Annotated in this window: 101 protein-coding genes, 1 tRNA gene and 4 pseudogenes (2 of these 106 cut by a window edge); 34 read left to right on the forward strand and 72 right to left on the reverse strand. The window is 70.0% G+C overall.

From position 1 onward, the window contains the following. Positions 1-725, reverse strand: partial view of a non-homologous end-joining DNA ligase gene (gene ligD, locus SALPAC6_RS0105910; RefSeq protein ID WP_018252504.1) — the 5' portion only. The gene continues 214 nt to the left of window position 1, outside the view; the window shows 725 of its 939 coding nt (coding positions 1-725); the start codon lies at positions 723-725; the stop codon falls past the left edge of the window. Positions 726-810: 85 nt separating this feature from the next. Between ligD and ku the strand changes: the two genes are divergently transcribed. From ku to SALPAC6_RS0105930, 4 genes are all read left to right on the forward strand, one after another. After that, complete coding sequence (ku, locus tag SALPAC6_RS0105915) at positions 811-1,875, forward strand: non-homologous end joining protein Ku (protein WP_026189353.1); 1,065 nt, start codon at positions 811-813, stop codon at positions 1,873-1,875. A gap of 116 nt (positions 1,876-1,991) precedes the next feature. Continuing rightward, positions 1,992-2,672: an FKBP-type peptidyl-prolyl cis-trans isomerase gene (locus SALPAC6_RS0105920; protein ID WP_018252506.1), complete on the forward strand. Its 681-nt coding sequence runs from the start codon at positions 1,992-1,994 to the stop codon at positions 2,670-2,672. A gap of 131 nt (positions 2,673-2,803) precedes the next feature. Beyond that, entirely contained in the window at positions 2,804-3,658 is an 855-nt protein-coding gene (locus tag SALPAC6_RS0105925; protein WP_018252507.1) for an SCO6745 family protein, read from the forward strand. Between the two features lie 35 nt (positions 3,659-3,693). Continuing rightward, complete coding sequence (locus SALPAC6_RS0105930) at positions 3,694-4,383, forward strand: HAD family hydrolase (protein ID WP_018252508.1); 690 nt, start codon at positions 3,694-3,696, stop codon at positions 4,381-4,383. A 97-nt stretch (positions 4,384-4,480) separates the two neighbouring features. On the opposite strand, the gene SALPAC6_RS0105935 is transcribed toward SALPAC6_RS0105930, so the two are convergent. Further along, entirely contained in the window at positions 4,481-6,130 is a 1,650-nt protein-coding gene (locus SALPAC6_RS0105935) for a fatty acid--CoA ligase (protein ID WP_033667082.1), read from the reverse strand. Positions 6,131-6,213: 83 nt separating this feature from the next. Here SALPAC6_RS0105935 and SALPAC6_RS0105940 point away from each other — a divergent pair, with 83 nt between their 5' ends. The 3 genes from SALPAC6_RS0105940 to SALPAC6_RS0105950 are packed head-to-tail and all read left to right on the forward strand — an operon-like array spanning position 6,214 to position 9,296. Continuing rightward, positions 6,214-6,705 carry an NUDIX domain-containing protein gene (locus SALPAC6_RS0105940; RefSeq protein ID WP_018252510.1) on the forward strand — a complete coding sequence of 164 codons (492 nt, stop codon included), beginning with the start codon at positions 6,214-6,216 and terminating at the stop codon, positions 6,703-6,705. A gap of 60 nt (positions 6,706-6,765) precedes the next feature. After that, positions 6,766-8,439, forward strand: a complete 1,674-nt coding sequence (gene rfaE2, locus SALPAC6_RS0105945) for a D-glycero-beta-D-manno-heptose 1-phosphate adenylyltransferase (protein WP_026189355.1) — start codon at positions 6,766-6,768, stop codon at positions 8,437-8,439. Then, complete coding sequence (locus SALPAC6_RS0105950) at positions 8,436-9,296, forward strand: glycosyltransferase family A protein (protein ID WP_018252512.1); 861 nt, start codon at positions 8,436-8,438, stop codon at positions 9,294-9,296. The genes rfaE2 and SALPAC6_RS0105950 overlap by 4 nt, the downstream gene beginning before the upstream one ends. A gap of 13 nt (positions 9,297-9,309) precedes the next feature. Here SALPAC6_RS0105950 and SALPAC6_RS0105955 read toward each other — a convergent pair whose 3' ends face one another. From SALPAC6_RS0105955 to SALPAC6_RS0105965, 3 genes are read right to left on the reverse strand one after another with little or no spacing between them, the layout of a single operon-like run. Further along, positions 9,310-10,440 carry a glycosyltransferase family 9 protein gene (locus SALPAC6_RS0105955; protein ID WP_018252513.1) on the reverse strand — a complete coding sequence of 377 codons (1,131 nt, stop codon included), beginning with the start codon at positions 10,438-10,440 and terminating at the stop codon, positions 9,310-9,312. Positions 10,441-10,445: 5 nt separating this feature from the next. Continuing rightward, positions 10,446-10,979 (reverse strand): Hsp20/alpha crystallin family protein, encoded by a 534-nt coding sequence (locus tag SALPAC6_RS0105960; RefSeq protein WP_018252514.1) that lies wholly within the window; start codon positions 10,977-10,979, stop codon positions 10,446-10,448. A gap of 14 nt (positions 10,980-10,993) precedes the next feature. Beyond that, on the reverse strand, positions 10,994-11,482 hold the full coding sequence (locus tag SALPAC6_RS0105965; protein WP_018252515.1) for a DUF2231 domain-containing protein: 489 nt from the start codon (positions 11,480-11,482) through the stop codon (positions 10,994-10,996). Between the two features lie 201 nt (positions 11,483-11,683). Here SALPAC6_RS0105965 and SALPAC6_RS0105970 point away from each other — a divergent pair, with 201 nt between their 5' ends. Then, the gene (locus tag SALPAC6_RS0105970) at positions 11,684-12,301 is read left to right on the forward strand and encodes a pyridoxamine 5'-phosphate oxidase family protein (protein ID WP_018252516.1); all 618 of its coding nucleotides are present in this window, start codon (positions 11,684-11,686) and stop codon (positions 12,299-12,301) included. Between the two features lie 12 nt (positions 12,302-12,313). Here SALPAC6_RS0105970 and SALPAC6_RS0105975 read toward each other — a convergent pair whose 3' ends face one another. After that, complete coding sequence (locus tag SALPAC6_RS0105975; protein WP_018252517.1) at positions 12,314-13,942, reverse strand: isovaleryl-CoA dehydrogenase; 1,629 nt, start codon at positions 13,940-13,942, stop codon at positions 12,314-12,316. A gap of 353 nt (positions 13,943-14,295) precedes the next feature. Here SALPAC6_RS0105975 and SALPAC6_RS0105980 point away from each other — a divergent pair, with 353 nt between their 5' ends. The 3 genes from SALPAC6_RS0105980 to SALPAC6_RS0105990 all read left to right on the forward strand — a co-directional run bounded on the left by SALPAC6_RS0105980 (position 14,296) and on the right by SALPAC6_RS0105990 (position 17,490). Then, a complete protein-coding gene (locus SALPAC6_RS0105980) occupies positions 14,296-15,618 on the forward strand; it encodes a hypothetical protein (protein ID WP_018252518.1) in 1,323 nt (440 codons plus the stop codon). A 117-nt stretch (positions 15,619-15,735) separates the two neighbouring features. Then, positions 15,736-16,230, forward strand: coding sequence for an OsmC family protein (locus SALPAC6_RS0105985; protein WP_018252519.1), 495 nt, complete (start codon positions 15,736-15,738; stop codon positions 16,228-16,230). A gap of 87 nt (positions 16,231-16,317) precedes the next feature. Beyond that, a complete protein-coding gene (locus SALPAC6_RS0105990) occupies positions 16,318-17,490 on the forward strand; it encodes a serine hydrolase domain-containing protein (protein WP_018252520.1) in 1,173 nt (390 codons plus the stop codon). Between the two features lie 134 nt (positions 17,491-17,624). Here SALPAC6_RS0105990 and SALPAC6_RS0105995 read toward each other — a convergent pair whose 3' ends face one another. Further along, positions 17,625-18,722, reverse strand: coding sequence for a sulfite exporter TauE/SafE family protein (locus SALPAC6_RS0105995; RefSeq protein WP_026189356.1), 1,098 nt, complete (start codon positions 18,720-18,722; stop codon positions 17,625-17,627). 344 nt (positions 18,723-19,066) lie between these two features. Here SALPAC6_RS0105995 and SALPAC6_RS0106000 point away from each other — a divergent pair, with 344 nt between their 5' ends. After that, the gene (locus tag SALPAC6_RS0106000) at positions 19,067-19,447 is read left to right on the forward strand and encodes a hypothetical protein (RefSeq protein WP_018252522.1); all 381 of its coding nucleotides are present in this window, start codon (positions 19,067-19,069) and stop codon (positions 19,445-19,447) included. A gap of 214 nt (positions 19,448-19,661) precedes the next feature. Further along, positions 19,662-20,216, forward strand: coding sequence for a GNAT family N-acetyltransferase (locus SALPAC6_RS0106005; protein ID WP_018252523.1), 555 nt, complete (start codon positions 19,662-19,664; stop codon positions 20,214-20,216). Between the two features lie 4 nt (positions 20,217-20,220). Here the strand turns inward: SALPAC6_RS0106005 and SALPAC6_RS0106010 are convergent, their stop codons facing one another. The 4 genes and pseudogenes from SALPAC6_RS0106010 to SALPAC6_RS31375 form a co-directional block, all read right to left on the reverse strand. Continuing rightward, complete coding sequence (locus tag SALPAC6_RS0106010; RefSeq protein ID WP_018252524.1) at positions 20,221-20,721, reverse strand: hypothetical protein; 501 nt, start codon at positions 20,719-20,721, stop codon at positions 20,221-20,223. A gap of 129 nt (positions 20,722-20,850) precedes the next feature. Continuing rightward, on the reverse strand, positions 20,851-22,164 hold the full coding sequence (locus SALPAC6_RS0106015; RefSeq protein WP_080636000.1) for a right-handed parallel beta-helix repeat-containing protein: 1,314 nt from the start codon (positions 22,162-22,164) through the stop codon (positions 20,851-20,853). Between the two features lie 133 nt (positions 22,165-22,297). Beyond that, positions 22,298-23,416 carry a glycosyltransferase 87 family protein gene (locus tag SALPAC6_RS0106020; RefSeq protein WP_026189358.1) on the reverse strand — a complete coding sequence of 373 codons (1,119 nt, stop codon included), beginning with the start codon at positions 23,414-23,416 and terminating at the stop codon, positions 22,298-22,300. Between the two features lie 654 nt (positions 23,417-24,070). After that, a pseudogene (locus SALPAC6_RS31375) lies at positions 24,071-24,168 on the reverse strand (phosphatase PAP2 family protein); the annotation flags it as partial. 336 nt (positions 24,169-24,504) lie between these two features. Between SALPAC6_RS31375 and SALPAC6_RS0106030 the strand changes: the two are divergent. The 4 genes and pseudogenes from SALPAC6_RS0106030 to SALPAC6_RS27235 form a co-directional block, all read left to right on the forward strand. Continuing rightward, positions 24,505-25,788 carry a right-handed parallel beta-helix repeat-containing protein gene (locus SALPAC6_RS0106030; RefSeq protein WP_018252528.1) on the forward strand — a complete coding sequence of 428 codons (1,284 nt, stop codon included), beginning with the start codon at positions 24,505-24,507 and terminating at the stop codon, positions 25,786-25,788. Positions 25,789-26,175: 387 nt separating this feature from the next. Continuing rightward, positions 26,176-27,417, forward strand: a complete 1,242-nt coding sequence (locus SALPAC6_RS0106035; RefSeq protein ID WP_018252529.1) for a right-handed parallel beta-helix repeat-containing protein — start codon at positions 26,176-26,178, stop codon at positions 27,415-27,417. A 141-nt stretch (positions 27,418-27,558) separates the two neighbouring features. Next, a pseudogene (locus tag SALPAC6_RS27230) lies at positions 27,559-27,693 on the forward strand (DUF397 domain-containing protein); the annotation flags it as partial. 385 nt (positions 27,694-28,078) lie between these two features. Beyond that, a pseudogene (locus SALPAC6_RS27235) lies at positions 28,079-28,297 on the forward strand (hypothetical protein); the annotation flags it as partial. Between the two features lie 52 nt (positions 28,298-28,349). On the opposite strand, the gene SALPAC6_RS0106045 reads toward SALPAC6_RS27235, so the two are convergent. Beyond that, positions 28,350-28,604: a hypothetical protein gene (locus SALPAC6_RS0106045; protein ID WP_018252531.1), complete on the reverse strand. Its 255-nt coding sequence runs from the start codon at positions 28,602-28,604 to the stop codon at positions 28,350-28,352. 220 nt (positions 28,605-28,824) lie between these two features. Here SALPAC6_RS0106045 and SALPAC6_RS0106050 point away from each other — a divergent pair, with 220 nt between their 5' ends. Together SALPAC6_RS0106050 and SALPAC6_RS29320 are read left to right on the forward strand one after the other, a co-directional pair. Beyond that, positions 28,825-30,207, forward strand: a complete 1,383-nt coding sequence (locus SALPAC6_RS0106050) for an autotransporter outer membrane beta-barrel domain-containing protein (protein ID WP_050563482.1) — start codon at positions 28,825-28,827, stop codon at positions 30,205-30,207. A gap of 94 nt (positions 30,208-30,301) precedes the next feature. Continuing rightward, positions 30,302-30,544 (forward strand): hypothetical protein, encoded by a 243-nt coding sequence (locus SALPAC6_RS29320; protein ID WP_018252533.1) that lies wholly within the window; start codon positions 30,302-30,304, stop codon positions 30,542-30,544. Between the two features lie 70 nt (positions 30,545-30,614). Here SALPAC6_RS29320 and SALPAC6_RS0106060 read toward each other — a convergent pair. Further along, positions 30,615-30,688 (reverse strand) — tRNA-Thr (locus SALPAC6_RS0106060). A gap of 150 nt (positions 30,689-30,838) precedes the next feature. Between SALPAC6_RS0106060 and SALPAC6_RS0106065 the strand changes: the two genes are divergently transcribed. Further along, a complete protein-coding gene (locus SALPAC6_RS0106065) occupies positions 30,839-32,692 on the forward strand; it encodes a metallophosphoesterase family protein (protein WP_026189360.1) in 1,854 nt (617 codons plus the stop codon). 79 nt (positions 32,693-32,771) lie between these two features. On the opposite strand, the gene SALPAC6_RS0106070 is transcribed toward SALPAC6_RS0106065, so the two are convergent. The 6 genes from SALPAC6_RS0106070 to tmk form a co-directional block, all read right to left on the reverse strand. Continuing rightward, positions 32,772-33,605: a PSP1 domain-containing protein gene (locus SALPAC6_RS0106070; protein WP_018252534.1), complete on the reverse strand. Its 834-nt coding sequence runs from the start codon at positions 33,603-33,605 to the stop codon at positions 32,772-32,774. Positions 33,606-33,668: 63 nt separating this feature from the next. Continuing rightward, complete coding sequence (locus SALPAC6_RS0106075) at positions 33,669-34,364, reverse strand: hypothetical protein (RefSeq protein ID WP_018252535.1); 696 nt, start codon at positions 34,362-34,364, stop codon at positions 33,669-33,671. Beyond that, positions 34,364-34,669: a hypothetical protein gene (locus SALPAC6_RS0106080; protein WP_020493547.1), complete on the reverse strand. Its 306-nt coding sequence runs from the start codon at positions 34,667-34,669 to the stop codon at positions 34,364-34,366. The genes SALPAC6_RS0106075 and SALPAC6_RS0106080 overlap by 1 nt, the downstream gene beginning before the upstream one ends. Continuing rightward, positions 34,670-34,999 carry a YbaB/EbfC family nucleoid-associated protein gene (locus SALPAC6_RS0106085; protein WP_018252537.1) on the reverse strand — a complete coding sequence of 110 codons (330 nt, stop codon included), beginning with the start codon at positions 34,997-34,999 and terminating at the stop codon, positions 34,670-34,672. It abuts the gene before it with no gap. 165 nt (positions 35,000-35,164) lie between these two features. Next, positions 35,165-36,496 carry a DNA polymerase III subunit delta' gene (locus tag SALPAC6_RS0106090; protein WP_018252538.1) on the reverse strand — a complete coding sequence of 444 codons (1,332 nt, stop codon included), beginning with the start codon at positions 36,494-36,496 and terminating at the stop codon, positions 35,165-35,167. Further along, positions 36,496-38,658, reverse strand: a complete 2,163-nt coding sequence (tmk, locus tag SALPAC6_RS0106095) for a dTMP kinase (RefSeq protein WP_018252539.1) — start codon at positions 38,656-38,658, stop codon at positions 36,496-36,498. The genes SALPAC6_RS0106090 and tmk overlap by 1 nt, the downstream gene beginning before the upstream one ends. A gap of 332 nt (positions 38,659-38,990) precedes the next feature. Here tmk and SALPAC6_RS0106100 point away from each other — a divergent pair, with 332 nt between their 5' ends. Continuing rightward, positions 38,991-40,208, forward strand: coding sequence for an amino acid deaminase/aldolase (locus SALPAC6_RS0106100; protein WP_018252540.1), 1,218 nt, complete (start codon positions 38,991-38,993; stop codon positions 40,206-40,208). A gap of 75 nt (positions 40,209-40,283) precedes the next feature. Here SALPAC6_RS0106100 and SALPAC6_RS0106105 read toward each other — a convergent pair whose 3' ends face one another. Next, on the reverse strand, positions 40,284-40,877 hold the full coding sequence (locus SALPAC6_RS0106105; protein WP_018252541.1) for a TetR family transcriptional regulator: 594 nt from the start codon (positions 40,875-40,877) through the stop codon (positions 40,284-40,286). Between the two features lie 222 nt (positions 40,878-41,099). Between SALPAC6_RS0106105 and SALPAC6_RS0106110 the strand changes: the two genes are divergently transcribed. After that, the gene (locus tag SALPAC6_RS0106110; protein WP_018252542.1) at positions 41,100-42,413 is read left to right on the forward strand and encodes a D-arabinono-1,4-lactone oxidase; all 1,314 of its coding nucleotides are present in this window, start codon (positions 41,100-41,102) and stop codon (positions 42,411-42,413) included. 85 nt (positions 42,414-42,498) lie between these two features. Here the strand turns inward: SALPAC6_RS0106110 and topA are convergent, their stop codons facing one another. The 6 genes from topA to SALPAC6_RS0106140 all read right to left on the reverse strand — a co-directional run bounded on the left by topA (position 42,499) and on the right by SALPAC6_RS0106140 (position 50,494). After that, a complete protein-coding gene (gene topA, locus SALPAC6_RS0106115) occupies positions 42,499-45,324 on the reverse strand; it encodes a type I DNA topoisomerase (protein ID WP_018252543.1) in 2,826 nt (941 codons plus the stop codon). Between the two features lie 283 nt (positions 45,325-45,607). After that, positions 45,608-46,312, reverse strand: coding sequence for a hypothetical protein (locus SALPAC6_RS0106120; protein ID WP_018252544.1), 705 nt, complete (start codon positions 46,310-46,312; stop codon positions 45,608-45,610). Beyond that, positions 46,303-46,839, reverse strand: coding sequence for a hypothetical protein (locus SALPAC6_RS0106125; RefSeq protein ID WP_026189361.1), 537 nt, complete (start codon positions 46,837-46,839; stop codon positions 46,303-46,305). The genes SALPAC6_RS0106120 and SALPAC6_RS0106125 overlap by 10 nt, the downstream gene beginning before the upstream one ends. Positions 46,840-46,959: 120 nt before the next feature. Next, positions 46,960-49,308: a sodium-translocating pyrophosphatase gene (locus SALPAC6_RS0106130; protein WP_018252546.1), complete on the reverse strand. Its 2,349-nt coding sequence runs from the start codon at positions 49,306-49,308 to the stop codon at positions 46,960-46,962. Between the two features lie 416 nt (positions 49,309-49,724). Continuing rightward, a complete protein-coding gene (locus SALPAC6_RS0106135) occupies positions 49,725-50,159 on the reverse strand; it encodes an ATP-binding protein (RefSeq protein ID WP_018252547.1) in 435 nt (144 codons plus the stop codon). After that, the gene (locus SALPAC6_RS0106140) at positions 50,159-50,494 is read right to left on the reverse strand and encodes an STAS domain-containing protein (RefSeq protein ID WP_018252548.1); all 336 of its coding nucleotides are present in this window, start codon (positions 50,492-50,494) and stop codon (positions 50,159-50,161) included. The genes SALPAC6_RS0106135 and SALPAC6_RS0106140 overlap by 1 nt, the downstream gene beginning before the upstream one ends. 151 nt (positions 50,495-50,645) lie before the next feature. On the opposite strand from SALPAC6_RS0106140, the gene SALPAC6_RS0106145 reads away from it, so the two are divergent. Together SALPAC6_RS0106145 and SALPAC6_RS0106150 are read left to right on the forward strand one after the other, a co-directional pair. Then, a complete protein-coding gene (locus SALPAC6_RS0106145) occupies positions 50,646-53,054 on the forward strand; it encodes a DEAD/DEAH box helicase (RefSeq protein WP_018252549.1) in 2,409 nt (802 codons plus the stop codon). A gap of 125 nt (positions 53,055-53,179) precedes the next feature. After that, positions 53,180-53,758, forward strand: a complete 579-nt coding sequence (locus SALPAC6_RS0106150; protein ID WP_018252550.1) for an LURP-one-related/scramblase family protein — start codon at positions 53,180-53,182, stop codon at positions 53,756-53,758. Positions 53,759-53,898: 140 nt separating this feature from the next. On the opposite strand, the gene SALPAC6_RS0106155 is transcribed toward SALPAC6_RS0106150, so the two are convergent. The 7 genes from SALPAC6_RS0106155 to ssd form a co-directional block, all read right to left on the reverse strand. Beyond that, the gene (locus SALPAC6_RS0106155) at positions 53,899-54,252 is read right to left on the reverse strand and encodes an Rv3654c family TadE-like protein (protein ID WP_018252551.1); all 354 of its coding nucleotides are present in this window, start codon (positions 54,250-54,252) and stop codon (positions 53,899-53,901) included. 89 nt (positions 54,253-54,341) lie between these two features. After that, positions 54,342-54,746 (reverse strand): TadE family type IV pilus minor pilin, encoded by a 405-nt coding sequence (locus SALPAC6_RS0106160; protein ID WP_018252552.1) that lies wholly within the window; start codon positions 54,744-54,746, stop codon positions 54,342-54,344. Next, positions 54,743-54,916, reverse strand: a complete 174-nt coding sequence (locus SALPAC6_RS27240) for a DUF4244 domain-containing protein (protein ID WP_018252553.1) — start codon at positions 54,914-54,916, stop codon at positions 54,743-54,745. Before SALPAC6_RS27240 ends, SALPAC6_RS0106160 begins: the two co-directional genes overlap by 4 nt. 19 nt (positions 54,917-54,935) lie before the next feature. Then, the gene (locus SALPAC6_RS0106170; protein ID WP_018252554.1) at positions 54,936-55,697 is read right to left on the reverse strand and encodes a type II secretion system F family protein; all 762 of its coding nucleotides are present in this window, start codon (positions 55,695-55,697) and stop codon (positions 54,936-54,938) included. Next, positions 55,694-56,683 carry a hypothetical protein gene (locus SALPAC6_RS0106175; RefSeq protein WP_018252555.1) on the reverse strand — a complete coding sequence of 330 codons (990 nt, stop codon included), beginning with the start codon at positions 56,681-56,683 and terminating at the stop codon, positions 55,694-55,696. Before SALPAC6_RS0106175 ends, SALPAC6_RS0106170 begins: the two co-directional genes overlap by 4 nt. Beyond that, complete coding sequence (locus SALPAC6_RS0106180) at positions 56,680-57,885, reverse strand: TadA family conjugal transfer-associated ATPase (RefSeq protein WP_018252556.1); 1,206 nt, start codon at positions 57,883-57,885, stop codon at positions 56,680-56,682. Before SALPAC6_RS0106180 ends, SALPAC6_RS0106175 begins: the two co-directional genes overlap by 4 nt. Continuing rightward, the gene (gene ssd / locus SALPAC6_RS0106185; protein ID WP_018252557.1) at positions 57,882-58,934 is read right to left on the reverse strand and encodes a septum site-determining protein Ssd; all 1,053 of its coding nucleotides are present in this window, start codon (positions 58,932-58,934) and stop codon (positions 57,882-57,884) included. Before ssd ends, SALPAC6_RS0106180 begins: the two co-directional genes overlap by 4 nt. Before the next feature lie 288 nt (positions 58,935-59,222). Between ssd and SALPAC6_RS27245 the strand changes: the two genes are divergently transcribed. Next, positions 59,223-59,486 carry a hypothetical protein gene (locus tag SALPAC6_RS27245; protein ID WP_223874402.1) on the forward strand — a complete coding sequence of 88 codons (264 nt, stop codon included), beginning with the start codon at positions 59,223-59,225 and terminating at the stop codon, positions 59,484-59,486. Positions 59,487-59,843: 357 nt separating this feature from the next. After that, positions 59,844-60,647 carry an HAD family hydrolase gene (locus SALPAC6_RS0106195; protein ID WP_018252558.1) on the forward strand — a complete coding sequence of 268 codons (804 nt, stop codon included), beginning with the start codon at positions 59,844-59,846 and terminating at the stop codon, positions 60,645-60,647. A 59-nt stretch (positions 60,648-60,706) separates the two neighbouring features. Here SALPAC6_RS0106195 and SALPAC6_RS0106200 read toward each other — a convergent pair whose 3' ends face one another. Next, a complete protein-coding gene (locus SALPAC6_RS0106200) occupies positions 60,707-61,456 on the reverse strand; it encodes a Fic family protein (protein WP_018252559.1) in 750 nt (249 codons plus the stop codon). 208 nt (positions 61,457-61,664) lie between these two features. Between SALPAC6_RS0106200 and acs the strand changes: the two genes are divergently transcribed. From acs to SALPAC6_RS0106215, 3 genes are all read left to right on the forward strand, one after another. Then, on the forward strand, positions 61,665-63,650 hold the full coding sequence (gene acs, locus SALPAC6_RS0106205) for an acetate--CoA ligase (RefSeq protein ID WP_018252560.1): 1,986 nt from the start codon (positions 61,665-61,667) through the stop codon (positions 63,648-63,650). A 203-nt stretch (positions 63,651-63,853) separates the two neighbouring features. Next, on the forward strand, positions 63,854-66,262 hold the full coding sequence (locus SALPAC6_RS0106210) for an immune inhibitor A domain-containing protein (RefSeq protein WP_018252561.1): 2,409 nt from the start codon (positions 63,854-63,856) through the stop codon (positions 66,260-66,262). A 144-nt stretch (positions 66,263-66,406) separates the two neighbouring features. Further along, positions 66,407-67,339, forward strand: a complete 933-nt coding sequence (locus SALPAC6_RS0106215) for an alpha/beta fold hydrolase (RefSeq protein ID WP_018252562.1) — start codon at positions 66,407-66,409, stop codon at positions 67,337-67,339. A 10-nt stretch (positions 67,340-67,349) separates the two neighbouring features. Here the strand turns inward: SALPAC6_RS0106215 and SALPAC6_RS0106220 are convergent, their stop codons facing one another. Next, positions 67,350-67,715 (reverse strand): hypothetical protein, encoded by a 366-nt coding sequence (locus SALPAC6_RS0106220; RefSeq protein WP_018252563.1) that lies wholly within the window; start codon positions 67,713-67,715, stop codon positions 67,350-67,352. Further along, a complete protein-coding gene (locus SALPAC6_RS0106225) occupies positions 67,712-70,120 on the reverse strand; it encodes an SseB family protein (protein ID WP_018252564.1) in 2,409 nt (802 codons plus the stop codon). The genes SALPAC6_RS0106220 and SALPAC6_RS0106225 overlap by 4 nt, the downstream gene beginning before the upstream one ends. Before the next feature lie 310 nt (positions 70,121-70,430). On the opposite strand from SALPAC6_RS0106225, the gene SALPAC6_RS0106230 reads away from it, so the two are divergent. Then, positions 70,431-70,817 carry a phage holin family protein gene (locus SALPAC6_RS0106230; protein ID WP_018252565.1) on the forward strand — a complete coding sequence of 129 codons (387 nt, stop codon included), beginning with the start codon at positions 70,431-70,433 and terminating at the stop codon, positions 70,815-70,817. Positions 70,818-71,095: 278 nt separating this feature from the next. Here SALPAC6_RS0106230 and SALPAC6_RS0106235 read toward each other — a convergent pair whose 3' ends face one another. Next, positions 71,096-71,734, reverse strand: coding sequence for a flavin reductase family protein (locus SALPAC6_RS0106235; RefSeq protein WP_018252566.1), 639 nt, complete (start codon positions 71,732-71,734; stop codon positions 71,096-71,098). Between the two features lie 492 nt (positions 71,735-72,226). On the opposite strand from SALPAC6_RS0106235, the gene SALPAC6_RS0106240 reads away from it, so the two are divergent. Next, a complete protein-coding gene (locus SALPAC6_RS0106240) occupies positions 72,227-74,341 on the forward strand; it encodes a PhoX family protein (RefSeq protein WP_018252567.1) in 2,115 nt (704 codons plus the stop codon). A gap of 101 nt (positions 74,342-74,442) precedes the next feature. On the opposite strand, the gene SALPAC6_RS0106245 is transcribed toward SALPAC6_RS0106240, so the two are convergent. The 24 genes from SALPAC6_RS0106245 to paaA all read right to left on the reverse strand — a co-directional run bounded on the left by SALPAC6_RS0106245 (position 74,443) and on the right by paaA (position 100,494). Then, positions 74,443-75,225, reverse strand: coding sequence for an IclR family transcriptional regulator (locus SALPAC6_RS0106245; RefSeq protein WP_018252568.1), 783 nt, complete (start codon positions 75,223-75,225; stop codon positions 74,443-74,445). A gap of 218 nt (positions 75,226-75,443) precedes the next feature. After that, positions 75,444-76,529: a polyprenyl synthetase family protein gene (locus tag SALPAC6_RS0106250; RefSeq protein ID WP_018252569.1), complete on the reverse strand. Its 1,086-nt coding sequence runs from the start codon at positions 76,527-76,529 to the stop codon at positions 75,444-75,446. Between the two features lie 123 nt (positions 76,530-76,652). Beyond that, complete coding sequence (gene nuoN / locus SALPAC6_RS0106255) at positions 76,653-78,206, reverse strand: NADH-quinone oxidoreductase subunit NuoN (protein WP_018252570.1); 1,554 nt, start codon at positions 78,204-78,206, stop codon at positions 76,653-76,655. Beyond that, on the reverse strand, positions 78,203-79,735 hold the full coding sequence (locus SALPAC6_RS0106260; protein WP_018252571.1) for an NADH-quinone oxidoreductase subunit M: 1,533 nt from the start codon (positions 79,733-79,735) through the stop codon (positions 78,203-78,205). The genes nuoN and SALPAC6_RS0106260 overlap by 4 nt, the downstream gene beginning before the upstream one ends. An 82-nt stretch (positions 79,736-79,817) precedes the next feature. After that, positions 79,818-81,776 carry an NADH-quinone oxidoreductase subunit L gene (gene nuoL / locus SALPAC6_RS0106265; protein WP_018252572.1) on the reverse strand — a complete coding sequence of 653 codons (1,959 nt, stop codon included), beginning with the start codon at positions 81,774-81,776 and terminating at the stop codon, positions 79,818-79,820. A gap of 13 nt (positions 81,777-81,789) precedes the next feature. Beyond that, positions 81,790-82,107 carry an NADH-quinone oxidoreductase subunit NuoK gene (nuoK, locus tag SALPAC6_RS0106270; RefSeq protein ID WP_018252573.1) on the reverse strand — a complete coding sequence of 106 codons (318 nt, stop codon included), beginning with the start codon at positions 82,105-82,107 and terminating at the stop codon, positions 81,790-81,792. Continuing rightward, a complete protein-coding gene (locus SALPAC6_RS0106275; protein ID WP_018252574.1) occupies positions 82,104-82,874 on the reverse strand; it encodes an NADH-quinone oxidoreductase subunit J in 771 nt (256 codons plus the stop codon). Before SALPAC6_RS0106275 ends, nuoK begins: the two co-directional genes overlap by 4 nt. After that, complete coding sequence (gene nuoI, locus SALPAC6_RS0106280; RefSeq protein ID WP_012015255.1) at positions 82,871-83,506, reverse strand: NADH-quinone oxidoreductase subunit NuoI; 636 nt, start codon at positions 83,504-83,506, stop codon at positions 82,871-82,873. The genes SALPAC6_RS0106275 and nuoI overlap by 4 nt, the downstream gene beginning before the upstream one ends. Before the next feature lies 1 nt (position 83,507). Next, a complete protein-coding gene (gene nuoH / locus SALPAC6_RS0106285) occupies positions 83,508-84,854 on the reverse strand; it encodes an NADH-quinone oxidoreductase subunit NuoH (RefSeq protein WP_018252575.1) in 1,347 nt (448 codons plus the stop codon). A gap of 61 nt (positions 84,855-84,915) precedes the next feature. Further along, positions 84,916-87,435 carry an NADH-quinone oxidoreductase subunit G gene (locus SALPAC6_RS0106290; protein ID WP_018252576.1) on the reverse strand — a complete coding sequence of 840 codons (2,520 nt, stop codon included), beginning with the start codon at positions 87,433-87,435 and terminating at the stop codon, positions 84,916-84,918. Next, the gene (nuoF, locus tag SALPAC6_RS0106295) at positions 87,435-88,766 is read right to left on the reverse strand and encodes an NADH-quinone oxidoreductase subunit NuoF (RefSeq protein ID WP_018252577.1); all 1,332 of its coding nucleotides are present in this window, start codon (positions 88,764-88,766) and stop codon (positions 87,435-87,437) included. Before nuoF ends, SALPAC6_RS0106290 begins: the two co-directional genes overlap by 1 nt. After that, a complete protein-coding gene (gene nuoE / locus SALPAC6_RS0106300) occupies positions 88,763-89,671 on the reverse strand; it encodes an NADH-quinone oxidoreductase subunit NuoE (RefSeq protein ID WP_026189363.1) in 909 nt (302 codons plus the stop codon). Before nuoE ends, nuoF begins: the two co-directional genes overlap by 4 nt. A gap of 32 nt (positions 89,672-89,703) precedes the next feature. Beyond that, a complete protein-coding gene (locus SALPAC6_RS0106305; protein ID WP_018252579.1) occupies positions 89,704-91,029 on the reverse strand; it encodes an NADH-quinone oxidoreductase subunit D in 1,326 nt (441 codons plus the stop codon). Positions 91,030-91,072: 43 nt separating this feature from the next. Further along, positions 91,073-91,810 (reverse strand): NADH-quinone oxidoreductase subunit C, encoded by a 738-nt coding sequence (locus tag SALPAC6_RS0106310; RefSeq protein ID WP_018252580.1) that lies wholly within the window; start codon positions 91,808-91,810, stop codon positions 91,073-91,075. 43 nt (positions 91,811-91,853) lie between these two features. Next, on the reverse strand, positions 91,854-92,534 hold the full coding sequence (locus SALPAC6_RS0106315) for a NuoB/complex I 20 kDa subunit family protein (protein ID WP_018252581.1): 681 nt from the start codon (positions 92,532-92,534) through the stop codon (positions 91,854-91,856). A 14-nt stretch (positions 92,535-92,548) separates the two neighbouring features. Next, the gene (locus SALPAC6_RS0106320) at positions 92,549-92,914 is read right to left on the reverse strand and encodes an NADH-quinone oxidoreductase subunit A (RefSeq protein ID WP_018252582.1); all 366 of its coding nucleotides are present in this window, start codon (positions 92,912-92,914) and stop codon (positions 92,549-92,551) included. A gap of 110 nt (positions 92,915-93,024) precedes the next feature. Then, positions 93,025-94,296: a geranylgeranyl reductase family protein gene (locus tag SALPAC6_RS0106325; RefSeq protein ID WP_018252583.1), complete on the reverse strand. Its 1,272-nt coding sequence runs from the start codon at positions 94,294-94,296 to the stop codon at positions 93,025-93,027. 201 nt (positions 94,297-94,497) lie between these two features. Continuing rightward, the gene (locus SALPAC6_RS0106330; RefSeq protein WP_018252584.1) at positions 94,498-95,205 is read right to left on the reverse strand and encodes a demethylmenaquinone methyltransferase; all 708 of its coding nucleotides are present in this window, start codon (positions 95,203-95,205) and stop codon (positions 94,498-94,500) included. Positions 95,206-95,410: 205 nt separating this feature from the next. Then, complete coding sequence (gene mqnC / locus SALPAC6_RS0106335; protein ID WP_018252585.1) at positions 95,411-96,601, reverse strand: cyclic dehypoxanthinyl futalosine synthase; 1,191 nt, start codon at positions 96,599-96,601, stop codon at positions 95,411-95,413. Between the two features lie 126 nt (positions 96,602-96,727). Next, positions 96,728-97,837: a 1,2-phenylacetyl-CoA epoxidase subunit PaaE gene (gene paaE / locus SALPAC6_RS0106340; RefSeq protein ID WP_018252586.1), complete on the reverse strand. Its 1,110-nt coding sequence runs from the start codon at positions 97,835-97,837 to the stop codon at positions 96,728-96,730. Continuing rightward, positions 97,834-98,310, reverse strand: coding sequence for a 1,2-phenylacetyl-CoA epoxidase subunit PaaD (gene paaD / locus SALPAC6_RS0106345; RefSeq protein ID WP_018252587.1), 477 nt, complete (start codon positions 98,308-98,310; stop codon positions 97,834-97,836). The genes paaE and paaD overlap by 4 nt, the downstream gene beginning before the upstream one ends. Further along, complete coding sequence (gene paaC / locus SALPAC6_RS0106350; RefSeq protein ID WP_018252588.1) at positions 98,307-99,110, reverse strand: 1,2-phenylacetyl-CoA epoxidase subunit PaaC; 804 nt, start codon at positions 99,108-99,110, stop codon at positions 98,307-98,309. Before paaC ends, paaD begins: the two co-directional genes overlap by 4 nt. Then, complete coding sequence (paaB, locus tag SALPAC6_RS0106355) at positions 99,107-99,427, reverse strand: 1,2-phenylacetyl-CoA epoxidase subunit PaaB (protein ID WP_018252589.1); 321 nt, start codon at positions 99,425-99,427, stop codon at positions 99,107-99,109. Before paaB ends, paaC begins: the two co-directional genes overlap by 4 nt. After that, positions 99,424-100,494 (reverse strand): 1,2-phenylacetyl-CoA epoxidase subunit PaaA, encoded by a 1,071-nt coding sequence (gene paaA / locus SALPAC6_RS0106360; RefSeq protein WP_018252590.1) that lies wholly within the window; start codon positions 100,492-100,494, stop codon positions 99,424-99,426. Before paaA ends, paaB begins: the two co-directional genes overlap by 4 nt. 347 nt (positions 100,495-100,841) lie before the next feature. Between paaA and SALPAC6_RS0106365 the strand changes: the two genes are divergently transcribed. Together SALPAC6_RS0106365 and SALPAC6_RS0106370 are read left to right on the forward strand one after the other, a co-directional pair. Continuing rightward, positions 100,842-101,780, forward strand: a complete 939-nt coding sequence (locus SALPAC6_RS0106365) for a serine hydrolase (protein WP_026189364.1) — start codon at positions 100,842-100,844, stop codon at positions 101,778-101,780. Continuing rightward, a complete protein-coding gene (locus SALPAC6_RS0106370; protein WP_018252592.1) occupies positions 101,780-102,712 on the forward strand; it encodes a serine hydrolase in 933 nt (310 codons plus the stop codon). The genes SALPAC6_RS0106365 and SALPAC6_RS0106370 overlap by 1 nt, the downstream gene beginning before the upstream one ends. Positions 102,713-102,818: 106 nt before the next feature. On the opposite strand, the gene SALPAC6_RS0106375 is transcribed toward SALPAC6_RS0106370, so the two are convergent. The 10 genes and pseudogenes from SALPAC6_RS0106375 to SALPAC6_RS0106420 form a co-directional block, all read right to left on the reverse strand. After that, entirely contained in the window at positions 102,819-103,670 is an 852-nt protein-coding gene (locus SALPAC6_RS0106375; protein ID WP_018252593.1) for a menaquinone biosynthetic enzyme MqnA/MqnD family protein, read from the reverse strand. Positions 103,671-103,770: 100 nt separating this feature from the next. Beyond that, on the reverse strand, positions 103,771-105,894 hold the full coding sequence (locus SALPAC6_RS0106380; protein WP_018252594.1) for a HelD family protein: 2,124 nt from the start codon (positions 105,892-105,894) through the stop codon (positions 103,771-103,773). Positions 105,895-106,404: 510 nt separating this feature from the next. Next, on the reverse strand, positions 106,405-106,686 hold the full coding sequence (locus tag SALPAC6_RS30925) for an ATP-binding protein (RefSeq protein ID WP_317889032.1): 282 nt from the start codon (positions 106,684-106,686) through the stop codon (positions 106,405-106,407). A 55-nt stretch (positions 106,687-106,741) separates the two neighbouring features. Next, positions 106,742-107,251, reverse strand: a pseudogene (locus SALPAC6_RS30930) (ATP-binding protein); the annotation flags it as partial. After that, a complete protein-coding gene (istA, locus tag SALPAC6_RS0106390) occupies positions 107,248-108,924 on the reverse strand; it encodes an IS21 family transposase (protein WP_018252595.1) in 1,677 nt (558 codons plus the stop codon). The pseudogene SALPAC6_RS30930 and the gene istA, both read right to left, overlap by 4 nt. Before the next feature lie 152 nt (positions 108,925-109,076). Beyond that, on the reverse strand, positions 109,077-109,697 hold the full coding sequence (locus tag SALPAC6_RS0106395; protein WP_018252596.1) for a hypothetical protein: 621 nt from the start codon (positions 109,695-109,697) through the stop codon (positions 109,077-109,079). After that, positions 109,694-110,956, reverse strand: a complete 1,263-nt coding sequence (locus SALPAC6_RS0106400; RefSeq protein ID WP_162561560.1) for a hypothetical protein — start codon at positions 110,954-110,956, stop codon at positions 109,694-109,696. The genes SALPAC6_RS0106395 and SALPAC6_RS0106400 overlap by 4 nt, the downstream gene beginning before the upstream one ends. Next, on the reverse strand, positions 110,953-111,708 hold the full coding sequence (locus SALPAC6_RS0106405; protein WP_018252598.1) for an ATP-binding cassette domain-containing protein: 756 nt from the start codon (positions 111,706-111,708) through the stop codon (positions 110,953-110,955). The genes SALPAC6_RS0106400 and SALPAC6_RS0106405 overlap by 4 nt, the downstream gene beginning before the upstream one ends. A 24-nt stretch (positions 111,709-111,732) precedes the next feature. Then, on the reverse strand, positions 111,733-111,984 hold the full coding sequence (locus SALPAC6_RS25375; protein ID WP_018252599.1) for a hypothetical protein: 252 nt from the start codon (positions 111,982-111,984) through the stop codon (positions 111,733-111,735). Between the two features lie 665 nt (positions 111,985-112,649). After that, on the reverse strand, positions 112,650-113,762 hold the full coding sequence (locus SALPAC6_RS0106420; protein ID WP_018252601.1) for a tachylectin-related carbohydrate-binding protein: 1,113 nt from the start codon (positions 113,760-113,762) through the stop codon (positions 112,650-112,652). Positions 113,763-114,218: 456 nt separating this feature from the next. Here SALPAC6_RS0106420 and SALPAC6_RS0106425 point away from each other — a divergent pair, with 456 nt between their 5' ends. After that, on the forward strand, positions 114,219-114,977 hold the full coding sequence (locus SALPAC6_RS0106425) for a VOC family protein (RefSeq protein WP_018252602.1): 759 nt from the start codon (positions 114,219-114,221) through the stop codon (positions 114,975-114,977). 27 nt (positions 114,978-115,004) lie between these two features. On the opposite strand, the gene SALPAC6_RS0106430 is transcribed toward SALPAC6_RS0106425, so the two are convergent. Further along, positions 115,005-115,343, reverse strand: partial view of an ABC transporter ATP-binding protein gene (locus SALPAC6_RS0106430; protein WP_026189365.1) — the final stretch only. The gene runs 471 nt beyond the window's last position; only the last 339 of its 810 coding nucleotides appear in the window; its start codon lies beyond the right edge, outside the window; it ends in the stop codon at positions 115,005-115,007.

Here is a 115,343-nt window from a genome sequence, read left to right on the forward strand (position 1 = left end):
CGCTCCAGCGCCGCGCCGATGCCACCGCCGACCCGCCCCCGGAAGGTGAGACGGCCGTCCGGCCGGGGCAGGCCGACCAGCAGCCCGCCCAGCCGGCGGGCTCCCGGCCGCCAGCCCCCCACCACGAAGTCGCCGGTCACCTCCAACTTGACCTTGACCCAGTCCGGTGAACGCGTACCCGGCCGGTAGACCGAACCGACCCGTTTGGCCATGACCCCCTCCAGGCCGTGCTCCCCCGCCGCCTGCAAGGTCGCCGGGCCGTCCGAGAAGGCTGGCGGGACCGCCCACCGGGGGCCGGCCAGCCCCACCTCGTCGAGCACAGCTCGCCGCCGCTGCCACGGGTAGCCGGTCAGGTCGACGCCGTCGAGTCGCAACACGTCGAAGACCAGGTAGGTGATGGGCAGGGTCGCCGCGAGCCGCGCGGCCCGGGCCCGTTCCCGGACGTGCATTCGCTCGGCGAGCGCCGTGAACGATGGCTGCCCGGTCACGCCGAAGAGCACCACCTCGCCGTCGAGGAGGGCGTCATCCACCTGCGCGGAGAGGCCGGCCAGTTCCGGGTAGGCGACGGTGACCTCGACACCGGAGCGGGCGTACACCCGCTGTTGACCGTCGCCAATGTTGACCAGCGCTCGGATTCCGTCCCATTTGAACTCATAGGCCCAGCCCGGGCCCACCGGCAGCTCCCCGGTGGTCGCCAGCATCGGCTTGGACGGCACGCCGGGCACGAACCGACCTTAGTCGAATGCGGAACTGCTCGCGCCCGGTTCCATCGGATGAGAACATGGTCGATACCGGCGAAAGGAGCACAGGGTGCGGGCCATTTGGAAAGGAGCCGTGTCGTTCGGGCTCGTCTCGATCGGGGTGAAGCTGTATTCAGCAACCGAGGAGAAGGATATTCGATTCCATCAGGTGCACCGGGATGACGGGGGTCGAATCCGCTACAAGCGCACCTGCCAGGTCTGCGGCGAAGAGGTCAGCTACGACGACATCGCCAAGGGGTACGACCTCGGCGGCGGCGAGTTGGTCATCCTCACCGACGACGACTTCGCCGACCTGCCACTGAGCACCTCACGGGCGATCGACGTGCTGGAGTTCGTCCCCGCCGAACAGGTCGACCCGATCCTCTACAACAAGGCGTACTTCCTCGAGCCGGAGGGGACCGCCACCAAGCCGTACGTGCTGCTGCGCAACGCGCTCACCGACTCCGAGCGGGTGGCCGTCGTGAAGGTGGCGATCCGCCAACGTGAGCAGCTCGCGACGCTGCGGGTGCACCAGGGCGTCCTGCTGCTCAACACGATGCTCTGGCCCGACGAGATCCGGACGCCGGAGTTCGGTTTTCTCGACGAGGACCTGCAGGTCCGCCCCCCGGAGCTCGCGATGGCCAGCTCCCTGATCGACTCGATGGCGGGTGACTTCCAGCCCGATGTCTTCACCGACGACTACCGGACCGCTCTGCAGGAGGTCATCGACGCGAAGGTGGAGGGCCGCGAGGTCGTCCAGCCGGAGGAGGTCGAAGAGGCTCCGGCGGCGGCGGTGGACCTGATGGCGGCGCTGAAGGCATCGGTGGAACGGGCCCAGGCGGCGCGCGGCGAGAAGCCCGCCGGCTCCGGCGCGGGCGAACCGACCCCCATCTCGGCGGCGCGTTCCGCCCAGCGGAAGGCCGCCGAGCAGCCGGGCCCACCGAAGAAGGCCGCCGGCAAGAAGAGCGAAAAGACAACTCCGGCGGAGAAGGAGAAGGCCGAGGAGAAGAAGGCCGACAAGAAGACAGCCGGGAAGAAGACAGCGACCAAGACGACCGCCAAGAAGGATGAGGGGCAGCGGACGGAGCCGGCCAAGAAGACCCCGGCCCGCAAGGGGGCCCGCAAGACCGCCTGAGCGGCGAGACGGCCACCACCGGCGATACCGGCCGCCAGCGGACAACGGGGCGTCCGGCACCTGCACCCCGGGGACCCCGGCGGGTACCGTGTTCGTCGGCCTTCCCCCGGCACGCGGTGCCGGCCACCATCTTCGAACAGGGAGTCGACGCCGTGAGCGAGCGGACGCAGAACCGGGCACAGAAGTCGGAGCGGCGGTTGGCCGCGCAGCTCGCCGAGCAGAAGGCGGCCGAGGCGAAGCGCCGCCGGCAGGCCTGGGCCGGCGGTCTCGCCGGGGTTGCCGTAGCCGCCCTCCTGGTCACCGTGTTCGTGCTGGTCGGCCCGACAGGTGCGGACGAGAGCAACCCGACCGCGGCGGATTCCCCGGCGGCGGGCGCCCCGTCGGCGGACGCCCCCGACCCGGCTGCCGGCGGCACCGAGCTGCCGGACGGGGCCGACCCCGCGCTGAACACTCCGCCAACCGTGGAGGCGGCCGAGGGCGAGCTGACCGAGCTCGTCGTCACCCCGCTGATCGAGGGCACCGGACCCGCGGTGGAGAGCGGTCAGACGATCACCGTCAACTACGTCGGCATCCTCTACAACGAGGGCGAGGAGTTCGACTCCTCCTGGTCGCGCGGGCAGCCGGCGAGCTTCCCGATCGGAGTCGGCGGGGTAATCCCCGGCTGGGACCAGGGTCTGGTCGGCGTGACCATCGGCAGCCGGGTGCAGCTCGACATCCCCACCGAACTGGCGTACCCGGACGGTGGCGGGCCGGCCGGCCCGCTGCGCTTCGTCGTGGACGTGCTCGGCGCGCAGTGACCGGCCGGGCCGCCCCGACGCCGGTGCGGTTGGCCACAGCGGGCTTCCACACCGTTACCGAACGGCAGTAGGTTCGTCGAACCGGGGGGCAGACAGGCCACCCAGGTGCCGGAACGGACGCGGAGGTGCGCATGACAGACGACGCGGGGCGGACAGCCCGGTTGATGTGGACCTACTTCGAGCCGGTCCACGCGGTGACGTACTTCCATCCCCGGGCCCGCGCGGCGTATGAGGCAACCGGGCTACGCGGCTACTGGCGGGGCTACTTCGCCGGCCGGTCCGCGCCGCTCGGCGCCACCACCGCGGCACCGGTGGCCGCGGCCTTCTACCACTTCGCCCCGCACATGGTGCAGCGCGCGCTGCCCGCGGTCTGGAAGCTGGCGTCCCCGGAGGAGGCCCTGCGCGCCCGCCTCACCGGCGCCGTCCAGGCTCTCGCCGAGCTCACCTACGAGTTGCCCGAGTCCCACCTCAGGGAGAGCGCCGACCTGATGGAGGCCGCGGCGGCCGAGACCAGGACGGCGGGCCGGGTGCTGGGGGCCGCGAACGCGGCGCTGCCGCGCGGTGAGTACCCGCTCGCCCGGCTCTGGCAGGCGGCGACGGTCCTGCGGGAGCACCGTGGGGACGGGCACATCGCCGCGCTCGTCGCGGCCGACCTCGACCCGGTGGAGACGCTGGCCTGGCGGATCGCGGTGGGACTGCCCGCGGCCGCCCTGCTCGGCCGGGGCTGGACCGAGCAGGAGTGGGCGGCGGCCAAGAGCCGGCTCCACGACCGGGGGTGGCTGACCGCCGACGGCGAACCGACCGAGCGGGGCCGGGCCGGATTCCACGCCGTCGAGGCGGCCACCGACACGGCGGCGATCCACCCGTGGCGGGAACTCGGCCCGGAGCGCAGCGCCCGGCTCCGGGAGCTACTCGACCCGGTGGTCCGGGCCGGGCACACCATCATCCCGCCGGACAACCCGATCGGCCTGCCGTCCCTGGGTTGACCGGCACCACTGGCCCCGTCCGGCAGGATGAGGGCATGGTGGCTGCGGTGATCTTCGACCTGGACGGCGTGATCGTGGACTCCGAACCGGTCTGGGAGGAGGTCCGGCGGGCGTACGTGGCGGCGCACGGCGGCACCTGGCAGGCCGATTCGCAGGCCCGGCTGATGGGCATGAGCACCGGCGAGTGGTCCCGCCACCTCAGCGGTGAGCTCGGCGTCGACCGGTCGGCCGAGCAGGTCGCCACCGAGGTGGTTGCCGAGATGTCCCGCCGGTACGCGCACCGCGTACCGCTGATCGCCGGGGCCGTCGATGCCGTGCGCCGGACCGGGGGGCGGTGGCCGCTGGGCCTGGCCAGTTCCTCCCCCACCCGGCTGATCCGGGCGGCGCTCGAGGCGACCGGGCTGGGTGACATCTTCGGCGCGGCGCTGTCGACCGAGGAGACCGCGCACGGCAAGCCGGCTCCGGATGTCTACCTGGCGGTCGCCGCGCGGCTCGGTGTCGAGCCGGCCCGCTGCGTCGCGGTCGAGGACTCCGCCAACGGCGTCCGGTCCGCGGCTGCCGCGGGGATGGCCGTGGTGGCGGTACCGCACGGGGCGTACCCGCTGGAGCCGGAGGCGGAGCGACTCGCCACGGTGGTGCTCTCCTCGATCGGCGAGCTGACACCGGAGGCCGTGGCGACGGCCCACCGGCACAAGTTCCCCGGTTACGAGGACAAAGACGAATGACTCTCGCGACAATGACAGTGCGGGTCGCCCCGCTTAGCGGGCGGCCCCGGCGCGGTGCGAACGCCGGGGCCGCCCCTGACCGCGACAGCGGTGGGGGCTAGGAGGAGGCCAACTCCTGGACGGCAAGGCCCCCCTCGGCGTACCGGGACCGGACCGCCTTCTTGTCAAACTTGCCCACGCTGGTCCTCGGCACGGCGTCGATGACCGCCCAGCGCTCGGGGAGTTGCCAACGGGCCACCGACTCGGCGAGGAAGCTCCGCAGTTCCTCAACCCCGACCTTCGCCCCCTCGCGGAGCACCACGGTCGCCAACGGCCGCTCACCCCAACGCTGGTCTGGGACCCCCACCACGCAGGCCTCAACCACATCCGGATGGGCCATCAACGCGTTCTCCAGCTCCACCGAGGAGATCCACTCACCGCCGGACTTGATGACGTCCTTCGCCCGGTCGGTCAACGTCAGGTAGCCATCCGGGGAGAGGGTGCCGACGTCCCCCGTACGCAGCCAGCCGTCCCGGAACGTCTCCTCGTCCGGGGTCTCGTCGCCGACGTACCGTCCGGTCACCCACGGCCCGCGGACCTCCAGCTCCCCCACGGACGTGCCGTCGGCGGGCAGTGGCGTGCCCTGCGGGCCGACGATCCGGGCCTCGACCCCGGCCGGGACCCGGCCCTGGGTGTAGCGGTACTGCCACGCCTGGGCCGCGTCAGCACCGGCCGGCGGGCGGGCCACCGAACCGAGCGGAGAGGTTTCGGTCATGCCCCAGGCGTGAATGATCCGGATATCGTGCCGCTCCTCGAAGGCGTGCATCAGCGCCGGTGGGCACGCCGACCCACCCACGATCACCTCTCCCAGAGAGCTGGTGTCGACCTCGTGGCTGTCCAGGTGGACGAGCAGATCGGTCCAGATGGTGGGGACGGCACCGGCGACGGTCGGCCGCTCGGCGGCGATCATCTCGGCGATCGGGGCGGCCTGGAGAAACCCGTCCGGCAGGAGCAGCGACGCGCCGCAGAGGAACGCCGCGTAGGGCAGCCCCCAGGACATCGCGTGAAACATCGGCACGATGCCCAAGACCCGGTCCTTCGGCCCGATGTCGAACGACTCCGGCAGGCAGACCTGAAGCGAGTGCAGGTAGAGCGAGCGGTGCGAGTAGGCCACCCCCTTGGGGTTGCCGGTGGTCCCGGAGGTGTAGCAGAGCGCGGCGGCAGAGCGCTCGTCCACATCCGGCCAGTCGTAGCTGTCGGGCATCCCGGCCAGCAGGGCATCCCAGTGGTGTACGGAGACCCGGTCGCCGGCCGCCGCGACCAGCGGGGCGGGGTCACCCCCGCCGATTACCACCACGTGCCGGACGGTGGTCATGTCGCCGATAGCCTTCGCCAGCAGCGGGATCAGGGTCGTGTCGACCAGCACCACCCGGTCCTGCGCGTGGTTGGCGATGTAGGCGACCTGGTCCGGGAGAAGTCGGATGTTGAGCGTGTGCAGCACCGCGCCCATGCTCGGCACCGCGAAGTAGGCCACCAGGTGCTCGGTGTTGTTCCACAGGAAGGTGGCGATGCGCTCGTCCCCGGTCACGCCGCACTCGTCCCGCAGGGCGTGCGCCAGCTGGGCGGCCGTGCGCGCCACGTCGGCGTAGCTCATCCGACGCGGCTCGGCACCGGTCCAGGTGACCACCTCCGCCGCGCTGTGCACGGTGGCGCCATGGTCAAGAATCCGGGAGACCTGGAGAGGGGCATCCATCATCGTGCTCCGCATGAGCAACAAACTAGTGTCGCCGATCACATCTGGGAACCCCGGATCTCCATCTCGCCCCGGCGGCGATGCGTAGATTAGCCGGGGTGAGCATTTCCTGGGCAGATTCCTACGTCGGACAGCTCCGCGCCCTCGCCGGCGACCGGACGCTGATGTTCGTCGGTGCCCGCGCGGTGGTGCGGGACAACGCGAGCCGGATCCTGCTGATCCAGCGCGCCGACAACGGGCACTGGGCGATGCCGGCGGGGGCGATGGAGTTGGGTGAGTCGATCGCCGACTGCGCGGTGCGGGAAGTGCGGGAGGAGACCGGGCTGCGTGCCCTGCGGGTCAGCGCCTTCGCCCTCTACACCGGGCCGGACCGCACCCACACCAACATGTACGGGCACACGTACCAGATCCTCACCACCGCGTTCCGGGTGGAGGAGTGGGACGGGGACCTCGCCCAGATCACCGATGAGACCACCGATGCCGCCTTCTTCGACCGGGGCCACCTGCCCAGCCCGCTGTCGGCCAGCGTCCCGGAGACCCTCGCCGACCTGGATGTCTTCGAGCAGACCAACCGCCTGATCCTCAAATAGCCCACCGCGGTCCCACCCCGCCAGGTTTGGCCGGGCGGACCGGCGGGGACCCGGACGGACATGGCAGGAGCAGCAGCGGAACAACACCGACTCGCCGCCGTGGTGGAGAGCTGGCTGGGACGCCCCGTCCTGGTCGTCGGGGACGCGATGCTCGACGAGTGGCGGTTCGCCGACTCGGATCGGCTCTGCCGGGAGGCACCTGCCCCGATCCTCACCCTGCGCCGACGGATCTCCGCCGCGGGCGGTGCGGCGAACACCGCCGTCAACATCGCCGCGCTCGGCGGGCGGGCCGCGCTGGTCGCGCCGATCGGCGCGGACGTGGCCGGCGACGAGGTGCACGACTGCCTGGACCGGGCCGGCGTGTGGGACCGCACGGTCAGCCGACCGAGCCGCCCGACCCCGGTCAAGCGGCGGATGCTCGCCGGCAGCCAGATCCTGCTGCGGGAGGACTCCGGTGGTCCGGTGGAGTCCCTGGACGACGTCGGGGTGGCTCGGCTGCTCGACGCGCTGGCCTGCGCAACGACGGAGCTACACGCGGCGGGCGGTGCGGCGCCGACGCTGGTGGTCTGCGACTACGCGCTGGGGGCCCTGCCCGCACCGGTGCGCGCGTGGCTGGTGGCCAACCGGGAGCGGTACGCGACGGTCGCGTTGGACGCACATGACCTCGCCGACTGGCGTGGGCTCGCCCCCACCGTGGTCACGCCGAGCTTCGCTGAGGCGAGCCGACTGCTCGCCCACACCACGGCCCGGCCCGGGGGCGGGGACCTGCACCTGGACCACCCGGACCACGCCCGCTCCGACGGCCCCTCCGAACTGACCGTGGGAGTCGCACCCGGCGACGGTCGAGTCGACGAGGAGATCGCACCCGGGGTGCGCGGGGACACGGTGGGACCGGACCGGGCGGTACTCGCCGAGTCCCGCCTGGCGGAGCTACGGCGACACACCGGCGCGGATGTCGTGGCGGTGACGCTGGACACCGAGGGCGCGGTCGTCGCCGGTCCGGACGGCGAGCCCAGCCGCAGCCACAGCAACCCGATGCCGGCCAGCCACACGGTCGGGGCCGGAGATGCGTACCTGGCGGCGATGACCCTCGCCCTGGCCGCCGACGCCCCCCTACCGACCGCCGCGCAGCTCGCCCAGCTCGCGGCCACCATCACCGTCTCCGACACCGGCACCTGCGTCTGCCGGCGGGAGGACCTGCTCACCGCGCTCGACTGTTCCGACGACGGCGACCGGCCAACCCTCGTCGGCGCCGACGAGCTGGCGACGATCGCCGGGGCGCACCGCCGCGCGGGCCGCTCGGTCGTCTTCACCAACGGCTGCTTCGACGTGCTGCATCCCGGGCACGTCCGCTACCTGGAGCAGGCCCGCGCCCTCGGCGACCTGCTCGTGGTGGCGGTCAACGCCGACGGCAGCGTCCGCCGGCTCAAGGGCGCCGACCGGCCGGTCAACCCGGTCGAGGACCGGGTGGCCCTGCTGGCGGCGCTGACCCACGTTGACCATGTGGTGGTCTTTGAGGAGGACTCGCCCGCCCGACTCATCGAGACCGTCCGGCCGGACATCTACGTCAAGGGCGGGGACTACCCGCCGGAGCTGGTGCCGGAGGCACCCCTGGTCCGGCGGCTCGGCGGTCAGGTCCGCACTCTCGGCTACGTACCGGACCGCTCCACCTCGGCGATCATCGACCGGATCCGCGCGTACGGCGGTGGCGCGCCGGTGGCGGGGCAGGCGTGAGCCGCCCCCTCGAACCCGGCACCTCCGACGAGTTCCGCGCCGAGCGACACCTCGACGTGCTGGTCCCCACCCGACACCGCCCCGCCGAACTGGCGGTCACCCTCTCCGGGCTCGCCGCCCAGGAAGGCGTACCCGACTTCGGGGTGGTGGTCAGCGACCAGTCCGACGACGCCCCCGCGTACGCGCACCCGGCCGTGGCCGCGATGGTCCGGGTCCTGCGCCACCAGGGGCGCCCGGTCCTGCTGACCCGCCGGCTCCCCCGGCGCGGGATGGCCGAGCACCGGGCAGCGCTGCTGGCCGCCTCGACCGCCCGCTACGTGCTCTGCCTCGACGACGACGTGTGGTTGGCGCCGGGAGCGCTGCGCCGGCTGGTCACCGCGATCGCGGAGCTGGGCTGCGGGTTCGTCGGCAACGCCGTACACGGTCTGTCGTACCGGCACGACATCCGCCCGGAGACGCACCGGCACTACGAGGAGTGGGATGGACCGCCGGTGCCGGAGCGGATCCGCCCGGGCACCGCGCAGTGGGAGCGCGCACTGCTCCACCCAGCCGCGAACCTGCTCCACGTCACCGAGCGGCTGCGCCTGCCACCGGGCTCCTGGCGGGCGTACAAGGTGTCCTGGATCGGTGGCTGCGTGCTGTACGACCGGGAGAAGCTGGTCGACACGGGCGGTTTCGACTTCTGGCGACGGGTGCCGGAGCGGCACCAGGGGGAGGATGTCGCCGCCCAGCTCGCCGTGTTGGAGCGGTACGGCGGCGCCGGCGTCCTGCCCAGCGGGGCGTTCCACCTGGAGTCACCGACCACCGTCACCGAACGTGAGGTTGAGGCGTGGGAGGTGCTCCTCGAGCAGGCGTAGCACCAGCCCCGGCTCAGGGCGTCGGAACCGGCTGTTCTCCGTCGGCGAGCAGGTCGCGGGCGGCTTCGAGGACCTCGATCACCGGCACCTCGGCCACGAACGAGTCGCGGTGCGGACACTCGCCTCCGCCCGGCCGGTGTGGATAGCTGCCCGGGGTGCAGTCGACCCCACAGACCGGGCAGTGCACCGTCCAGGACGTGATCGGGCGGTGCCGGCCCCGCAGCGGGTTGGCCGTGGTGATCAGGTTGCCGACCCAGAAGATCCCGACCGTGGGAGTACCGACCGCCGCGGCCAGGTGCAGCGGCCCGGTGTCGTTGGCGACCACCAGCGCGCAGCCGGCATAGCAGCCGGCCAGCCCGCCGAGGCTGAGCGTGCCGACCTGCGGCCGGAGGGGTACCCCGGCCGCCGCCACCACCCGGTCCACCACCTCCTGCTCCGCCGGTGTGCCGGTGACCAGCACCTCGTACCCGTCCCCGTGTAGCTGCCGGGCGACGGCCGCGAAGTGGTCGACCGGCCAGCGTCGACGGGTGTCGGTGGCGCCCGGGTGCAGCGCCACCCGGGGCCGGCCCGCCGGGCCGAGTACCCTGACTGCCTCGGCCCGGTCGGCGTCGGTGACCGCCAGGGTGGGGACAACCGTGGTCGCCGGGGCCCCCACCAGGGCCGCCACCTCCAGGTAGCGGATCACCTCGTGCTGGTAGTAGACGTACCGCAGCCAGCGGTCCAGCGGCGGCGCGTCCTCGGCCCGCAGACCGGCCGTCACCCGGGCGCCGAGGCCGGCCACGACCGGGTTGGAGTTGCCCCCGCCGCCGTGCACCTGCAGCGCCAGGTCAAAGCGCTCCGTGCGGGCCCGGGCGAGGAAGTCCGCCAGCCTGGACTCCGGCTCGTCCGGCTCCGGGCGGCGGATTCCGGGAGCCGGCGGAACCACCAGGACCCGGTCCACCGGACCCGGCCGGTCGCGCCAGAGCTTCGCGTGCCACGGCGCGCCGAGCAGGACGATCTCCGCCGCGGGGTACGCGGCCCGCAAGGCGGCCAGCGTGGGCAGGACGAAGATGAAGTCACCGAGCGCGTTGGCCCGCAGCACGGCGATCCGCTCCACCTCGGGTACGGGCTGCGCGGCCGGGCCGAGCAGATGCGGGGCGACCATCGGCGCTACGGCTGGTCGGTCTCGACGTTCGGGTGGTGCAGCTCCCGGTTGGCGGCGGGGTCGACCGGGAACGGGGCACCACCATCGGCGCCGCGAGCACCGCTGCGCCCGACGGTGATGGTGCGGGGCTCGGGTCGGGCGGTCCGGGGCAGCCGAATCCGGAGCAGACCGTGATCCATCACCGCGTCGATGGCCTCCGGGTCCACCCGGGACGGCAGTTCCACCCGGTACGCGAACGCCCGGGCCTCAGAGCCGTCGAGGATCCCGTAGTCGGCGTTGACCTCGGCCTCCGACCGGGCCCGTACACAGAGCTCCCGCTCGTCCAGCTCGACCGCCACCTCGTCGGGCGCCACCCCGGGCAGCCGGACGATCACCTCCCAGCCGTCCTCGGTCTCATCGAGCTGGAGGTCCGTCGAGTCGGGCCGGCCTCCGACCAGCCGGCCCAACTCGGCGCGGAGCGAATGCAACTCGCCCATCGGGTCCCACCCCTGCTGCCGGCCGCGCCTGCCCTGGCCGATCCCGCCGCCGGGTTCACTCATCACACTTCTCCTATTCACTGGGGGGTTGTCGAGGGCCGCAGGGAGCTGGGCGCGTCCAGGTCGGCGTCCCGGTCGACCCCGACGCCGAGCCGGTCAACCAGTTCACCGCCGAGCCACGCGCTGACCCCGAGGATGGCCAAGGCGACGATCTCGATCGCGATGAGCGCGCCGCCGGCGGCTCGGGAGTCGGCGTTGAGCCGGACCGCCCAGACCGCGGCGAAAAGCAGGATCAGCGCCACGTTCGCCGCGGCGTGGGTGAGCGCCACCCGCTTGGCCCGGGTGCCGGTCGGGATGGCGAGCAGGTCGACCGCCCCGGCCGCCGCGGCCAGCAGCGCACCGACCAGGCCGACGGTGAGGTTCCAGTAGGCGACCTCACCGAGGAAGTCGGGCCCACCGACGATGTCGACCACGTCGAAGAGCACGGCAGTTGCGAGCAGCGCGACCGGGAACATCACCAGCATCGGGTGGAGGGGATGACCCAACACTTTGAGTCGGCTCTCCATACCGGGCCTCCACTGTTCGGTCCTGCCAGCTCGGTCCTGCCAGCGCTCGTCGGTCCTACCTACCTGCACTGTGTTGTGGTCCTCCTGGCGGATGGGATGCGGCGGACACCTCCGCCACATCGGCACACCTCACCCCGGCCGATGCCACCTAGGATGTCGATGACGCACCGCCGCCATGGTCAACGGACGAGGGAGGGGCACGTGACGGTAGATATCACCACTCACGAGGAGTTGCGGGAGTTACTGGGCGTACCGACGGCCCAGGTCGCCACGAAGGAGCGAACCCACCTGCACGAGCGGGACCGGCAGTGGTTGGCCGCCTCTCCGTTCTGTCTGGTGGCCACGGCCGGCGCGGACGGCACCTGCGATGTCTCACCGAAGGGGGACCCGCCCGGTTTCGCCCTGCCGATCGACGACACCACCATCGCCATCCCGGAGCGACCCGGCAACAGACGGGCCGACGGCTTCCACAACATCCTGGACAATCCACACGTCGGGCTGATCTTCCTGATTCCCGGGCGCACCGACACGTTACGGATCAACGGTCGGGCCCGACTGGTCCGAGAGGCACCCTTCTTCGACTCGATGACGGTCAAGGGCCACCGGCCGACCCTGGCCCTGCTGGTAGCGATCGAGGAGATCTTCTACCACTGCGCGAAGGCGTTCCTCCGGTCGCAGTTGTGGAGCCCGCAGACCTGGACGCCCGAGGTGCTGCCGTCGCGGGCCCGCCTGGTCAAGGAGGTCGAGGCCCGCACGGAGAGCCTGGCCGATCTGCAGAGTTACTACGGTCCGGGGTACGCCCGCCGCCTCTACACCTGACCGCCCGCCCGGTCAGCCCACCTTCGGCGTGGCGCGGTCGATGATCTCCGTGAGATCGACCCCGGCTGGCAGCGTGCCGTACGCGTAGCCGTGCGCGCCGCCCAGCCGGGACGCGCAGAACGCCTCGGCGACCGCCGGGTGGCCGTGTCGTACCAGCAGTGCCCCCTGTAGGACGAGGGCGAGCCGCTCCACCAGGTGCCGCGCCCGCAGTGGGGCGTCGTCCGGGTCGGCCAGGCTCGCCCGCAGCCGCCGGACCGCGGCGTCGAGCCGGGCGTCCGCACCGGCGGCGGCGTCCACCTCGGCCTCGAACGCGGCCAACACCCGCGGCTGGCGGGTCAGCGCCCGCAGCACGTCCAGGGCGGCCACGTTGCCGGAGCCCTCCCAGATCGAGTTCAGTGGCGACTCCCGGAACAGCCGGGGCATTCCGGATTCCTCCACGTACCCGTTGCCACCCAGGCACTCCAGGGCCTCGGCGGCGTGGCCCGGCCACCGCTTACAGACCCAGTACTTGCCGACCGCGACGCCGAGCCGTCTGAAGGCGGCCTGGTCGGCGTCACCCCGGGCGGAGCGGTCCGTCGCGCCGGCGAGCCGCAGCATGAGGATGGTCGCGGCCTCCGACTCCACCGCCAGGTCGGCGAGGACGTTGCGCATCAACGGCTGGCCAACCAACGGGCGCCCGAACGCCCGCCGGTGCCGGGCGTGGTGGACCGCGGTGACGACCCCCTGGCGCATCCCGGCGGCGGCGCCGATCAGGCAGTCGAGCCGGGTGAGGTTGACCATGTCGATGATGGTGCGGACGCCGCGCCCCTCGTCGCCGACCCGCCAGGCCACCGCGTGTTCGTACTCGATCTCCGCCGAGGCGTTCGACCGGTTGCCCAGCTTCTCCTTGAGCCGCATCAACCGGAGCGGGTTACGCGTGCCGTCGGGCAACACCCGAGGCACCAGGAAGCAGGTCAGCCCACCCGGGGCCTGACCGAGAGTCAGGAAGAGATCGCACATCGGTGCGGAGGTGAACCACTTGTGCCCGACGAGCCGGTAGCTGCCGTCCGCCGCCGGCTGGGCGAGGGTGGTGTTGGCGCGTACGTCTGAACCACCCTGCTTCTCGGTCATCGACATGCCCGCCAGCAGGCCGTGCTTGCCGAGCGCCGGACGCAACCCCGGGTCGTACGTGGTGGCGGTCAGCAGCGGCTCGTACCGGGCGGCCAACTCGGGGGCGTGCCGCAGTGCCGGCACCGCCGCGTAGGTCATCGAGATCGGGCAGCTATGCCCGGCGTCCGGCCGCCAGGTGTAGAACTTCGCGGCGCGGGCGACATGCGCTCCCGGTCGGTCGTCGGCCCACGGCGCGGCGTGCAGACCGTAGGTCACCGCGGTCCGCATCAGCTCGTGCCAGGAGGGGTGGAACTCCACCTCGTCCACCCGGTGCCCGTAGCGGTCGTGGCTACGCAGTACGGGCGGGTACTCGTTGACCAACCGGCCATGCTCGATCGCCGCCGCGGTGCCGCCGAGCCGGCCGAGGTCGTGCAGCTCGGCGGCGGCCCAGCCGGCTCCCTCCCGGGCCAGCCCGGAGCGGAGCGCCGGGTCGTCTGCCACGTCGTAGTCGACCAGGGGTGGCACCTGGTTGAACACCTCGTGCGTCGGCACCGCGGCCCTCCCACCCGAGTCAACCCGACCCGCTCGGCAAAGATCGCACCCGCAGTCAATCTTCGTTGACCCAGAGGCGGCCGCGAAAGGTCTGGTGGCCGCCAACCCTCAACATCCCTTTTCAGCTACTTATTCGCGTTCATGTTGCTGCGTGCTTTTTGCCCGGTTTAGGTTGCGGGTGGCTGCTACCGCCGTTTGGTAGCCGAGGGCGGCCCCCGTGGGTGCGGGTGGCGGGTCCTTGTCGCTCACGGGGGAAGGACATCGAGTTCACGATGAGTAGGTACCAGAACCAGACTCAGGGGCCGGTGCGGCCGGTTGGGGGTCGGGCGAGGTCGCGGTGGCGGTGGTGGGCGGTGGGGTTGGCCGGGGTGACCGGTCTGGCCCTGAGCGCCGTCGGTGTTGCTGCCAGTCCGTCCGCGGAAGCGTTCGGGCGTACCCTGACCGCCGCTGAGGATCACGGCGGTGACCGCGGTAAGCACGGTGACAAGGGCAGGGGCGGCGAGAAGGGCACGCACGACGACAAGGGCAGAGGCGGCGAGAAGGGTAAGGGTTCGGAGAAGAAGCCGGCAGGGATTCCGGTCCCGTGTGACGCGGACGCGTTGATCGCGCAGATCACCCTGGCCAACGCCCGCGGTGGCGCCGTGCTTGACCTGGCCAAGGACTGCACCTACCTACTCACCGCCGACATCGACGGTGCGGGGCTGCCGGCGATCGTCACCCCGATCACCCTCAACGGCGGCAAGAAGACCACCATCGAACGCGCCGCCGCTGTCGACGAGTTCCGGATCTTCACGGTGAACGTTGGCGGTGACCTCACCCTCAACAAGCTGACCGTCACCGGTGGGCAGACCGACGGCGACGGCGGGGGGATCCTGGTCAACCCTGGTGGGGCGTTGACCACCAACCACAGCACCATCACCCGCAACATCTCCGGCGCCTCAGGCGGCGGCATCGCCAACAACGGCACCACCCGGGTCAACTACTCCACAGTCAACCGCAACACCGCCAACGTGGAGGGCGGCGGAATCTCCAACACTGGCCTGCTGAAAGTCGTCAAATCACACATCGACAACAACACGGTCATCGGTGGCAGCGGCGGCGGAATCTACTCGTCCAACAGCACCGTCACCGTCAAGAGCGGCACCATCTCCGGCAACTTCGCGGATGCCAGCGGGGGGTTGGTTGTCTTCGGCGGCGTCGGCACGGTCACCGGCACCACATTCACCAACAACACGGCCCGTAGCAGTGGCGGTGGCGCCGCCCGGGTCGAAAGCGGCGGACAACTCACGATGCGGCAGGTCAAACTGGCCGACAACACCGCATCGGCCCTCGGCGGCGCCCTGTTCGTGGCGTCGGACAGTGTCGCGGTCATCGAGGACAGCACCATCAAGAACAACACCAATACCGGCTCAGTCGCTGGAGGAATCTACAACGCAGGAGAAACGGTCGTACGGCACACCAAGATCATCGGCAACCAGGCCACCGACGGCGGCGGTATCTACAACGAAGGGACGACCAGCCTCTTCGCCACGAAGGTGGTGGAGAACATCGCCATCACCGACGGCGGAGGCATCTTCAACGCCGTCGGCACGGTGAACCTGAACACCGCCACCGGCACCGTGGTGATCAAAAACCGACCCAACAACTGCGTCAACGTCCCCGGCTGCGCCGGATAGCACAGCCGCAGATCCACGAGGGCCCGTTCCACCGCCGACCGGTCGGAGCGGGCCCTCCGTCGTGCGCCGAGATCGAGCCACCTCGAAAGATTCCGAGCCACCTGCCAGAATTCTTGCGTGAACCGGACCCACACCTACGAGATCGCGACCACCTGGACCGGCAACCAGGGTCGCGGCACGGCGGACTACCGCGCGTACGACAGGTCGTACGACACGGTGAGCCCCGGCCGCCCACTCCTCGCCGGCTCCGCCGACCCGGCGTTTCGGGGCGACCCACAACAGTGGAACCCGGAGCTGCTTCTCGTCGCCTCACTGAGCCAGTGCCATCTGCTGTGGTACCTGCACCTGTGCGCTGTCAACGATGTCGTGGTCGTCGACTACCACGACGCCGCCCACGGCACGATGCGCGAGGACCACACCGGTGCCGCCCGCTTCACCGACGTCCTGCTTCGTCCACAGGTCACTGTCACCCAGGCCGACATGGTCGAGCGGGCGACCGCGCTGCATGCCGAGGCGAACACCCGGTGCTTCATCGCCGCCTCGGTGTCCTTCCCGGTACGGCACGAGACGCGCACCGTGGTCCGGCTACCACCACCAGAACATGCCAGGTAGCAGCATCGATCCCGGGGCTCATTCCGTCGACACTGGGTTCCTCCCAACGAGCCCGCCCTCAATTCGAGGGCAAGGAGGAGCTGTTCCATGTCCGACCGGAATCGCCCACACCGCCGCCCGCCGGTGTTCTCGGCCCGGCGACGCGTGCTGACCGCCGTGACGTCGTTCGCCCTCGTCGGCGGTCTTGCTCTCAGTGGGGCCGCCGTCGCGGCGAGCGCCGATGCCGTCCGCCACCGCGACGGCGTGCAGGCCGACCTCGATCGCCTGGTGCGCGAGGAGAAGTTTCCAGCCGCCCTCGCCGCCGTCCGCACCGCCAACGGCCATACCCGTAACCACACCGCCGGGGTGGCCGAACGCGGCACCAAGCGCACACCACTGGTCAACGGACGGGTGCGCATCGGCAGCAACACCAAGACCTTCGTCGCCACCGTGGTCCTGCAACTCGTCGGCGAGGGCAAGGTCGATCTGGACGAGCCGATCGAGACGTACCTGCCCGATCTGATCCGCGGCGACGGCATCGACGGCCGGCAGATCACCGTACGGCAGGTACTGCAGCAGACCAGCGGCCTCCCCGGCTATGTCGACGAACTCGCCCCGGACTTCTTCCGCCTTCAGCACACCTATTTCGAGCCGCGCGACCTGCTCGACCTGGCCCTCACCGACAAGGCGCGCTTCGCACCCGGCACGAAGTGGGAGTACAGCAACACCAACTACGTCGTCGCCGGTCTGCTCGTCCAGAAAGTCACCGGCCGTCCGGTGGCCGAGGAGATCACCAACCGGATCATCGTCCCCCTCAAGCTGCGCGACACCTACTTCCCGAACGTCGGCGAACAGGGCATCCGGGGCCGGCACCCACACGGCTACTACACCGACGACCCGGACAAGCCGCTGCAGGACGTCACGAAGATGGACCCGTCCTGGATCTGGGCGGCCGGCGCGATGATCTCCAGCCCCAGCGACACCAACCGCTTCTTTGCGGCTCTCCTCGCCGGTGACCTGCTCCGGCCCGCCGAACTCGACCAGATGCGTACCACCGTCCCCGCCTTTCCCGGCCGCGGTTATGGCCTCGGCCTGATGAGCTGGGATCTGCCCTGCGGCGACCGTGCCTGGGGCCACGGTGGTGACATCCCCGGCTTCACGACCCGCGGCGGGGTCACCGCGGACGGCCGCGCCGTCACCCTCACCGTCACCGCGCCGCCCACCACGGAATACGCCGCCGGTCAGGTCGAGGCGGCCGTGGACGGGGCCCTCTGCGAGTAGGCCCCCCGGGGAGGATTCCGCGCCCCGCTCCCCGGGGGGCCCGTGCCCCCCTCTCCGGAAGGTTCCCTGCCCCGCTCCCCGGAAGGTTCCGTGCCTCGCTCCTCGGAGCGGGGCACGGAGCGCCGGCCGGGCGCCTAGCCGACATCCTGCAGGTCCTTCCGGGTACGTGCTTCAACGTCGGGCTTGGCCGGCCGCCGGGCAGCCCCGGCACCCGCGCCCACGTCCGCCCAGGTCACATCCCCGAGCCGGTCCGGCCCTGGCCGGGCATACCTGTCCTGACGGATCAGGACCAGGCAGACGATCGTGAACAACACGAGCACGGCGATGCTGCCCATGGCCAAGGCGGGAGTGAACGGCACCAGGAGGAGGGTGCTGACCAGCTCCGCGAAGATCAGGACGAACAGCACCCCGCGGATCGTCAGGGGCGTCAGTCGGGTGCAGATCCAGGCCCCCAGCGGTGCTCCCACGGCCACCACCGGCGCGGCAGTGATCCAGTAGTCAACCACAAACCCGGTGAAATCGCGGACGACGAACACATGGGTCAGAAACGCGGCTATCGACACCAGCGTCATCATTACCACCGTGGTCGGGGTCGCCACCTTCTCGGAAACCCGAAAGAGCAACACGAGCAGCAAGAACATGACACAGTTCTCACCCACCCCGGCCACACCGCTGAGTAATCCGCCGGCGAAACCGACACCGAGGACCAGATTGCGCTCCCGGGCAGTCCACATCGGCACCACGAAATTTCGCCGATATCCCCGCTGACGCAGTTGCACGAGTAACGCTACCGCGAGCGCCACGAGCAACATCGTAAACAACACCCGCACCAGCTTGAGCGGCACATGTGGGGCGATCATCGTCACGCTGAGCACCACGCCCAACATTCCCGCGGTCGAGCCGTACAGCACCACCCGCCGCTCTATCGGCACCCGGCAGAGCAGGATCGACAGCGAAGCCGCAGTCATGCCGATCGACTGGATGGCGAAAGTAAAAATACGCGCCTGGTCCGGCGGCACGGTCAACACCTTCGTCATCACCGGAAACGCGATCGCACCACCACCCTCACTGGTCCCACCGCCAACCAGTGATCCGAACACCATGGTTAGCGCCACCGGCCAGTTATCTTCCAGTCGAGTAAAGTAGCCCCACCCCCACACCTTTGCCCAGATCAGCCACACGATCGCCGCCAGAACGGCGTTGACCAACAACACTCGGGGAGCTCGCACCATGTCCGTCATCCCGCCTTCCGCAGTATTCCCTGAATCATCGGCCACGGTCTAGTCCTGCACACTCACCGATGTTCGACAAGGACCAAAAAGAGCAAAACAAAAGAATTGAGCGTTGGGCCCGCACGGCAGCCAACTCCGGTTACGCGCAGCGCCCTTCTGCCGGCTGAGCCGGGTGAGGCTGGCTGACCGGGCCGGGAGAGCCACACCCGGCCCCGCAGGCTCGGGGACTCCGACCTGGCGCAGCGGACGGCACTGACCTCCACCACGCGGGGAGTGGGTGGCACAGATGGAAACCGATCAGACGGGTGGGGGTTAGGGGACCCCTACCTGGGTACGGTCACAGGATGGTGTACATGCCGTCGCTGCCGCAGCCACAGCGGTTGCTCCTGGCTGAATTGGCAGGCACAGCCAACCGGTACAGCATCGGCGAAGGTCGTGGCCTGCCGCAGGAGGTGGCGGTTGCTGCGGTACTGGCGGTCACCGACGACCCGGTGTTGCTGGGCATCCAGGCCGGGGTGGCGCTGGCGGACCCGTACGGCGTCAGTCAGCCAACCGTCGAACTGCTTCAGGCCGCCGGCGCCGACATGACCATCGCCCAGCAGCACGCGACCGAGGTGCGGGAACGGCTGGAGCGAATCGGAATCGCCGGTTCATCCAAGGACGGCGCAGCCGACGGCCGGACCGGCCAGCACAGTGACCGGCAGCCCGAGGGCGAGTGCGGGTAGAGCTCGAGCAAAAGGCACACAGCAACATGAACGCGAAGAGAATTCCCTAAACGGGCAAAGCTTATTCGATCATGAATGGATGAGACTCCCGACCGGCGCTACCTCGCCGCAGCCCCACCAGCCGTCTGGACCGGTTCCCGGGAGAGTGCGGGGTGGGTCGGGGAGGTGATTCCGGGTGTCACAGCGACGCTGACATTCGCTATGGTGCTGCCCTGTGGCAAGCGTGAACCTCCGCACCGAACGCCTCACACTTCGGCCGGTGCGCGACGAGGACATCGACCGCATCCTGGAGTACCGCAACCTGCCGGAGGTCGGCCGCTGGCTGCTGCGCACCGAGGTTGACCCGGCCGCTTTCCGGGCGACGTGGCGACGCTGCGCAGAAGACCCCGACGACCACAGTGTGGCGGTGGCCCTCGACCGCGTCGTCATCGGAACCGTCTCCCTCGACGTGCGCAACAGCATGGGGCAGCCCGGCACGCCGCCGGGGACAGAAGCCGAGATCGGCTACATCTTCGACCCGAAGTACGGTGGCCACGGCTACGCGACCGAGGCGGTCAGCGCGATGCTCGCCCACGCGTTCGACCGGTTGGGCCTACGCCGGATCACTGCGGGCTGCTACGCGGACAACCTCCCCTCGGTCCGGCTCCTCGAAAAGCTCGGCATGCGACGGGAGCAGCACGGTGTCGGCGACTCCTGGCACGCCGAGTTGGGCTGGGTGGACGGCTACACGTACGCCCTGCTCGCCGACGAGTGGCACCACCAGCCGTAGCCCCCTACCCCACCGGCCGCTCGGGGCTCCGGCGGAACGTCACCGGCGCCGCACCACGGCGGTAGTGGACGACCGCGAACGGCCACACCGCTCGCAGCCAGGCCCCCACGATCTCGGTCAGCGGACCATCCAGCTCCGCTCGCGCAGCGGACACCCACGACGAGGCCGCCACCTCCTGCTCTCCCGTCGGCGACGGCTCAAAATACACACAGCCGACCACGTCTCCGGTGGCGATCTCGATGACCGTGTAGGCGAAGTCCACCCGCTGGCGCGACCGCCGCGCATGCCCCGCCAGGTCCTCGTGGTTCTCGGCGAGCGTCATCCCGGCGACCGGCGGCCAGCCCTGGTCGAATCCCGGTGTTGCCCGGATGTGCGCGATGCTCGACATCCAGGCAGCGTGATCCGCCTCGTTGTGCTGCGGCCCAAGCAACTCGAGCCGCAGCCCCTGGCAGACAAACACATCCGGTACCGCGAATGACGCCGCGACGAGCGGTAGGTCGGTCATCGCCGTAGCCTAGCGGCCCGCTGTCGGCTGGCAGTGCACCCGGCCGGCCGATCAAGGTCAGCCCGGGCGCGCTGCCCAGCAGATCAGGCGCGCCGCGCCGTAGCCCCGGAGCACCGGCCGGCCGGCCGGTCAGCCCAGGCACATCGGGACGTTCACGCAGTTGTCCGGCCGGTTCTTGGCCACAGTGGTGCCGGTAGCAGTGGAGATATCGACCGTGCCGCCCACCTCGTTGAAGATGCCGCCACCGTCGGTGCCGACGGCGTTTTCGACCACCTTCGTACGCAACAGGGTGAGCGTGCCGGTTGCCGAATTGTAGATTCCGCCGCCCGACGCGGTGGCCTGATTACCGGCGACCTTGGTGCGCAGTAGCGTCAACGTGCCGGAGTTGTAAACGCCGCCACCGTCTACTCCGACATTGTTCTTGATAACGCTGTCCTCGATGAGCGCGGGTCCACCTTGCAGAAAGATCGCGCCCTGGCCACCGCCGGTTGCGGTGTTGTTGGCGATGGTGACTCGGGACACCGTGAGCTGGAGAGGCGCACCGGTGATGGCGGATCCCCCCAAGCCCGTTGTCGTGTTCTTCTCAATGCGCGTGTCGGCGATGACACCGGTCGTCCCACCAAAGAGGAAAATGGCTCCGCCCTCAGCGGCCTGATGACCCACCAGCTCGCTCCGAGTGATGGTCCCGTGACCACTCACGGTCAGAGCTCCGCCAGTCAGCGCGGTATTTGCGTCGAAACGCGACTTGTCGACGGTGAGTGCGCCGATACTGAAGATCCCGCCGCCGATGTTGGCCGCGGTGTTCCTACTAATGACCGAGTGTTCGATGTGGAGAGCACCACCAATATTTCCGATCCCGCCGGCGTCACCCTCACTGGATACATTTTCGACAATCTTACTCTTCTTGATTGTGGCGCCGCCACCTGGGTTGATGAGGATCCCACCGCCGTCAGTGTCGCCGGATATCTTCCCACCGGTGACGGTGAGGTGATTCAGGGTGAGTCGACCGTTGGCGTTGACGGTGAGGATTCTGAACTCTTCGGCGGCGGCAGAGCGTTTGAGGGTGGTGTTCTTACCGCCGTTGAGGGTGATGGGAGTGGTGATCGCGGGCAGACCGGCACCGTCGAGGTCAGCGGTAAGCAGATAGGTACAGCCGGCGGCGAGGTCGAGCACGGCACCACCCTGGGCGTTGGCTCGGGTGATCTCGGCGATCAGCCGAGCCGTGTCACAGGGCACCGCCGTACCCTTCGGCTTTCCGAGCTGGTCATCGGCGACGGCGCGTCCGACAGCGTCAACGCCGGGGAGGGTGATGCCGGCGGTGACGGCGGCGGTCAGCACCAGGCCGGTCGCTCCGGCCAGCCTGGCAGCCCACCACCGTGACCTCGCCCGACCCCTGTTGGGATGCTCCGAGTTGACTTCGGTCGTGCGGCACTGATGGTTCATCGTGGCGTTGACGCCCTTCCCCGTGAACGACGAGGAGCCCGAAGGCCTTGTGCTCCTCGGCTACCTGGCTGGCGGTAGCAGCCACCCGCACGCTAGACCGACGCCACCCCACCTAGCCACAATTCCGAAGAAACTACTCAATTCGTGCAAAAGCGCTGAATCCGGGCATAGAGCTGCCGGGCACCCTCGCAGAGCCGGGATGCAGACGGAACCACGCGGCGATGGTCAACGGCATCAGGAGGTAGCCGAACCGGGTGGCAGGCGCCAGGCAGATGGCCACCGCGAGAGCGACGGCGAGCCGGTCGTCGTCGGCGAGCAGCGTCCGTGGTGGTCGCACCACCAGCAGGACGGCGACCGCCACCGCGGCCGAGGCGAGCAGCACCAGGGCGATCAGGCGCCCGCCCGGCAGCAGCGTGGCGATGAGGTGCCCGGGCAACGGACTCGCGGCGGGCGAGGCGACCTGGCCCGCTCCCAGCGGATAGCGCAGAACCTGCTCGACGAAGGATCCCGGCGAGGCGAGGAAACTCGGAACCGTCAGGACGGCGAGGGCAACGGCGGCCACGGCGCCCGCACCCGACGCGGCCCGTCCGCCTCGACGCACCGTGAGCAGGACCAACACCACCGCCAGCACGGGCCAGGCCGTCCACTTCATCGCTGCCGCCGCGCCAGCGGCCAGCCCGGTCGCCGTAGGACGGCCCACGGCGGCGGTCGCTAGGGCGAGGCACATCAGCGCCGTGACGGGCAGGTCGATGCCCCCGGTGGCCAGTGGCAGGGCCAACAGTGGACATGCGGCCAGGAGGGCGAGAGCCCGGGGAGCACAGTGACCGACGGCGACCCGGGCGGCCACCGTCAGTGCGAGCCCGAAGACCAGCGCGAACCCCCAGCGGGCATCGGCCATGGGGCTGTCGCCGAGCAGGGCGTACGGCAGCCCGAACAGCGCCATCGCCGGCAGGTACGGGTTGTAGTCCGCAAGCTGGGACGGCTCGGGCAGGTACGGGCTGCCGGTGTGTAGCAGCAGCACGCCGGAGTGGTGCACGACATCGACCTCGAGCTGCCCCTGCCGGTGCGCGACCAGCCACACCATGGGTACGACGGCCGCGCCCACCGCCGCGACGAACGGCGCAGCCCGGCGCAGCCGACTCGACGCACCGACGGCCAGGGCCCCGGCCACGGCGTAGCCGATGGTCGCGTAGAGCCCCCAGATCCGGTGCGGCCCCTCGTCGGTGACCGCGGCCATGGACGCCGCCGCCACGGCGCACCCCGCCCACAGCAGCGGCCACAGCCCGGGACCGGCCCGACCGAGTGATCCCCGCCGGGGCACGGGCACGGGATGCGGGTGCGGTAGTAACGGTGTTCTGGTCATTCACTGCGCTTTCCACATCGGAGTACCGCAAGTCTCGGAAGGCCACGAGCCTGGATCGTCACTCCAGAGTGCGATCTTCGGTGTCAACCCCGGGTGTGACGCCGGTGCCACAGATCAAACCCGACGGTGACGGGTCCGGCGCGGCGGCTTCGGGAGAATCGGCGCATGCCCCGACCGCGCCGCCCCGCCGCTCCACGCCTGGCAGACCTACCACGTCAGCCCTGGTATCCGGCTGTCAGCACGAGCGTGATCGCCGTGATGGCGGTTGTGGAGATCACCACGGGCCGCATCACCGCACCCGCCGTCGTGGTCACGGCAGCCGCCGCGGTCGTACCGCTGGCCTGGCGGCACCGTCGCCCCTGGATACCGCTACCGATACGCCACCGGCCGTGCAGGCGACAGCGCTCTCGCCGGCTTCTCCCCACGCAAGCAGCACCTCGTGGTCTACCTCATCGGTGGCTTCGAAGAACGACACGCATCGACGCTGGCACGGCTCGGCCCACACAAGACCGGCAAGAGCTGCCGCTAGCTGAAGCGGGCACGATCGGTGAAGTGCGCCATGACCCCTGGACGGTGCCGGGCGTGGTATCAGCCCACTCAACGATGTCGCGGTACCACTCGCCAGCAACATCCGGCAGGTCGGCGCGGACGCGACTCCTTTCGCGGCGGACGGCGGACGGCAGAAGGCCCATTCACACCTCGAATCCTATTCGAGTACGTTCTTCGTGTTCCTGGCTGGACGTGCCCTTATGTCCGGTTAGCTCGACGTGGTTGCTACCGCCTGCCTGGTAGCCGAGGGCAGCCACCCGCACCGGCCTCGGCTGGCACCTCGCCCACGACGGGGGAAGGACAACGACACCGCGATGACCAATCCACACCACGACCCCGAACCAGACCACCCCGGCACACGACCATGCCCGGTGCGAGACCCAGGCCGCCGAACCAGGTCACGATGGTGGTCCGCGGGACTGGCCGGGATGACCGGCCTCGCCCTCACCACCACCGTCGGTATCGCCGCCACGCCCACGGCCGCAAGCACCGTCGCCGCCCCCGGCACCCAAGCCCCCGCCGACAGCCACCGTGACGAAGGCAAAGGCGGCCACACCCGCAGCGGGAAAGGGAAGGAGCAACCCAAGGGGACTCCCGTGCCCTGCGACGCCGACGCGCTCATCGCCGCGATCACCCTCGCCAACGCCCGCGGCGGCGCCACCCTCAACCTCGCCAAGGGCTGCACCTACCTCCTCACCACCGACATCGACAGCAACGGCCTGCCTATCATCACCACCCCCATCACCCTCAACGGCCACACACACACCACCATCGAACGCGCCGCCGCCGCCGACCCGTTCCGAATCCTCACCGTCAACACCGGCGGCGACCTCACCCTCAACAAAATAAAAATCACCGGCGGACAAACCGCACCTGGCGCCCCGGGGGGTGGCATCCTCGTCAACCTCGGCGGTGAGCTAACCGCCAAACACAGTGAAATCGTCCGTAACATCGCCACCTTCGGTGTCGGCGGCGGCGTCGCCAACCGCGGCACCACCACTGTCAAAGGCTCCACCGTCAGCCGCAACACCTCCCGGCAGGGCGGCGGCATTTTCAACACGGGACGGCTCACCGCCGGGAAAGTGATGTTCGCCGACAACGGCGTGACCGGCTTTGGCGGCGGGATCAGCAGCACCAGCAGCGGCACCGCCGAGGTCTCGGATAGCACCTTCACCCGTAACCGCGCACTCGGCGGCGCGGGAATCGGCGACTCCAGTGGTGCTATCACCACGGTCGTCGGGTCCACCTTCACCGACAACAGCGCCACCGCCCTCGGTGGTGGCATATTCATTGACGGACAGCTAACCCTACGAAAGGTCACCATCGCCAACAACACCGCTCCAACCCAAGGTGCCGGCGTCGTGATCCAGAACAGCATGGGAGGATCTTCTGCCGTCATCGAAGACAGCAAGATCAGCAACAACACCACCGCCGGTGGCGGCGGAGGAATCATCAACGTCTTCGCACCACTGGTCCTACGAGACACCAAGATAGAAGGCAATCAAGCCGATACAGGCGGGGGCCTTCTCAACCTCTTCAACAGCACGTCCACGCTCTTCAACACCGCCGTCGTCAAGAACATCGCCGTCAACGACGGCGGCGGGATCTTCAACGACCCCACCGGCGTGGTCGTCCTGAACAGCTTCACCGGCACGGTCGTCATCAAGAACCGGCCGAACAACTGCGTCAACGTCCCGGACTGCGCGGGCTGACCCACCTCCGAGCATCACGAGGGTTCCGCCCCCGCCATCCGCCTCTGGGTAGCGGGGGCGAAACCCTGCACCACCCCAGGACGCGGTCACTGCGCGGGGAGGGCGAAACAGGAAGCCCATTCGGGGACAGTGTTCATGTCTATGCCCGATCATGCCCTTATGTCCGGTTAGCTCGACGTGGTTGCTGCCGCCTGCCTGGTAGCCGAGGGCAGCCACCCGCACCGGCCTCGGCTGGCACCTCGCCCACGACGGGGGAAGGACAACGACACCGCGATGACCAATCCACACCACGACCCCGAACCAGACCACCCCGGCACACGACCATGCCCGGTGCGAGACCCAGGCCGCCGAACCAGGTCACGATGGTGGTCCGCGGGACTGGCCGGGATGACCGGCCTCGCCCTCACCACCACCGTCGGTATCGCCGCCGCCCCCGCCGCCGAGGCCGTCGGACCCGCCCCCAGCCCCGCCGACCGCCAGCACGACGACGGCAAGAGCAACAGCAAGGGGAAGAAGGAGAAGACGCCCGAGGGCACCCCCGTGCCCTGCGACGCCGACGCACTCATCGCCGCGATCACCCTCGCCAACGCCCGCGGCGGCGCCACCCTCAACCTCGCCACAGACTGCACCTACCTCCTCACCACCGACATCGCCGGCGCCGGACTGCCCGCCATCACCACCCCCATCACCCTCAACGGCCACACACACACCACCATCGAACGCGCCGCCGCCGCCGACCCGTTCCGAATCCTCACCGTCAACACCGGCGGCGACCTCACCCTCAACAAAATAAAAATCACCGGCGGACAACTCGACGGAGACGGGGGTGGCATCCTCGTCAACCCCGGCGGCCAACTAACTGCCAAACACAGCGAAATTGTCCGCAACATCGCCGGCGATAACCTCGGCGGCGGCATCTCCAACCGCGGCACCACCACCATCAAAGACTCCACGGTCAGCCACAACACCGCCGCACTGGAGGGGGGCGGCATCAACAACGCCGGGCTGCTGACAATAAAGGGGTCCACGATCACCCACAACACCGCTGCCGTACTCGGCGGCGGCCTAGTAAGCAGGAATGGCACCGTCGACATCTCCGAAAGCACGATCGCCGCCAACCAGGCCGAAACAGGTGGCCTAATTTTGATCGGCGGCACCAGCACCGTAACCGACACCCACATCACCAAGAACACGGCGAGCCTCGTCGGAGGTGTCGGCGTGTCAGCGGGGCAGCACACGCTCCGGAGAGTCACAGTTGACCACAACACCGCGACCGCCGACGGCGGTGGAGTGTTTGTCGATGTCGGCACACCCCTCGTCGTCGAGGACAGCATCATCGCCAACAACACCTCCGACAGCAATGGCGGCGGAATCGAAAACGTCGGCGAGACCGTGCTACGTCGTACGAAGATCGTCAACAACCGGGCGGGCAATAATGGCGGGGGCATCCTCAACCAAACCTTCGGCACGCTCACTCTCTATGCGACCAAGGTGGTCAAGAACACCGCCGCCAATAACGGTGGGGGCATCTTCAACCAGGGGGTGGTGGAGCTGAACACCGCCACCGGCACAGTCGTGATCAAGAATCGACCCAACAACTGCGTCGACGTTCCCGGGTGCGCCGGGTAACGAACCGATCGCGCCGGTCCCGGCTGGGCCCGTTCCTGCCACCTCGGCAGGAACGGGCCCAGATCTCTCCTGGTCACGCCGGGCGCTGGTCCGGATGATGTCCCCGCCAACCCGGCTGACCGGCAGGAACGTTGACAGGCCGTTGTAGTCGCCGCGGACGAGACCGGCCGCCGGTTCGTGCGCGACAGCAAGAACCCCAACGGCCCCGCCCTCGTCTTCAGCGCGGACGAGTGGGACGCGTTCGAGGGTTCGATCCGCGGCGGGCAGACCTTCTGACCCGCAGGCCCGGGGCCAGCGTGATGCTGGCCCCGGGCCACCCTCGTCATCAGGGAGGCGACGTGAAACCTGCAACCGATCCGGCCGTACAGTGCCTGGGCTGCGCCCCGGAATCGTGGTCAAGACGCATCAGTGCGCCGGAGACAACGAACTACGCCCGTCCGGCGGGTACTGCGGTTGCCGCGAGCCGGGTTGCGGCCCCCGGTCAGGGCATGTCACGGCGTCGGCGCCACGCCTGACCGCGATGCGCTGGAGCCGCGCCCCGCCCACCCGCCGGTACACTGGCCCGGCCCGGGAGCAGCCACGATCCCCGGATAGATCAGAGAGCGCCCGTGCAGGTAACCCAGGCCCTGGACGTGATGACTGTCATCCTCCGGGCAGCCGACTGGACGTCGCCCGGCCCGAAGTGTTCACCTCATGGAAGCTGTGCCGCCAGCCCGGTGTGGAGGTGCCGGTTGCTGCCGCGATCCGCATCACTGCCAGCGACCGTTCGGTGGTCTACCTCCGAGCTACCGCGGCATCCGGGGGCACGTCCGAGCCCGAGACCGACCCGTATCCGGACTACCAGATCCCCCAGGGAGTCAGGCGGGGCGAGCGCTTAAGTCACGTTGGTCGGCGCCGGCCGGGATGTCACCGGCGGCACCGCATCGACGACCCTACCGCCCCGGCGCCTCATGTCGGGGCGCTGCCGGCGTACCCAGCAGGACACCCAGCCATGGCCCCCGCGCCTCGGCCACCCGGACGAGGGCGTAGTAGCCGGTCACCGCCAGCGCCACCACACCGGCCGTGAGCGCGGTGGACGAGTCGGCGTCGAGCACGATGCCCGCCTGCGAGGCGAGCCATGCCAGGAGGGCACCGACGGCGGCAGGGACAGCGGTGCGGATGAGGGAGATCAGGTAGTCGTGCGTCATCGGGGGTTCCTCTCGGGGTATGCGGGGGCGCGCCTGACGCCACGGCGGTTCCGTGTCTCGTTAAGGCATGTTTTTCGGGTTCATGTTGTGGTGGGGTTGATGTCGGTTTAGCTCGGGGTGGTTGCTGCCGCCTGCCTGGTAGCCGAGGAACACCACCCCGGCCCCGCCCTCCGGGGGTGGTGGTTCCTCGTCCGTGACGGGGAAGGACACCAACACCGCGATGAACGATCAGCGCCACGAACACAAACCGGACCGACCAGGTGCACGCCGGGCGAGGTCACGATGGTGGGCCGTCGGACTGGCCGGCATGACCAGCCTGGCTCTCACCACCGTCGGCGTCGCCACCGCCACCCCTGCCGCCGACGCCTCCGAACACCCCACCAACACCACGGACGACCGGACGTCCGCCGACGACCACCGCGGCAAACGCGACGGCGGCAAGCACGACAACTGGGGCAGGGGCAAGGACGACATAAAGGGGATGAAGGAGGTGAGGCCGAAGGGCATCCCGGTCCCCTGTGACGCGGACAAGCTCATCGCCGCGATCACCCTGGCCAACGCCCGTGGCGGTGCCGTGCTCGACCTCGCCAAGAAGTGCACCTACCTGCTCACCGTCGCCATCGACGACGCCGGCCTACCCGCCATCACCGCCCCCATCACCCTCAGCGGCGGCAAGAACACCACTATCGAACGCGCAGCCACCGCACCCCTGTTCAGAATCCTCACCGTCGAGGCCGGCGGCGACCTCACCTTCCACCATCTGAAGATCACCGGCGGCCACACCGACGACAGTGGCGGGGGCATCCTTGTCAATGCCGGCGGAGCACTCACCGCCAACCACAGCACCATCTCCCACAACATCGCCAACGTCGCGGGAGGCGGCATCGATGCCAGCGGCACCGTCCGCGTGCGGCACTCCACCGTCAGCCACAACACCGCCAACAGCGGCGGCGGTGGGATCAACGTCAGCAGCGGCCTGCTCACAGTCAGCAAGTCCCGTGTCGACGCCAACACCGCCCTTCTGTTCGGCGGTGGCATCGCCAGCGCGGGCACCACCCGGGTCGACCACAGCACGATTACCGGCAATCAGGCGCCGTCAGGCGGCGGGCTCGTCATAGGAACGGGTACGGGCACCGTCACCAACACTCACATCATGAGCAACACTGCCACCGCCGGCGGCGGTGTCACCGCGGTCGGAGGAGGGGCGTACACGTTTCGGTCCGTCGTCATCGCCGACAACACCGCGACAACCGGCGCCTCCGGCGGGCTGTTCATGGATTTCGGTATGACCATGGTCATCGAAGACGGCGTGATCGAAAACAACGCCGCCGCGACCGACGGTGGTGGCATCGCCAACAATGGTGACTTGGTGTTGCGAGACACAAAGGTCACCGGCAACACCGCCAACGACCAGGGCGGCGGCATCTACAACACCAGCATCGTCACCGTCTTCGATGGAAAGGTGATCAAGAATATCGCAACCGTTGACGGTGGGGGCATCGTCAACAACGGTGGCGCAGTTGAGCTGAACACCGCCACCGGCACCGTCGTGGCAAAGAACCGGCCGAACAACTGCGTCAATGTCACCGGCTGCCCGGACTGACCCCGTCGTCCGGGTACCACGAGGGGCCCCACCCCTACCGTCTACGGGCCGCAGGGGGCGGGGCCCTTCCTGGTTAGGGTCGGGGGATGCGGTTGTGGAACTGCTCCAGGCGGCCGGTGCCGACATGGTCGTGGCCCGGGAGCACGCGGCCGAGGTGCGCGAGCGGCTGATCCGCACCACCCGCGGCTACCAAGATGTCGGAGACGAGCTGACGCGGCGGGCCGCGGCCGCCATGGAGGCGGGGATCTTCGGATCCGACCAGCCTCGTCCAGCCGCCGGGAATCTGGCGACTGTCACCGATCTTGTCACCGAACGGCGCCGACTGCGATCTTCCTAATCGCCACCCGTCGACCTCGGACATGGCGAAGGGCCTGGTCAGCGGTGTGACCAGGCCCTTCGTTGTCCCGAGCCGCCTGACGGAATCGAACCGTCGACCTACGCATTACGAGTGCGTCGCTCTAGCCGACTGAGCTAAGGCGGCAACGATCAGCAAGTGTACGCCACCCGGCCGGACCCGCCGATCGGGATCCCCCGCGGCGACCGCGCCGAGAGCGACGCCTTCCCGATCCGGACCGCCGAAACCGACGTTCTCCAGACAGCGCCGCCGACCCGACCGCACTACGCTGCGCAGATGACGGACGACCATGCTGCTGGCCTCCCGGGCCAGCAACCCACTCCGCACGGGTCGGACGGCAACGGTGACCAGGGCGAGCCGGGCCCGGGCCACCGGGCCGCTGGTCCGGGGCCGGCAGCTCCGACGCCCGGGCCACCGCCGGGTGGCCCACACGCCAGCGAGGCGGCCGGCGGCGAGCCGGCGCACCGCCCCCGCAGCACCGACCCGCTCGAGCTGGGCTTCACCCCACGTAAGCCGGTGCCGTGGCTGGCGCCGCTCCTGCTGATCAGCACCGGTCTTCGGACGCTGCTCGCACTGCTATTCGGCGCCTACCTGGACAAACGGGAGCTACAGCACACCTTCGACGCGACGGTGACCCGGCAGGTCGGGCCGGACGGTGGGCTCTGGCTGGACTACGTCGCCGACCTTGGTGATGGCTTCGACGCCACGTACTCGGTGGCGTACCTGCTGGCCCAGCGGGAGCTGACGGTGGACGGACACCGGCTGCCCCGGGCTCAGGTGCTGGTGCTGGGGGGTGATCAGGTCTACCCGTCGGCGGCCTTCGACACATATGAGGACCGGTGCAAGGGCCCGTACCAGGCGGCGCTGCCGGTCACCCCACCCGAACAGCCGACGCTCTTCGCGGTGCCGGGCAACCACGACTGGTACGACGGCCTCACCGCGTTCCTGCGCCTCTTCGTCCGGTCCCGGGACCGACACTTCGGCGGCTGGATCACCGCGCAGTCCCGGTCGTACTTCGCGGTGGAGTTGCCGGCGGACTGGTGGTTGTTCGGCCTGGATGACCAGTCCGGCTCATACCTGGACGACCCGCAGCTCAGCTACTTTGACTCGGTGGCGGAGCGGCTGGGGCCGCAGAGCCGGGTGATCCTGGCCGTCCCGATGCCGACCTGGGTCAAGGCCACCATGAAGGACCCCTCGGCGTACGACTCGATCGACTACTTCATTCGCACCATCGTCGCGCCGACCGGAGCCCAGGTACGCCTGCTCATCTCCGGCGACCACCACCACTACGCCCGGTACGTGGGGCCGGACCGCCAGCTGATCACCTGTGGTGGCGGCGGCGCGTACCTCTATCCGACGCACCTGTTGCCCCAGCGCATCCAGGTCCCGCCGAAGGAGACGCTGGCGCGGCGGGCGAGCGCTCCGCACTCCTACGAGCTGGCGGGACGCTATCCGGACGCGGCGCAGTCCCGGCGGTACGCCTGGGGCATCTTCCCGCGGCTGCCGTGGCGCAACCCGGGCTTCGCCACGTTGCTCGGCGCCCTGTACACGCTGCTGATCCTGTCGATGGTCGGCGTCTACACGAACCACAACGGCACCCAGCTTCGGCTGTTCAGCGTTCCGTTGGTGGCGATGCTGCTGGTGACCCTGACCGCGACGGTCCTCTTCGCCGCGGCACCCGGTGCCGCGCAGCGACGGCTCCGGCACTGGCTGCTCGGCCTGGGGCACGGCCTGGCCCACCTGGGACTGGCGGCCGCCGGCACCTGGGTGTGGCTGGCGCTGCCGTTCCACGACTGGCCGTGGCCGTTGTCGGTGGTCGCCGCGGCCGTCTTCTTCGGCTCGGTGGGCGGGCTGGCGGCCAGCCAGCTGGTGGCGGCGTACCTCCTGGTGGCCAGCGCCTTCGGGGTCAACGCCAACGAGCTCTTCGCCGGGCAGGGGATCGAGGACTCGAAGGGTTTCGTCCGCATGCGCATCGCCCCGGACGGGGCGTTGACGATCTACCCGATCGGGGTGGATCGGGTGGGCCGCCACTGGCAGGTCAACCCCGACCGCTCCGCCGAGTCGTCGTGGTTGGTCCCGCGGACCCCGCTGGAGCCCCGCCTGGCCGAGCCCCCGGTGGTCCTGCACTGAGCCACCGGCCGCCGCTCGCGGGGCAGCCGCGGTCGGAGGCGCGATCGCAGTCGCGTCGGAGGCGCGATCGCAGTCGCGCTCAGCCGCGGTCGCGCGCCTCGTACGCCTGGCGCGATCCGCAGACGTCGGAGAGCGCGCACCGTCGGGTGGATCCGTCGGCGATCTGCCGGATGGTGACCGTCTCGCTGGGGGGATGGCGGGACACGACCTTCGCTGTGCCCGCTGGTGTCTCGACTCGCTGGCCCGGGGCGGGGTAGGCACCGCTGTCGGAGTAGAGCGGATGCTCGAACTTGAGGCAGCACATCAGCCGGCCACAGGCGCCGGAGATGCGCAGCGGGTTGAGGGGCAGATCCTGGTCCTTGGCCATCCGGATGGTCACCGGCTCGAAGTCGGTGAGAAAGGTGGCGCAGCACAGGTCCCGCCCGCAGGAGCCGATGCCGCCCTGCACCCGGGCCGAGTCGCGGGCGGAGAGCTGACGCAGCTCGACCCGGCAGCGCAGGGTCGCGCCGAGGTCCCGAACCAGCGACCGGAAGTCCACCCGGTGCGGGGCGGTGAAGTAGATCGTGCTTCGCTCGCCGCCCTCCGTCGCACCGCGCACGTGATCCACGGCGACCACCTTCATCGGCAGATCGTGCTCCCGGATCAGGCGTTTCGCCGCGACCTTCGCCTCGGCTCTGCGCCGGCGCAGCAGCTCGTCGCGGCGCAGATCCTCCGCCTGGGCCAGCCCGGCCAGGCGGGGGAATCCCTCAGTGTCGTCGGAGGTCCACTCGGCGGCCCAGACGCACTCGGCCACCTCGGGTCCCTCGTCGGTGGGGACCAGCACCTTGTCGCCGACCTGGGGCCGAAACTCACCCGGATCGAGGTAGTAGAGGCGCCCGTACCGGTGGAAACTGACCGCGCAGAGCATGCCCATACCCTCACCCTACGTCGCTGTCGGGCCCGTCCAGGGCCGCTGCTCCCGGCCGGCACACGGTGCTCACCAACCGACGTGGGTCGGGCTGTCGTAGCGGGGCGTTCCGATGACCGGTGCCCGCCAGGGGGATTCGGCCAGGCTGGGCCCCCACTGCCGCAGGAGTGTCTCCGCCCCGTCGTAGGCGGCGGAGAGCACCGCCAGCACCCGCGCGGCGATCTCGGCCGCCTCGACCTCCGCCGCGGGGTGTGGCACCGACACCACGAGCTGCGCCGAGGCCGCGGGGGGCGCCGACGTCGCGGCGACCACCGCCACCGCCTCGGCCGAGCCCAACACGCCGGCCAGGGTCCGGGCGAGCGCAAGCCGGCTGCCCTCGATCCAGTCGGCGAGGGCGTCGGCGTAGCCGGCGGTTGACTCCAGCCGCCCCACCAGGCTCTCCGGCCCCTCGTCGAGGTGGCTCAACAGCGCCGCCCGGTGCTCCCCGAAGGCGGTCGCGGCGGTGCCGGACCAGAGCACCGGTTCGGTGAGCGCGGCGGAGACCTCGTCATACCCCCGGACGAGCTGACGCACCGAACGACCGGCGTCGGAGAGGGCCACGGCCGGTAGCTCCAGGAAGCTCCGGACCGCCGCCCCGGGGAGCACCTGCATGCGGCGCAGCAGCGCCCAGACCCGGTGCCCCTCGGGGGCACCGGTGGCGAGCAGGGTGTCGACCCGACGCAGCAGGTCAAGGCCGGGCTCAGCGAGTCGGTCCAGTGGGTCCATCACGTCTCCCCCACGAACTGCCAACGCGCGTCCTGGTCGGTCTCGGCGTAGGTGTCGGCGGCGGACCGGACGGCGGCCGCCACCGCGGCCAACCGCTGGGCGGCCAGGTGAGCCTCGCGGGCACGATCACCGGTGGCGGCTGTCCACTGCCGGTGCAGGGCCCGGCCAACCTCGCCGGGGCGCCCCACGCCGTCGCCACCGAAGGCGACCCCGGGCGGATCAGTGGCCGGCGCAGCGTAAGAGAGCCTGGTCAGGGTCTCGCTCGCCGCCTCCAGCCGGACGGCGAGGGAACGCAACGCCTCCATTCAAGCCCCCGTGAGCGGGCGGTAGGCGGTGAAGGTCTCGTTGTGGAGCTTTTCCCGCGCCCACTGCGCGGCGTCGGCTGCGGCGGCCACCGCCGCCCGCACGGACCCGGCAACGTCGCGGGGTTGGCGGTTCTGCAGCGTGCGGAGGAACCGCACGTCGGTGATCTGCCCCGCCGCGGTGACCACCACCTCAACCAGCCCGTCCGGCGAGCGGACCGTGACCTCGACCGTCGTCACCGCCTGGTCGAACTCGGCCTGCAGGGACTCGATCCGGCGGTAGCGCCGCACCGCCTCCTCGATCCAGGCTTCGTCGATCTCCCCCCGCGGCATCGGCGTCCTCCCGCACTGACATCACTGAGCGTCGCCCCCGCGTCACCATGGCACATCGGACCGTACCGCACACGAGTGGAACGTGTCGATGCCGCGGAACTGCCCGGTGCCCGGCTGCCGCGACCGCTGACCGCCGTCCCCCGGCAGGGGGTGGAGGCGGTCTGGTCAGCCCTTCCAGAGGGCGAGCATCATCGCCTCGACGGCGATCCGGGGCTTGACGTTCGCCTCGATCGCGGCCCGGCAGGCCAGGACCGCCTCCAGGCGACGCAGCGCGCCATCGGCGTCCCACTTGCGCGCCCCCGCCTCGGCGACCGGGGCGGTGTCGGTGTGTACCGGTTCGACCGGGGCACCCAGCGCCATCGTGAGCGCGTCCCGGTAGAAGCCGGCGAGATCCACCAGCGCCCGGTCCAGGGCATCCCGCTGCGCCCGGGTGGCCCGGGACTTCTGCCGCCGCTCCAGCTCCTTGACCTGCCCAGCCGCGCCCCGGAACGCACTGGCCGCTCTCCGACCGGTGCCGCCAGCGCCGAGGGCCGTCTCCAACGCGGCCCGTTCCGCCGCATCGGTGTCCGCCACCAACGCCGTGGCCTCCGCCTCGGCCGCTCCGATCAACGCGGCGGCGGCGTCGATCGCCGCGCCCACCCCGGTGAGCTGACGGGGCACCGCGAGCACCGCGTCCCGCCGGGTACGCGCCTGCGGGTCACGGGCCAGCCGCCGGGCCCGCCCGACGTGCCCCTGGGCCGCGGCGGCCGCCCAGTTCGCCACGTCGGGCTCGACGCCGTCCCGCCGAACGAGCACCTCGGCGACCGCCGCCGGTGCGGGCTGCCGCAGGGGTACGACCCGACAGCGCGACCGGATGGTCACCGAGATGTCGTCGGGGTGGATGGACGGCGCGCAGAGCAGGAAGACCGTACGCGGGGGCGGCTCCTCCACCGCCTTCAACAGGGCGTTGCCGGCGGCCTCGGTGAGACGGTCCGCGTCCTCGATGACCACCACCTGCCACCGCCCGCCGGAGGGGGTACTGGCGGCGCGGAGCACCAGGGCACGCATCTCGTTGACGCCGATGGAGAGCCCCTCCGGTACCACCAGCCGGACATCGGCGTGGGTGCCGGCCATCGTGGTGTGGCAGCCGGGGCAGGTGCCGCATCCACTGCCATCCCCGCACTGGAGTGCGGCGGCGAAGGCTCGCGCGGCGATCGACCGCCCCGACCCGGGCGGCCCGGTGAAGATCCAGGCGTGCGTCATCCCCGCCCCCGGTTCACGCTCCGCCGGCTCGGCCGCACCGGCCTGCGCCGGGTCGCTCCCGGCGGTGGCTGGCGAGCCGCTGCCCAAGGTCGGATCCGGGCTGCTCCCGGAGGTGGGAGGCGGGTCAGCCGAATTGGTCTGAGCCGCCAGGTCCGGTGTCCCGGCACGGAGCACGGCGGCGGCGTCAGCTACGGCCCGCCGCAGCACGTCCACCGCCTCGTCCTGGCCGACCAGGTCGGCGAAGACGTCTGGCATCAGGTCCGACGCTCCATCGTCACCAGCTTCGGGTCGGATAACTCGGAGTGGACCGTGGTGTCCGGCCCGCTCGCCGCCGGCGGGTTCGGCCTACGCGCCGCGGATGTGTTCGCCGCCGGCCCACTCCCCTCGGGTGTGTTCGCCGCCGGCCCACTCCCCTCGGGTGTGTTCGCCGCCGGCGGGTTCGGCCCGCCCGCTTGGGCGCCGAGCAGCTCGGCGACCCGCCGAGCCACCTCGTCGGCGATCTCGTCGGTGGGCCGGGCGGCGTCCAGCATCAGGTAGCGCTTCGGATCGGCGGCGGCGAGGTCGAGGAACGCGTACCGGACTCGTTCGTGGAAGCTGACCGATTCGGCCTCCAGGTGGTCGGGGGCCCCACTCCGGGCAGCCACCCGGGACAGCCCGACACTCGGATCAACGTCCAGGAGCACCACCAGGTCGGGTCGGAGCCCGCCGGTGGCCCAGGAGGAGAGCCAGGAGACCTCGTCAACGGGGAGCGTCCGGCCCGCACCCTGGTAGGCCAGGGACGAGTCGATGTAGCGGTCGCTCGCCACGACGGCGCCCCGGAGCAGCGCCGGCCGCACCACGGTGGCCACATGGTGGGCCCGGTCGGCGGCGTAGAGCAGCGCCTCGGCGCGAGGGGAGGGCACCTCGGAACCCGGCTGGCCGAGCAGCAGGGACCGGATTCGCTCGCCGACTCCGGTGGCACCGGGCTCGCGGGTGACCACCACGTCCCGCCCCTGGTCCCGTAGCCGCGCGGCGAGCAGAGCGAGCTGGGTGGACTTGCCGGCTCCCTCGCCCCCCTCGAAGACCACGAACAGTCCGGCGGAGGCGAACGGCTCGGCTGGCGTCAGCGGCCGCCCGCGCATCGAACCCCACAGGTCGGCCAGGACGGGAACGCCCTTCTTGTCGTCCATCTGCCTGAACGCGCTGACTCCAGCGAAGACGCCCGCCAACCCCGCAGCGAGCAGCAGCAGCCGGGTGGACGAGATCGAGATCCCCAGGTTGGCGACGTCGAATCGGCGGGAGCCACCAACCCCGGCGAGTAGGCTGCTCAACGCGATGGCCAGGATCAGCACCAGCCGGGTGCCGATCTGCACCACCGCGAAGACCCGCCCCCGCACCTCGTCGGCGATCTCGCCACCGAGCAGCGTCGTGCCGGCGAGGAAGGCCATGCCGGCGCCCGCGCCGACCAGGACCGCACCCACCATCGCCATGGAGAGGTGGATGGCGAAGGCCAGGGTCATGACCGCGGCGCTGGCGAGCACGATGCTCATGCCGAACCAACGCCGCCGGGACATCTCCTTGACGATCATCGGGCCGAGCCCGATGCCGATCGACAGGCCGATGAAGATAGCCCCGAACAGCAGGTAGAAAGCGGCGTCACCAGCACCGAGCGAGTTGGCGAAGAAGCGAGCTGTGCCGATCACGATGCCACCGCCGGCGAAAGCGCCGAAGATGCCCAGCACCAGACCTCGGACCAGCGGGGTCTGGCCGATGAACTGCCAGCCCTCCTTGAACTGGCGCAGCATGCTCTGCCCGGTCTGATCCCGATCGGCGGCGGGGCCCTGGCTGATCTCCCGGATACCGAACGCGACCACCACGGCGGTGGCCAGCCGGGAGAGCGCGTTGAACCAGAGCGCGAGCTGGGCGGGCTCGGCCCAGTCCGGGGCGGTACCACCAGTGGCGGCCCGGACCGCGCCGTCCAGCGCGGCGAGGACGATCGCCGCGACGACCGGGGTGAGGCCGTACGTGGTGATCAGCGTGAGCTGGTTGGCTGCTTCGAGCCGGGCCCGAGGGATCAGGTTCGGGACCGCGGCCTCCTTGGCCGGAATCCAGAGCAGGGTGATCGACTCGATCAGGAACGTGGCGATCGTGGCCCACCCGACCACCACCGCACCACTCGCGCCCAGGACCGCGATCAGCGGGATCGAGGCGAAGAGCAGGAACCGCAGCACGTCGCAGATGACCATCGTCCAGCGGCGGTCGAACCGGTCGGCGAAGACGCCGGCGATCGGCCCGAGGACCAGCGCCGGCAGCAGCCGGATCGCGATGACCGTGCCGAACGCCGCGCCCTTGGCGGTGCTCCCCTCCACCTGGGAGGCGGCGAAGACGGAGGTGGCGAGCAGACCGAACCAGTCACCGAACGAGGCGGCGCCAAGCACGATCCAGAGCCGCCGGAACGGGCGGATGCGCAGGACTGAGCGGATCGCGGCGTAACCCGAGTGGTCGGGCTGGCTAGCCGGTGCCGCGGTTCCGGACGGGCCCGCCGATCCGGACGCGGCGGCGGGTGACGAACCGTTGGCCGACTCGCCGTTCTGCTGGCTTACGATGGCCGTACCTCCACGTGGCGACCCACTACTGAGCGGTCTCGGTGCAACACTCTAGCCCCGGCCCGATGGCATACCGCTATGGCATTCCCCTGCTCACCGAGCCTAGGCGGGGGCATCCACCGCCCGCGGCGAGGTGCTTGGGCATCGCCCCCGGTACGGCTAGCGTGCACCACGTGCCCCCCGACACCGCGGAACTGCGCGCCCGACTCGACCGCGCGACCGCCCACCTGGACCCGCCGTACGCGGTGGTTGATCTCCGGGCGTTCGACGCCAACGCCACCGCCCTCGCCGAGCGCGCCCGCGGTAAGCCGGTCCGCCTGGCCAGCAAGTCGGTACGCTGCCGGACGCTGATCTCCCGGGCCCTGGCCACCCCCGGCTGGGCGGGTGTGCTGGCATTCACCCTCGCCGAGGCGCTCTGGCTGGTCCGTTGCGGGGTCACCGACGACGTGGTGGTGGCGTACCCCGCGACCGACCGGGCCGCGCTCGCCGACCTGGCCGGTGATCCGACGCTCGCCGCCGCGGTGACCCTGATGATCGACGATCCCGCTCAGCTCGATCTGGTGGATGCCGTTCGCGCCCCAGGTCGCCGGCCCGAGCTGCGGGTCTGCCTGGACCTGGACGCCTCCTGGCGACCGCTGGGCGGGCGGCTGCACCTCGGGGTGCGCCGCTCGCCGGTGCATGACCCACGGGCGGCCGGCGCGCTCGCCGCCACCATCGCCGACCGACCGGGATTCCGGCTGGTCGGACTGATGGCGTATGAGGCGCAGATCGCCGGGATGGGCGATGCGCCGCCGGGGCGAGCGCTGCTCGGCGCGGCGATCCGACTGGTTCAGCGTGGGTCGTACCGGGAGTTGCTGGCCCGCCGGGGTGCGGCGGTGGCGGCGGTCCGTGAACACGCCGAGCTGGAGTTCGTCAACGGTGGCGGTACCGGCAGCCTGGCCGCCACCAGCGCCGACCCCGCGGTCACCGAGGTCGCAGCGGGCTCCGGACTGTACGGGCCGACACTCTTCGACACCTACCGGGCCTGGCGCCCGGCCCCCGCCACCTTCTTCGCCTGCGCGGTGGCCCGGCGGCCAGCGCCCGGCTACGCCACCGTGCTCGGCGGTGGCTGGATCGCCTCCGGGCCGGCCGAACGCAGTCGTCTCCCCCGCCCGGTCCTCCCGGCTGGCCTCCGGTTGGTCGGCGCGGAGGGCGCCGGCGAGGTGCAGACGCCGCTGACCGGCCGGGCCGCCGACACGCTTCGGATCGGCGACCGGGTCTGGTTCCGGCACGCCAAGGCCGGCGAACTCGCCGAGCACGTCAACGAGCTCCACCTGGTGGAGTCGGAGACCGTCGGGACGGCCGCCGCCTCGTACCGCGGTGAGGGGTGGGCCTTCCTCTGAGGGCCCACCCCTCGACGCCGGGGCCCGGAGCCCGCCGCCCGGACCGGTTGCGGACGGTCCGCGGGTGGACGCCGGTCAGGCTGGCTGGGCGACCTCCGCCGGCCGGTCCACGCCCCCCCGGGCGTCGACCTGGCGGTACAGGTACTCCCGAATCAACGCCTTCGCCTCGACAAGCACCCGGTCATCGCCCTCCTGCCGCCGGCGGAACGCCAGCTGGATGAGCGCGTCAGCACCCTCGACCGCGATCTCGAGATGGAACTGGAGCTCCGGGACGTCGGTGAGTCCGAAGCGCTCGGTGAGGACACGAGCCAGTTGATCCGCGATCACCCCGTTGTTGTCCCGCTGCTCATCGAGCAGGTGCAGGTCGACCACGTCACCGAAGTGCAGGGTACGGAACCCGGGAACGGTGCGGTGCATCGTGATGTACTCGTCGATTGCCGCGTCAACCCCATCCCACCAGTGGGTCAGGTCGTTCGAGGCGAACCTCTCGTCGAGCCGCTGGAGATAGGACTCCATCGTGCGCAGGGTCAACGCCTGCACAATCGCCCGCTTGTCCGGGAAGAACTGATAGACCGAGCCAATCGCCACCTCGGCGCGCTCGGCGAGCAGCGTCGTGGTCAGCCCCTCGTACCCCACCTCGTCGACGAGCTCCGCACAGGCGTCCAGCATTCGCTGGACCCGAGCGACACTTCGACCCTGCACCGGTACGCGGCGCAGCGGCCCGGTCGTGGCGGCTGGTGTGGACACTCGCCACCCCCCTTCGACGGAAGAACATATCTGCACGTCACGAGTCCGTGACTACCGGTACAACGAGCGGAACTCGATTGCGGTATTTACCAGGCACAACGTTCCTGATATGAAGTCACTTCACATTCATTTCGAGGAGCGTCCATGGTCGCTGCCGCAAGCTCCGTAAGCGCCTGGTCCAACTGGGCCGGCAATCAGCGTGACACCGCCACCAGCGTGCTACGCCCCACCTCAAGCGCCGACATCGCGGAGGCGGTGCGGGCCGCCGTGGCAGCCGGGAAGCGGATCCGCCCGGTCGGCAGTGGCCACTCCTTCACCCCGGTCGCCCGAACCGACGGTCATCGGATGGAGCTGACGGGCCTTGCCGACGAGGTGCGGGTCGACCTCGATCGCCGGCTGGTCACGGTACCCGCCGGCACCACGCTGCGCACCCTCAACCGACTGCTCGCCGGGTACGGCCTGGCCCTGCCCAACCTCGGCGACATCGACGCGCAGACCGTGGCCGGCGCGATCTCGACCGGCACCCACGGCACCGGCGCCCAGTACGGCTGCCTGTCCACCTTCGTCACCGCTCTCACCCTGGTCACCGGCGTCGGCGAGGTGCTGCACTGCTCCGCCGACGAGCACCCGGAGGTCTTCGCCGCCGCCCGGGTCTCGCTCGGCGCGCTCGGGGTGCTGGTTGACGTCACCCTGAGCTGTGTCGACGCGTTCGTGTTGCACGCCCACGAGCGGCCCGCGCCGCTGGCCGGAGTGCTGGCCGAGTTACCCGAGCTGGTGGAGCGACACGACCACGTCGAGTTCTACTGGTTCCCCTACACCGATCGGGTCCAGGTCAAGAGCAACGATCGGGTGCCCGTCAACGACCGTCCGCTGCCGCACTGGCACCGCTGGCTCAACGACGAGTTCCTCTCCAACACGGTTCTCGCCGGGGCCTGCCGGCTCGGCCGGGCCGTACCGGCACTCGTCCCCGGCATCAGCTCCGTCGCCGCGCGGGTGCTCACCGAACGCCGCTACACCGGCCCCTCCGACGCGGTCTTCTGTAGCCCACGTCGGGTCCGCTTCGTCGAGATGGAGTACGCGCTGCCCCGCGAGGCCCTCGCCCCGGCCCTGGCCGACCTTGGCCGCATCGTGGACCGGCTACCGGTCAAGGTCCTCTTCCCGGTCGAGGTACGGTTCAGCGCCGCCGACGACGTCTGGCTCTCGCACGGCTACGGCCGGGATTCCGCGTATCTCGCCGTCCACCAGTACGTGGGGATGCCGTACGAGCCGTACTTCCGCGCCGTCGAAGAGCTGGCCGAAGGGCTTGGCGGCCGGCCGCACTGGGGCAAACTGCACTGGCGCGACGCGGCTTCCCTGGCCCCCGCCTATCCCAAGTGGGACAGCTTCCAGGCCGTCCGGGACCGGCTCGACCCGCACCGGGTGTTCGGCAGCGAACACCTGTCCCGCGTCCTCGGCTGATCGCAGCCCCGGCCCAACCCGCCTCGGCTGATCGCAGCCCCGGCCCGTCCTGCCGCCTCGGCTGACACGGGCCGGGGTGGATGCGTCACTCGGCCGCGCTGCCGGCCCGCCTCGGCTTCGTCGGCTTGGCCCCGGCGCTCTTCGCCGTCGCCGTCTTCTTCGCCGCCGCGGTCTTCTTCGTCGCGGTCGCCTTCTTCGCCGCCGCGGTCTTCTTCGTCGCGGTCGCCTTCTTGGCCGGCGCGGCCTTCTTGGCCGCCTTCTTCCGCGGCGCCGGGCCCTTCGCCCGCTTCTCGGCGAGCATCTCCGACGCCTGCTCCAGGCTCAGCGCCTCCGGCGTCTGCCCCCGCCGCAACGATGCGTTGGTCTCCCCGTCGGTCACGTACGGCCCGAACCGGCCATCCTTGATGACCAGCGGTTTCTCGGTCAACGGGTCGGCGCCCAACTCCCGCAGCGGCGGTGCGGGAGCCCGACGCTGCCGGGTCTTCGGGGCGGCCAGCAGCGCCAGCGCCTCGTCCAGCGTGACCGTGAACATCTTCTCTTCGGACTCCAGCGACCGGAACTCCTCGCCCCGCTTCACGTACGGGCCGTAGCGGCCGTTGTTGGCGATGACCTCACTGCCCTCCGGGTCAACACCGACCAGCCGTGGCAGGCTCAGCAGCCGCAGCGCCTCATCGAGGGTGAGGGCGTCCGGCGACTGGGAGCGCAGCAGGGACGACTTGCGCTCCCCGCTGGCCACGTAGGGGCCGAACCGGCCAGACTTGAGCAGAATCGGCTCTCCGGTGGCCGGGTCCTCCCCGAGCTTGCGCTCACCGCCGCCACCGAGGAAGAGCTCGTACACCTTGTCCGGGGTCAACTCATCCGGGGCCAGCCCCTCCGGAATCGGAGCCCGGTCGCCCTGACCACCGCCCTCCTCACCGTCGGCGGCGGCCGCCTCCCCCGGCAACTCCCGCTGCAGGTACGGCCCGTAACGGCCCACCCGGACCACGACCGGCCGCCCCTGGTCGTCGCTGAAGAGCGGAATCGAGTTGACGCTCCGCGCGTCGATCTCACTCAGGTTCTCGGTGACCAGCTTCTTCAGCCCACCGGAGCGGGCGATGTCCTGGTCACCGGCGCCGTTGGTGGTGCCGAAGTAGAACGCGGTGAGGAAGTCCACCGCCGCGTGGTCGCCACCGGCGATCTCGTCCAGCTCGTCTTCCATGCTGGCGGTGAAGCCATAGTCGATCAGGCGCGGGTAGTGCCGCTCCATCAGCCCGACCACGGCGAAGGCCAGGAACGACGGGATCATCGCCTGGCCACGCTTGACGACATACCCCCGGTCCTGGATGGTCTGCATGATCGACGCGTAGGTGGAGGGACGGCCGATGCCCAGCTCCTCCAGCGCCTTGACCAGGGACGCCTCGGTGTAACGGGCGGGCGGCTGGGTGTGGTGCCCCTGCGCGGCGAGCTGATCACCGGTGAGCGGCTGGTCCTTCACCAGCGTCGGCAGACGCCGCTCGGCATCCTCCGCCTCGGCGTTCTCGTCGTCGCTGGACTCCACGTAGGCGCGGAGGAAGCCCGGGTCGGTGATGGTCTTACCGGTGGCACCGAAGTCCGCCTCCTCACCGGCCGCTGTGACGGCCCGGATCCGCACCGAGACGCTGGAGCCCACGGCGTCGGTCATCTGGGAGGCGACGGTACGGCGCCAGATCAGCTCGTAGAGCTTGTACTCCTCCACCGACAGCTCGTTGCGCAGTTCCCCCGGGGTGCGGAAGGTGTCGCCGGCGGGGCGGATCGCCTCATGCGCCTCCTGGGCGTTCTTCACCTTGCCGGTGTAGCGACGCGGCTCCGGCGGGACGCTACGTTCCCCGTACAGCTCGACGATCTGCTGGCGGGCCGCGGCGATGGCGGTCTCCGACAGGTTCACCGAGTCGGTACGCATATAGGTGATGTAGCCGTTCTCATAGAGCCGCTGCGCGGTGCGCATCGTCTGCTGAGAGGAGAAGCGCAGCTTGCGGGCTGACTCCTGCTGCAGCGTCGAGGTGATGAACGGCGCGTACGGGCGGCGACGGTACGGCTTCTCCTCGACCCGGGTGACCGTGAACGGCCGATCCGCCAGCCGGGCGGCCAGCCCCTGGGCCCCGCCCTCGTCCAGATGCACCACGCCGGCGCCGGGACGGACCCGCCCGGTGGTTGGCTCGAAGTCCTTGCCGGTGGCGATCCGGTCACCGTTGAGCGCGACCAGGGTGGCGTTGAAGGTGCGGGGGCCCGCACCGGGCTCTTCGGCGGCGAGCGTGGCGAGGATGTCCCAGTACTCGGCGCTGCGGAACGCCATCCGCTGCCGCTCCCGCTCGACCACGATGCGGGTCGCCACCGACTGGACCCGGCCGGCCGAGAGCTTCGGCATGACCTTCTTCCACAGCACCGGGGACACCTCGTAGCCGTACAACCGGTCGAGGATGCGGCGGGCCTCCTGGGCGTCCACCAGATCGCGGTCGATCTCCCGCGGATTCGCCACGGCGGACCGGATCGCCGCCTTGGTGATCTCGTGGAAGACCATCCGCTTGACCGGAACCTTCGGCTTGAGCGTCTCCACCAGGTGCCAGGCGATCGCCTCGCCCTCCCGGTCCTCATCCGTAGCCAGGAGGATCTCGTCAACCTCCCGGGCCAGCTTGGTCAACTTGCTGATCTGCTGCCGGCGGTCGGAGGAGACGACGTAGAGGGCGTGGAAGCCGTTGTCGACATCGACGCCGAGCCGGGCCCACGACTCACCCTTGTACTTCGCCGGCACATCGGCGGCGTTTCGCGGCAGGTCGCGGACGTGCCCGAAACTGGCCTCCACGACGTACCCCGGGCCGAGGTAGCCCGAGATCGTCTTGGCCTTCGCCGGGGACTCGACGATGACCAGACGGGTGGTTCCAGCTTTGCTCGGCACGTCTCTCTCCGACCTCACTCCCGCATCGCGACCGCTGTGGTGTCCGGTACGGGGCGCATTGACCCCGCCGGCGCCCCAACGGTCCGGATGTCCAACGTAACGCGTCGTCCGGGATTCCGGTTTCGTGGGCGACAAACACCGGAGGGACCGGACCCGGCGTCACCGTACACTGCCCGTAGGCCTGACCACCGCTTCCCGTGACGAACGGGACCCCAACGCACCCGGTCGGGCAGGGAGCCGCCGCGCCACCCACCCCGACGCCGTGGCGGTTGAGCGCCGCCACTCAACCACGGTCCGGCCAGGCCGTCCGGGGCACGGTGGAGGGTGGGTCGCCGACCAGTTCGGCGAAGCGGTTCAGCAGTCGGCGTCCGGTTATCCGGTAGGCCAGGCCGTCCGGTCCCGGTTCTGGCACGGCGGGCAACCCCACCGCGGCGAGCGCCGCTCCCACCCGCTGGTGAATGGCCGGCCCGAGGCGGAGCAGGACGTCGGAGTCCGCCACCGAACCCGCCGCGACGAACCAGAGCCGCAGCCCTCGCCCACCCAGGTGGAAAGCGTCGGGCGGGTGCTTCGCCGAGCCGTGCAGCCACGCCGCCACGAGCGGCTTCAACACCCTCGTGTACGCCGTCCGCACGGTATGCCGGCCACCGCCCGCCGCCGCCCAGCTCGTGGGGAGGTCTCGCGCCTCCAACTCGGCGACCAGCGCGTGCACCCGCCAGGCGGCGTCAACCACCACGGCCAGGCGGGCGGTACCCCCCATTACGGATCCCTCGGCAGGTCCGGCGAGCAGGCCGGCCAGGTCGGCGACGGTGGGTTCAGTGGCCTCGGTGCCGAAGAAGGCGAGTTGGCGACCCGTGTCGTCGCCTCGGGCGGTGGCCACACCCCGACGTGTTGCCCGCTCTGCACCGCCCCGGGTGGCGGGCGGGGCCAGCTCGGGCGCCGGGAAGAGCCCCGGCACCGACTCCCCGTCCACCGGCCCGGTCAACGGCACTCGGGGACCTCGGCGAAGGCGCGTCTCAGCTCCTCCGAGTTCAGGTTACTGGCGTCCAACGCGCTGGCCTCGTACTCCTCATTCAGCGTCTGGACCGCATCCCGCACCCCGTCGTAGAAGGCGGCGGACTGGCTCGTGCCGAGGCTGTCGATGGAGTCCCGGGCCTTGGCGTACGCGTCTCGCATCTGCGCCAGCGACGCGCGGAAGCGCGCGGATACCTCGACGCCCTGCTCCACATCGGGGACGCCGGCCTGCTCCACACTGCGCCGCGCGGTCTCGCTGGCCCGCGCCGCCCCGGCGAAGAGCCGCACCAGGTTCTCCTTGGCCTGAGCCGGACTGGTCTGGGCAGTCATCTGCTGGTCGGTGCTACTGGTGAGCTTCCTGATCTCGGCTCGCCAGGGGGTCAGGGCGGAGCAGACCGAGGTCGCCCACGCCCCGGGACTCGGCCCACCACCACACCCGGCGGTCAGGACAACCGTAGCCAGCATCGCCGCCAGCCTTCCGGCTGCCGCCCGGCACACACGCATGCGTTGCAGCGTACGGTGTCGCGCCGCCCCGTACCGCGGTCAGGTTCGCCGGGCATCCACACCCCGCCCCCCTCCCGACCCGGGTCGGGAGGGGGGCGGGTGCGCTGCGAGGTGGACAGGTCAGGCCCGGACCGCCTCCGGATGTTGTTCCGCGCTGCCCGTGCCCGCGCCCGGGTCAGACATCGACACACCCTGGCGCTTGCTGAACAGCACGGAGGCGACAATGATCAGGGTCGCCACCACGGCGATCGAGATCCGCAGCCCGGTGTTGCGGTCGTCGCCCACGCTCCAGGCCACCACGGCCGGCGCGATCAGCAGCGAGACCAGGTTCATCACCTTGATCAGCGGGTTGATCGCCGGGCCGGCGGTGTCCTTGAAGGGGTCGCCGACGGTATCGCCGATAACAGTCGCGGAGTGCGCCTCGGAGCCCTTGCCGCCGTACGCGCCATCCTCGACCATCTTCTTGCTGTTGTCCCAGGCACCGCCGGAGTTGGCCAGGAAGACGGCCATCAGGGTGCCCGCGCCGATCGCCCCGGCCAGGTACGACGCGAGCGCGCCCGGCCCGAGCCCGAAGCCGACCGCAATCGGCGCCATGATCGCCAGCAGGCCGGGGGTCATCAGCTCCCGCTGCGCGTCCCGGGTGCAGATGTCGACGACCTTGCCGTACTCGGGGCGCTGGGTGCGGTCCATGATCCCGGGCAGCTCCCGGAACTGCCGGCGAACCTCCATAACCACCGCCCCCGCCGAGCGGGACACGGCGTTGATGGCCAGCCCGGAGAAGAGGAAGACCACCGCGGCGCCGATGATGAGACCGACCAGGTTCCGCGGATTCGCCACGTTCAGCGAGTTGAGGATCTCGCCGCCGACATCGGTGATGCCCGCGTCGGCGTACGCGATGCGCAGCGTGTCGGTGTAGGAGCCGAAGAGCGCGGTCGCGGCCAGTACCGCGGTGGCGATCGCGATGCCCTTGGTGATCGCCTTGGTGGTGTTACCGACCGCGTCCAGCTCGGTCAGCGTGCGGGCACCGTCCGCATCGATGTCGCCGGACATCTCCGCCACGCCCTGGGCGTTGTCGGAGATCGGACCGAAGGTGTCCATCGCGACAATGACGCCGACCGTGGTGAGCAGGCCGGTACCGGCCAACGCGACCGCGAACAGGGACAGCGTGATGGAGCTGCCACCGAGCAGGAAGGCGCCGAAGACGCCCGCCCCGATCAGCAGCGCCGAGTAGACCGCGGACTCCAGACCAACGCCGATGCCGGCGAGGATGACGGTGGCCGGGCCGGTCTGTGAGCTGCGGCCGATGTCCTGGACCGGACGGCGGTCGGTCTCGGTGAAGTAGCCGGTCAACGCCTGGATCGCGGCGGCCAACACGATCCCGATGACGACCGCGCCGATGGCCACCACACGCGGGTTCTGGTCAACGTCGGCCAGCCCCTGCGTCAACTCGGCGAAGCTGGCCGGCAGGTACGTCCAGGCGGCGATGGCAACCAGTACCGCGGAGATGAGCGCGGAGGCGTAGAAGGCCCGGTTGATCGCGGTCAGACCGGAGCGGTCCGAGGTGCGCAGCCGAGTGATGAAGACGCCGATGATCGCGACGATCACACCGATGCCGGAGACGATCAGCGGGAAGACCAGCCCCTGCTCACCGAAGGCGGCCCGGCCGAGAATCAGCGCGGCGACCAGGGTCACCGCGTACGACTCGAACAGGTCGGCCGCCATCCCGGCGCAGTCGCCCACGTTGTCGCCCACGTTGTCGGCGATGGTGGCGGCATTGCGCGGATCGTCCTCGGGGATTCCCTGCTCCACCTTGCCGACCAGGTCAGCGCCGACATCGGCGGCTTTGGTGAAGATGCCCCCACCGACCCGCATGAACATGGCGAGCAGCGCGGCACCGAAGCCGAAGCCTTCCAGCACGGTCGGGGCGTCGCTCCGGTAGAAGAGGACGACCAGCGCCGCGCCGAGGAGACCGAGTCCGACGGTGAGGAAGCCGACGACGCCGCCGGTGCGGAACGCGATCCGCATGGCGGCCTCCCGGCCACCCACACGTTCCCGGGCTGCGGCGGCGACCCGCAGGTTGGCCCGGGTCGCCAGCCACATGCCGGCTCCCCCGATGAACGCGCTGAAGAGTGCGCCGATGACGAAGAAGGCCGATCGGCCGATCTTCACCGCGGTCTCGCTGCCGTCGGTCTCGTGCACCGGCAGCAGGAAGAGCAGCAGCACAGCGGCGACCACGAAGATCGCCAGGGTACGGAACTGCCGGAACAGGTACGCCGAGGCACCTTCCTGCACCGCACCCGAGATTTCCTGCATATTGGTGGTGCCCCTGCCGGCGGCCAGCACGGTCCGTGTCAGCGCGGCAGCGAAAGCCAGCGCCACGGCCGCGATCACGGCGGCGAGAACCACGTACGTGACATTGCTCCCGGTGAGGGAGATCCCGCCGCCCTCGGCGGCCAAGGTGTCGGACATCTGTGTCCTCCTGTACCGAACGCTCGCGCCGACCGTGGAGACGCAGAGTCGGCGCCTGGATGCGGTGTCGCAAGCACGCGCCAACCACCGAGCGGACCAGCGATGGAGCACCGTTCCCGCTGGCTGCGGAAGGGTTCACTTGCTGACAACCCGGGTACTGTAGCCCTCCGCAGTGTCAGAGGTCACACGTGGTGGCCATCGTGTCGGAATGATCTTCGTCGCTGTGCTATGAGAGAAACTCTGATATAGCGAAGCGCCGATCTAGATCAAGAGGGCAACCGGCCCGGCCCGCCCGGGAACCAGGACAGGGGGCACCCCGGCAGCGGTCCGGTCTGGCCAGGTCGGTGCCGAGCAGGATTCGGGATGGAGTCGGGCCCGGTCGGGGTCGGGGTCGGGGTCAGGCGGGGTCGGGGCGCTCACTGGTCGAGCGGCCACACCATCTGCACCTCGGTGCCGACGCCCCCATCCGCCGGACGCACCAGGAGATCATCGACGAAGCCGGCAAGGAGCGCGAAGCCGACGCCGGTGGTCAACGCGTCCTCGCTGAGCGACTCCCGGGCCAGTTCGGACGCCGGCAACGCCGCAAGATCGGCACCAGCCTCGATCGGCGCCCGGTCCACCACCCGGACGGCATACGTCCCGTAATCGGACATCTCCACCCGCACCGGGTCAGGTAGGTTGTGCTGCTGGTGCAACGCCACCGCCCGGGTGCACGCCTCACCAATCGCCAGTCGCACCTCGTCCAGCAGGCCCTGCCGGACCCCCGCGCGCCGCGCTACGGCGACACCAACCAGCCGCGCCGTGCGTACATGCACCGGCGCGGGCGAGAAGGAGAGACGGACCACAGCCATCACGCGCCGGTCGCCGCGTCAACCGTCGGATACAGCGGAAAGACCTGGTCAAGCGCGGTGATTCGGAAGATCTTCAGCAGCGGTTCCCGGTCGCAGACCAGCGCGAAGGAGCCACCGGCGGTCCGCAGCCGTTTGAGGACACCCACCAGCACGCCAAGCCCGGTGGAGTCAAGGAAGTCGACTCGGCCCAGGTCAACCACGACGTGCTCAGCCCCGGCATCGACCAACTCGAACAGCCGTTCCCGGAGCTGCGGGGCGGTGTAGACATCCACCTCACCGCCGACCACGACCACCGCAAACTCCCCCACGGTGCGCGTCGCCAGCGACAGCTCCATCAGACCCTCCTCGCAAGAGCCGTAAACTCTCCACGGGCATTCAACCATCACCACCGGTAATACTGGTTACCACCAGCGCCCCGGCAGGCAGGCACCTCAGCCCCCCGGACCAACGCTACCCATCCCCGAACACCCGTGCGAGTGTGCAGACGTGACCTCCGACAGCCCGGCACCCCGGCCGCGGCGCCCCGGCCGGCCGCCGTCACCCGCGGCTGCCCGTGTCGCTGCCCCCGGGCCACCCCCCGCGGAGCTGCTGAGCCAGCTACGCGCCCGGCACGCCGCAGACCCGGTAACCCACGTCGAACGGGTACCCGCCCGCGCCGGCGAGCCCGCGCCGTGGCCCAGCTGGATCCCGGCAGACCTCCAGGCGTCGTTCACCCGGCAGGGCGTGGCGGCGCCGTGGCAGCACCAGGCCGAAGCCGCCAACCTCGCCCACACCGGCAACCACGTCGTCGTCGCCACCGGCACCGCGTCCGGCAAGTCCCTGGCCTACCAGCTACCGGCGCTGTCGACGCTGCTCACCGACCCCCGCGCCACCGTGCTCTACCTCGCTCCCACCAAGGCACTCGCCGTTGACCAGCTACGGGCCATCACCGAGCTGGACCTGGGCGGAGTGCGCCCCGCCTGCTATGACGGAGACACCCCCCGCGCCGAACGGGAGTGGATCCGGCAACACGCGCGGTTCGTGCTGACCAACCCCGACATGCTCCACCACGGCATCCTGCCCGGCCACGCCCAGTGGGCGAGGTTCCTCCGCCGGCTCGCGTACGTGGTGGTGGACGAGTGCCACAGCTACCGGGGCGTCTTCGGCTCGCAGGTCGCACACGTGCTGCGCCGACTGCGCCGGCAGTGCACCCGCCTCGGCCGTACGCCGGTCTTCGTACTGGCCTCCGCCACCTCGGGTGACCCGGCCGCGACAGCCGAACGACTCACCGGCCTGCCCGTGGCGGCGGTCACCGTGGACACCTCGCCCCGTGGCGGGGTGACCTTCGCGCTGTGGGAGCCGCCGACGCTGCCCACCCCGACCACCTCCCCCGACGACACTGACCTCGCGCCGGTGCGCCGATCCGCGCTGCGAGAAACCGCCGACCTACTCGCCGACGCGGTGGCCGCGGGGGTTCGCACGCTCGCCTTCGTCCGGTCCCGACGGGGGGCCGAGGCGGTGGCCGCCAACGCCCGGCGGGCCCTCGACGAGGCGTTCTCCGGACTGGGTGACCAGGTGGCCGCCTACCGCGCCGGCTACCTGCGGGAGGAGCGACGCGAGCTGGAACGGTCCCTGCTCAGCGGTGAACTGCGCGGACTCGCCTCGACCAACGCCCTCGAGCTCGGCGTCGACCTGGTCGGGCTGGACGCGGTGCTGATCTGCGGCTATCCCGGCACCCGCGCCTCGCTCTGGCAGCAGGCTGGGCGGGCCGGACGCTCCGGCCAGGAGGCGCTGGCGGTGCTGGTGGCCCGGGACGACCCGCTCGACAGCTACCTCGTCCACCACCCCGAAGCCGTCTTCGGAACCCCGGTTGAGGCGACCGTACTCGACCCCACCAATCCGTACGTGCTCGGGCCGCAGCTCGCCTGCGCCGCAGCCGAGGCGCCACTCACCCCGGCCGACCTGGACCTGTTCGGGGAGGGCGCGAAAGAGGCGGTGGACGCCCTGGTCGAGGCTGGTGCGCTCCGGCAGCGCCCCACCGGGTGGTACTGGCGCCACCGAGAGCGCCCCCAGGTGCAGCTCCGTGGCGGCGACGGCGCACCGATCTGCGTGGTGGAGACCGCGACCGGACGGCTCCTCGGCACGGTTGACGGCGGGTCGTCGCACTTCCTGCTGCACCCCGGGGCGGTCTACCTGCACCAGGGCGTCTCGTACGTGGTCGACACCCTCGACTTCGCCGACGGGTGCGCACTGGTACACCCCGAGGAGCCGGACTGGTCCACCCACGCCCGCGATGTCACGTCGCTGTCGGTGGTGGCGGTCCGGTCGTACGTCGATGCCGGGCCGGTCGGGCTCTTCCTCGGTGAGGTCGACGTAACCAGCCAGGTGGTCTCCTACCAGCGACGCCGGATCGCCACCGGCGAGGTCATCGACACCCGCCCCCTGGACCTACCGGCCCGGGAACTGCGGACCATGGCGGTGTGGTTCACCATCTCGCCGAAGTCCCTCACCGTGGCTGGAGTCGACCCGGCCGACGTGCCAGGCGCGTTGCACGCCGCCGAGCACGCCGCGATCGGGTTGCTACCGCTGATGGCGACCTGCGACCGGTGGGACATCGGCGGGTTGTCAACCGCGGCCCACCCCGACACCGGGGCGCCGACCGTCTTCGTCTACGACGGCCACTCCGGCGGGGCCGGCTTCGCCGAGCGGGCGTACGGGACGGCGGCGACGTGGCTGCGGGCGACCCGGGACGTGGTCGCGGAGTGTGGCTGCGAGTCCGGCTGCCCGTCCTGCGTCCAGTCCCCGAAGTGCGGTAATGGCAACAATCCGCTGTCCAAGGCGGACGCGGTCCGGGTCCTCGACATCGTACTGGCCAATCTGCCATCCGGAGGGGTTCGGGCCAGCCAGGCGTCGTGAGCGTCAATAGGCCCGGCTCTCCGCGCACCGACGGTGCGCAGAGCTCCAACCACTCGCCGCTGCGACAACTCCACCTGCGACCACTCCCCGCTTCGACCTCGCCCCACTGAACCGGAGGGAATGTCATGCACCCCGACGCGCTACAGGCCCAGCAGCAGCTCCACATCCGCCAGCGAATCCGGATGGTCGTCAACCAGTACGAGGTCCACGCCGTCACGCCGGACGGCTCGGAGGGGGAGCTGCTGGCGTTCGCCCAGCAGAAACGGCTTGCCTTCAAGGAACAGGTAACCATCTACACCGACGACACACAGCAGCAGCCGCTACTCGGGTTCAAGGCACGGCAGCGCCTCGACCTGGGTGCCACCTACGACATCACGGATCATGCCGGAAGCCCGATCGGTCTGTTCCGTAAGAACTTCACCCAGTCCCTGCTGCGCTCCACCTGGCAGCTCGAGCAGGACGGGTTGCCTCAGGTCACCGGGGAGGAGCGCTCCCTTCCGGTCGCTCTGCTCCGCCGCTTCGTTGAGGCGCTGTCCTGGCTGCCATACCACTTCGATTTCGTCGCCGACGGCCAGCCAGCCTTCTCGGTCGTGAAAAAGTGGGGTATCCGCGACCGGTACGTTGTGCAGATCCACAACCCACAGCTCGATCGCCGACTGGTCATCGCCATGGCCATCGCCCTGGACGCGCTCCAGTCCCGCTGATCCGAGGCCACAGCCCCATCGCCGAAGGCCCCGCTCAGCTTGCGGCTGGCACCGGGACCGCGCGGCCCGACAGCGTGGCGTTCCCCCCGGCGCTCTCGCGTCCACTGCGCCAGCCGACCTGCCGGGGGTGCGCGTGCGTTTCAGCCACGCAGCGGGCCGGCGCGGGCCCGCCCGGTGGCGGCCCGGACCAGACCCGGCAACACGGTGGCGGTCACCTCCACGGTGACCAGCAGGTCCAACCCGTCGAGCTGGCAGCTGACGAGCCGGCCGCCATTTGCTGTCACGATCGCCCGGGCCGACTCGCACGCGGTGGTGACGCCGAGCGCGACGCGCGCCGCGCCGGCGAGCGCACCCAGGTCCGCCGCGACACCCGCCTGCTGTCGGGCCAGCCGCGCCACCCCGACCGCCGCGCCCGCCACCCCGAAGAGGACGAATGCGACGCCGACCGCGAGCAGCAGGACGGTGGCACCGCCCCGGTCGCTACCGGTGGACATCCGCTGCCTCCCCGCGCCTGTCGCCCGCTGTCCCCACCGAGCCCCCTCGTCCCGGCTGGCGGCGAGACGACCCCCGCTTCCACCGCCGATCACCCGCCCGCTCCGGCTCCACCGACGACGGCTTCGACCGGCGGGAAAGGTTCCGGGCCGGGTTCGACCACGGCCACGGTCGTCGCCGTGACCACCAGTCGGGGCATCCGCGCCCCGAGCGCCCGGACCGGGGCACGAACAGTGACGCGTACCCGCTGCCCGTCTTTGTCGATCGACACCTTGGCTTCCGGTGGGGCTACCGCACGGACCACGGCCCACCCATCTGCACCCCGGGATACCGCGATCGCCGTCTCCCGGGCCGCGTGTAGACAGGCGCCTTTGGTGCCCACCGCGTCAACCGCTGTCAGACCAACGAAGAGAAGCAAGAGCAGCGCCGGCAGGCCGGCCGCCAGTTCGGCGGTGAAGGAGCCCCGGTCTCGGCCGGCCCACCGGCACCGCCTCACTGAAGTGCCCGGTCGATGACGGCGGTCAACGCGGTCTGCACGTTGTCGGAGGTGAGCACCTTGAGCAGGAGTCCGGCGAAGGCGACTGCGGCGAGCGTGCCGACGGCGTACTCGGCGGTGTTCATCCCGGCGTCGCCTCGCAGCCGGGTGGTGATTCTGCGCATGTCCATGGTCCTTTCTCGAGATTGGTCAGAGCACGTCACCGAGAACGGCGACGATCACCGGCACCAGGCCGGCGAGAATGAAGGCCGGTAGGAAGCAGAGCCCCAACGGCAGCACGATCAGCACCCCGGACCGACGGGCTGTCGCCTCGGCCGCCGTGGTCCGGTCGGCCCGCAGATCATCGGCGAGGCGGGTCAAGGCACCCGCCAGGGAAGCCCCGCTGGTTGCCGAACGGAGCGCAGCGCCGACCAGGCGCTCGGCGCCGGGCACCGCCGCAAGCGTTGACCAGGCCTCCGCAGGCTCCGCTCCGAGGCGCAGGAGACGCCCGACCCGAGCGAGCCGCTCCGCGAGGGGCCCGTCGATCGCCTCCGCCACCGCCAGCACCGACTGGTCGACCGGGGCACCGGCGCGCATCGCCGACGCGAGCAGGTCAGCGGCGAGCGGCAGGGCCGCGTTCTCCTGTCGGCGTCGTTCCCGGATGGCCGGTGACTCGACCCGACGCAGCAGCCGGTCGAGTAGCACCGCCACGGGCAGGGCGCCGAGCAGGCCCGGAACTCCGCCGGCCAGCACGGCGAGCGCCACGGCAGCGAGCACTGCGACGAGCCGAATCGCGTCCCGCCGGTGCCGGGACTCCGCTGGGGTCGCACCCGCTGATCTGATCAACGGCGGACCGGGCGGGACTCGGTCGAGGTCGCGCAGCCGACGGATCGGACGACGCCTCCTCCGTCCGAGTCTGCTCAGCAGGGCTGACACGGACCGACGCTCGGCGGTCAGCACCGGCGGGGTCATCCGATGTCCCTACCGCGGACCGTGGTGATCCGCTCCGCCCAGAACAACCCAACGACCTGGAGCATGACAGCGAGGACCGCGCAGCTACCGCCGACCGCCGTGTGCAGCAGCACTGCGACCGGGTCGACTCCGATGCCGTATCCCAGACCAATGCCACCGAGCGGAAGCGCCACGAGCAGCCAGGTGGTCGCCCGCGCCCCGGCCGCCTGCGCCGCCGCCGCGGCCCGGCCCCGGTCAGCGGCGCGGGCGTCCACGTCGATCCGCTCCAGCAGGTCGGCGAGGGGTGCACCGGTGCGATCAGCGAGCCGGATAGCTGCCCGGATCACGGTGCCGCCCGAACCCCCGGCCGCCGGCACCGCCGTGGACTGGCCCACCGGCAGACCGGCCCGCAGGTCAGCAGCAAGATCACAGAGTTGCTCGAGGTGACGGCGGCGAAGCTGGTCGGACTGCCGGGCCGCCCGTAGCCGCAGCAGCGCCCGGACTCCCCACGTGCCGTACGCACCGGCGACGACAGCCGCGACCGGGCCGCCCAGCAGGGCCCCCACGGCGACGGCCAGGACAGCCGAGAGCAGCAGAGCGCGCCGGGGCACCTCCACCAGGGAGCGGTACCGGGCGGAGGTCGGCGATGCACCCGCCACCCGCGCGCCGGAAACCGAACCATCCCGGCGGCCACCGGAGATCGGGGGCGCTACCCCGCTCGGACGCCTCGAGTCAGGCCGGGACGGCGGCCCTGCCAAACGGTCCTGCCCGCGCCGCCGGGGCCGCGCCACAGCCGGCTTCGACCACGCGATGTCCGCCGCGCGCCCACGTCTGGGCGGCGGGTTGCTGTGCCGCAGACCGGCGACCCAGGTCACCAGTGGATCGTCAGCGGCACCCGCACCACCGGAGGTCTGAACCCGTCGACGGACGAGCCAGGCCAACGACCAAGCCGCGACGACCGTCAGGGTGACCAAGAGCAGCGGTAGCAGGAGCTGAACGGAGGTCACCCCACACCTGCCGGACCGGGCCAAGGCCCCCGAAGGATCGGTGGCACCGCCACCTCCCGCTCACCCAGCAACTCGGCCAGTGTCCGGGCCGCCGGGCCGGGACCGCCGTCACGGCCCCAGGCCGGAACCGCTCTGACCAGCCGATCTGGGCCTTCTGGCAGGAGTAGGCAGATGGAATCCAGGGCCCGTCCCCCATCCGCGCGGCGAACATGCAGCACCACCTGGAGCGCCGCCGCCACCTGAGCGTGCAGTGCGGGCCGGGGCAATCCACCGAGGAGACCGAGCGCCTCGAGCCGAGCCGGCACATCCGAGGGAGTGTTGGCGTGTAGCGTCCCGGCACCACCCTCGTGACCGGTATTCAGGGCCATCAACAGGTCCACCACCTCCCGGCCCCGGCACTCGCCGACAACGAGGCGGTCCGGTCGCATCCGCAGCGCCTGCCGGACCAGATCAGTCAGACCAATCGCGCCGGCACCCTCCACATTGGCTCTGCGGGCCTGCAGTCCGACGACATGCGGATGTGCGGGGTGCAGTTCCGCCGCGTCCTCCACCAGAACGATCCGTTCCGTGTCGGGAACCAGGCCGAGGAGCGTGTTGAGCAATGTGGTCTTGCCGGAGCCGGTGCCACCGACCACGAGGTACGCGAGCCGAGCCGCCACCACCGCGGCCAGCACCGGGGCGACTGCCCGTGGCACGGCCCCCTGACCGGCCATCTCGTCGAGAGTGATCGGCCGCTGCCGGAAGGTCCGCAGGGACAGGTACGGACCGTCGGTGGCCACCGGTGGCAGGACCGCATGTAGCCGGGTGCCGTCGGCGAGCCGCGCGTCAACGTACGGTGAGCCGTCGTCCAGTCGCCGGCCCGCGCTGGCTGCGAGTCGCTGCGCGAGCCGGCGGACATCGTCCACCGACCCGACCGGCACCGCGACCTCTTTCAGGCCCTCCCCTCGGTCGACCCAGACGTGAACCTTGTTGACGAGAACATCGGTGACCCGTGGATCGGCCAACAGCGGGGCCAGCGGGCCGGCGCCCACCAGGTCGTCGTGCACCCGGTCAGCGAGGCGGAGCAGCGTGGTGTCGCCGAGCACCGCGGCGGCCGACTCGGCACGTACGGCGGAGACGATCGCCGCCGGGGTGACCGGTGCCGACGAGGACGCGATTCGCTGTCGGACTCGCGCGGCGAGGCCGCCGTCCACCGCGGTCATGCCGCACCCGGCGCCGCGCCGGTCAGTTCGGTGAGGAGTCGTTGACACAGGGCGGCCAGTGGGCCCCGCCCGTCCGCCGCCGGGGCTTCGCCCCGTTCCAGGCCGCGGCCGAGCGCCGGCTCCAGACGCACCGTGCCGGCCAGCGGCAGCCCGAGCGTCCGCGCGAGTTCGGTGGACTTGAGCCGGCCGGGGGCGGGACCACGGACGATCAGGGAAAGGTCGGCGCAGTGTGGCGCGGCGGCGCTGACCACCCGAGCGGCAGCAGCGGTCGCGCGGAGTTCGGCGGGTACCACGACGAAGGCCCGATCGACCGACTGCAGGGCGGTCACCGCCGCGTCATCCAGGTGGCGGGGCAGGTCAACCACGACCACGTCGCGAGCCCGCCGGGCAGCGTCGAGGGTCGCCGCCATCGCCACGGCCGGCAACGACCGAAGATCACCTCGGTCCCACGAGAGAACCACCAGGTCTCCCCGGCTGGGCAGGGCCTGCACCAGCGACGAGGCGTCCACCCGGCCGCCGGCGCCGGTCAGCGCCGGCCAGCGTAACCCGCCCAGTTGTTCCCAACCCAGCACCAGATCCAGCCCACCCCCGAGCGGATCGGCGTCAACCAGCAGCGTCCGCAGCCGGGAGCGGGCCGCCGTAACAGCGAGCCCGCCGGCGAGGACACTGGCGCCGGCACCACCTCGTCCGCCGAGGACGGCGACGAGGCGAGCCGTAACCGGGTCAGGTTGCTCCAGACCGCACTCGACGAACCGGTCGACCAGCCAGGGCTCGGCGGCGGGCAGGACGGCCACGAACTCGGCACCCATCAGGTCGGCCACATCCCGGCCAGGGTCGAGGTGCCCGGCGTGGCCGACCAGCACCACTCGCCGCCGCTGCGGCAGCCGCGCCCGCAGGCATGGCTGTGCCTGGTCGCTGCCGACCAGCACCAAGGGCGCGGGGGACCAGCGGGACCGGGCGGCCACCGGGTCCGGTGCGAGGTCGACCTCAACGCCACCGGCCGCGGCGAGCCGCAGCAGGTCGTCCAGAAGCGCGTCGTCGGAGGTCACGAGGAGAGGCAGGCGGCGCGGGGGCGGTACGGCGGGGCGAGGTGGCATCACGGCCTCCAGCAGTCGGCTCGGGCTTCGCTGGTGTGGAAGCCTGCGCGGTCCGACCGACCCGAGGCGGCCCTGGCTGCCGATCTGTGGACATGGACGGCACCTGTGGACAGAGTCCACCGGAATAGTTGATCTGCTATGCCCGCGGCGCCTCAGCGGCGGCCGACCCCCGCGATCGCAGCGGGTGCCGGCGGCTCTGTCCCGGACGGCGCCGCGCCGGGGCTCCGGCATGGTCCGCGGGTGAGCCCTGCGTCGCAACGGGCTTCCACCGTCCGTGGCCTCGGTAGCGTGGCCCTGTTCGCCGGCCTCCTCGGCTCGACTCTCACGTCGTCGAACGACGTCGGGTCAACGGATCCACACATCCTGTCGGGCGTCTTCGTCGCTACCGGGATCGGGCTACGGATCGAAGCCGCGATCAGCGCACCTCGGGCGGAACAACCGAGACTCGGAGTCTGCGCCTGGCTTCCGCCCGCCTCCCAGCCCCAGCCGGCCCCGGTGGGGTGACACCACGTGGGATGTCATCGCTCCCACAAAGAGACGACCCCCGTCGGGGGGAAGACGGGGGTCGTCAGGGTCCGGCTCCGGGGGGGTCGAGCCGAACCGCTCAGCGGTCACCGGGGGGGGTGCAACCGCCGAGGGTCTGTCGGTTGTCCGCAAGGTGAAACGCCTGTTGTGTCGACAGTCTGCCTGAGCGAACCTGGCTACGTCGAGTGGTGCAGCCTCCACTCCCTGCTAAATTCTTCCGCAGAGTGTGATCGCGGTCACGCGGCGCAGGCACACAGTCGATCACGTCGCACATCTGAGGGGTTGATGGACCCGGGCCCCCGCAGACGATAGTCCATCGGGCTAGACTTGCGCGCCGTGGGCCGAAGCGCCGCTTTTTTCGATCTGGATAAGACCGTCATCGCCAAGTCAAGTGCGCTGGCGTTCGGTCGGCCGTTCTACCGGGACGGCCTGATAACCCGACGAGACGTTGTCAAGTCGGCGTACGCGCAGCTGATGTTCCGGCTGGGCGGCTCCGACGAGCAGACCATGGCCCGGACCCGGGACTATCTCGCCGCGCTGTGTAGGGGCTGGCAGGTGGAGCAGGTCCGCCAGATTGTCGCGGAGACCCTCCATGAGCTGATCAACCCCTACGTGTACGCCGAGGCCGCCGCCCTGATCGAGGAGCACCAGGCCGCCGGTCGGGACGTCGTGCTGGTCTCGGCCTCGGGGGAGGAGATGGTCCGGCCGATCGGGGCGCTACTCGGGGTGACCGATGTGATCGCCACCCGGATGGCCGTGGTGGACGGCCACTACAGCGGGGAGATCGAGTTTTACGCGGCCGGTCCGGCCAAGGTGGACGCGGTGGGTGAGCTGGCGCTCGAGCGCGGCTACGACCTCACCGACTCGTACGCCTACTCGGACTCGTACACGGACCGGCCGTTGCTGGAGTGCGTCGGCCGACCGACCGCAGTCAACCCGGACCGTCAGCTACGCAAGCTCGCCACGGAGAACTCCTGGCCGGTGCTGGAGTTCCGGCACCCGATCCCACTGGGGCGGCGGTTGCGGGATCGCCCCGCCGTGCCGGTCGCCGCCGCCGCGCTCGGCGTCGGGGTTGGCGTGGCGATCGGCGTCGCCTGGTACGGCCGGCACCGGCGGACCCGGGCCACCCCGACGACCTGACCATCGCAGTCGGCCCGCGGCGGCGGGACGGGCTCGGGTACGGCCGGGCGAGGCAGGGGTTACGGGGTCACGGCGAGCACCTCATCGCCGATCCCGGTGAGCTGGTCGGCGCCCGACTCGACGGCGCTCAGATAGTGCCGCAGCCACGAGCGAAGCCCGTCCGGGGTTCCGGTGGCGAAGGCCCCGGCCGAGCCGACGTACTCCGGCTCCCGCTCGCGATGCCCGACGTCCACGGCGAGCAGGCCCCGCGGGTCAACCCCCCGAGACATCAGCACCAGCCGGGCGGCACCACGGGCGACCACCCCGGATGGGCCGGCGAAGGGCCGCAGGTTCAACAGCTCGCCATGGACGACCGCGGCGAGCACCAGTGGCGGCGCCTCGCTTCCCCCGGCTACCAGGGCAGCCAACCCGTCCAGCCGGGCCGCCACCACCGCGTCGGGCACCGGGCGTCCCAGCTCAGGCTCCGGCACCAGCTCCCGCGCGGCGAGCACGTGCAGCTTCGCGAGCGCCTGCCGGGGTGCCTTCGGCCAGAGGTCGGTCAGCCCGGGTAGCGCCCCGGCGACCCGCAGTGCGCCCTGCAGCACCGGCTCGGTGACGGTGCCGGCCCGGACTTCCTCGCGATCGTGGGCATACCCCTCAAGAGCGGCGCTGGCCACCGCGCAGCGGAGGCTGACCTCCGCGGCCACCTGACCGCCGTGCCGGCGCAGGGCGCGGTGCCGCAGCGCCTGGTCGAAGCGCTCGCGGGCCCGCTCCACGGCAGCGGCGACATCGGCGAGGGCGAGCAGCGGAGCGAGCGGGTCATCGGTCACCCCGCCACGCTATCGGGACCGCCTGTACCGCCCGCCGGTGCCGTGCCATCCGCCGTGCCGTGTCATCCGCCGGCGTCGTGCCGTGCCGTACGGCGCGGGGGAGGCTCACTTCGGCGCGGTCCGGTGCCCTCGACAGTCGCGTGCGCCCGGCCGGCGGGCTAACCTCTGCACCGAGACGCAGGTCACCCCAAGCGACGAGGGAGCAGGCATGAGCGAGGCGTTGGCCAACCTGTTGAACGAGACGCGCCAGTTCCCGCCGCCGGCCGAGCTCGCCGCGAGCGCCAACGTCACCAGCGAGGCGTACGCCACGGCGGACGCCGACCGGCTGGCCTTCTGGGAACAGCAGGCCCAGCGACTGACCTGGACGAAGCGCTGGGACCGGGTACTCGACTGGTCAAAGCCGCCATTCGCGAAGTGGTTCGTCGGCGGTCAGCTCAACGTGGCGTACAACTGCCTGGACCGGCACGTCGAGGCCGGCCGGGGGGACCGGGTCGCGATCCACTGGGAGGGCGAGCCGGGTGACACCCGGACGATCACCTACGCGGAGCTACAGAAGCTGACCTGCCAGGCGGCGAACACGCTGACCGAGCTCGGGGTGACCGCCGGCGACCGAGTGGCGATCTACCTGCCAATGGTGCCGGAGGCCGTGGTGGCGATGCTGGCCTGCGCCCGGATCGGCGCCACCCACAGCGTGGTCTTCGGCGGCTTCTCCGCCGACGCGTTGACACATCGGATTCAGGACGCCGCGGCGAAGGTCGTGGTCACCGCCGACGGCGGCTATCGGCGGGGCCGGCCCTCCGCGCTCAAACCGACCGTTGACGAGGCGGTGTCGAACTGCCCGTCGGTGGAGCACGTGCTGGTGGTCCGCCGCACCGGTGAAGAGTGTGCCTGGTCGGCGAAGGACCGCTGGTGGCACGAGACGGTCGGGCGGGCGTCGGCCGAGCACCAGGCCACCGCCTTCGACGCCGAGCACCCGCTGTTCATCCTGTACACCAGTGGCACCACTGCTCGTCCGAAGGGGATCCTGCACACCACCGGTGGCTACCTGACCCAGGCTTCGTACACGATGCACGGGGTTTTCGACCTCAAACCGGAGAGCGACGTCTACTGGTGCACCGCCGATGTCGGCTGGGTCACCGGCCACTCGTACATCGTGTATGGCCCGCTCTCCAACGGTGCCACCCAAGTCATGTACGAGGGCACGCCGGACACCCCGCACCGGGGCCGGTTCTGGGAGCTGGTCGACAAGTACCGGGTGACGATCCTCTACACCGCCCCGACTCTCATTCGTACGATGATGAAGTGGGGTGAGGAGATCCCCGCCGGGTTCGATCTGTCCTCCCTGCGCCTCCTGGGCAGCGTCGGCGAGCCGATCAACCCCGAGGCCTGGATGTGGTACCGGCAGCACGTCGGAGCAGGTCGGCTGCCTATTGTGGATACCTGGTGGCAGACCGAGACCGGGGCCATCATGATCTCTCCGCTGCCCGGGGTGACCCGCGCCAAGCCGGGGTCGGCGATGACTCCGCTACCGGGAATCAACGGTGACGTGGTAGACGACCAGGGTCAGCCGGTACCCAACGGCGGCGGCGGCTACCTGGTGCTTCGGGAGCCGTGGCCGTCGATGCTGCGGACCATCTGGGGCGACGACAATCGGTTCGTGGAGACGTACTGGTCGCGCTTCGGCGCCGGTGCGGGTGGCGGTGACGACTGGGTCTACTTCGCCGGGGACGGCGCCAAGAAGGACGACGACGGCCACATCTGGCTGCTCGGCCGAGTGGACGATGTGATGCTGGTGTCCGGCCACAACATCTCCACCACCGAGGTGGAGTCGGCCCTGGTGTCGCACCCGTCGGTGGCCGAGGCGGCGGTGGTCGGCGCGACCGATCCGACCACGGGGCAGGCGATCGTCGCCTTCGCCATCCCCCGAGGCAGCGCCGATACCGAGGGGACGGCGGGGGCTCAGCTCATCGCGGACCTGCGTAACCACGTCGCGCGCACGTTGGGGCCGATCGCGAAGCCGCGGCAGATCATGCTCGTGCCGGAGCTTCCGAAGACCCGCTCCGGCAAGATCATGCGACGGTTGCTGCGGGATGTGGCGGAGAACCGGTCCCTGGGCGACGTGACCACGCTGCAGGACTCCTCGGTGATGGAACTCATCGCCACCGGCATGGGCGCTGGCAGGGGCGAGGACTGAGCCGGACCGCACGGTAGGCGTGTGACACCGGATCGCCGTACCAACAACTTCTTGCACCAAAGTGCCCGGACAGTCTTCCCCTCATCAGCAACGATGTCTATCTTCACCAGTGGTCCCACCCGTGGGATCACCTCACCGGCCCATGCCCCCCGCTAGGCCGGATTTTCCTTCACCCCCGGAGGTACCGCGTGCGCAAAGTCGCAGTGGGTCTACTCGGGCTCTCGCTGACGGCAACGGGACTGGCGGTCGGACCGTCCGCCAGTGCCGCGCCGAGGCTTCACCAGCCGACACCGGCTCCCTCAGCCGCAGAGCCTGCCCATGCTGACCACGACCTGCCCAACCCGCTGGAGGAGAAGCGACGGGCGCTGCGCCAGGAGGGCCTGAGCAACGTCCTCTCCGGCGAGGCGACATCGCAGCGAGTCAACGGCAGCACTGTGGTCAAGGTCGGTGAGACGGACGGCGGTTCCCCGACCGCCCGTGGTCACCGCGGCAAGAAGGACCAGTACGTCGAACTCTCCCGGGAGAGCACGGACCGGATCTTCGTGATCCTGGCCGAGTTCGGCAACGAGCGGCACCCGGACTATCCCGACCAGGACACCGCCCCCGCCTGGCCGGGTCCGGCGCGGTTCGACGGTCCACTGCACAACGAGATCCCGGAGCCCAACCGGGCACTGGACAACTCCACGAGCTGGCAGGCGGACTACAGCGCCGACTACTTCCGGACGTTGTACTTCGGCGAGGCAGCCGGCGACGAGTCGGTAAAGCAGTACTTCGAGGCCCAGTCCTCAGGCCGATACAGCGTCGAGGGCACGGTCACCGACTGGGTCAAGGTTCAGTACAACGCGGCCCGCTACGGCCGCTCCCTGGACGACCCCACCGACGCCAACGGTGACGACCCTGCGGTCTGTGGCGGCAATGTCTGCACCAACGTCTGGACCCTGGTGCAGGACGCCGCGAACCAGTGGGTCGCCGACCAGAAGGCCGCCGGCCGTACCGACGCGGAAATCGCCGATGAGCTCAAGGCGATGGACCAGTGGGACCGGTACGACCACGACTCCGACGGCGACTTCAACGAGCCGGACGGCTACATCGACCACTTCCAGATCGTCCACTCCGGTGGCGACATGGCCAACCGCGACCCGCACCAGGGCGAGGACGCGATCTGGAGCCACCGTTGGTACGCGTTCGCGTCCGACCAGGGTCGCACCGGCCCGCCGAACTTCCCGGCGGGTGGCACCCAGATCGGCGACTCCGGCATCTGGATCGGTGACTACACGATCCAGCCGGAAAACGGCGGACGCAGCGTGTTCTACCACGAGTACGCCCACGACCTCGGCCTGCCGGACGACTACAACGTGGTCAGTGGTGGCGACAACAACAACGAGCACTGGACGCTGATGGCCCAGAGCCGGCTCGGCGCCGAAGGTGACGGCGGCATCGGTGAGCGCGGCGGTGACCTGGGGGCCTGGAACAAGCTCCAGCTCGGCTGGCTCGACTACGAGGTGGTCGACGCGGGTCAGAAACGCACCATGACCCTCGGCCCGCAGGAGTACAACTCCAAGAAGCCGCAGGCCGCTGTGGTCGTGCTCCCGAAGCGGGAGTACGAGTTCGACAACGGTGCGCCGTTCGCCGGAACGAAGCAGTTCTTCTCCGGCAACGAGGACGGCCTCAACAACACGATGACCCGGACGCTGGACTTCAGCGGAAAGTCGTCGGCCGCGTTGACGATGAAGGGCCGCTACAGCATTGAGGCCGACTACGACTACCTCTTCTTCGAGGTGTCGGAGGACGGTGGCGACACCTGGATGCCGCTGCCCGGCACCGCCGACGGCAACCCGTTCAAGGAGATCTCTCCGGGACGGTTCGCCCTGGACGGTAGTAGCAACGACGAATGGGTCGACGTCAACATTCCGATGGATGCCCAGGCCGGCAAGTCGGTCCAGTTCCGGCTGCGCTACCAGACCGACGGTGGCGTCTCCGAGGGCGGCTTCTACGGCGACGAGATCACCGTCACCGCCGACGGCGAGACGATCCTCAACGACGGTGGGGAGACCGGGGTCGGCGACTGGGCCCTGGCCGGTTGGAGCATCGCCGAGGAGAAGTACACCCAGCTCTTCGACAACTACTACATCGCCGGTCACCGGTCATACGTCTCGTACGACAAGTACCTGAAGACCGGGCCGTACTACTTCGGGTACGCGAACACCCGCCCGGACTGGGTGGACCACTACGCGTACCAGGAGGGGCTGCTGATTTCCTACTGGAACACCCGGTGGGCGGACAACGACACGTTCGCGCACCCGGGTGAGGGGCGCAACCTCTACATCGACTCGCGCCCGCGGCCGATCTACAACCTGACCGGCGAGCCATGGCGGGCCCGGGTCCAGGTGTACGACGCGCCGTTCAGCCTCGAGAAGGCGGACTCGTTCACGCTGCACATCGACAGCCAGCCGCAGTACATCCGGGGCCAGGCCGCGCAGCCGCTCTTCGACGACACCAAGAAGTACTGGTATGAGGAGCTGCCCAACCACGGGGTGAAGCTCCCCGCGACCGGCACAAAGATCGAGGTGCTGAAGCAGAAGGGCACCTCAATCAAGGTCCGCTTCAGGTAACGAGAACCGTACAAGGGTGATGCCCGGGCCGGTGACCGGCCCGGGCATCACCCTTGTACGGATCGACCACGACACCGGTTCGGCTCTGGGCCCGCTGCGCTCCGCGTCGGGCCCGGTTATGACCCGGGCCTTAGGCTGTGCCACATGACCGAGCAGCGCAACGGGGCCCTTGACGAGTCCTGCGTCCTCGCCGAGGGGCCATGGACGCACCGGTTCGTCGGCGCCAACGGCAGCCGGTTCCACGTGGTCGAGGCCGGAACCGGCCCGATGGTGCTCTTCCTGCACAGCTTTCCGGAGCACTGGTGGGCGTGGCACGACATGCTACCGGCGGTCGCCGACGCCGGCTTCCGGGCAGTCGCGGTTGACCTACGCGGCTACGGCGCGAGCGACAAGCCACCCCGGGGATACGACGGCTACACCCAGGCCGGCGATGTCGCTGGGCTGATCCGGGCGCTGGGCGAGCGCTCCGCCACCGTAGTGGGCTCCGGTGCCGGCGGGATGCTGGGCTGGACAGCAACGTCTTTCTACCCGACCCTGGTCCGCCGACTGGTGGTGCTCGGCGCCCCACACCCGCTCCGGCTACGGGCCGCGATCTTCGCAGATCCGCGTGGCCAGTTCGCTGCCTCCACGCCAACGCTGCCGTTCCAGCTACCGCGCTACGAGCACGTGCTGACCCGCGACGACGGGGCGGCGGTAACGGAGATCCTGCGCCGCTGGGGCGGGCCACGCTGGGTGCAGAGCCCGGAATTCGAACCGTACGCGGCCCGGTGCCGGACGGCGATGCAGATCCCGCAGGCGGCGTTCTGCGCCCTGGAGGGCTACCGGTGGGCTTTCCGATCCGCGCTACGGCTGCACGGCTACCGCTTCGTTCGGCTCATGCAGAAGCCACTCGTCACGCCGACCCTCCAGTTACACGGCGCCCTTGACCGGGCGATCCTGCCGCGTACCGCCCAGGGCTCCGGCCGGTACGTGGTGGCCCCGTACGAGTGGCGCCTGCTCGACCAGGTCGGGCACTTCCCGCACGTGGAGGCCCCGGAGATCGTGCTCGGCGAGATCCTGCGCTGGGCGAAGTCCTAGCTGACCGGCGCTAGACGCGAAGCTCCCGCAGGTCGCGAACCTCCGCGGCCGGTGCCCAGCCCTGGTAGACGCCGTAGTCGAACGCCTCGAGCCCCATCGCCTCGGCGACTGGCCAGCGCCCACCCGTGTACTCGACTCGCAGCCAACCGTCGTGTTCGCCCAACACGATGAACGGCTGCTGCTGCCAGGTGCAGGCGGTGCGGATGTACGTCAGCTCGTCAACCTCGGCGGCCGGCACGATGCGTAGATGGCGGCCGGGGTGTACCTCGGTAAAGCCCGCGCCCGGCTCGCGCTGATAGAGCCGGACGTCATCACCGTCTGGGCTGGCCTGGTACTCGCGGTCCCGCCAGCGAGCCACGTACCCGTCCCGTGTCACCCGTCACCCGCCCGCCGCCACCGCAGTACGTCAACATCCAACGTGGCGACGAGCCGTTCGGTGCCGTCCGCGCCGATCCGCCACAGCTGCGTGCCGTGTGGCAGCCGGGCGCTGTCGATCTTGAACTCCGCCACGACATCGCTACTCTCGCTCGGAGCGAAGCCGTTGCCACGGAACGGCGGCCGTTCGATCACCCAGCCCTCCATGGCCCGCAGCGCAGCTTCGCTCTGCCCGCCGTACGGGATCCGGTAGAGGTTCGGCCGAAACGCCGGCCACCGCAGTACGTAGATCTTCTCGGCGCTGCGCTCGAAGGGAGAGCCGGGGTAGCCCAGGCCGAGTGCGTCGTAGAGCTGGGCCGGGGTGCTCAGATGTGCCAGCTCGCCCGCCCGGTGCACGAAACCGGAGACGCGGTCGTACCCCCGCTCCAGGTAGTAGGCGAGTTGGCTGGCGGCCACCGCCTTCTGCATCAGGACGGGGGTCGTGGACTCGGGACTCGGCGGCTGGTAACGCGGCCGGTCGGTCGGTGCCGGCTGGTCCGGCGGCGCCGATGCGGCCGGTGCCGCCTCTGGCTCTGGCCGATCCTCGCCGAGGCCCACCTCCACCGCCCAGTTGGCGAGCCCGACGATCTGCTCGCCGGGCATCGTCGTGCCGATCGGGGCTCCCGGATTGACGACGAACGACCACGACCGATCCGGCCAGTGCTGGATGAGCTGCACGAAGCGAACTCGGATGGTCTCGACGGTCCCGGTGGTGTGGTCGGCGAGCCGCTCCGGAGAGGTGTAGACGACCACGGACACCGCTCCGTCCAGCTCCTCGGTCCGCCAGACGAACCCCGCCCCACCGGGCCGGCTACCCGGTGCCGAGTCGGCCGCCACCGGAAGCAACACCTGGGCCAGCAGTAGCGTCGACAGGAAGGTGTCGGTGTTGCCGCTGGTGGCCGCCGTGACCAGGTCCACCTCGACCTCATTGGCCGGTGTGAAGTCCGACGGCACGGATGTCGGGGTCGACGTCGGGCTCGGGGGAAGGTCACCTACGTCCACCACGTTGATCCGCATCGTGGCCTCGACCGGGTCACCGCTGGCGGGGAGCGCCGGGTCACCGCCGACCGGGACCGCGGCGTCACCGCCGACGGGAGCCGCACCCGCCGCTACCGCTATCGGCATTGTCGCCGATGCATCGTCCGAGCCGGCAGTGGTCAGATTCCGGGCTTGGACGACCGTTCCCTCGATCACCGTCGGCGGAGGAGTCCGCCGGGGTAGCGAACCGGAGGCCGGTGCGGCGATCGGGCTCGGCTCCGACTCCGTCGAGGTAGGCCGGGGCGGGGAGTGCGCCTCCGCCGCAGCGGTGCGACGCGCGTACCGCCGGAGGGTCGCCGGGTCGGGCACCGGGAAACCGACAGTCCGGGCCTCCTCCGTTGCCGCCTGCTGCGCAGCCAGCCCGGGTGCCGGCTCACCGGGCGGGGCAGCACCATCCTGGTTGACCCCGGTCGTGGCTCGGGCCGAGAACATCGGCGACGTGGCCGGCGGCGGTTCACTGGCCGGTCGGCGGCGCGGGAACTGTTGGGCGCCCCGAGTAAGGCGTGACGGTCGGACGCTGCGCTCATCTCGGTCGCTCCGGGCCGCGGCCGGTTCGAAGAAGGACCGGCGACTGGGGGGCTGCTCGGGGAGACCCCGGGGTTGCCCCCTCGGCGGTACGGCTCCATCGGCGGGGCCGGGCCCGGGCGGGCGAGCCCCGGGGGGAACCGGGTCCCCACCGGCGACGCGGCCAGCATCCATCACCGGCCGCCGGAGGGCGGCCGCGCGCAGGTCGGCTGGGGTACGCAGCGGCGTGCCCGAGGACGACGTGGATGGTGCCGGGCGCAGAGGGGCGATGCCCTCGGGTGTTCGGCCAGCCCGCGGAGCGCGGTCCTGCCCCTTCGCCCCGGCGGCCGGCTCCGCCTCCCGGCGCTCGAAGGGACGGGGTCGGGGGTGGGTCTCGTCGCGCTCCAGCCGGGCCCGAGTCCCCATCGTGCGACCGGGCAGGCGGACATCGCCACGGGAGAGCTGAGCGACATACCACGCCGGCAGGTAGCCCTCGATGGGTAGGCCCGGGTTGACCGCCAGCCACCACTCGTGGTTGGGCCAATGGTCGACAAGCTCGGCGTAGGCGACTCGGCGGTTTGCGCCCGCATGCTCACCGAGGCCGACGCGCAGCGCGGCGACCGAGGTAAACGCCAGCACGTGGGTTCGGCCACCGGTGGTCCAGGTGCCCCAGTTCATCGACGCCTGGCCGGCCAACGCCGATGCGGAGACGGGCAGCAGCAGCTCTGTACGGGCCAGGACGCGGAAGTATCGTTGCTGGTCGTTGGCACGCAACGCGTCACGGAGCGTCACCTCCACCTCGGTGGCCGGCTCCCATTCGGTCAAGGCCAGCTCTCCTCCCGGCGACAGCGCACGCGTATGGGATCCAATCTACAAGGTGCCGCAAGATCCGCATGGCCTGGCCGTACCGGATCGCCACGCGCGACAACACCCCGCTCCGGTGTCGATACGACCCGAAGTCGGTCGCTGCCGCGGAACCGGTCCGCCCCTCGCGCCGCTTCTTCAGCAGCCCTACTCGCGATGCTCGCGCCAGGCGTGGGGAGGCCCAGACCCCACAGGTTCCAGGCCGAGGTTTCCGCGGCAGACCGACCCCGAGTCTTCCCTGGAAGAACAGTCCGTGGCAGCATTCTCCGCCATGGGTTTCCTGAAAGGGCTCTTAATCCGGTTGGGTATCACCGCGGTCGCCTTCTGGCTGGCCACACTCCTGATCCCGGGCATCACGCTGGATGCGAATTCGGCCACCGAGACGGTCACCACGCTGATCCTCGTCGCCGCGATCTTCGGCGTCGTCAACGCGGTGCTCCAACCGATCATCAGGACGGTGGGCTGCGGCCTCTACCTCCTCACCCTCGGGTTGATCGCCCTGGTCGTCAACGGTCTGCTGTTCCTCCTGACCAGCTGGATCGCCGGTGAGGCCGGGCTGCCCTTCCACGTCGACGGGTTCTGGCCAGCCGCCGTCCTCGGCGCGCTCTTCATCGGTGTGGTCACCTGGCTACTCGGCGCCGTCTTCGACCGCGACTAGGAGCGTGGGTCAGTAGCGAGCAAGCGGCGGCTGGCCGTGATCGATACGATCGGTCGTGGTCACCCCGCTGGCGCCGGTGAGTCGGCGGTGGGGTCCTGCATGTCAGGTGTGCGGCCTGGTAGGGGCCGGTGGCCGCGTCAGGGGCCCGGCTGGTCGGCCGGGCAGGGCGGCGGTCGGGTGGTTCCGGCGTGGCGGAAGATCGTGCGGACCACGTATGCCACCACCACCCGTAGAAATGATCACGAACCATGGGCGGGTTGCCGGCGCGCGGCACCAGCTCAGACGGCCGCCGGCTGGAGTTGATGCGGCATCTTCCAGCCTTCGGCGAGTTTCGACGGATGCACGCTGTGTCCACCGCCGAAGAACTCGCAGAATTTCATGATGAGCGGGTCCCATCCGAGTGGATCTACGTAATGCGTCCCCGGAATGATCAGGTCCTCCTCAACGTGGGCGCGAAGGACCTCGACCTGGAAGGCGGTGGCATGCGGGGTGGGGCCGCCAAAGGGGTGCGTCGAGACGACCCGGCACTCGAGCTGGACCGGACATTCCGCGACCCGGGGCGCCCGGACCAGTTCCGATGTCTGCTCGGTCAGCTGCGCGGCCGAGAACTTGTCCGGCTCGTACCGGTAGCCCTGCTTTGCCTTGTGGTCCGGCACGGCCGACTTTCCGGTGGTGAGGGCGATCCGGTCAACGGCGTCGACCATCGCCGATGAGGGCAGGTTGAGCACACATTCGCGTTCGCGTAGCAGGTTCGCCGTCGTCTGGCCACTGTTGCCGAGACCGAGCATGCAGGACTGGCCCAGCCACCAGGCCGAAGACATCGGCGCGAGGTTCGCGGTGCCGTCCTCGTTACGTGAGCTGATCAGCACCACCGGTGTCCCGAAGTACAGCACCTTGAGCCCGGGGACCACGTGCATTCTTTTGCCTTTCGCGGGATGTGAGTCGAAGAAGCTCGCCATCCGGTGCACGAGCCGTCATCAACTGTCCGTGAATCACGCGAAGGATGCTCGCGGTAAACGGACGTCGCGTTCCGGCAGGTCAGATCGACCAACCGACAACGGACACCCAGCCAGTAGCCGATCACTGACCCACGCTCCTAGCCGCGTTACCCAACTCCCAGTCGGTAGCTGCATCGGTCCGGCCGGAGTCACCCCAACAAACGGTGTCGGGGCCGGCCACCTCCGAGAAGGCGGCGGTCGACCCCGGTCACCCGGCTCGCCCAGCAGTGTCGGGGCAGGTGACACCCGGGGCCCTCGGCCGCTGCCGGTCCCCGTTGACCCGATGAGGGATTTCAGCTTCGGTTCACATTGCCGCACACTGACGGTAATTGTCCTCTCCTAGCCTGCGGCGTGTACGCATGCCATCCGCTGACCTCGGCGTGCGCCATCGACATCAGGAGGCCCCTCCACATGAGCGACCGCCCTCGGCTGCTCCCGCTGCTCGGCTCCATCCGCCACGGCAGTCGTGACGCTATGACCTGTCTCTACCGCTGCGGTAACGCCTGTGACCACCCGGTGCCCAACACCTCGGACAACACCTACTTCGGCGACCTGGTGGACGCCGAGGTCTCCCGCCGCGGCGTGGTCCGCGCCGGCACGGTCGGCACGCTGGTCCTGGGCTTCGGCGGCGCCGGTGCGCTCGCCGGCAGCGGCGCCGCTGCCGCCGCCACCCCCGCTGCGGTGATGCCGGAGAAGACCGAGTTCGCTGCCCCGCCCGGTGGCGTCGGCGACGGGAAGCTGACCTTCAAGCCAGTCCCCCCGAACGCCCTGGACAGCTTCATCGTGCCGAACGGCTACGACCACTCGGTGGTCATCCGCTGGGGCGACGAGGTGGTGCCGGGCGCGCCCCCGTTCGACCTGCACAAGCAGACGGCCAAGGCGCAGGCCCAGCAGTTCGGCTACAACAACGACTTCGTCGGTGTGCTGCCGCTGGGCCGGAACAAGGCCCTGCTCGTGGTCAACCACGAGTACACCGACGAGAACCTGATGTTCCCCGGCTTCACCGATGTGGACTCACTCAGCGTCGAGCAGTTGAAGGTCGCGATGGCCGCGCACGGCATGTCGGTGGTGGAGCTGAAGCGCGTTCAGGGCACCGGCGAATGGAGCCCGGTCAGGTCCGGCAAGCGGCAGTACAACCGCCGGGTGACCGCCTCGAGGACGAAATTCGAGCTGACCGGCCCGGCCGCCGGCTCGGACTGGCTCAGGACCGCCGCCGATCCGAGGGGGCGCACGGTCATCGGCACGTTGAACAACTGCGCCGGCGGGGTAACCCCCTGGGGCACGGTGCTCTCCGGCGAAGAGAACTTCAACCAGTACTTCATCGGCGGCGACGGCGCCCCGGAGGAGCTGAAGCCGAAGCTGGCCCGGTACGGCGTCAACACCACCGACCGATACCCGAGCGGAAACCGGAAGTGGGACCGCGTCGACGAACGCTTCGACCTGACCCAGCACCCGCACGAGGCGCACCGGTTCGGCTGGGTTGTCGAGATCGACCCGTACGACCCGGAGAGCCGGCCGCGCAAGCACACCGCGCTGGGCCGGTTCAAGCACGAGGGCGCGAATGTCATCGTGGCGAAGAGCGGACACGTGGTCGCGTACATGGGCGACGACGAGCGGTTCGACTACCTCTACAAGTTCGTGTCGGAGAAGAAGTTCAAGAAGGGCAAATCCTGGCGCGACCGGGAGCACAACCTGACCCTGCTGGAGTCAGGCACCCTCTACGTCGCCAAGCTGGGCTACACCAGCGCCGACGAGATCGACGGCTCCGGTGAGCTGCCCAGCGACGGTGCGTTCAACGGCGGTGGTCGGTGGATCAAGCTGGTCAGCGGCAACCGCTCGTACGTCGAGGGCATGACCGCCGCCGAGGTGCTCACCTTCACCCGGCTCGCCGCGGACCAGGTCGGCGCGACCAAGATGGACCGGCCCGAGGATGTCGAGCCGAGCCTGCACACCGGCAAGGTGTATGTGGCGCTCACCAACAACTCCCGGCGTGGGGTCGACAACAACCCGAAGGCGGACGAGGCGAACCCGCGCAACGCCAACCGCCACGGCCACGTGCTGGAGCTGGTCGAGAAGCACGGGGACAACTCGGCCGAGAAGTTCACCTGGTCGCTGCCGATCGTCGCTGGCGACCCGGCGGACTCCTCGACCTACTTCGCCGGGTACGACAAGACGAAGGTCTCCCCGATCTCCTGCCCGGACAACCTTGCCTTCGACGCCACCGGCAACCTCTGGATCTCCACCGACGGCAACGCGCTGGGCAGTAACGACGGCCTCTTCGCCACGCCGATCGAAGGCCCGGAACGCGGCCACCTGAAGCAGTTCCTCACCGTGCCCACCGGCGCGGAGACCTGTGGCCCGTTCATCACCGGCGACAACCGCTCGGTCTTCGTGGCCGTGCAGCACCCGGGGGAGGTCTCCGGCGCCTCGATCGAGAACCCCGCCTCCACCTGGCCGGACGGCGACTACGCCAAGCCAGGGGTAGTGGTCACGTGGCGCCTGGATGGCGGCCCGATCGGTAGCTGATCTCTCAGCTCCCCTCGGCCCCCTCCGGGCGCGAGCGGGCCCTCACCCAGCGTGGGTGAGGGCCCGCATCCTGCCGCGGCCGGCCCGCCGCCCGTATCCGGTCAGGTGTCGTGGACGAGGCAGTCGGCGATGCCCCGGGCAGTGGTGAGCAGCTTCGCCCGAACGACCCGGGCGGAGGTCATCATCTCGTTGGCCGGCAGGGCGCAGGCGAGCGCCACCCGGCGCTCCATGTCCTTGTCAGCGCTGACCAACACCGCGGCGCAGGCCACCCCCGGCCGATACTGCCCCAGCTCAAGCTGCATCCCCCGCCGCTCTCCGGCCGCGAGGTCGGCCTCGAACGCCTCGATGGTGGTCAGGGTCCCGGTGGTGAACGGGCGCATGCCGTTTTCTCGCAGATAGCGCAGCCGCTGTTCGGTCGTGAGCGTCGCGAGCAGCGCCTTGCCGAGTGCGGTGGCGTGTGCCCCCTCGTCGAAGCCGGGAACCAGGTCCTCCAGGTAGGGAGAGCGTGGACCTTCGGTGGCGGCCGTGATGGCGATCTGGCCGCCGACGAACCGGCCCAGGAAGTGGCTGTAGCCGGTGTCAAGGACGGCCCGCCGCAGGGACTCCCCGACCGCCGGCGGTCCGCGGAAGGCGCTGACCAGCTCACGGTAGCGATCGGCTATCTCCAGACCCACGATGTACGTGCCGTCCTCACGCCGGATCACGTAGCCCTCGTATGCCAGGGTGCGGACGAGATGATAGGTGGTCGCCACGGTCAGGTCGCACCGTCGCGCGATCTGTTTGACGGTCAGCCCTTTCGGGGCACGACCGACTGATTCGAGCACTCGTAGCGCACGGGACACGCTTCGGATGAGGTCCGAAGGCTCCGCCAAGGGGTCGCGCACAACCACCTCCGCAGCCGGGGACTTACACCATATGAAGTTCAGGACCGGTAGGAAACGCCTGTTCGGGTAGAGAACACCAGATCATCATCCACTGCCAGTGACGAGACGATCACTTTCGGCTGAGATGGAAGAGCTGCGAAGGGTGCCCGGATACCGCCCGACATCGTGGTGATGCCGGCTCAGGGGGACAGCCGAGCCGGTGGGCGCGGAGAGCTCCGTCAGCCGGTCCGGTCCGCGATCTGGTCGCAGAGAGCTTCGAGCGCCTGCCGGGCCGGGCCCGGCGGCAGCGGCGCAAGCTGCGCGCGCGCCTCCTCGGCGTGGCTCCGGACCGTCTCCCGGGCCCGCTTCAACGCCGGGCTCTCCCGGAGCAGTCCAAGTGCCTCGGCATGCAGGTCGTCATCGGTCAGCGGGCCGACCGCCAGGACTTCGCGGAGCCGCACCGACGAGGCGTCAGCGTCCTCCGAGGCGAGGGCATAGAGCACCGGCAGGGTGGGGATGCCCTCGCGGAGGTCGGTCCCGGGCGTCTTGCCGGAGCGCTCCGCCTCGCTGGAGATGTCCAACAGGTCGTCCGAGAGCTGGAAGGCGACCCCGATGGTCTCACCGTAACGAGCCAGCGCCTCGGTGTGCGTCGGGCTGGCCCCACTGAACATCCCACCGAACCGCGCCGCGGTAGCGATCAACGAGCCGGTCTTCTCGGCGATCACGTGCAGGTGGTGCACCACCGGGTCCACACCAGGACGCGGCCCCACGGTCTCCGCGATCTGACCGTGCACCAACCGGGCGAAGGTCCGCGCCTGCAGTCGGACAGCTTCGGTGCCCAGGTCGGCCGAGATATCCGCGGCGCGGGCGAAGAGATAGTCACCGACCAGAATGGCCACCGAGTTCGTCCACCGCGAGTTGGCGCTCGGCGCGCCCCGACGCACCGGCGCCTCGTCCATGACATCGTCGTGGTAGAGCGTGGCCAGGTGGGTGAGCTCCACCACCACGGCCGCCGGCACCACCTGCTCCCGAGTCGGATCCCCGAACTGGGCGCCGAGCGCCACCAACAGCGGGCGGAACCGCTTGCCACCGGCCTCAAGGAGATGTCGGGCGGCCTCGGTGACGAACGGGTCGGCGCTGACGACATCGGCCCGCAGCGCAGCCTCGACCCCCGCCAGCACCTGAAGCGCCGAGTCCGGGAGCCCCGCGTCGATCGGGTGCAGCCCGACGGCACCCACCTGACCCGCGTCGCCCCGGCCGGAACGACTGCCCAGGCCGGTGGCACCCGAAAGCTTGTCAGCCGGATTCACCACGTCTCCCACCATGCCACACCAGTACCGCCAGCCCCGGGGCGGGGATGACCGAAGGGCTCTCGAATACGTCCGTGACCTCCGAGAACAGCCCCGGGGCCGGCACGGAGGTCACGTGCCGGCCCCGGACCAACGGCGTCACCGCACGAACTCTGCGGCTCCCGCGGCGAGATCGAGCAGCGGCTGCGGAAACACGCCGAGCACCAGGGTGGCGACCACACCGATGGTCAGCGCGGCCGAGGTCAGCCAACCCGGCATGACCACGGCGGGAGTGGACTCGCCGGGCTCGGAGAGCCACATCAGCACCACCACCCGCAGGTACGGGAAGGCGAGCACCATGCTGGTCAGCACACCGGCGATCACCAACCAGCCCTGACCGCCGTCGAACGCCGCGCTGAAGACCGCGAACTTGCTCGTGAAGCCGCTGGTCAGTGGGATACCGGCGAAGGCGAGCAGGATAAAGGTGAACAGCCCCGCGTAGAAGGGCGAGCGCTGGCCCAGACCCGCCCAGCGAGACAGGTGGGTGGCCTCGCCGTCCGCGTCCCGGACCAGGGTGACCACGGCGAAGGCGGCCAACACCGAGAAGCCGTAGGCCACCAGGTAGAACATCGTCCCAGAGACCCCGTCGCTGGTCGGCGCGAGCACCCCGACCAACAGGTAGCCCGCGTTGGCGATCGAGGAGTACGCGAGCAGCCGCTTGATGTCGGTCTGGGTGACCGCCAGCACCGCGCCGACGAGCATGGTCAGCACCGCCACCGTGCCGAGGACCGGGGTGAAGTCCCAGCGGGCTCCCTCGAAGGCAACGTGGAAGACCCGCAGCAGGGCGCCGAACGCGGCGACCTTCGTGCAGGCGGCCATGAAGCCGGTAATCGGGGTGGGTGCCCCCTGGTAGACGTCCGGCGTCCAGACGTGGAACGGCGCGGCGCCGGCCTTGAACAGCAGGCCGATGGCGATCAGCGCCATACCGCCGAAGAGCAACACCGGGCTGGACGGGCTCTCCGCGACCGCCGCGTGGATGGTCGCGAAGTCAACCCCCGCCGACCGGCCGGGGACACCGGCGGTGAAGCCGTACACCAGCGCGACGCCGAAGAGGAAGAACGCCGAGGCGTACGCGCCGAGCAGGAAGTACTTCATCGCCGCTTCCTGGCTCAGCAGCCGCCGCCGGCGAGCCAGGGCGCAGAGCAGGTAGAGCGGCAGGGAGAGGACCTCGAGCGCGATGAACATGGTCAGCAGGTCGTTCGCCGCCACGAAGATCAGCATGCCACCGACCGCGAAGCTGGTCAGCGGGTACACCTCGGTCGCACCCGGGGCCCCTTCGGCCTGCCGACGGTCGTCCACCGACTCGGCGGTCACCGCGGCCTGAGCCACGAACGCCCCGCCGCGCTCGACCGTGCGCTCGCCGATCAGCAGCAAGGCCATCGCGGCCAACACCAGGATCGCGCCCTGTAGGAAGAGCGCCGGCCCGTCGATGGCGATCGCCCCACCGATGGTGATCAGACGATCATTGGCGTTCAACACCACCATGGTCAGCGCACCGAGCACCGCCAGCAGTGCCACCGCGAGCTGCACCACGTGCCGCCGGCGGCGCGGCACGAACGCCTCGACCAGGACACCGACCAGAGCGGCGCCCAACAAGATGAGCGTCGGCGCGAGCGCCGCATAGTCGATCGGTGGAAGCTTCAGCTCGCTCACCGGCTCGCCTCCTGTGGAGTTCCGGCCGACGGGGCCGGGTCAGTCTTGCCGATATCCTGCATGGTCGCCTCGACAGCAGGGTTGATGACATCCGTGACCGGCTTCGGGTAGAAGCCGAGCAGCACGATCAGCGCGACCAGCGGGGCCACGACGACCTTCTCCCGCAGGTTCAGGTCACGCTTCATCCCCTCGACCTCGGTCAGCGCCGGGTTGAGCGTGCCCTGGGTGGTGCGCTGCACCATCCACAGCACGTACGCGGCGGCCAGGATGATCCCGAGCGTGGCGATCACCGCCACCGGCTTGTTCACCGAGAAGGTGCCGATCAGCACCAGGAACTCGGAGATGAACGGGGCGGTGCCGGGCAGCGCCAGCGAGGCGAGACCAGCGAAGAAGAGCACCCCGGCCAACAGCGGAACCAGCTTCCCGGCGCCGCCGAAGTCGCTGATCAGCGCGGAGCCCCGGCGGGCGACCAACATCCCGACCACCAGGAAGAGCAGACCGGTGGCGAGCCCGTGGTTGACCATGTAGAGCACCGCGCCGGTGGCCGCCTGGCTGGTGAACGCGAAGATGCCGACCCCGATGAAGCCGAAGTGTGCGATCGAGGTGTACGACACCAGCCGCTTCAGGTCGTTCTGACCGATCGCGAGGAGCGCCGCGTAGATGATGCCGATCACGCCCAGCGCCAGCGCCCACGGCGCGAACCACTTGGCCGCGTCCGGGAACAGCGGAAGGCAGTAGCGCAGCAGGCCGAATGTCCCGACCTTGTCGAGCACACCGACCAGCAGCGCGGCGGCACCGGCGGGGGCCGCACCACCGGCGTCCGGCAGCCAGGTGTGGAACGGGAAGAACGGTGCCTTGATGGCGAAGGCGATGAAGAAGCCGAGGAAGAGCCAGCGCTCGGCACCGGTGGAGATGTCCACCTCCGACAGCGCCACCCAGTCGAAGGTCTTTCCGCCGACCACCCAGAGGCCGATCACCGCGGCGAGCATGAACAAGCCGCCGACCAGCGAGTAGAGGAAGAACTTCACGGCGGCGTACTGCCGCTGGTGGCCGCCGTAACTGCCGATGAGGAAGTACATCGGCACGAGCATGACCTCGAAGAACACGTAGAAGAGGAAGACGTCGGCGGCGGCGAAGACACCGATCATCGTGCACTCGAGCACCAGCAACAGTGCGAAGTAGACTGGCACCGACCGCCTGGACGACTCGGCGTCGTGCCAGGACGCCAGAATCACCAGCGGCACCAGCAACGCGATCAACATCAGCATGACCAGCGCGATGCCGTCGGCGGCGAAGGTGAAGTTGACGCCCCAGTTCGGAATCCACGGATAGGACTCGCGGAACTGGAACCGGTCACCACCGGTCTGCCAGGTCACCCACATGACCACCGAGAGCGCCAACACCAGCAGCGACCAGCCGAGCGCCACCTGTTTGGCCAGCTCCGGCCGGCGGCGGGGCAGGACGGCGACCACCAGGGCGCCGACCAGCGGCGCCACGGTGAGCACCGAAAGAAACGGGAAGTCGGACATTACGCGGCCTTACCTCCGTCGTCACTGTGCGGTCCGCCGACGGCGGCCACTGCGGGGTTCCCCGACCGCCTCCTGAGGTCGATCACATCAGCCACCCCGCCTCGACGGCCAGGAAGGCCGCCACCACCAGCAGGGCACCGGCGAGGATCGAGGTGGCGTACGACCGGACGAAGCCGGTCTGCAGCCGCCGGAGCCGACCCGAGCCACCGCCGACCCCGGCGGCGAGGGCGTTGACCAGCCCGTCGATGCCCCGGTTGTCCAGGTAGACCAGCGCCCGGGTGAGGAAGATGCCCGGCTTCTCGAACACCGTCTCGTTGACGGCGTCGGTGTAGAGGTTCTTCCGGGCGGCGGTGACCAGCACTCCCGCCGGCTGCGGCTCGGTGGCCGTGCCACGCCGGAACAGGAACCAGGCGAGCCCGGCGCCGATCACGGTTACCCCGATCGACAGGATCGTGATGGCGAGGTGCGAGAGCACCGTCTCGTGGGCGGCCTCCGAGCCACCACCCAGCCCGGCGGTCGCCTCCAGCCACTCGGGGACCGGCCCGACCATCAGGGCACCGGCGCCGATCGAGCCGACCGCCAGCAGGATCAGCGGGATCGTCATCAGCTTCGGCGACTCGTGCGGGTGGTCGATCTCCTCAGTCCACCGAGCCGGGCCGTGGAAGGTGAGCACGAACAGCCGGGTCATGTAGAACGCGGTCAGGCCGGCGCCGAGCAGGGCCGCCAGGCCGAACAGCCAGGCCGTCCAGTCGTCCCGCTCGAACGCGGCCACGATGATCGGTTCCTTGGAGAAGAAGCCGGAGAAGGGTGGCAGGCCGATGATCGCCAGCCAGCCGGCCATGAAGGTCAGCCAGGTGATCTTCATGTACTTCGCCAGCCCGCCGAAGCGCCGGATGTCGACCTGGTCCTTCATCCCGTGCATCACCGAGCCGGCGCCCAGGAACATGTTGGCCTTGAAGAAGCCGTGCGCCAGCAGGTGCACGATGGCCAGCGCGTACGCCGCGCCACCGAGGCCGACGCCGAGGAACATGTAACCGATCTGGCTCACCGTTGACCAGGCGAGCACCCGCTTGATGTCGTCCTTGGCCATCCCGATGACGGCGCCGAGCAGCAGCGTCAGCGCGCCGACGCTCACCACGACCAGTTGCAGCGTCGAGTTCGCCGAGAAGATCGGGTTGGAGCGGGCGATCAGGTACACACCCGCGGTGACCATGGTGGCCGCGTGGATCAGCGCCGAGACCGGGGTCGGGCCCTCCATCGCGTCCGGGAGCCACGCCTGCAGCGGAAACTGACCCGACTTTCCGGCCGCACCGAGCAGCAGGAGCAGGCCGAGCAGCAGGACCGTGGTGGCGGTCAGGGAGCCGACGCCGGTGAAGACCTCGTCGTACTGCGTGGTGCCCAGGGTGGCGAACATGATGAAGATGCCGATCAGCAGGCCGGCGTCGCCGACCCGGTTCATCAGGAACGCCTTCTTACCGGCGGTGGCGGCGGCGGGCCGCACGTACCAGAAGGAGATCAGCAGGTACGACGCCAGCCCGACGCCCTCCCAGCCGAAGAAGAGCATCACGTAGTTGTTGCCGAGCACCAGCAGGAGCATGGCGGCGACGAACAGGTTGAAGTACGCGAAGAACCGCCGACGCCCCGGGTCGTGGGACATGTACTCCACCGCGTACAGGTGGATCAGGAAGCCCACCCCGGTGATCAGCAGTACGAAGACCGCCGCCAGCGGGTCGAAGAGCAGACCGAAGTCCACCCGCAGGTCACCGACCGCGATGAAATCCCAGAGGCTCAGCTCGACGGACCGGTTCTCCAGACCGCGGAGCTGGAAGAAGTAGGTCAGGCCAAGCAGGAACGCGACACCGACCGACGCGACACCCAGCCAGTGCCCCCACCGGTCCGCCCGCCGGCCCAGCAGCAGCAGGATCGCCGCGCTGACCAGCGGGATCGCCACCAGCAGCCAGACGCTGCCGAGCAACCCCTCGGCGGTCGCGTACGTGACGGCGCCCACCGGCTCGACGGGGGCTTTCGCCAGAATCTCCATCACCGCAGGCCCCTCAGTACTTCAGCAGGTTGGCGTCGTCGACGCTCGCCGAGCGTCGGGTCCGGTAGATCGCCATGATGATCGCGAGTCCGACCACGACCTCGGCCGCGGCCACCACCATCACGAAGAACGCCATGATCTGCCCGTTGAGGTCACCGTTGATCCGACTGAAGGTGACCAGGGTCAGATTGGCCGCGTTGAGCATCAGCTCAACACACATGAACAGCACGATCGCGTTCCGCCGGATGAGTACCCCGGCGGCACCGATGGTGAACAGCACCGCGGCGAGGACCAGGTAGTAGTTCGGCTCGACCGAGAAGAACTCGCTCACTTTTCGGTCCCCTTCAACGTCGTGTCCTCGGCGGTCAGCTCGCGAACCGGCAGGATCTCCGGGGTGCTCTGCTCGGCCAGCCGCCCGTCGGGCAGGCGGGCCGGCGTGGCGACCGACGAGGAGGTGGCGAAGACGCCGGGGCCCGGCTTCGGGCCGGGGTAGTTACCGGGGCGGAACCGCGCCTTCATGGTGGCGGCCTGGTCCATCCGGTCCTCCCGGCGCCGCTCGATGTGCGCCAGCACCATCGCACCGACCGCCGCCGTGATCAGCAGCGCCGAGGTCAGCTCGAAGGCGAGGACGTACTTGGTGAACAGCAGCCGGGCGATGCCCTGCACGTTGCCCTCGGCGTTGGCCGCGGTGAGCCCGACAGCGGTGCTGTCGGCCAGCGCCCGGTGCAGGCCGGTGCCGACGAGGCCGGCGAACCCGACGCCGAGCACGAGCGCCGCGACCCGCTGGCCGCGCAACGTCTCGATCACCGAGTCCGAGGCGCCGCGGCCCACCAGCATCAGCACGAAGAGGAACAACATCATGATCGCGCCGGTGTAGACGATGATCTGCACCACGCCGATGAACGGCCCGGCCTGGATCACGTAGAAGACGCCCAGGCAGAGCATCGTCATGACCAGCATCAGCGCCGAGTGCACCGCGTTGCGGGCGGCGACCATGCCGATCGCGCCGATCAGCGCCAGCGGGGCGAGGATCCAGAAGGTGACTGCCTCACCTCCGGGTACCGAACCCGCCGCGGCGAGCACCGTCTGCGTGGTCATGCTCCGTCTCCCTTGTCCGCCCGTTCTGCGGCCTGGTCGGCGCCGGGGAACTGCACACCGGGGTGCTCGCTGATCCGGTAACGGCCGGGGCCCATCGGCGAGCGCTCCGCCCCGGCCGAGGTGCCCGGGTTCTCCAACGCGCCGACGTAGTAGTCCTTCTCGCTGTCACCCAACCGCATCGGATGCGGCGGCTGCTCCATACCGGACAGCAGCGGCGCCAGGAGCTGCTCCTTGGTGAAGATCAGATCCTGGCGGTTGTCCCGGGCCAGCTCGTACTCGTTGCTCATGGTCAACGAGCGGGTCGGGCACGCCTCGATGCAGAGTCCGCAGAAGATGCACCGGGCGTAGTTGATCTGGTAGACGCTGGCGTACCGCTCGCCCGGGGAGAAGCGCTCCTCCTCGGTGTTGTCGCCACCCTCCACGTAGATCGCGTCCGCCGGGCAGGCCCAGGCACACAGCTCACAGCCGATGCACTTCTCCAGGCCGTCCGGGTGCCGGTTGAGGATGTGCCGCCCGTGATAGCGCGGCGCCGCGACCGGCGGCTTGAACGGGTAGTCGGTGGTGACCACCTTCTTGAACATGTGCGAGAAGGTGACCCCGAAGCCCTTGAACGTTCCGGTGATCGCGCCCATGTCACACCTCCCTGGAGTCCGTGTCGGCGAGGTTGGCCGGCTCCCGCTCGGCGACGATGCGCTGGGTCCGCGGGCTCAGTGGTACCTGAAGGTCCAGTGGCGGCAGCGGGAAGCTACCCGGCGGCCGATTGTTGATCTCCTCGGCCAGCGTCGGCTTCGGCGCCGGCGAACGGCTCGGCCAGAGCAGGGTGAGGATCAGCACCACACCGGCGACGGCCCCGTAGAGAATCAGCCGGTCCGCCTGCTCCCAGCCCTGGGTCTTCAGCCAGCCCGCCAGCACCAGGATCCAGACCAGGTTGAGCGGGAGCAGGACCTTCCAGCCGAGGCGCATGAACTGGTCGTAGCGGAGCCGGGGCAGGGTGCCCCGCAGCCAGACGAAGACAAAGACCAGGAGGAGGACCTTGCCGAAGAACCACAGCATCGGCCACCAGCCAGAGTTCGCCCCATCCCAGAAGGCGGTGATCGGCCAGGGCGCGCGCCAGCCACCGAGGAAGAGCGTCACCGTGAACGCCGACATGGTCACCATGGCGACGTACTCGGAGAGCATGATCAGCGCGAACTTCAGCGAGCTGTACTCCGTCATGAAGCCGGCGACCAGCTCGGACTCCGCCTCGGGCAGGTCGAACGGGGCCCGGTTGGTCTCACCGACGATGGCGATGAAGAAGATGACGAAGCTCGGGAAGAGCAGGATCGCGTACCAGCCGGGCGCCGAGACATCGAAGCCGAAGAACTCAAGCTGGGGGCGCTCTCCCTGGGCCGCGACGATCCCGCTGGTCGACATCGTGCCCGAGAGCATGAAGACCGCCACGATGGAGAGGCCCAGCGCGATCTCATACGAGATCAGCTGTGCGCTGGAGCGCAGGCCGCCCAGGAGCGGGTAGGTCGACCCGGAGGCCCAGCCCGCCAGCACCACGCCGTAGACCGCCATGGACGAGCAGGCCAGCACCAGCAGCACCGCCACCGAGACGTCGGTGACCTGCAACGGCGTCTGGTGCCCGAAGATGCTGACCATCGGGCCGAAGGGCATCACCGACAGCGCGGTGACCGCACAGACCACGGAGATGACCGGCGCGAAGAAGTAGACGACCTTGTCCGCGGAGCGCGGCAGGATGTCCTCCTTGAAGGCCATCTTCATGCCGTCCGCGAGCGTTTGGAGCAGGCCGAACGGGCCGAGCTGGTTGGGACCCGGCCGGACCGCCATCCGGCCGACGACCCGCCGCTCGAACCAGACGCCGAGCAGCGTGGCCAGCAGACCGAACGCAAACGCGAAGACAATCTTGATCAGGACCAGCCACCAGGGGTCCCGGCCAAAATCGGCCAGCGTCGGTTCCTGGGCGAGGAAGGTCACTGTGCCCACCTTTCGGTCGCGACTGCGGGGCCGACTCGCCCCACTCGTGCTCTCCCCACCCTCACTGGACACCACCGGAGTTGAGGAGCGGGCCCGGGCGGCCGGTCGCGTCCGCGGCGACCGGTGCGTCGGACTGCGGGGGAACGGTCGAGCCGGTCGTGCCGGCGGAGATCCGCACGACCGCGCCGGCCGCGACGCCGAGGCTGCGGCGAAGGGTCGAGCCGGGCGAGTTGGTGGGCAGCCAGACCACGCCGTCCGGCATCTCGGTCACCACCACCGGCAGGGTCACGCCGCCTCGTTCGGTGCCGACGGTCACCGCGTCCCCGTCGGCGACACCGATCGACTCCGCGGTGCTCCGGGCCAGCCGGACCACCGCCGGGCGGGCCGTGCCGCCGAGGTGCTCGTCCCCGTCGGTCAGCGTGCCCAGGTCGATCAGCTGGTGCCAGGTGGCCAGCACCGCCTCGCCCGCACCCGGCTGCGGCACGGCCGCCGGGGCCACCGTCGGCGGAGCCGGCTTCGCGAGCCGGGTGTTCGGCAGCTCGCCCAGCTCACGGCGGATGGCCGGCACGTCAGCGGTGCCGAGCCGCACGTCAAGCTGCGCGGCGAGCGCATCCAGCACCCGGCCGTCGGTCATCGCGGCGGTGTTCAGCACCGCCTCGAAGGGACGCAGCCGCCCCTCCCAGTCCAGGAAGCTACCCGCCTTCTCCAGCACCGGGGCGACCGGAAGGACCACATTCGCCCGCCGCGCCACCGCGCTGGTGCGCAGCTCGAGGCTGACCAGGAAGGGCACCGTGTCCAGCGCCTGCTCGGCCAGTCGGGGGTCGGCCAGGTCCGCGGGGTCGACGCCGGCGACGACCAGCGCGCCGAGCTGGCCGGCGCTCGCCGCGGCGAGGATGGCGTCCGTGTCCCGGCCCGCCTGGCTCGGGATGGTCCCGGCGGGCACGTCCCACGCCTCGCCCAGCTCGGCGCGGGCGGCGGGCTCGGTGACCAGGCGGCCACCGGGGAGCAGGTTCGGCAGGCAGCCCGCGTCCACCGCGCCCCGGTCACCGGCACGCCGTGGCACCCAGGCCAGCTTGGCACCGGTACGCCGGGCCACCTCCGCCGCGGCGGAGAGCCCACCCGGGGTCGCACCCAGCCGCTCACCGACAAGCAGAACCGCCCCCGGCTGGCTGAGCGCCTCGGCGACCGTCGCGTGCTCGGCGAGCACACTCGCCTCCTCGCCCGGCACCACCCGGGCCAGCTTGGCCCCGAGCTTCTCCAGGCCACGGGTGGCGAACGGCGCGATGGCGTAGACCGTCAGGTTCTTCTTCAGGTGCGCCTTACGCAGCCGCAGGAAGAGGATTGGGCACTCCTCCTCCGGCTCCAGGCCGACCAGCACCACCGCGGGCGCCTGCTCGATGTCGGCATAGCTGACATCGGTGGCTCCGGCGACCGAACTGGCCAGGAAGTCGGTCTCCTCGCGGGAGACCGGCCGAGCCCGGAAGTCGAGGTCGTTGGTCTGCAGCGCGATCCGGGCGAACTTCGCGTACGAGTAGGCGTCCTCGACGGTCAGCCGACCGCCGGTGAGCACCGCCGTACCCGACCCACTGTCGCGGGCGGCCCGCAGCCCGTCGGCGGCGACCGTCAACGCCTCGCTCCAGGAGGCCTCGCGTAGCTCGCCGGTGCGCTCATCCCGGACCAGCGGCGTGGTCAGTCGGTCAGTGGCGCGGGCGTACTGGAAGCCCCAGCGCCCCTTGTCACAGTTCCACTCCTCGTTGACCGCCGGGTCGTCGCCGGCCAGCCGCCGCAGCACCTTGCCCCGCCGCCAATCGGTGCGCTGGGCGCAGCCGGCCGAGCAGTGCTCGCAGATGCTGGGGCTGGAGACCAGATCGAACGGGCGGGCGCGGAAGCGGTACTGCGCGCCGGTCAGCGCCCCCACCGGGCAGATCTGGACGGTGTTACCCGAGAAGTACGAGTTGAACGGAACGTCACCGTCCTCGCTCTCCGAGTCGCCGTACGCCTCGTCCCGGTAGATGTTGATCTCCTCTGCCGAGGAGCGGTTCATCAGGTCGATGAACTTGTCGCCGGCGATCTCCTCGGAGAACCGGGTGCACCGCTGGCAGAGCACGCACCGCTCGCGGTCGAGCAGCACCTGCGTGCTGATCTCCAGCGGCTTCTCGTACTCGCGCTTGTGCTCGTGGAACCGGGAGTCGGTACGGCCAGTCGACATCGCCTGGTTTTGCAGCGGGCACTCGCCGCCCTTGTCGCACATCGGGCAGTCGAGCGGGTGATTGACGAGCAGCAGCTCCATCATCCCTTCCTGCGCCTTCTTGGCAACTGGAGAGGAGAGCTGCGTCTTCACCACCATGCCGTCAGCGACGGTCTGGGTGCAGGAGGCGACCGGCTTGCGCTGCCCCTCCACCTCGACTAGGCACTGCCGGCAGGCCCCCACCGGGGCCAGCAGCGGATGGTCGCAGAACCGAGGGATCTCGACGCCCATCTGCTCGGCCACCCGGATCACCAGCTCCCCCTTGGGCGCGGTGACCTCAATGCCGTCGATGGTGAGCGTGACCATCTCGGTCTGCTTGGCTACGTCCGTCATCAGTGGGCCCCCACCAGCTGCTTGTCGGAAAGCTTCGGTGCGGTCCGGCCCTCGACATAGTCGAGGTAGTCCTGCTTGAAGTACTTCAGCGAGGAGGTCACCGGGCTGGTGGCACCGTCACCGAGGCCGCAGAACGAGCGGCCGAGAATGTTGTCGCAGGTGTCCAGGAGCGTGTCCAGGTCCTCCTGGGTGCCCTGGCCGGCCAGGATCCGGCGGTAGACGCGGACCATCCAGTAGTTGCCCTCCCGGCACGGGGTGCACTTGCCGCACGACTCGTGGTGGTAGAACTCCAGCCACCGGTACGTCGCGTAGACCGGGCAGTCCTGGTCGGAGAAGATCTGCGTCGCCGTGGTACCGAGAATCGACCCCGCCGCCGCCACTCCCTCGAAGTCCAGCGGCACGTCCAGGTGGTCGGCGGTCAGCAGCGGCGTTGACGAGCCGCCCGGCGTCCAGAACCGCAGCGAGTGCCCCGGCTGCATACCGCCGGCCAGCTCGATCAGCTCGCGGAGCGTGACACCCATCGAGCACTCGTACTGGCCCGGGTTCACCACCCGGCCGGAGAGCGAGTAGATCATCGGCCCGGAGGACTTCTCCGTGCCCATGCTCCGCCACCAGGCGGCGCCCCCCAACACGAGATACGGAACCGAGGCGATGGTGCCGACGTTGTTCACCACCGTCGGGCTGGCGTACAGACCGTGGGTCGCCGGGAACGGCGGGCGGAGCCGGGGCTGACCGCGGAAACCCTCCAGCGAGTCCAGGAGCGCGGTCTCCTCACCGCAGATGTACGCCCCGGCCCCCGAGTGCACCACCAGTTCCAGGTCGAAGCCGCTGCCGAGGATGTTCTTCCCGAGGTAGTTCCGGGCGTACGCCTCCTGCACCGCGTGGCGCAGCCGGCGGGCGGCGTGCACCGCCTCGCCGCGGATGTAGATGTAGGCACGGTTGGCCCGGATCGCATACGACGCGATGATCACACCCTCGATCAGGGAGTGCGGGTCGTGCGTCATCAGCGGCAGGTCCTTGCAGGTGCCCGGCTCGCCCTCGTCCGCGTTGACCACCAGGTAGTGCGGTCGGGTCGGGGCCTTGCCGTCCGGCTCCTGCGGGATGAACCCCCACTTGAGACCGGTCGGGAAGCCCGCGCCACCCCGACCACGCAGTCCAGAGTCCTTGACCAACTGGATCAGGTCGTCCGGGTGGGCACCCAACGCCTTGCGCAGCGCGGCGTACCCGTCCAGCCGCTCATAGGTGCCGATCTGCCAGGCGTCCGGCGACAGCCAGCGCTTGGTGAGCACCGGCGTGAGCTTGGCCAGCGTCTCGGGCCGAGGAGTGGTCACTGGTCTACGCCCCTTTCGTTCCCGGCCGCATCTCCCATGCCCGCCGCTGCGTCCTTCAACGAGCGCTCCTTCACCGGCGCCTCGTCCCCCGCGGGCTTGGCGTCGCTGGCGGGTGTGGCAAAACCGGCCGGCCGGCTCTCCTTGGCCGCGCCAGCCGAAGCGGCGGCGGGCTTGGCGGCCTCGGCCTTCGCCCTCGCCTCGGCGGCTGCCTGCTCGGCCTCGGCCTTGCTGCGGATCGGCGTGTTCGGGTCGAACCCGGTGACCGCGATGCCGTGTTCCTGCGCCAGCCGCAGCCCGCGCACGGTCGGCTCGCCGGGGCCCCCGTCGGCGACCGCGCCCTCGCGCTCGTCAGCGAAGCCGGCAAGCTGCACCGACATCTCCTTCAGCCGGCAGAGCCGAGCCCCGCGACTCGGCGTCGGCCGGTTGCCGGCCCGCAGCTCGTCCACCACGCCGACCGCCGTCTGCGGGTCCACGTTGTCGAAGAAGTCGTAGTTGACCGTCATCACCGGTCCGTAGTCGCACGCCGCCAGGCACTCGGCGTGCTCCAGGGTGATCGTGCCGTCGGCCGTGGTCTCCTCGTGCCCGACACCGAGGTGCTCGACCAGGGCGTCGTACACCTCCTGGCCGCCCAGCACGTTGCACATCGTGTTGGTGCAGACGCTGACCAGCCAGTCACCGGTCGGCCGACGCTTGTACATTGTGTAGAACGAGGCGACCGCACCGACCTGGGCCTTGTTCAGCCCCAGCACCTCGGCGCAGAACGCGATGCCGGCCGGAGAGACATACCCCTCCTCCGACTGCACCAGGTGCAGCAGCGGCAGCAACGCCGAGCGGGACCGATCGGCCGGATACCGAGCGATGATCTCCCGGGCCCGCGCCCGGGTCTCCTCGGAAAACACGGTCATCGGTGCCTTCTTTCCGTTCGCGACTGCGTCACTCACCGGTCACACCCACCCATCACCGGGTCCAACGAGGCGCCACCGGCAATCACGTCGGCGATCAGGCCGCCCTCGGCCATCGCCGGCAGGGCCTGGAGGTTGACGAAGCTCGGCTCCCGGTAGTGCACCCGGTACGGCCGGGTCCCCCCGTCGGAGACCGCGTGCACCCCCAGCTCACCCCGGGGCGCCTCAATACCCACGTACACCTGGCCGGGTGGGACCCGGAAGCCCTCGGTGACGAGCTTGAAGTGATGGATCAGCGACTCCATCGACTGCCCCATGATCTTCGCCACGTGCTCCAGCGAGTTACCCATGCCGTCGACCCCGATGGCGAGCTGCGCCGGCCAGGCGATCTTCCGATCCGCCACCATCACCGGGCCCGGCCGGAGGCGGTCCACCGCCTGCTCGACGAGCTTCAACGACTCCCGAATCTCGGCCAGCCGGACCAGATACCGGCCCCAGACGTCACCGTCGGTGTGGGTCGGCACGTCGAACTCGTACGTCTCGTAGCCGCAGTACGGCATCGTCTTGCGCAGGTCCCAGGCGAGGCCGGCCGAGCGCAGCACCGGGCCGGTCACGCCCATCGCAAGGCAGCCGGTCGCGTCGAGCACCCCGACGTTCTGCGTCCGCTCCAGCCAGATCGGCTGACCGGAGAGCATCTTCTCGTACTCCGCGAGCTTCTTCGGCATCAGCTTCAAGAAGTCACGGATCTTGGCGATCGCCTCGTCCGGCACGTCCTGCGCCACCCCACCCGGGCGGACGTAGGCGTGGTTCATCCGCAGCCCGGTGATCAGCTCGAAGATCTCCAGGACGTACTCCCGCTCCCGGAAGCCGTAGAGCATCATGTTGATCGCGCCCAGCTCCATGGCCGTGGTGGCCACCCAGACCAGGTGCGAGGAGATCCGGTTGAGCTCCATCATCAGGACCCGGATAGTGGTCGCCCGCTCGGTGATCTGCTCCTCGATGCCGAGCAGCTTCTCCACCGCCAGCGCGTACGCCGTCTCGTTGAACAGCGGGGCGAGATAGTCCATCCGGGTCACAAAGGCCGAGCCCTGGACCCAGTTCCGGAACTCCATGTTCTTCTCGATGCCGGTGTGCAGGTAGCCGACGACCGAGCGGAGCTCACGGACCGTCTCACCCTCCAGCTCCAGGACCAGCCGGAGCACCCCGTGCGTGGACGGGTGCTGCGGACCCATGTTGACGACGATCCGCTCGTCGTTGATCGGGTCAGTGCCGGAGAGGACGACATCCCAGTCCCCGCCGGTGACGGTAAAGACCTTGCCCTCGGCGGTCTCCCGCTCGGTGGCGTAGTTGGACGCGCTCACTCTACTTCCCCTCCGTTCGCAAACGCCGGGCTCGCAAGCTCACTCACTGGTACGACCTCCGGCGGTCCGGCGGCGGGATCTCGGCGCCCTTGTACTCGACCGGCACACCACCCAGCGGATAGTCCTTGCGCTGCGGGTGGCCCTCCCAGTCGTCCGGCATGAGGATCCGGGTCAGGCCGGGGTGGCCGTCGAAGATGACGCCGAACATGTCGTACGCCTCCCGCTCCTGCCAGTCGGCGGTGGGGTAGATGCTGGTCACGCTGGGCAGGTGTGGTTCCTCGGCGGAGACCGCCGCCTCCAGCCGAACCTGACGCCGGTAGGTCATCGAGGTGAGCTGGTAGACCACGTGCAGCCGGCGGGTGTCGGCACCGAGGTAGTCCACCGCGGATACCGACGAGCAGAGCTCGAACCGGAGCGAGAGGTCGTCCCGCATCACCTGGCAGACCTCGGCGATCCGCTCCGAGCGGATGTGCAGGGTCAGCTCACCCCGGTCGACCACGACCTTTTCGATCGCCTCGCCGAAGGCCGGGTACGCCTCCTCCAGCGCGTCGGCGACCTCGTCGAAGTAGCCGCCGTACGGCCGCGTGGCCGCCTCGATCGACCGTTGCGGACGGACCAGCCCGCCGTAGCCGGAGACATCGCCGGTGCCCTGGTCGCCGAACATCCCACGCCCGGCGGGGCTCGACGGGGGCAGCTCAGCCGGAGCGCCGCCGGTGGCCCCGGCCGGGGTCACCGGTACCGGCACGCCGCCGTCGTCCGTCCTGTTCTGGGGTGCGCTCATGTCACCGGCCCTCCGTTCACGACCGCGGGGCTCGCAAGCTCAGTCACTTCTTCAACCCCTCGTACTGCTGCAGGTGGGGCTGGGCCTTCATCCAGTTCTCAATCCGCAGCTGCTCCTCGCGGCCCTCGCGAACAGCCTTCGTCCACTCGGCGCGGCGGGCCTTGTCGCTGCGGTACGACGACGGCATCGACCCGTAGGGCACGATCGGCACGTCACCGCGCGCCTTGCGGGCCTCCAGCATCTTGCGGCCGTTCGGACCGAGGGGCTCATGCATGATCTTCTCGCGGAGCTTGAGGATCGCGTCGATGAGCATCTCCGGCCGGGGCGGGCAGCCGGGCAGGTACATGTCCACCGGCACGACGTGGTCAACGCCCTGGACGATCGCATAGTTGTTGAACATGCCCCCGCTGCTGGCGCAGACGCCCATCGACAGCACCCAGCGGGGCTCGGCCATCTGGTCGTAGATCTGCCGGAGCACCGGGGCCATCTTCTGGCTCACCCGCCCGGCAACGATCATCAGGTCCGCCTGCCGGGGTGAGGCCCGGAAGACCTCCATGCCCCAACGGCCCATGTCGTAGTGGGGGCCGCCGGCCGCCATCATCTCGATGGCGCAGCAGGCGAGGCCGAAGGTGGCCCCCCAGACCGATGACTTACGTGACCAGTTGACAAACTTCTCCACCGAGGTGAGCAGGACACCGGCGGGGAGCTTCTCCTCGATACCCATCTGCGGTTCCTTCCTCAGTCCCAGTCCAGGCCGCCGCGACGCCACACGTAGGCGTACGCGACGAGGACCGCGACGATGAACAGGACCATCTCCACGAGGCCGAAGATCGGCAGGGCATCGAACGAGACAGCCCAGGGGAAGAGGAAGATGATCTCGATGTCGAAGACGATAAAGAGCATCGCCGTCAGGTAGAACTTAATCGGAAACCGGCCACCGCCGACTGGCTGCGGGCTCGGCTCGATTCCACATTCGTACGCCTCGAGCTTGGCCCGGTTGTAACGGCGTGGGCCGGCGAGACGGGCGGCTGCCACGGAGAACAGCGCGAACGCCGCGGCGAGGGCGAACAACCCGACGATCGGTATGTAAGGCGAGAGTGACATCGTTTCTCCTGCTCGTCCTTCCCTGCCCTCGATGCTGGACAAATATCACACTATTCACATCCCGATCGGCGATTGCCGGCGGGGTCACACACACCGCGATCCAGATCGCGTCACACGGCTGGCGCCGCCTTCGTCATCGCGTTGATGACCCGGTCCATCGCGTCCCCGTCGCGCGGGTCGGTCAGGTTGGCCAACAACTTGAGCACAAAGCGCATCAACATCGGGTGCGGCAGGCCGTACTTCGTGGCAGCCCGCATGATCTCGGGGCGACCGATCAACTTCACGAAGACCCCCCCGAGCCGGTAGTAGCCGCCGAACCGGGCCTTCAGCTCCGCCGGGTACGCCATCAACGCGCGCTCCCGCTCGACGCCGGCCGAACGGGCAAGCGCCTGCACCGCGACCTCCGCGGCCAGCTCCCCCGACTCCATCGCGTACGCGATGCCCTCGCCGTTGAACGGGTTGACCATGCCGCCGGAGTCACCGACGAGCAGCGTTCCGCGCGAGTAGTGGGGCACCCGGTTGAAGCCCATCGGCAGCGCCGCGCCCAGGATCGACCCCTCGGCGTTGGCCTCGTCGGCGATCCCCCACTCCTCGGGGGTGTTGGCGAGCCAGTCGGTGAGCAGCCGCCGGTAGTTCGTCTTACCGAAGGCGGAGGAGGAGTTCAACACACCGAGCCCGACATTCACTCGGCCGTCACCCAGCCCGAAGATCCAGCCGTAGCCGGGCAGGAGCGCCTCGCTGCCCTTGCGGCGTAGCTCCAGCCAGGACTCGAGGTAGTTGTCGTCGTGCTTGGCCGGGCAGCGGTAGTACCGCCGGACCGCCACGCCGAGCGGTCGGTCATCCCGCTTGGCCAGCCCGAGGGCGAGCGGGAAACGGCCGGAGACGCCGTCCGCGGCGACCACGAGGGGCGCCCGGAAGGTGGCCGGTTCCCGCTCCGGGCCGACCGCCGCCTCAACCCCGACCACCCGGCCGGCACGGTCGAATATCGGGGCGGTGACGTCAACCGCGGTCCGCAGCTCGGCACCGGCGGCGACGGCACGCTGGGCGAGCAGTTCGTCGAAGTCCAGCCGGGGACGCACCAGGCCGTAGTTGGGGAAGCTGGCCAGGTCGGGCCAGTCCAGTTCGAGTCGGAGGCCACCGCCGACGACCCGCAGGCCACGGTTGCGTACCCAGCCCGCCTCGGTCGAGGTGTCCACGCCCATCCGCACCAGCTGGCGCACGGCGCGCGGGGTCAACCCGTCGCCGCAGACCTTCTCCCGCGGGAACTCGGTCTTCTCCAGCAGCAACACTCGGACGCCGTGCTGGGCCAGGTGGTACGCGGTTGCCGAACCACCTGGGCCCGCGCCGACGACGATCACCTCGGCGTCGTTCTCCGTGGTCATCCGCACCTCCCCTCCCGCACGCTCGTGAAAACGTTCACAAGCCAGACGGTACGGAGTCTATGACCGACCAGGTGACGGCTGCATATTAGGGGAACCTAACTTACGCGAAAGTCGCCGCTGCGCGGCGGCAGGGCCGACGTAGCCGGCCGCTTCGGCACGATTCACCGTTTACGCGGCCGGCCCGAGGCACGGACGCCGCCGTCACGGCCGGAGGGCACGGTGCAGCGCGACGATACCGCCGGTCAGATTGCGCCAGGCCACCCGCTGCCAGCCCGCCGACCCGATCTGCTCCGCCAGCGCCGCCTGATCCGGCCACGCGCGGATCGACTCCGCCAGGTAGACGTACGCGTCCGGGCTGCTCGCCACCGACCGCGCCACCGCCGGCAGCGACCGCATCAGATACGACAGGTAGATCGTGCGGAAGACGGGGCTGACCGGGGTGCTGAACTCGCAGACCACCAGCCGGCCACCGGGCTTCGTGACCCGGGCCAGCTCGCGCAGCGCCGCGTCCGTGTCCTGCACGTTGCGCAGCGCGAAGGAGATGGTCGCCGCGTCGAAGCTGGCATCGGCGAAGGGCAACCGCAGCGCGTCCCCGGCCAACAGGGGCACCTCGGGGCGGGTCCGCCGGCCCGCGGCCACCATGCCCAGGGAGAGGTCGGCGCCGACCGCGTACGCCCCCGAGCGGGCGAGCTCCCCGGTCGAGACACCGGTGCCGGCACCCACGTCCAACACCCGCTCGCCGGGCCGCAGGTCCAGCGCGGCCCGGGTCGCCCGCCGCCAGGACCGGTCCTGCCCGAAGGACAGCACGGTGTTGGCCAGGTCATAGCGGGCGGCCACGCCGTCGAACATCGTGGCGACCTCGTGCGGCTGTTTGTCCAGGCTGGCGCGCTGGCCCTGCGACGTACTCACCCCCCCACTGTGCCAGCCGTCGCATCTCCCGCCGGGAGGGCCCCCTACCAGGCCATCCGCGCCGCGCACCACGAGGGCGGGGTGGTCGTCTGCCCGCCCTCGTGGTGCACCGGCGGTCAGTCGGTGTCCCGCTCCGATTCCGGGTTCACCAGGACGACCTTCCGCCGTCGCGAGAGCAGCAGCAGCGCGGTGCCAGCCGGCTACCTCAGCCGGCGTCCACCAGTGGCAGCGTCTTCCCGGCGCCGCCGCCCGGCAGGGCGATCGACGAGAAGTGCGACACCACCCGGTCATCCCGCGGGTCCTCGGCGGGAGTGCGGTGCACGGCGAGTCGCCGGTAGTGGGTGTCCCGCTGGGCGGGGATCCGGTCCGCCGACCGGATCATCCCGATCAGGTCGTGCAGGTTCGAACGGTGCCGCGCACCGGCCGAGGAGATGACGTTCTCCTCCAGCATGATCGAGCCCAGATCGTCAACCCCCATGTGCAGCGCAAGCTGGCCGACATCCTTGCCGGTGGTGAGCCACGACGCCTGGAGGTGCGGCACGGTCTCGAAGAAGAGCCGGGACACCGCCACCAGCCGCAGGTACTCCAGGGTGGTGGCCTGGGTCCGGCCCTTGAGGTGGTTGTTCTCCGGCTGGTAGGTCCACGGGATGAACGCCCGGAAGCCCCGCGTCCGGTCCTGCACGTCGCGGATCATCCGGAGGTGCTCGATCCGCTCGGTGGCGGTCTCCCCGGTGCCCATCATCATCGTCGCGGTCGACTCAACGCCCTGCTGGTGGGCAAGCTCCATCACCTCGAGCCAGCGCTCACCGGACTCCTTCAGCGGCGCGATCGCCTTCCGCGGCCGGGCCGGCAGCATCTCGGCGCCGGCGCCCGCGATCGAGTCCAGGCCGGCCGCCTTGATCCGGGTGATGGCCTCGGTCAGGCCCACGCCGGAAACCTTCGCCATGTGCAGGATCTCGCTCGGGCCGATCGAGTGGATGGCGAGCTGCGGGTAGGCCCGCTTCACCGAGGAGAAGAGCTCCTCGTAGTACTCCACCCCGTAGTCGGGATGATGCCCACCCTGCAGCATCACCTGGGTGGCGCCCAGCTCGACGGCCTCGCCGCAGCGGCGCAGGATCTCCTCCGTCGGGTGGGTCCAGCCCTCCCGGTGCTTGGGCGCGCGATAGAAGGCGCAGAACCGGCACGCCGTCACGCAGACGTTCGTGTAGTTGATGTTGCGGTCGATCAGGTACGTGACGATGTTGTCCGGGTACCACCGCCGCCGTACCGCGTCGGCCGCCTCGCCCAGCGCGTGCAAGGGCGCTTCGGTGTAGAGCAGCAGGGCCTCCGCAGGCGTGATCCGCCCGCCGTCCGCGCCGCGTTGCAGGATGTCGTTGATCTCCCGGCTCACCGTCACGCTCCCGAGCCTACGTCGCCCCGACCCAACCGGTGACGAGCGGCCACCGGCGGTGTGAGCTCTCCGGCCGTCAACCCGCCGCCGCCCGGTGGCCGACCGTTTTGCGGCCGGCCCCGTCCGACGGACTCAGGCATCGTAGTCAACCGTGAGCCGATCGGTGGTCGGGCTGGACTGGCAGGTCAGGACGTACCCCGCTGCCAGCTCGTCCGGCTCCAGCGCGTAGTTACGGGCCATCGTCACCTCGCCGGCCACGACCTTCGCCCGGCAGGTCGAGCAGACGCCCCCCTTACACGCGTACGGTAGCTCCGCGCGAACCCGCAGCGCCGCGTCCAGCACCCGATCTGCCCGGCCCATGGTCACCGTCGACGAACGCCCGTCGAGGACGATCGTCACCTCGGTGCCCGCCTCCGACTGATGCTCGGGGCGGCGGACCGGCTCCGGGGGCGCATCCACGTGGAAGAGCTCGGCGTGCACCGCGGCCTCCGGGACGCCCCGGGCGGTCAGAACGCGCTGGGCCTCCGTCACCAGCCCATACGGGCCGCAGAGGAACCACTCCTCGATCGCCTCGCCCGGCACGATCGTCTCCAGCAGCCGGCCCAGCCGCTCGGCGTCGATGCGGCCGGAGAGTAGGGGGGACTCGCCCCGCTCGCGGGAGAGCACATGGACCAGGTGCAGCCGGGTCGGGTATCGGTCCTTCAGATCGGCGAGCTCCTCGGCGAACATGACGGTGCTCGCCGAGCGGTTGCCGTACACCAGGGTGAAGGTGCTGGCGGGTTCGACGGCCAGGGCCGTGGTCACCAGGGAGAGCACCGGGGTGATACCGGAGCCGGCGGCCACCGCCGCGTAGGCGCGCACCCGGTCCGGGCGCAGCGCGGTGGTGAAGTGGCCGAGCGGCGGCAGCACCTCGACGGTGTCACCGCCACGTAGCGCCCCACAGGCGTACGCGGAGAAGGCGCCGCCGGGGATCTCCCGGACCCCGATCCGCAGCAAGCCCCGCTCGGCCAGGTCCTGGGGCGTCGAACAGATTGAGTACGAGCGCCGCACCTCCGCGCCCTGCTCCGTCGTCCGGCGCACGGTCAGGTGCTGGCCAGGGGCGAACGCGAAGGTCGCGCGCAGCTCGTCCGGTACGGCGAAGGTGACCGCCACCGCGTCGGCGGTGAGCCGGTCGACGGTGGCCACGGGCAGCGGGTGGAAGACCGGCCGACGACGGGTCGGCCGGGTGATCGTGACAGTCACAGTGCCTTCAGGTGGTCGAATGGTTCGGTACAGGAGCGGCAGCGTCGTAAAGCCTTACACGCGGTCGAACCGAAGTGGCTGATCTGCTCGGTCTCCGGGGACCCGCACCACGGGCAACGGACCGTCAGGGTCAACGGCACCGGGCCGGTGGGGCGGACCGGACCGGGTGGGGCGATGCCGGCACGGGCAAGTTTGGCCCGTCCCGCCTCGGTGATCCAGTCGGTGCTCCAGGGCGGCGTGTAGACGGTACGGACCTCGGCCTGAGGGTGGCCGGCGGCAGCGAGCGCCCGACGGATGTCGGCCCGGATCACCTCCATCGCCGGGCAACCGGTGTAGGTGGGGGTGATGGTGACCACCACCCGACCGGTGTCCGGCTCCTCCTCAACCGACCGCAGGATGCCGAGCTCTTCGATGGTGATCACCCGGATCTCGGGGTCCACCACCGCGGCCACCGCAGCCCGGGCGGTCGTCACCAGGACGCTCCGGGATGAGCGCGGTGCAGCACCTGTAGCTCGGCGAGCAGGTACGACAGGTGCTCGGTGTGCACGCCGTTCCGGCCGCCGTCCGGCGTCCAGGAGGTCTCGGGCACCGTCAACGTGGCCTCGGCGAGCACGCCGGAGACGGCGGAGTCGAAGTCGACGCGCAGGGTGGCCGGGTCGACCGGCGCGGTCGGGTCCGGGGCGAGGAGTTCGTGTGTGTACGGCCAGACCTCGTCAACCGCCGCCTGCATCCGGCGGTGCGACTCGTCGGTGCCGTCGCCGAGCCGCCGCACCCACAACGAGGCGTGATCCAGGTGATAGGCCGACTCCTTGCGCGCCTTCGCCCCGATCGCGGCCAGCCGCTCGTCACCGCAACCGGCCAACGCGGTGTAGAGCGGCACCTGGTACGCCGCCAGGAAGAGCAGCTTCGCCATGGTCACCGCGAAGTCACCGTTGGGGAGCTCGACCAGGAGGCAGTTGCGGAACTCCCGGTCGTCGCGCTGGTAGGCCAACGCGTCCTCGTCCCGCCCGGCCCCCTCCATCTCACCCGCGTAGGTCAGCAGCAGACGTGCCGCCCCGAGCTGGTCGAGGGCGATGTTGGACAGGGCGATGTCCTCTTCCATCTCCGGCCCATGGGTGCACCACTGGGCCAGCCGCTGGGCCGCGACGAGCGCGTCGTCGGCGAGGCCCAGGACGAAGCCGACGCGGTTGGTGACAGTCCCCGGCGCGGCCTGCCTCGTCGGCGGCGTGGCCTGCACGGCCAATGGCGTGGTCTGTTCGGCATGCGCGGTCACAGGTGAGCAGCCCCCTCCGGCACCTCGTAGAAGGTCGGGTGCCGATAGACCTTGTCCGCCGCCGGGTCGAAGAAGGCGTCCTTCTCGTCCGGGCTCGACGCGGTGATGGCCGCGGTCGGCAGCACCCAGATCGACACCCCCTCCTGTCGCCGGGTGTAGAGGTCCCGGGCGTTGCGCAGGGCCAGCTCGGCGTCGGCTGCGTGCAGGCTGCCAACGTGGGTATGTGCCAGCCCACGCCGGGCCCGGACGAAGACCTCCCAGAGCGGCGCCGGCGGAGCCCCACCCGACTGACCGGTCGGCTCGCTGTGTGTGCTCACGCCGCCTTCTCCTTCTGGTTCGCCTGCTCCTTCTGGTTCGCCTGCTTGGCCGCGTACGCGGCGGCGGCGGCTCGGACCCAGGCACCCTCCCGGTGCGCCCGACGGCGGTGCTCCATCCGCTGCCGGTTACACGGACCCGCTCCCTTGATCACCTGCATCAGCTCCCCGTAGTCGGGCTGGGTGAAGTCGTAGGCACCGCGTTCTTCGTTCCAGCACAGCGCCGGGTCGGGGAGAGCGAGGCCGAGCACCTCGGCCTGACCCACGCACATGTCCACGAACCGCTGGCGCAGCTCGTCGTTGGAGAAGCGCTTGATCTTCCAGTCCATCGACTGGGCGGAGTGGGTGGAGTCGGTGTCCGGCGGGCCGAACATCGCCAGCGACGGGTACCACCAGCGGTTCACCGAATCCTGAGCCATCTCCCGCTGGGCCGGGGTGCCGTGGGCGAGGGTGTGGAGGATCTCGTACCCCTGCCGTTGGTGGAACGACTCCTCCTTGCAGATCCGGATCATCGCCCGCGCGTACGGTCCGTACGAGCAGCGGCACAGGGGCACCTGGTTGACGATCGCCGCGCCGTCCACCAGCCATCCGATCGTGCCCATGTCGGCCCAGCTGAGAGTCGGGTAGTTGAAGATCGAACTGTACTTCTGCCGGCCCGCCAGCAGCAGGTCGACCAGCTCGTCCCGGCTGACCCCGAGGGTCTCCGCGGCGGCGTAGAGGTAGAGGCCGTGGCCGGCCTCGTCCTGCACCTTGGCGAGCAGGATCGCCTTGCGCCTGAGGGAGGGGGCGCGAGTGATCCAGTTGCCCTCCGGCTGCATCCCGATGATCTCGGAGTGGGCATGCTGGGCGATCTGTCGGATCAGGGTCGCACGGTACGCCTCCGGCATCCAGTCCCGCGGCTCGACCTTCTGGTCAGCGGCGATGACCTCGGCGAAGTAGGCGGCCGGATTCACACCAGCGGCACCGCGCCGCCCGCGCTCGGCCGCCTCCCGCAACGCCGTCTCGGCCGCCTCGACCTCGCCGAGCAGGCCGCCGGACGTGTCGTCGGCGGGAAAGTCATTCCCATACATACCCCAAGTGTTACAGCTCGGCACCCCAATCTCTAGGGGGTGTAACAGTTTTCCGGCCAAGGGTGGGCCACCCAGACACGGCCACACCGCTATGAGGCGAGTCACGATTCATCACCAGATAAAGGTAAAAAGCGTGCATCGCCTGCAACTCCCGTCCGTATGACACACCTTCGCCGGGAATGAATCTCGGCGTGGCACGGATCCAGACGTAGACTTCCCGCGGTCACACCGACCTGCTGCCGGCGATCGTTTACGTAGCCGAGACCACCCCTGCCTCGGCCCGCGCCGATCCCTCCCCGGCCTTGCGAGCCGGCCCCCTGGCCCCGACATCTGGAGTTCACCCAGTTATGCGTCCCAGATTGCTAGCCATCATGGCGGGCGTCCTCGGAATTGCTTTGATCATTCCCGCCGCATACGCCCGCCTCGACGATGGCGGCACCGACACCGAGGCGGGCGTCCCCACGCCCGCCCCCTCCGCGCCCCCGCAGCCGACCCTGGCCGACGCGCCGGTGTCCGTGCCCTTCGAGGGCGAGTTCTTCTCCTGGGCGCTGATGGATCGCCAGACCGACACGATCTCCGGTGCGGAGAACCTCACCGACACCAGCTCCACCGAATCGATGATCAAGGTCTGGTTCGCCGCCGACTACCTGAACCAACTCGGTGACGAGTCGCTCTCGACGACGATGCGCGACGCCATCAGCACCGCGATCCGGGACAGCGACGACGACGCGGCGGAGCGGCTCTACCGGGAGGTCGGCAGGTCGGCCACGATCGATCGGATGATCAGCACCTGCGGCCTCACCGACACCAAACCCGGCACCGTGCCGGAGTACATCGGGTGGTGGAGCTTCACCCAGATGTCCCCCCGGGACGCGGTCCGACTCGGTGACTGTATCGCCGACGGAACGGCCGCCGGGCCGACGTGGACCGAGTTCCTGATGGACGAGATGAGCCAGGTCCGGGGTACGACCGCCGCCGCCGACCAGAACATGCGCTCCGGAGGCGGCCGCTGGGGGATCATCGACGGCCTACCCGAGTCGATCACGAGCCAGAGTCCGGTCGGGATGAAGAACGGGTGGACGGCGCTGAGCTACGACGGCAACTGGCACGTCAACTGCCTCGCGGTGAACGACCAGTGGAGTCTCGCCGTGATGATGCGGTACCCGCGGCAGAGCGGGCTCGACTACGGCGCCCAGACCTGCGCGAGCGTCGCCACCCAGCTCGTCACCCCGCAGCCCGGCGCCGCCCTGAAGGTGCCGCAGCAGCCGACCGGGGAGGATCGCTGATGGCCGGCCGACCCGACGCGCGGCAGGGCGGCACCTCGCTGCTCAAGGTGGCCGCGATCACGGCCGTCCTGATCGGTGTCGTGCTGGCCTCCCTCCGCCTGCTACCCGGGTCACCCTTCGCCTCCGACGCGACGGCCCGGTGGGGAGACAGTCCAGCGCAGGAGCAGTCCGGCGGGCCGGCAGAGCAGGCCCAGCCCACGCCATCGCCGAGCCCGACCCTCGAGCCGCTGCCCCTCGCGGCGAGCGATCTCACCAACCTGGACATCGACGGCTGGTACGCCTGGAGCGTGCTGGACCGCCGTACCGGTGAGATCATTGGCTCGGAGAACATGGCCGAGACCAGCACCACGGCTTCGATGATCAAATCTTGGCTCGTCGCCGACTACCTGCGCCGCACGGTGGAGGCCGGCCGGACCCCGACCGAGGCCGAGCTCGCCGACGCCACCAAGATCATCCGGGATAGTGACAACACCCTCACCCAGGAGTTCTACAACAACCTCGGCAGGTCCGTCACCATCGAGCGCCTGCTGTCCCGGTGCGAGCTGACCGACAGCAGTGTCGCGGCGGACGGCGGCTGGAGCCGAACCGAGCTGTCCCCGCGGGACACCGCCCGGCTCGGCGAGTGCATCGCCGACGGCACGGCCGCCGGCCCGGAGTGGACGGACTGGCTCCTCGAGGAGATGCGGTCGGTCCGGGGCGCCGGCGACTTCGGCATCCGCAAGGCGTTCCAACCGGCGGTCAGCGAGACCATCGCCATCAAGAACGGCTGGGTGGACCGCACCCGTGAGCAGGAGAACCACGTCAACTGCCTGGCGATCGGCGACACCTGGACAATGGGGGTGATGCTGCGCTACCCGGTCGCGCAGGGCTACCAGTACGGCATGGACAACTGCCAGAAAGTCACCGAGGCCCTGCTGGCCGAACCGCTCTGACCGACGACGCGCGCCGCGAGTTGGTCCGCCGACAGCGCGGGCCAACGTCGTCGGCGCGGGGCGACGCGGTCAGCCCGGCCACAGTGGTCAACGCGGGGCGACGCGGTCAGCCGACGAAGCGGGCCGGGCCGTCGGCGGGAAGCTCGGGGACGGCGCCGGCGGCAGCGGCCCGACGGGCGAACTCGCGCAGCCCGGCGATCTGGCGTTCCCCCAGGCTGAAGTCCAACCTCCGAAAGTACGTCGCCAGCGTCTCCGCGTCGAAGCTCTCCCAGCGGGCCGCCGCCGTGGCCACCTGGTCCAGCTCGGCCAGGCAGAGGTCCCGGGACCGCAGGAACGCCTCGTGTACCTCCTTGACCAGGCCGGGATACGCGGCGGCGAAGTCCCGGCGGACCGCCCAGACGGCGAACACCATCGGCAGCCCGGTCCACTCGTTCCACGCCTGACCGAGATCGGTGACGGTGAGGCCGCGGGACGGCGCTTCCAGGAAAGCCCGCAGCGCCACATCGCCGATCAGCACCCCGGCGTCCGCCTCCAGCAGCATCTGGGTCAGATCCGGCGGGCAGCGGAAGTACTCGGGCCGCACCCCGTACCGCTCGGCGAGCAGCAGCTGAGCCAGCAGCACGCCGGTCCGCGAGGTCGACCCGAGCGCGACCCGACGCCGGTCGAGGTCGGCCAGCGGGCGGGTCGAGACGACGTTGACCGAGAGCACCGGTCCGTCACTGCCCACCGCGAGATCGGGCAGCAGCAGCAGGTCGTCGGCGTTCCTCAGATACTCCACCAGGGTGATCGGGCCGATGTCCAGGTCACCGGCGACCAGCGCGGCGCTCAACCGATCCGGCGAGTCCTTGTGCAGGTCAACGTCGATCAGGGCGCCGGAGCGCATCAGCCCCCAGTAGATCGGTAGGCAGTTCAGGAACTGGATGTGCCCGACCCGCGGACGCGCTACCGGCTCTACCATGCCCCGACCGTATCGCCGCCACCGCGCACCGCGACGCCGGGTCAGGGCCGAAGTGGCCAACACCGCAGCCAGCGCCGCCAAGGGGGGCCGGCTGCGTGAGTCACGCCGGAGCGGGCACCTCGGGACCGACGGCCCGGTCGAGCGCGTCGGTGGAGAGCGCTGGGGGCAGCGGGCGGGCGTACAGCACCGTCAACCGGGTCACCGCGCGGGTGAGCACGACGTAGAGCCGGTGCAGTCCGCGCGGCTCCGCGTCCACGATCTCGGCCGGTTCGACGACGATCACGTGGTCGTACTCCAAGCCCTTGGCCAGCGTCGCCGGGACCACGGTGACGCGCCCGCTCTCCGGGGCGTCGAGGTCGCCGGGCTCTTCGCCGGCCGCGACGAGGGCGGCCCGCAGCTCGTCGAGGTGCCGGTCAGCGGCGATCACGCCGACCGACCCGGGTAGTGAGCGGGTCGCGGCCAGCTCCGCGATCACCTCGGCGGTCAGGTCGTCCGCCCGGCGCAGGACGAGACTGCCGTCCGAACGCAGTGACACCGCTGGAGGGACGTTCACCGCCAAGGCGGGCAGCAGCCGGTTGGCCAGCGCAACCACCGCCTCCGGTACACGGAACCCGGTGGTCAACGGCACGACCGACGCGTCTGGCTTGCCGAGGTGCCGCAGCGACTCCGCCCAGTCGGTCGCCGCCCACGGTGCCGTACCCTGGGCGAGGTCACCGAGGAGCGTGATCGACCCGTGTGTGGTGCGCCGGGCGACGGCCCGACACTGCATCGGGGAGAGATCCTGCGCCTCGTCGATGATGATGTGGTGCAGGCTCGGCTCCCGCTCCAGGAGCCCGGCGGCCTCGTCGAGCAACACCAGATCGGCGCTGCTCCACCGGACGCTCCGGACGCTCCGGGAGGGCCGAGGCCAGCGCAGCGCCTGACACTCGGCCTCGGTGAGGATGCCCTCGGCGGCACGGGCCAACGCCTGCGCGTCACTGAGCAACTCGAAGACGAGCGACTGCGGCGTCACCGCCGGCCAGCAGGCGTCGAGGAACTCGACCACCGGTGTGGCCTTTCCCATCCGCCGTTGCCACGGCTCCCCCGGCGACTCGCCCGAGCGCGTCTCGGCCTGGCGTTGCAGCAGACCGACGACCCGGGCGCGGACCCGCTCCCGGCCGAGCAGGTACGCGGGATCCTCCCGCCGGGTGTCGTCAACCAGGCGAGTGAGCACCCCCGGATCGATGCGCCACCGATAGGCACCGTCGGATACCTGGATCGCGGAGTCCGCTCGTCCCAGCCGGGACCAGAGCGCCCGTCGCAGCACCGTCGCCATCCGGGGGTCGTGCTTGACGACCTCGGCCTCGACCGAATCGACACCGGAGACGGGCACCCGGCCGATGAGTCCCTCCAGGGTGGCCTGCCGTACCTCCAGCTCACCGAGCGCGGGCAGGACTGCCGAGATGTAGCCGAGGAACGCCGGATTCGGTCCGAGAATCAACACACCGGTACGCCGAAGCCGTTCCCGGTGCAGATAGAGCAGGTAGGCGGCCCGGTGCAGACCGACGGCGGTCTTGCCGGTCCCGGGTGCCCCCTGTACGCAGATCGAGGTGTCGAGGTCGGCACGAACCAGCTCATCCTGCTCGGGCTGGATCGTGGCGACGATGTCGCGCATCGGCCCGACCCGAGGGCGTTCGATCTCCTCGATCAGAATTTTGCTGGTGGTGCCGAACTCCTCGCCCTGGTCGAGGCGTTCGTCTTCGAAGCTGGTCAGGTCGCCACCGGCGAACCCGAACCGACGACGGGTCCGTACGCCCTGCGGGTCACGGGCGCTGGCCTGGTAGAAGGCGCGACTGACCGGCGCGCGCCAGTCCAGCACCAGCGGCTCACCGAGTTGATCGGTAACGTGCCGCCGTCCGATGTGATACCGGCCAGTCACCGGGTCCGCTCCCGGCTCAGGGGCGGCTCCGGATTCAGGGGCGGCTCCCGACTCGACGGCGCCGTCGAGGTCGAGGCGGCCGAAGAACAGCGGCGTACGGGGGTCGTCGGCGAGTTCGGCCACCCGCCGGGCCAACGCCACCCCGAGGGTCTCGGCGGAGAAGGGGTCCCCGGCGATCTTCGCGCCGACGGCGTACATGGCTTCGGCGTGCTCGCGCATCGCATGCAGGGCAGCCCGCGACGCGGCCATGTGCGCGCGCTCGGCGTCAAGTTCAGCAGTGAGGTCAACGGTGCGGTCGGCAGGCATGGCGGCGGCTCCTCCGGGTCGACAGGGTGACCTGGCCGCCCGGCCACCCACGTCGGTACCGGCTGTGCCTCGGCGCGGCGCGAGAGCGCACGGATCGACCAGCCTAGCCCGTCCGACCGCTCCCATCGACGGATTTTCGCCGGTGGTCGAACGCTGTGGACAATCAGGTGACTCTGGCAGGTCGAACCGGCACCACATGGGCAGGTTCTTTCGGCACCATTCGCCGTTGTGGTCGATCTGCTGCCGTCGATGGTTAGCTTCTCCGGGCACCAATCGGCGGGCCTTCATGATCGGCAACTTGTTTCGGCGCCACCGCCGGACGAGATCCGTTGCTTTGGCGTGTGCGTCGCTGCTTCGAGCTCGGCTAGGGGTTGGTTAGCATCGGGGCAGACCGGGTTTTTCAGGCTGCGCTCCCGATGCGGTGCCTGGGGGACCCGGGTCTTTATGTCAGGGTGAGACGCGGCGGTGCCGGGACGGTTCGTCCCGGCACCGCTGACCGTGGCAGGGCTTTCAGCTGCGGTTGCGTTCGAGGGTGGATTGCAGTCGGTAGGAGTCGTTGCCCGTCTCAACGAGGTAGCCGTTGAAGGTGAGCCGGTCGACGATGGCGGAGCAGAGGCGTTCCTCGGTGAAGGTTTTGTCCCATTCGGAGAAGGGGGCGTTGGAGGCGACGGCGATGGCTTTGCGTTCCTCGCGTTCGGTGAAGATCTGGAACAGCAGTTTCGCGCCGGTGCGGTCGAGGTTGAGATATCCAAATTCGTCGAGGCAGAGCAGGTCGGGCTTGGGGTTGCACAGCCAGGTGGTCGTAGCGGGAGTAGCGGTAGATGGTCTTGGACAGGCGCTTCTCGTTGTGGGCTTCGGCGAGTTCGTTGACGAGGTTCGCGGTGGTGGTGTAGCGGACCTTGAGGCCGTGTTCGGCGATGGCGGTGCCGATGCCGATGAGCAGGTGGCTCTTGCCGGTGCCGGAGTTGCCGACCAAGACCAGGGGTGCGCCGGCTCGGACCCAGGCGGGGTTGGCGAGGTTGTTGACGTAGACGGCGTCGACCTGGGGGTTCTTGTCGTAGTCGAAGTCCTCCAGGCGTTTGGGCCGGTGGAACGCGGCGTGACGGACCAGGCGTTGTCTGCGCCGCTCGTCGCGGTCGGCGATCTCGGCGCGCAGTAGGTCGAGCAGGAAGCCCTTGTAGTTGGCCCGGTCGCGCAGGGCCTGTTCGGCGATGTCGGCGAAACGGTCGCGGATGCTGGGCAGGCGCAACTCGGTGCATGCGGTGTCGATGGCGGCGTCGATCGGGTCAATGCCAGGGGCTGACTGGCGGGGCCTCGGGGTGCGGGACAGTTTGGTGGTGGAAGCGGTCGCGCTCACGCGGTTGTGCCTTTCGATCGATGGGACAGCAGTTGGTCGTAGACGCTCATCGGCGGTGGCTTGTGCTCGGTGCCCGAGGGCAGCCGCCGCGCGTGTAGAGAGATCACCCTCCCCCCGCTGGGAGTTGGCTCGTCGGCCGGCTCGGCCAGGTCGAGTCCGTCCTCGGTGCCGTCGTCGACGGGTGCCGCAGCGTTCAACGGGTCCGCGACGGTGCCCGCGTCGGCGGCCTTGCGGGCCTCGATCGCGACCAGCTCGGGACTGCAGGAGCCGGCGTTGACGGTGGCGGTGATCCCGGCTACCAGCGCCGCGTGCGGTAACTGCCGGTGCAGCAGCAGCACCTCGATCAACGCCCGAGTGCCCTCGGCCTCGCCGTGTGCGGCGCGGGCGGCGGTCCAGAACGCGTCGTGCACCGAGGTGAACGATCCCTCGGCGCGGGCTTGCGCCAGCGCCGTTGACCCGGCCAGGGCACCGGGCTTGACCAGCAGGATCTCCAGGTAGTGATCAAGGTCGTCGCGGTGGTCGTAGCGGCGGGACAGCCGCGGATGCCGGGCAACGACCTTCCGGCCGTCGAACACGAGAACTTCGTTGGCGCGCAGGCTGACCCGGACCTTGCGGTCGATGAACCGGGCCGGCACCGAGTAGTAGCACTGTCGGACCACGATCCGGGCGTTGCGGCGCACCAGCGGCGTGAGCGTCGTGCCGAGTTCGAAGTCGTCGGCCGGCAGCGGGTGCAGCAGCGGCACCTCGGCGGCGAAGTTGAAGCCGATGCTGGCCGGCGCGCCGTGCACGTGCCGGGCGTCCTCGGCGGCGTCGATGGCGGCGAGGCGGTCGTTGAGTTCGGCCAGGGACGCGACCTGTGGGGGCGGGACCAGGTGGTTGCGGCGGAACCGGCCGCCCTCGTGTTCCACCCCGCCCTTCTCGTGGGCACCGTCCTTGCCGGGCAGGCAATAGAACGCGTGGAAGCCGTAGTGGGAGCGGAACGCGACCCACCGCTGCGACTCGATTCGCCCGCGGCCGAACAGCACCTGTCGCACCGCCGGTTTCAAGTTGTCGTAGCGGATGTGCCGGGTCGGCACCCCGCCGAGGATCCGGAAGGCCTCGACGTGGCCCTCCATGAACGCTTCCTGGCCCTGCGAGGCGAACACCCGGTGGACCGCTTTACCGGAGTACGACATCCGCAGCGTGAACAGGTAGCACTTCATCTGCGTGCCGGCCACGACGGCGAACGCCTCGGCGAAGTCGACCTCCGCCTCCGCACCTGGCGGGTGGATCTGCGGCACCATCCCGTCGAGGTGCCTACGTCCCTCCCGCGTCTCGGCGAGGATCTGCGGCCGACGCCGGGCCACGTAGTTGCGCACCGCCGAGTACGACGCGTCGGCGAAACCATGCTCGACGGCCAGACGCTGACAGATCCGCTCGATCGTGTGCCGCTGCTTGCGCGGCCCCACCAGGTCCGAGCGCAGCATCTCGTCCACGACGGCGAGCACCGGAGTCAACACGAGCGGCCGGCCCCGCACCGGACGCTTACGCGGCGGCGGGACAGCCGACGCGAGCGCCGCCCGGACGGTGCGCCGCGACACATGGTGCCGACGCGCCAACTCCCGCTGCGACATCGACGGATCAGCCCGCCGATCAGCGCGAATGCGCTCGAAGATTACGACACGCGTGAGCAACTTGGCCTCCCGATATGACCGAGATCAAGCTAAGCTCACAGATATCGACAAGTCGAGCAAGGCGGGCATAACGCCCACTCCTGCGTGTCGAGGCCCGGTGTCATCAGGCCGGCGTTCTGCCCCTCGCTGGCCAGGAATGAATCAGTCAGTGGCTAGTCCTGTTCGGCGCGCGCCGCCCGTAGCGCGTGGAAGCGTCGGCGGGTGGGGCTGGCGAACGCGACAAGGCCGATGGCTAGCAGCGTGATGCTGATCGCCCAGGATGTCGGCTCGGTGTCGTGGCGAGCTGGCCAGTCCAATGCCGCGAGGCCAGAGCCGGTGCCGGCGGCGACCAGGCCGGTGGTGAATAGCGTGGTGGGAATCATCCAACCCATTGCGAGGCCGAAGGCCGCAGCACCAAGCAGGGAGTAGCCGAGCAGGCCGAGGTAGTTGCGTATAGCGCCGAGTTCGGTGATGTCTCCGATGATCGGTTGAGCTGCCCATGCGACGAGCACGGTGCCGATCGAGACGACGGCGGTGAGGTAGAGAAGGTCGTAGAGGTCGACACGCCGCTCGGCGAGGTGCTCCAGCAGCGGCTGCGTCGACCATGCCGCGGTTGCGGTCAGGTAGGCGGTGATCGCGGGCAGAACCGCAGGCCATGGCAGCGGGATCGGCTGGCTAGCGCCGATGAACAGAGGCTGGCCTGAGAGCTCGCGGGAGACGACTGCGATAGCGGCTAGGGCCAGTAGCAGCGGCGCCGTGCGTCGGGACTTCAGCAGCAGACGAAGACCGCTCATGTGAACGACTGCGGCGTCAGGGAGCAGGTGCGGACCGCGTCGGCGTGCGTCGTGAGCCACTGCCGCTGGGCTTCCGGCGTCGAGTTGAAAAAGCGGGTCTTGGCTTCCTGATGAGCGGCGTCGCGTGGTGTGAACAGTCGCTCATCGCCAGCGGCCCAAGCGACCAGCAGTTGGGCCATGGCGTGAGCTGTTCTGTCGCGTCGTGGTCCCTGGGCGCAGGCTTCGACACCGAGGGCGCCGACGGCGATGTCAACGCTGGCGCGGTCGTAGTGCTCAGCAGAGGGTGCGTCCAGGGCATAGGCGATGGCACCAGGCGTAGGCCGACCGCCCACTCCCCGGGGCCGCTGCTCGACCCGGCTGATCGAAAACGGCGTCGAGGACAGCCGTCGGCTGATCGCCTGTGCCCGCTCGTTGATCGGGTTGAGGCTAGCGGCGAAGGCGGGATGGACACACACCTGCGGTGAGCTGCCCGAACAAGACCAGACGATGTGGCGGTTCACATCGACGTAGCGGCCGTTCTCGCCGATCACGATAGCGGCGCCGCCGACGGCAAGGGCCAAGGCTGCTCCGACGGACGGGATCACCACCCGAGCGGAGGACCGCACCTTGACGGCGACCAGCGCCAAGGCCAGCACACCCACGCCGGTGAACCACAGCATCTGCCCCTGCATGGTTGGGGTGTGCGGTGTGCTGAACGGCAGGATGAGCTCGACGGTGAACGGGAACAACGCATATCCGGTGCCGTATTGCCCCAGGTTCCAGGTGGCCGCCAGGTAGGTAATCAACGCGGCGGCGAACGGCGTCAATCTGCTCGGCAGTAGCACACCCACGGCGTAGGCGACCGCGACGGCGGCGGCGAGCCCGACGCCGGCCGACCCCAGCCACCACCAGAAGGGACCGCCCCACGCCGCGGCGGATGCCGTGGCGAACAGCGTCACCGCGGCGACCACGGCATACGCCCCCGAAGCGCATGCCACCAGCACTCCAGCCTCCACCAAGGGTGCCTGCGCCGGGTCACGTCCGGCCAGCAGCCAGGCATGGCGTACTCCGCGGCGCTGAGACCTGCCTCCCGCCCATGCGGCGACGCCCACCGCCAACGGCGCCATCAACATCGGCGCGCTCGTCACCGCACCGGTGGCATACGCCCAGACCATGTCCGTCTCGAGCTGCGCACGGGACATGAACACGCCGACCCCTACCAGGACAGGCATACTCCACAGACCCGGCCCGCGACGCAGCTCCACGCGGATCGGAGTCACGCCGACACCACCGGCTGCCGCAGCGCGGTGAGATAGCCGCGCTCCAGATCACTGTCCCCATCCACGTCCGGCCCGGCCATGGCCTCCAACCCGGCGACCGTCCCGGTGAACACCACCGCACCCTCGTTGAGCACGATGATCGTGTCCGCGACGTGCCGGGCGTCGTCCACGACGTGCGTACTGACCAGCACGGTGGCCGAGTCGGCGACCTTGCGCAGAACACGGCGTAGCTCGATACGCTGCTGCGGGTCGAGACCGGCCGCCGGCTCATCCAGGATGACCAACTCCGGCTCATGCACGAGCGCCTGCGCGATGCCGGCCCGGCGAAGCAGCCCGCCCGACAGGCTTCCCATCCTTGACCCGGCCCGATCGGACAAGCTCATCAACCCGAGCGCCCTATCAACCTTTGCCTCGATGTTCTGCTTCAGCGTCTTCTTTAGCCAGGCGGCGTAGGCGACGGACTCCCGAACGGTGTAGCCGGGATAGTGGGACACCACCTGCGGCAGAAAGCCGATCCGCGCCGCGACGGCCCGAAGACCGCCACGACGCAGAACGTCACGACCGAGAACATGAAGACTGCCCGCCTCCGGACGCTTAAGACCCACGATGGTGTGCAGCAGCGTCGACTTCCCCGCACCATTCGGCCCCAACAGGACCGTCACGCCGGCAGGGACGATGACATCGAGATTACGAAATACAATTCGCTTCCGGTATCGCTGCGCCAGTCCGTGCCCGATGATCGGGTCGTCCATCGCGAATCTCCCGACAGCTTCAGATCAGCAGGTGGTCACCGTCAGCTTACCGGTGTCCTCGTAGGTCGGGTTCGATGTGAAGAACGAACGACCGTAGTACTTGGCGGTCCGACCGCCGTCGCAGCTGCTGGTACTGGCGTGGTACTGCGTACCCGTCCAGTAGTCGTCATAGGAGGAGACCACCGGGTCCGGCAACAACCGCACATCCCTCTTGATCTCGACACGGAACGTGCGAGTCACCGACGTCTGGCAATCCGCGTCGTTGTGCGCGTTCATGTAGCCGGAACTCTGGCTTAAGTAGGGATTACCCTGGACGCAGCCCTGCGGTTCGCCAGTGCCGGACTCGCCAGCGCGACGGTAGACAGCCCCAGGGGGCGAGCGCCATCGCGGCCGCCATCGATCGCTTCATGCGATTCTCCGATCTGCGTTGCCTTGACGGATAGCACGCGCGCGGCTCGGAAAATGACCAGTCGTCAACATGAAACCACTCTCAGTTGCAAGGGTCAATGCGGCTGGCGCCGCTACTCAGCTACCTCCAGAACGTGGAAGTCGCACATGTCCTGAAATGCCTACGAAACCTTCTCGCCAGCGGCGACACCCCTGCTCCTGCGACCTCGCCAGTACGTCTACCACAACTGCAGTGGCATCCGAACATCCTGCCGGTCATGACGAGACGCCAACAGGTGGACCTCGAAGAAGATGCCGATCATGCCCAGCACGGGACGGATCACTCACTATTCGCACGGCGGCGATGGCGTCGAAACAACACGCTCACCTGGTGCCAGTTCGACCTGCCGAAATCAATTCAGGCGATAGCCCGCTGGGGAGGTGCGGGCTGCGGCCCGATGCCCGCTGGGGAGGCGAGCATCGGGTCTCGTCTGGCAGCCGTCACGCCTGCGCCGATCGGAAGCCGCCGAAGCGCGCTGTTAGAAGCCGAAGGGTTAGGCGGAGAGCAGGACCTGGGTCCAGCCGGAATCGGTCACCCTGCCCTGCCCGTACAGGTCGCTGCCGTTGTTGTCATACGGGTCCCGATCGATATATCGGTGCAGAGCGCCATCGCTGGTACGGCCGTAGTAGATACCGGCGCCGGGAGACAGCAGGTGGGTCATGTTCTGCCAGGTGCTCGACTTGAGTTCGCCGGACTCCCAGCTACCCACTCCATTGATCTTGTACGACATCAATCGGCCATCCGAAACCGTACCGAGGATCCAGTCCGGCCCAGTCGTGGTCAGCGTCTTGAGAGTGAAACCACTGTCGATCGTCACCCAATTGACGATCTCACTACCAGACGGCTTCGTCGCGGTCACGTCATGACGTCGCAACACCCCCGCCGAAGTGAGTCCATACAGACTTCCGGCACCGTCATAGGAGAGATGAGTGTGCGTCCATCCGCCACTAAGAATCTTCACCGGCCGATTGAACGACAACGACGTATTATTCGTGATCACATCCACCCGATACAGGTCGCCCTCCGTCGAGGTCAACAGAATCGTGTTGAAGTTCAACGTCGCCATCGCCCTCGGCGTGAACCCCAACGTCGCACTCGACGTCACCACCTTCGAAAATTCGCCGGAGTCACCCTCGATCGCCGAGTACGTCAGCCGGCCGTCCGACAACACCCCGTACACGGACGCCAGTGAGGGCCAGATGGCCTCAACGATTATCTCCGCGTCACCCACCTGCTTCTGGTACCGATCTGGGTACGCCGAGACCTGCACAGCCTGGCATACCTCACCGACCGGGGCGGTCAGCCAGGAGCTGTTCGGATACAGATTAAGCATCTTGTTCAGGAACGCATTGGTGCTCCATGTGGGGTCCAGCCGCTGCGAACGGGTACCCCACGACGCCCGTTGCTGGAACAGGCCGAGGCTGTCGTGGTCCACCTCCTCGGCGATGTTCTGGATTGTGGACTCCACGATCGTCGTGGTGATCGCGATGACCGCTGCCCGCTGATCGAGCCCGCGGGCCTGCACGGCCTGCACGACCTTGCGGGCACAGGAAGCCCGGTACGCCGTCATATAGCCGTCCAGGGTGCCACTGAGCTTGGTGTTCAAGTAGCTAGCCAGCGATGAGTCGGCGGACGTTGGCCCACCGTCTACGCACGGGTCTGTCACGTAGGCGGCCGTCACAGAGGCGGCTCGTGATTCGGCAGCGGCGGCAGGGCCTGTCGGGGACTGGGCCGAGGCTGGGGTGGCCGACAGTGACCCGGCACTGACCAGCGCCAGCACGCCGGCAGCGCAGGCCGGGATACATCGATTCATGAAGTCTCCGCTTGATCGACATGTTGATCAAGCGGAGAGTCTACACTAGACATCACTTGTTGTGGTGACGTCATCGCTCGCCGCAGTTGCTGGGCGTCGGCGTGGGGCACGCCGGACTAGCGGCACAGGCAACCGCCGAGTCACCTCTTAGAGTTGACGCTTCCGCGTTTCCCATCGGACGGGCTGCGGCAGTGCCAGCATGCGGGTCGGGGCGGACCGCAGTGGCCGCCCCGGACGAGAGGGGTTGACGTGGGCATCGTTCCGGCGGGCACCCCCTGCTGGGCCGACCTGGCCACGCCGGACCTCACCGACGCGCGCCGCTTCTACCCGGAGTTGTTCGGCTGGACCGGGCGGATCGCGCCGGAGCCCGAGGCGGGGGGCTACACCGACTTCCTCCGCCATGGTCAGGCGGTGGCGGGTGCCGGGCCGCCGGCCGTTCCCGAGCAGGTACCGATCTGGTCGATCTACGTCGCCGCGGACGACGCCGACCTGGTGGCCGCGCGGGTCGATGAGGCCGGCGGGCAACTCGTGGTGCCCCCCTTCGACGTGTTCGACCGGGGTCGGATGGCGGTGTTGAGCGACCCGGCGGGCGCGACGCTGTGTGTGTGGCAGCCGTTGACGATGCCCGGCGGCGAGGTCTTCGGGGTACCGGGGGCGATGAGCTGGACCGAACTGGTCACCCCCGACCCGGAGGGCGCGAAGGTCTTCTACGAACTGGTCTTCGGCTGGCAGCCGGACGAGCCGCCGACCGGTTCGGCCGGGCACACCGGCTGGCGCCTCGGCAGCCAGATCGTCGCCGGGATGACCGAGCCGCTCGGCGAGTACCCGGCCGGTGCGCCCGCGTACTGGTCGGTGTACTTCGGGGTGGCGGACGTGGACGCGACCGCCGCCCGGGCCGCCGCCCTGGGCGGGGCGATCCTGGTGCCGCCCCGCGACACCGCGGCCGGTCGCTGCACGGCCCTGCGCGACCCACAGGGTGCCCTCTTCAACGCGATCGCCCCGCCCTGACCTCCAGCACCCCTGCCCGGGTGGCGGTCAGCACCGGCCCAGCACCCCGTCGGGCGCAGAGGCGGGGCGGACGGGTACCACCAGTGGGCCGTGCTCGCCGTCGATCACCTTCACCGTGGCGCGGTAGTGGCGAGCCAGCAGCTCCGTCGTGAGCACCTCCCGGGGGGTGCCGACGGCCGCCACGTGACCGTCCGCGAGGAGCACCATCCGATCGGCGTACTCGCCGGCGATGGAGAGATCGTGCATGGTCGCCACCACGGTCAGGCCATGCGCCCGGCGGAGCTGGTCGACCAGTTCAAGGACATCCTGTTGGTGGCCGATGTCCAGCGCGCTGGTCGGTTCGTCGAGCAGGAGCAGGGTAGCCCC

This window comes from Salinispora mooreana (genome assembly GCF_000379065.1).
GTDB lineage: Bacteria > Actinomycetota > Actinomycetes > Mycobacteriales > Micromonosporaceae > Micromonospora > Micromonospora mooreana.

What these genes read in the sequence shown, in the direction of transcription:
- SALPAC6_RS0106070 (WP_018252534.1), bottom strand. Translation starts at nt 33,605, where the DNA reads ATGGGCATGCTCTGCGCGGTCAGTTTCCACCGGTACGGGCGCCTCTAC.
- SALPAC6_RS0106260 (WP_018252571.1), bottom strand. Translation starts at nt 79,735, where the DNA reads ATGTCCGACTTCCCGTTTCTTTCGGTGCTCACCGTGGCGCCGCTGGTC.
- SALPAC6_RS0105965 (WP_018252515.1), bottom strand. Translation starts at nt 11,482, where the DNA reads ATGGAGAGCCGACTCAAAGTGTTGGGTCATCCCCTCCACCCGATGCTG.
- SALPAC6_RS0106085 (WP_018252537.1), bottom strand. Translation starts at nt 34,999, where the DNA reads ATGCCGCGGGGGGAGATCGACGAAGCCTGGATCGAGGAGGCGGTGCGG.
- SALPAC6_RS0106365 (WP_026189364.1), top strand. Translation starts at nt 100,842, where the DNA reads ATGCGTCCCAGATTGCTAGCCATCATGGCGGGCGTCCTCGGAATTGCT.
- SALPAC6_RS0106230 (WP_018252565.1), top strand. Translation starts at nt 70,431, where the DNA reads ATGGGTTTCCTGAAAGGGCTCTTAATCCGGTTGGGTATCACCGCGGTC.
- SALPAC6_RS0106080 (WP_020493547.1), bottom strand. Translation starts at nt 34,669, where the DNA reads ATGGAGGCGTTGCGTTCCCTCGCCGTCCGGCTGGAGGCGGCGAGCGAG.
- SALPAC6_RS0106140 (WP_018252548.1), bottom strand. Translation starts at nt 50,494, where the DNA reads ATGGAGCTGTCGCTGGCGACGCGCACCGTGGGGGAGTTTGCGGTGGTC.
- SALPAC6_RS0106065 (WP_026189360.1), top strand. Translation starts at nt 30,839, where the DNA reads ATGACGGACGACCATGCTGCTGGCCTCCCGGGCCAGCAACCCACTCCG.
- SALPAC6_RS0106125 (WP_026189361.1), bottom strand. Translation starts at nt 46,839, where the DNA reads ATGCGTGTGTGCCGGGCGGCAGCCGGAAGGCTGGCGGCGATGCTGGCT.
- SALPAC6_RS0106170 (WP_018252554.1), bottom strand. Translation starts at nt 55,697, where the DNA reads ATGACCCCGCCGGTGCTGACCGCCGAGCGTCGGTCCGTGTCAGCCCTG.
- paaA (WP_018252590.1), bottom strand. Translation starts at nt 100,494, where the DNA reads ATGTATGGGAATGACTTTCCCGCCGACGACACGTCCGGCGGCCTGCTC.
- SALPAC6_RS0106375 (WP_018252593.1), bottom strand. Translation starts at nt 103,670, where the DNA reads ATGGTAGAGCCGGTAGCGCGTCCGCGGGTCGGGCACATCCAGTTCCTG.
- SALPAC6_RS0106310 (WP_018252580.1), bottom strand. Translation starts at nt 91,810, where the DNA reads ATGAGCGCACCCCAGAACAGGACGGACGACGGCGGCGTGCCGGTACCG.
- SALPAC6_RS0106180 (WP_018252556.1), bottom strand. Translation starts at nt 57,885, where the DNA reads ATGACCGCGGTGGACGGCGGCCTCGCCGCGCGAGTCCGACAGCGAATC.
- SALPAC6_RS0106050 (WP_050563482.1), top strand. Translation starts at nt 28,825, where the DNA reads ATGAACGATCAGCGCCACGAACACAAACCGGACCGACCAGGTGCACGC.
- SALPAC6_RS0106000 (WP_018252522.1), top strand. Translation starts at nt 19,067, where the DNA reads ATGGTGTACATGCCGTCGCTGCCGCAGCCACAGCGGTTGCTCCTGGCT.
- SALPAC6_RS0106035 (WP_018252529.1), top strand. Translation starts at nt 26,176, where the DNA reads ATGACCGGCCTCGCCCTCACCACCACCGTCGGTATCGCCGCCGCCCCC.
- SALPAC6_RS0106275 (WP_018252574.1), bottom strand. Translation starts at nt 82,874, where the DNA reads ATGACCACGCAGACGGTGCTCGCCGCGGCGGGTTCGGTACCCGGAGGT.
- SALPAC6_RS0105955 (WP_018252513.1), bottom strand. Translation starts at nt 10,440, where the DNA reads ATGGTCGCCCCGCATCTGCTCGGCCCGGCCGCGCAGCCCGTACCCGAG.
- SALPAC6_RS0106110 (WP_018252542.1), top strand. Translation starts at nt 41,100, where the DNA reads ATGGTCGCTGCCGCAAGCTCCGTAAGCGCCTGGTCCAACTGGGCCGGC.
- SALPAC6_RS0106370 (WP_018252592.1), top strand. Translation starts at nt 101,780, where the DNA reads ATGGCCGGCCGACCCGACGCGCGGCAGGGCGGCACCTCGCTGCTCAAG.
- SALPAC6_RS0105930 (WP_018252508.1), top strand. Translation starts at nt 3,694, where the DNA reads ATGGTGGCTGCGGTGATCTTCGACCTGGACGGCGTGATCGTGGACTCC.
- SALPAC6_RS0106290 (WP_018252576.1), bottom strand. Translation starts at nt 87,435, where the DNA reads ATGACGGACGTAGCCAAGCAGACCGAGATGGTCACGCTCACCATCGAC.
- acs (WP_018252560.1), top strand. Translation starts at nt 61,665, where the DNA reads ATGAGCGAGGCGTTGGCCAACCTGTTGAACGAGACGCGCCAGTTCCCG.
- SALPAC6_RS0105925 (WP_018252507.1), top strand. Translation starts at nt 2,804, where the DNA reads ATGACAGACGACGCGGGGCGGACAGCCCGGTTGATGTGGACCTACTTC.
- SALPAC6_RS0106045 (WP_018252531.1), bottom strand. Translation starts at nt 28,604, where the DNA reads ATGACGCACGACTACCTGATCTCCCTCATCCGCACCGCTGTCCCTGCC.
- SALPAC6_RS0106315 (WP_018252581.1), bottom strand. Translation starts at nt 92,534, where the DNA reads ATGGGTATCGAGGAGAAGCTCCCCGCCGGTGTCCTGCTCACCTCGGTG.
- SALPAC6_RS0106395 (WP_018252596.1), bottom strand. Translation starts at nt 109,697, where the DNA reads ATGAGCGGTCTTCGTCTGCTGCTGAAGTCCCGACGCACGGCGCCGCTG.
- nuoE (WP_026189363.1), bottom strand. Translation starts at nt 89,671, where the DNA reads ATGACCGTGTTTTCCGAGGAGACCCGGGCGCGGGCCCGGGAGATCATC.
- SALPAC6_RS27240 (WP_018252553.1), bottom strand. Translation starts at nt 54,916, where the DNA reads ATGGACATGCGCAGAATCACCACCCGGCTGCGAGGCGACGCCGGGATG.
- nuoL (WP_018252572.1), bottom strand. Translation starts at nt 81,776, where the DNA reads ATGGAGATTCTGGCGAAAGCCCCCGTCGAGCCGGTGGGCGCCGTCACG.
- SALPAC6_RS0105960 (WP_018252514.1), bottom strand. Translation starts at nt 10,979, where the DNA reads ATGAGTGAACCCGGCGGCGGGATCGGCCAGGGCAGGCGCGGCCGGCAG.
- SALPAC6_RS0106325 (WP_018252583.1), bottom strand. Translation starts at nt 94,296, where the DNA reads ATGACCACGGAGAACGACGCCGAGGTGATCGTCGTCGGCGCGGGCCCA.
- nuoI (WP_012015255.1), bottom strand. Translation starts at nt 83,506, where the DNA reads ATGGGCGCGATCACCGGAACGTTCAAGGGCTTCGGGGTCACCTTCTCG.
- rfaE2 (WP_026189355.1), top strand. Translation starts at nt 6,766, where the DNA reads ATGGCAGGAGCAGCAGCGGAACAACACCGACTCGCCGCCGTGGTGGAG.
- SALPAC6_RS0106215 (WP_018252562.1), top strand. Translation starts at nt 66,407, where the DNA reads ATGACCGAGCAGCGCAACGGGGCCCTTGACGAGTCCTGCGTCCTCGCC.
- SALPAC6_RS0105990 (WP_018252520.1), top strand. Translation starts at nt 16,318, where the DNA reads ATGTCCGACCGGAATCGCCCACACCGCCGCCCGCCGGTGTTCTCGGCC.
- SALPAC6_RS0106150 (WP_018252550.1), top strand. Translation starts at nt 53,180, where the DNA reads ATGCACCCCGACGCGCTACAGGCCCAGCAGCAGCTCCACATCCGCCAG.
- SALPAC6_RS0106135 (WP_018252547.1), bottom strand. Translation starts at nt 50,159, where the DNA reads ATGGCTGTGGTCCGTCTCTCCTTCTCGCCCGCGCCGGTGCATGTACGC.
- SALPAC6_RS0105935 (WP_033667082.1), bottom strand. Translation starts at nt 6,130, where the DNA reads ATGCGGAGCACGATGATGGATGCCCCTCTCCAGGTCTCCCGGATTCTT.
- SALPAC6_RS0106320 (WP_018252582.1), bottom strand. Translation starts at nt 92,914, where the DNA reads ATGTCACTCTCGCCTTACATACCGATCGTCGGGTTGTTCGCCCTCGCC.
- SALPAC6_RS0106075 (WP_018252535.1), bottom strand. Translation starts at nt 34,364, where the DNA reads ATGGACCCACTGGACCGACTCGCTGAGCCCGGCCTTGACCTGCTGCGT.
- SALPAC6_RS0106380 (WP_018252594.1), bottom strand. Translation starts at nt 105,894, where the DNA reads ATGCCTGCCGACCGCACCGTTGACCTCACTGCTGAACTTGACGCCGAG.
- SALPAC6_RS0106090 (WP_018252538.1), bottom strand. Translation starts at nt 36,496, where the DNA reads ATGCCAGACGTCTTCGCCGACCTGGTCGGCCAGGACGAGGCGGTGGAC.
- SALPAC6_RS0106405 (WP_018252598.1), bottom strand. Translation starts at nt 111,708, where the DNA reads ATGGACGACCCGATCATCGGGCACGGACTGGCGCAGCGATACCGGAAG.
- SALPAC6_RS0106105 (WP_018252541.1), bottom strand. Translation starts at nt 40,877, where the DNA reads ATGCTGGACGCCTGTGCGGAGCTCGTCGACGAGGTGGGGTACGAGGGG.
- SALPAC6_RS0106235 (WP_018252566.1), bottom strand. Translation starts at nt 71,734, where the DNA reads ATGCACGTGGTCCCCGGGCTCAAGGTGCTGTACTTCGGGACACCGGTG.
- SALPAC6_RS0106155 (WP_018252551.1), bottom strand. Translation starts at nt 54,252, where the DNA reads ATGTCCACCGGTAGCGACCGGGGCGGTGCCACCGTCCTGCTGCTCGCG.
- SALPAC6_RS0106240 (WP_018252567.1), top strand. Translation starts at nt 72,227, where the DNA reads ATGAGCGACCGCCCTCGGCTGCTCCCGCTGCTCGGCTCCATCCGCCAC.
- SALPAC6_RS0106030 (WP_018252528.1), top strand. Translation starts at nt 24,505, where the DNA reads ATGACCGGCCTCGCCCTCACCACCACCGTCGGTATCGCCGCCACGCCC.
- SALPAC6_RS0106250 (WP_018252569.1), bottom strand. Translation starts at nt 76,529, where the DNA reads ATGGTGGGAGACGTGGTGAATCCGGCTGACAAGCTTTCGGGTGCCACC.
- SALPAC6_RS0106010 (WP_018252524.1), bottom strand. Translation starts at nt 20,721, where the DNA reads ATGACCGACCTACCGCTCGTCGCGGCGTCATTCGCGGTACCGGATGTG.
- SALPAC6_RS0105995 (WP_026189356.1), bottom strand. Translation starts at nt 18,722, where the DNA reads ATGGTGCGAGCTCCCCGAGTGTTGTTGGTCAACGCCGTTCTGGCGGCG.
- SALPAC6_RS0106015 (WP_080636000.1), bottom strand. Translation starts at nt 22,164, where the DNA reads ATGAACCATCAGTGCCGCACGACCGAAGTCAACTCGGAGCATCCCAAC.
- SALPAC6_RS0106130 (WP_018252546.1), bottom strand. Translation starts at nt 49,308, where the DNA reads ATGTCCGACACCTTGGCCGCCGAGGGCGGCGGGATCTCCCTCACCGGG.
- SALPAC6_RS25375 (WP_018252599.1), bottom strand. Translation starts at nt 111,984, where the DNA reads ATGAACGCGCACAACGACGCGGATTGCCAGACGTCGGTGACTCGCACG.